A 100,003-nucleotide genomic window follows, 5' to 3' on the forward strand; every position below is an offset into this window, starting at 1 on the left:
TCCCGCTGTCGCGCCTCGCCACCTTCGTGGCCGAGGCCGAGGCGGCGGTCGCGGCCGAACTGCCGGGCTGCACCTGCGTCTCCTACGGCCATGTCGGGGACGGCAACGTCCATCTGAACGTGCTGCCAGACTATGGACTCGGGCCGGACATGATCGTGCCGCAAATCCTGAAGGCCAAGAAGATCGTGAACGAGGTCCTCGACCGCCATGCGGGCTCGATCAGCGCCGAGCACGGGATCGGCCGGCTGAAGAAGCCCGAGTTCGAGGCGCGGCTGCCGCCGGTCCAGCGCGAGCTGCTGACCCGGATCAAGACGGCGCTTGACCCGGCGGGGATGATGAACCCGGGCTGCCAGATGGATCACCCGGCGGAAGCCGCCCACCACGCGCCCCTTGCCGAAAATTAGATGGACAGGCCATTGCGGCGCGCCCTAGGGTCCAGTCATCGGGTTGTCTGACAGCAGACGGCGCGTGACGGGGAGGGGATCATGACGATGGCGGCGCCTTTGCGGTGCGGTGGCGGCTGAGATGCGGCAGGCCGCCCGACTGTTCTTCGGCTTTCTCGACATCCTGCTGGCGCTGCTGCTGGCGGCGATGGCCGTCATGGTCTTCGTCAACGTCGTCATGCGCTACACGATGAACTCGGGCCTTCCCGTCTCGGACGAGCTGTCGCGCTTCGCCTTCGTCTGGCTGACCTTCATCGGCGCCGTCGTCGCCTATCACCACCGCCAGCACATGGGGATGGAGACCGTCGTCGCGCAGTTCGGCCGCCGCGGGCGGCTGGTGCTGATGGGGATCTCGGACCTCCTGATCCTGGGCTGCGCGGGGGTGCTGACGCATGGCACCTGGAAGCAGCTGCCGATCAACGCCAGCATGAGCGCGCCGGTCACCGGCCTCTCGATGGCCTGGGTCTACGGCATCGGCCTCTTCACCGGCCTCGGCATCATCCTCATCACGCTGGAGCGGCTGGCGCGTCTGGCGACCGGCCGCATCACCGAGGACGAGCTGCGCGGCTTCGGCGGCGAGATGACCGAGCATCCGCAGCCCGCATCCGCCCCGCGCCCGCAGGACCGCGGCGAATGACGCTCTTGGTCTTCATCGTCTCGCTGCTGGGCGCGATGGCGCTTGGCGTGCCGGTCGCCTTCGCGCTGATCGTCTGCGGCGTCGTGCTGATGACCTTCATGGGCATGTTCAACACGCAGATCATCGCGCAGAACATGCTGATCGGCGCGGACACCTTTACGCTGCTGGCGATCCCCTTCTTCATCCTGGCCGGAGAGCTGATGAACGCGGGCGGCCTGTCGAAGCGCATCATCGAGTTCGCCATCACCTGCGTCGGCCATATCCGGGGCGGGCTGGGCCTCGTCGCGATCATCGCGGCGGTCATCATGGCCTCTATCTCGGGCTCGGCGGCGGCGGACACGGCGGCGCTGGCGGCGATCCTGATCCCGATGATGGCGCGGGCGGGCTACAACGTGCCGCGCTCGGCCGGGCTGATCGCGGCGGGCGGCGTCATCGCGCCGGTCATCCCGCCCTCGATGGCCTTCATCATCTTCGGCGTCGCGGCGAACGTCTCGATCTCGAAGCTGTTCATGGCGGGGATCGTGCCGGGCATCCTGATGGGCGTCGCGCTGATCATCACCTGGCTGATCGTGGCCCGCAACGACCGGGTCGAGACGCTGCCGCGCGCCAGCTGGGCGGACCGGGGCCGCGCCTCGGGGCGGGCGGTCTGGGCGCTCGGGATGCCGGTCATCATCCTCGGGGGCATCAAGCTGGGCGTGGTGACTCCGACCGAGGCGGCCGTCATCGCGGCCTTCTACGCGCTCTTCGTGGGCATGGTGATCTACCGCGAGCTGAAGCTGCGCGACCTGCCGGGCGTGCTGATCTCGGCCGGGCGGACGACGGCGGCGATCATGTTCCTCGTCTGCGCGGCGCTGGTCTCGGCCTGGCTGATCACAGCGGCGAACATCCCGGCCGAGATCGCCGGCTACATCGCCCCGCTGATCGAGAACCCGCGGCTTCTGATGCTGGCGATCATGGCGCTGATCCTGGTCGTCGGCACCGCGCTGGACCTGACGCCGACGATCCTGATCCTGACGCCGGTGCTGATGCCGATCATCGCCAAGGCGGGGATCGACCCGGTCTATTTCGGCGTGATGTTCATCATGAACTGCTGCATCGGCCTGCTGACCCCGCCGGTCGGGGTGGTGCTGAACGTCGTCAGCGGCGTCGGCCGCGTGCCCCTGGGCAAGGTCATCCGCGGCGTCTGGCCGTTCCTCATCGCGCAGATCCTGGTGATCCTGCTGCTGGTCGCGTTCCCGGCCATCGTGATCGTGCCGGCCAACTGGTTCTACTGAAACAAAGACAATGGGAGGAAAGACAATGAAACATGCGATCCTGAAGGCCGCCCTGTGCCTGACCACCAGCCTCGCCGTCGCGGCCCCCGCACTGGCGCAGTTCCAGGAGCGGACGTTCCGCGTCTCGAACGGCATCAACGAGGATCACCCGGTCGCCACCGGCATGGAGGCGATGCAGGCCTGCCTCGACGAGGCGACGGGCGGCATGATGAAGATGCAGGGCTTCTGGGGCGGCGCGCTCGGCGGCGACCTGCAGGCGACGCAAGCCCTGCGCAGCGGGCTGCAGGAGGCGGTCGTCACCTCGTCCTCGCCGCTGGTGGGCATGGTCCCCGCGCTCGGCGTCTTCGATCTGCCTTTCCTCTTCCGCACGCCCGAAGAGGCCTATGCGATCATGGACGGCGAGTTCGGCGAGATGCTGAACCAGAAGCTGGACGAGGTCGGGCTGGTAAACCTGGCCTATTGGGAGAACGGCTTCCGCAACATGTCGAACTCGCAGCGGCCGATCACCAACTGGGAGGATTTCCAGGGGATGAAGGTTCGCGTGATGCAGAACAACATCTTCCTCGACACCTTCTCGAACTTCGGCGCCAACGCGACGCCGATGGCCTTCGGCGAGGTTTTCTCGGCCCTCGAGACGCGGGCGATCGATGCGCAGGAGAACCCCTACGTGACCATCGACACCTCGAAGTTCTACGAGGTGCAGTCTTATATCAGCGAGACCAAGCACGCCTACACGCCGTTCCTGTTCCTCTTCTCGAAGGCGATCTTCAACAGCTACTCGCCCGAGGAACAGCAGGCCCTGCGCGACTGCGCCGTCGTCGGCCGCGACGTCGAGCGCACGGCGATCCAGGACCTGAACCAGCAGTCGCTGGCGAAGATGCAGGAGGCAGGCCTCCAGTTCAACACCATCTCGCCCGAGGACCAGGAGGAGATGCTGGAGAAGTCGCAGGTCATCTACGAAAAGCACAAGGAGACGATCGGCGCGGATGTCGTCGACCAGGTCCAGCAGGCGCTGGCCGAGCTGCGCGGCAACTGAGCCCGCGCCTGACCTGACCGCCGGCGCCCGTCCCGGGCGCCGGCCTTGCATGTGGGGATCATGGGGATGACGGCCAACCGGGCAGGTGCGCTGCTGATGCTGCTGGGCATGGCGGCCTTCGCGATGAACGACGCGATGGGCAAGTGGCTGGTCGCCGATTACGGCGTCGCGCAGGTGATCCTGCTGCGCTCGCTGGCGGCGGGGGCGGTGATGCTGCCCTTCGTGCTGCGCGGTGGCGGGGCGCTGCGCCGCCTGGCCTCGGCCCCGCGGCCCGGCCTTCAGGCCCTGCGCGCCGCCTGCGCCACGATCGAGGTCTTCTGCTTCTACCTCGCCGTGTCCTACATGCCGCTGGCCGACGTCATGGCCTTCTGGATGGCCGCCCCGATCTACGTCGTCGCGATCTCGCCCCTGATCCTGAACGAGCGCGTCGGCGCTCGCACCTGGAGCGCGGTCGGCGTCGGCTTTCTGGGCGTCATGATCCTGCTCGCGCCCGCCTTGCAGCTTTCGGGCCTCGGCGTCCTCTTCGCGGTGCTCGGCACGGCGGCCTTCGCGGCGATCATGATCCTCGGCCGCTCGCTGCGCGAGACGCCGGACCGCGACCTGGTGATCTTCCAACTGGCCGCCGCCTTGGCCGCCGGGCTGCTGCTGGCGCCGCTCGACTGGCAGCCGCTGCGGGGGGCGGGCGATCTGGGGCTTCTGTTCCTGCTGGGCCTCGTCGCGACGGCCGCGCACATGCTGGTGACGCGGGCGCTTAAGCTGGCCGATGCCTCGGTCGTGGCACCGCTGCAATACTCGCTGCTTGTCTGGGGCGCGCTCTTCGGCTTCTTCGTCTTCGGCGACGTTCCCGCCGGAGAGATGGTGATCGGCGCGGCGCTGATCGTCGGCTCGGGGCTGATCATCCTGCGCCGCCCCGCGCCCGCCGAGGCGCCCGCACCCGCACTGGCAGAGGCCGGAGAATAGCCGCCCCGGCCTTGGAGGCCGCAGGGCGTGCGACTAGATCCAAGAAGAAGAAACGAAAGCGAGGCTGGCAATGGACTTCATGGCACGCGCGACGGCGCTTGTGGGCGGGACGATGGTGATGATGCGGCGCCCCTTCGCCGCGCGGAACCCGGCGGTGGGCGGCTCGCCCACGATCCCGCAGGCGAAGAAGCAGGGGATCATGACCCTGAAGATGCCGACCGCCAAGGGCTGGGAGGGCGATCACGTCCCAAGCGCGGCACCGGGCCTTCGCGTGAACGCCTTCGCCCGGGGCCTCGATCATCCGCGCTGGATCGAGGTGCTGCCGAACGGCGATGTGCTCGTGGCCGAGTCCAAGGAGCAGCCGAACCCGCCCCGCAGCCTGATGGACCATGCCATGCAGGCGACCATGCGCCGCGCCAAGGCCATCGGCGACAGCGCGAACCGCATCTCCCTGTGGCGCGGCACGGACGGCGACGGCGTCGCCGAGGAGCGCCATGTCTTCGCCGAGAACCAGAACCAGCCCTTTGGCATGGCGCTGGTGGACGGCACCTTCTACGTCGGCAACACCGACGGCATATTCTCCTTCCCCTATCAGGAGGGCGCGACGCGGCTGACAGGCGAGGGCAAGCGCCTCACCACGTTCAAGCCGCGTGGCCACTGGACGCGCAGCCTGCTGGCCTCGCCCGACGGAAGCAGGATCTATGCCGGCGTCGGCTCGCTGAGCAACATCGCCGACTTCGGCATGGAGGTCGAGGAAGGCCGCGCCTGCATCTGGGAGCTGGACGTGGCGTCGGGCGAGGCGCGCATTTTTGCCTCGGGCCTTCGCAACGCCGTCGGCATGGCGTGGGAGCCGCAGACGGGCGCGCTGTGGACGGTGGTGAACGAGCGGGACGGGCTGGGCGACGAGACGCCGCCGGACTACCTGACCTCGGTCCAGGACGGCGGCTTTTACGGCTGGCCCTATTGCTACTGGGACCGGATCGTGGACGACCGCGTGCCGCAGGACGCCGCGCTCGTCGCCCGCGCGATCACGCCCGACTTCGCGCTTGGCGGGCACACGGCCTCGCTCGGCCTCTGCTGGATGCCCGAGGGCACGCTGCCGGGGTTCGGTGCGGGCATGGTGATCGGGCAACACGGCTCGTGGAACCGCTCGACGCTCAGCGGCTACCGGGTGATCTTCGTGCCCTTCGCGGACGGCAAGCCCTCGGGTCCGGCGCGCGACATCCTGTGGGGGTTCCTGTCCGAGGACGAGAAATGGGCCTATGGCCGGCCGGTCGGCGTCACGATCGGTGCGGACAAGCGTTCGCTTCTGGTGGCGGACGATGTCGGCGACGTGATCTGGCGGGTGACGGGTTCCGGCGCGTGATGGCCCCTGGATCTGCACTGGTCGGGGCGAGAGGATTCGAACCTCCGACCTACGGTACCCAAAACCGATCAGCATGCTTGAAAATATGAAGAAGTATCGTCAACGTGGAAAGTCTCGGACCGCTGCTAATCAATGCGTTAGATCAACTTCGTAAACTGCGGCGCTGGTGCCGTTTGCACGGACAACAACGGTTTTCGAGAAGGTCATCCACCGGATAAGTGACGCCTAGCATGCAAAACGACGAGCAGAACACGGACCTCTTCAAGCACATGAACGAGCTGAACGTGAGTATCGGCCAGGCCTTCCTTAAGAGCGCGATATTGATAAACGGGGGTGCAGCAGTTGCTGTTCTTGGCTTCGTTGCTTCGATAGCACGCGCCGACTCTACTTACTCAGCGATGCTGATAGGTGTCGCTGATGCGATCATGTTTTTCGCTTGGGGCGTGATGGCGTCTTTGGCCGGTATTGGCTCATCTTACCTGATGGGTTCAGCTGCGCTGAATGTCCTGCAGTCGCAGTCTGCCCGTTGGCAAGCAATTTCCCGGAGATTGAACGACTTCTTCCACGTCTTGGCCGTTGCGGCCGCCTTTTCTGCCGCTCTCTCCTTTCTACTCGGGGCACTGGCGGTGCGTGACGCAGTTTTGGCGGGCCACGCATAAGTGGCGAGTTGCCTCTGTTTCGACTACCGATCGTCTGGCCAACCGTGAGGCTCGTGCCCCCAATCGGCTGTCGCCAGCTCCCGCACCTTCTCCAGCGCTTCTTCCAGCGATGATGCCAGCCCGCTATGGGCTGGCATCGTGATGACAGACCACTCCCATATCCCTGCGCCAGACGTGCTCAGCCGCAGATCGTCGTAGTAGACGCGTCCGACCATCAGGCCGTCCCGAAGAACCACCCAGTCCTCGAGATCAGGGTCGAAGGTGCGCTTGCGGGTCCAGCTCGTCATGGTGCCAAGGAACATGGCTGCGCGCCTACATCCAGTTCAAGCACCTAATGAGGAAGAGCGCGGGCACTTTTGTCACCAACTTGGCGGAAGCGGCCAACTTCAATGTCCCGCGCTCGGGAACCGACCTGCGACCTCATCTTTGCTGAGAGAGACCACGGGACGCTACCGGAAAGCGATACAACCTCAGGTTAAGTTGCTCCCGTTTTCAGTCAAGCTGTTGCTTTAGATATGGTAGCGCCCGCAGTTTTGCGTGTCTCCCGGCCCTGTATTCCCATAGGCCGGGAGCTTGCGAGAGGCTACCTAGCGGCCGATGGCCCGAGACAGCTCGCGCGTCAGCTTGTCGCCTGCCTCCTGCAGCTTCGCCTCAGCCATACGCTCCAGGAAGCTACCGCTCGGCTGTAGGAAGCCGATGGCATCCGGTACAGACTCGCGGGCATGCGTCACAGTTAGCTCGACCGCGGTAGCGCCTGTGAGCTGCCGGGCGATAGCCAGCTTGGCGCCGGTCATCAGCGCCGAGTGGAGGGCTTCGCGGTGCCGGGCCTCAACATCGATCCCGAACTTGCGCTTGGCCGCGGTCGCGGCCCAGGCCAATAGCGCTGCGAGGATGATGCCGAGAAGATCAAGCAGCGCCGGCAACGCGTTTTCGATGAGAGTTTCCATGCGGTCAGGCTCCTTCTAGCCAGAGGGGGACGTTGAAGCCGGGGCAAGCCTTGGCAGCGTATTCGTTGTGGCCGCTGACTTTCCGGATGCGGGTGCGCGAGCTGATCGCGTCGATCATCTGGCGCAGGGTGACGTCCTGATGACGGGTGTAGTGCTGGGAAAAGTGGCCGTTCTCGCTCGATCCATGGCCGCCCAGAAGGCAGATCCCGAGCGTGCCACGGTTCTTGACCGCGCCGGCATGGGCGCCGATCTCGGTTTCCTTGCGGCCGGCCAGCACCTTTCCGTCTCGATCAATGATCCAGTGATAGCCGATGTCGCGCCAGTAGAGCGGCGCCGAGGTGTGCCAGCGCCGGATCTCGGCCAGCTTTTCGCCGATCGGCCGGCGGGCCATCCAGTCCGGCCGCGTGGCAGCGCAATGCACGATGATCTCGCGCACCGGGTGGCGGGCGCTGCCCTGGTGGATGATCGCGCCGGTCGGCCTGGACGGGGGCGGCGGTGCCACGGGCGCGGGCGCAGCCTTACCGCCGGCCGCCATCCAGCGCTCGGCCGCCTCACGGGTGTTGCGGCCGAAGAGGCCGTCAATCGGGCCGGGCTCATGGCCAAGCGCGTTCAGCCCGGTCTGGATCGACCGGATGGGTTCGCGGGTCATGCTATCCTCCATGAAAAAGCCCCGCTCGATGGCGGGGCGTGTGTGTCATTCTAGCTACACGTTCTGCGAGAACATGTTATGGGCGAACTAATAGGATTCGACCGCCGAGCTGCCGAGCCTCTAGCTTGCAGTTTATGAAGACGATCGCGGCACGAGCAGTTTCTCTGATCGGCAAGTCGCGGAGCACTGGGACCGTGCCAACTTGGCGGTCGGAAGTCGAGCGATCCGGCATGCTCGCATTCAGCCTACATTAGGCGGATGTTTTGGCCTTCGAGTGCCGGCCTCCGGAAACGCAACTCCGGAGGCCGGCAGCTTTCCAATCCTAGCTTCCCCAGCCCTAAACAAGATGGCTCAGAATAGTGCTGTCGGCCCCTGTTCGCGTCAACGACGAAGCTCTAGCAGAGCCAGCGACGATCAACAGGCCGCATGCGGTCCGAGACGGATCTGGATCGAACGACTCCGCTATGCGGCATCGATAGTTGAGCCGACCTATCTATACCGGCAGGTTTACACTCTTGAAGTGTCGGGGCACTGACAGTGCAACTAGTGCAACTAGTGCAACTAGTGCAACTAGTGCAAGTGTAAGCGGGTGTTGTGGCGTGGCGAAAGACGAAGAGATTTATGTTCAGGTCTCAAGAGACTTTGAAGCAGGCAGGATTAATAAGGACCTACAGACAAAGGCGCTTATCTTATCCCGCGGTGACGAGAAAGCCGCGAAGTATGAGTACATCCGGCTTCGTGTCGAACAGATAAAGTCGGACAATCTTCGCAATCTTCCATTCAAAGCAGCTTCTAAAGCGGCGGGCGTTATACAGCAGGCTCGCGACGAGCGAGCTTCTGCAAAAAGAGCAAAGCTAGAGGCAAAACAAGCCGAGGCTGCAGCGCGGCGACGTAAAGCCGAATTGCGCCGTTCCCAACATGAGCCGAATGTCCTGAAGACCTTCCTCTTCCTGATGTTCTTCGCTCTCTTGCTCTGGGGCGGCCACGCGCTACTAACCGGTCGATAGCGCTTGTTCCGCCTTCGCCAGCCACGAGCCGAAGTGCCCAAGGTAACTGTGCCTGCCGCTGTTTACCGGCGTTCGCGCAGCGCCAAGTGTGGGCAGGGCATCACCTGGTTTAGCGGCCGCGTATCCAGATTGGTTTATGGTGGCCGTGGCGTTGTTGGATAACAATGTCAGCTATGCTTCTGATTCAGCTTGCGGAGCTCCTTCAGCACGTAGAACGTTAGATCCTCGGGCGATGGCGACTGACCTATGTCGGCTTCAGCCGGTCGATCGCGTCAGGCACTGAGCCGCGGACATGGCTCAGGATCAGCTCGCTTGCCGCCGGCCCGGTCAGCTGCCGGTTCACCACTCGGCGCCGCCGGACATCAGCGCCGAGTGCATCTCATCGCGGTGCCAGGCTTCGAACTCAATCACGATGCGCCTGGTAAAACGCGCGCTGGCTCACGCCAGGAAATGCATGAGCCTGCCTGCCGTGCACAATCGTATCGAGTGCCTCCCGTAGAAAGGCGTTTTTCATGCCGGGTTCAGTTGCGACGGAGGGCATCGATGCCGGCGTGGGCTGCACCGACTGCTCGGGGGCATGACTGCCGCGTTTGCGGCTGCGGCCTCGGCCCGCCCGGTTCAGGTCACCGCTCGTATGACCCGCCCCTGTCCCACCAAGGCCAGCATCAGGCCTGCGATGGCGCTGGCGACCACGACGGCCACCAAGGCCTCAATCCCGGACAGGCCGAGGTTGTAGGGCAGCACCATTGCGTGGATGTGGATAAAATAGATGAACGCCGCCACGCTGGCGATGTTCTTGCCATGTCCGATGCCATCACGGCGCAGCGCCGCCAGGAACAGGATAGGCGCGGCCACCCACAGCGACACCAGGTGGTCGATGCCCCCTTCACTGCCCGAAATGCGGAACCACAGCAGCGATTCGATCGCCACCGCCGTCAGGGCCATGACGACCAGCGCCCAGGACGGCTTCCACTCCGCCAGCCGGTGGCTGTTGGATGACAGAAGATAACCTAACGCGAAGTAGGGAAAGATGAAGAACGGCCCGCTGCGGTAATAGTCGATCGATATTCCAGACCGCCCGGTTAGCACCAGGAACTGCATGGCCACCCCGGTCAGCGCCGCAGCGACGGCCAGTGCTCCGATAACGCGCAGGCTGGTCCTCAGACGCACCAGGCCCCAGACAGCCACGGTCGAGATAATGAGCGCCGGCATGTACCATAGGTGGAAAAAGCCGACCATCGCCATCCAGGCTGCGTCATTCAGAGTTTTCAGTTGCCCCAAGTAATTGGGCAGGTAAAGGATCATCCAAACTGCATAGAGGGTGCAGAGGCGGGCGATATAAGCCCGCACGTGCCCCTCCCTGACCGCCTTCAAAAAGAAGTACCCCGAGATTAGCGCGAAGATCGGGACAGCGAACCGGAACAGTCCATTGACCGTCATCTGCCTAAGCATGGATGGCTCAGGACCGACATGAACTGTGTGGATCGCGACGACGCAAATAGACAGGATCAGGCGCAACAGATCAATGGCGCTGCTGCGCAGTGCAGGTGAACTCATAACAAGACAACATCCAAAAACAAGACCGGCCTGCCCGGTCGACGCGGCGGGAGAAGACGATACTTACTAATGCCACTATGCCCCGTGGGAACTATCAGATCAAGCGCCGCCGCACCGGATTCGACCGCGGTGAAGATGTTTATTGTGATTGTTTTAAGCTGAGAATACTTAGGCGTATAGGCCAGTGCCTCTCTCATGGAAATGCGACACCTTTTGACGCTGGCGTCTGCACGGCTTAACCGCGCGGAACGTTGCGCCGTCTTGGTAGGATCAGACAGCGAAATGCGAGACTTTTAGATTAGGGTTCATGTGTGCCTTCCCCGCGTTGCGGGGCCAGCATGCAATTTGCCCTTGTGCCGACGACGGCCAGAAGCTCCAGGAGCTGCGGCATGATCACGTCGAGGAAGCCAGTGGCGCCAGCCTTCTGAGCCAGTGCTGGCAGCGCCAGCAGGATCATCAGCGGGGCGCTGAGCGCCTCCCGGAACAGGCGCGCAAGCGAGAGAGGACGCCCGAGGCAGCGTACGGCAAAGGTGCTGGAAGCGGCCATGGCCGCTAGGAAGAGGATCGTGGTGAGCATGGCTTATCGTTTTAGCCAGAGGGGAACGTTGAAGCCGGGGCAGGCCTTCGCGGCATATTCGTTGTGGCCGCTGACGCGCTGAATCTGCGTTCGCAGACCGATCGAGGCGATCATCTGGCGCAGCACGCGGTCCTGCTCCGGTGTGAAGTGGTCGAGGAAGCGGTCGGTCTCGGCTGAGCCGTGACCGCCCAGCAGGCAGATGCCGATGGTGCCGCTGTTCTTGCCGAGAGTGTGGGAGCCGATCACCGTTTCGGCGCGGCCGCGGGCGGTGCTGCCGTCGCGGTCGATGATGTGGTGATAGCCGATGTCGTTCCAGCCGTTGGCGAGGTGCCAGCGCCGGATCTCTGCCACCTTCTCGGACAGCGCCCGCCCCGCCATCCAGTCGGCGCGGGTGGCGGCGCAATGCACGATGATCTCGCGCACCGGATAGCGGGCCGCGCCCTGATAGATCATCGCGCCCGTGGGCTTGGACGGCGGCGGCGGGGCAACCGGCGCCATCGCCGCCTTTCCGCCCGCGGCGAGCCAGGCGCGGCCGGCGGCCAGGGTGTCAGGGCCGACCAGGCCATCGGCGCCGGCGCGGCCGACATCATAGCCAAGCGCGGCAAGGCCGGTCTGGATCAAGCGGGTGGGCTCTCGGGTCATGTCTCTCTCCATGAAAAAGCCCGCGCGGCGGCGGGCGGGCACGGCAGGGAAAGGCGGCGACGTCAGCCGTCCGGCGGATCGGTCAGGTTCGAGCAAAAGGGCCCCAGATAGCGCTGGCGGCCGCTGTCGCTCTGCACCGCGAAATTTGAGCAGACCTTGAAGGGATAGGCCGGAGCCGCGCAGCTGGTGAAGGCGCGGATGTCCCAAAAGCGGTTTCGCTCGCCGCGCCAGGTGTTGTGATGCTCGGTCGAGCAAACCACGGCGCCGTCCTCGCGCTCGATCGTGTTGGCGCGCACGCCCGAAACCGGGCGGCGCGTTTGCGTCACGTCCTGCACCAACACGACGCCTTGAGAGTTGGTGACCACCGCGAGGTGATTGGCGATGGAGGGCTCTCCCCGCGCCCAGTCAAAGCCCTGCGGCCCGAAGACGATGGCCGCGAACAAGAGCAGCAGCAGCGAGCCGGGGCTGAATTGCCGGCGCAGCGCCTGCGAGACATTCGTGCACTTACCCATTTCCACCGCCTCCTAGCTTGCGGCTGATGATGTCTTTCAAGATCTCGCGGTCAGCGACGATCGAGCGGGTCAGGTCCAGGACCAGATAGCCCACCGACGACACCAGGATCACCGCCACAGGTTCGGTCACCCCGGCGAACTCGGCCGCCCAGGAACCGGCGCTGTAGGCCAGAAGCCCGGACACCGCGGCCTCGGCGATCCGACCCGAGCGGGCCAGCGGGCTCTTGTGGTAGACATAGATCATCCCGGCGGCGATCCCGGCCCAGACCTCGGTCGATCGCGCCGAGGCCGCAGCGTGCCACCACATCAGCGGATCGTCCGGCATGGCGGCCCCCTTTGCTTGTCTTGTTCCATTGATTGAAGGCGGGGCGCGCTGCCCCCCGGGCAAAGGGCAACCGCCCGCCACCACAGGCTCGGATCGTCGGGCATGCGGTCTCCATTTGCAGTCTGTCGTGCGCGGCCTCGGCTCGACGAGTGACGACTACAGGTTGTATTTTTCCGCCAGCAGCGCGGCGAGTGCCCTGGCCTGCGCCAGTGTCAGGCTTCCGGCACCATGACGCAGCTCCGCAATCTTCGCCTTTAGTCCGGCGCCACCCGAGAGGTCTCCGTTCGGCGTTGAGCCGATCTGAAGGTTCGAGGCCACCGGACGCGCGAGGGCGCCTTCGACGAAGGCATCGCCAAAGACGATACGTGCCCGGTTGTCGCTGCCCCAGGACACGATCAGCGGTTGCCACGTGGTCAGGGGCGATGCCAGTGACAAGGTGACGTTGTCGCTAAGCGTCCCGCCAAAGATGCGCACACTCGGGGTGGACCCGATTAGCGAAAGGGCGATGGACATTCCAGCGGACCCATCGACACGCGCAATGAACCGCTGCACGGTCTGCGCGGCCCATTCATCCATCTTGATCATGGCAGCGATGTAGAAGCCGCCATCGAAACTCACGGCGGCCCCGTTCTTGATGCTGGCCGTGCCGTCTAACTCCAAACAAGGCAACCCGCCGGGCCCCCCGGTCCTGCGCAGCATCGGCAGGTTGCCATTGCTGGCGGCTCGGGTGTCAAAGGTGCGCGCCGCAACGGGGCCGCTGCCCCGCGCCAGAACGGCGGGCACCCGGGCGCCATCGGCCACATCCTGAATGCGGGCGGCGTCAAGAATGACCGCCTCGCCCCGGTCGTAGATGTTGGGCGTCAGCGCGGTGGGGTTGGTGATAATGCCGCGCGAGGCGATCACAGTGGCGGTCATGTCAGGCGTCCTTGTACCAGTGAAGGGATTTCAGCGCGGACTCGATGACGTGTTTGACCAGGAGCTGGTTGGCAAACTCGGACATGTGTCCGGTGTCTCGGGCGAAGGAGGGCGGAATGTTCCCCAGTTCGGCCATGGCGACATCCTCGGGGGTCGGCGCACCGAAGCCGGGACTGTCCGCATTGGCGTCCGCCCAGATCTGCGCGCCGCAGAGATAGGCTTGGTTGCGGATTACCAGGTCGCCATAGCGGCGGTGGATGTGTTCATTCACCGTCCGCAACAGAGCGTGCCGAGGATTTGACGCTATCCAAGGCGTGTCTCCGTAGTTGTCGAGGATCAGGAAGCGCTTGTTTGCCGCGGTCAACCCGTCGCAGATCGCGTCAATGTTGCTGATGATCGTGGCGGCCGGCACCTGCCCGCTAATGTCGTTCTTTCCCGTGTTGAGGATCAGCACGCCGCCCAGCAGGGGATCAAGCCCGGTCGGGATGAACGGCGTGTCCGCCGCGACCGCCACCTCGCTGCCCGAGCTGGCACGCTGGAAATTGAGGCTTCCGCCGGACAGACGCAGGGTGCCAGGCACCCCGCCCCAGGTCCCGGCATAGGCCAGCAGGGAGTTGGCCGCCATGTTCGAGGCGGTGACGTTGACGCTGCCACTGGCCGGGATAACGCCGATTGCACTGGTCAACAGCGCAGGCTTTACCCCCCACCGCGCCGCGTGATTGTCGGACCGCTCGCCCCCCGCGCCACGGTTGTTGTAACTGACCCCACGGCCGTCCTGCGTCACCAGCCGGTCAAACAGTCCCGCCAGGTGCGGGGCCAGAAAGGCGATCGTGCTGGAGCCGAGGCCTGTGACCACGCGGGTATCGGCCTCTACCGGACGATAAACGCCGTTGTGCAGGTGATAGGCCGGCGCCGCAGAGGCCGCCGAACCCGCCGACACACCCAGCCTTTCGGCCAACTGCTCGACCGCCCAGTCCGGCCATTGGCCGTCCGACAGGCGCACCGTGCCCCAAAGCAGATCGCCATTGGTGGCGCGCAACTCCAGCAGGTTCTGCGAGGTGCTGTCGAGGGTCGGAAGCTGGCGTTCCTCGGCCATGCGCGCGTAGATGCCCGCCATGGTCAGGTCGTCAAACAGGCCGTCGCTGTCGCGCAAGCCGAACGCGAGCCGGGTGCCCGCGGCATCCGTGGCGAAGAGAAGCACGCCCTCGACTCCGGCTTGGCGCAGCATTGCACTGCGGGTCTGCACTTCATTCAGCAGTGCGGACGCCGCCGGAAACCGCGCCACCTCCGTCTGCGTGCTGGCGCTGTCCCGGCGGTAGCGGATGATCGCATCGCCCGACACGACCATGAACTGCGCGCCGTCAGCAACCGCCGCGCGGCCCGTGGCGATGTCGGGGTAGATGTCGGCGTTGACGGCCGCTCCATCCCGGGCCAGAAAGGCTTGGTCACGCGCCGCCTCCGCCGCTTGCCGATCGGCCGTCACTTGGTCCGCATTGACCACCATCTGCTCGGCACGGGCCGCCGCCGACATAGCCCCCGCCGCGGCTGCCAGTGCCTGAACAAGCGCATCCGGCACATTTGGAACCTGCGCCGGAACGGTAAGCAACTCCGCCAGATTGACGGCCGAGCTGCCCGAGATCGCGATCGTCCCGAGGCGCCCCGTGAGGGGCTTTCCCATCCCGGGGCTCCAGTACGCATAGCCGACATCGTAAACCGTCCCGCGGTCAGTGCTGGCGGTGCGCAGAAGCTGCACCGAGATTGCACTATTTGCCACCACCGCCTCGACGGCACCAGGCGTGGCAATGGTGTCCGCGTTCTTGTCCCACTCGCGCAGGGTGAAGATGATCTTGGCCCCGTCGGGCATGGGCGAGCCGTCAGGCAACGCAATGCTGCCGGTCACTGTGGTGCGGAGAAACGCCATAAAGGGGCCTCGTGATGCTTAGGTAATGGAGCCGGCGGTCAGGTGGAACTGCACGCCCTGAAGGTTGTCTCCCGAGGCGCGGAACCGCACCCCGGCATAGGTCTCGCCGTCCATGATCCAGCCGGAGAGCACCGCAGCTGCCGGCGCGCCCTCGCTCTGGAAAAGCGAGATCTGGACTGCGGGCATGTCGCCAAACGGCCGATCGAAGATCCACTCTTCGGCCTCAAGCGGCAGAACGGCGCGCTGAACGCGCGGCGCCAACTCGTCCGCCTCGGCATAGGAGCGCAGCACCTGCATCACCGCGGCCATGTCGGCGCCAACGGGCTCGCCATCTGCGATCCGGTCATCGATCAGCTGCATCAGGCTTTTGCGGATATCCGTCATGGCGTCGTCGCGCTCCTGCCTTCCGAGAAGGCGCTGAGGTTCCCCCACTGGTCGCGGGCGCGGGTGAAGTAATGCCGCGTCGCGCCACTGCTGAGCTCGGTCTCCGAGCGGGTGACAGAGACTGATGCGCCCGCATTCACCGTCCAGAGCAGGCTGGCGGTCGCCGCGCTGTCGATGTCGTTGCCATAGATCAGCAGGGCCCGGGCGGTGCTGTCGCCGGCCTGCGTCGCCGTCACGTCGATGCGACTCGCGGTGACCGGCGTCGCTGTCGGCCGGGGCGGCGTCGAAATGGTGTCAACCGGGCCGGCGGCGGTGATGATGCTGGAATTGCGCCAGTTGGAGCTGCCCCATGCCCCGCGCGTCTTCACCCGGATCTGGTAGTCGTCGCCGATGCGCGGGAACTGGATGGTGGCCGTGTAGACCCCGACGCCATCGGCGGCCGACTGGTCGAGAACCCCCCCCGAGCGCCATGCGACAAAGCTCCCACCCGGCGGTCGGCGCCGCCATTCCCACTCGTAGCTCGAGGCCGAGGCCGAGGGCGATGCCACCCAGGCCGCCGTCACGCCGGGGATCACCGTATCACCGCTCGTGGCGGCGGCCGCCGTGCCGCTGAAGAGCGAGACCTCCGGAGGCGGCAGCACCCGGCCGATCACCGGAATGCCCGGGCCGCCGGAACTCGCCTGCTCGTCCGACGTCTGCCAGTCGTAGATCGAAGGGCCGTCCTCGGTCAGCGTGACCGGCAGACGAACCGTGATGCTGTCTTCATCGACCAGGCCGGCGGCCGGGCTGATGCTGCGCACGACATACTGCCCGTCCCAGGATCCGAACGGCGGCCCAAGATCCACCGACACCGGCGAGCCAGAGACAAGATCGAAGGCATCCGGCATCAGCTCGAGCTCGATCTCGCGCTGTGCCCGCGATCGGCGCAGCATGATCTTCGCCACCCGCTGCGCCTGGCGATGATCGGTGATCCAATCGAGGGCCACCGTCATCCGCTTCGGAAGCCCACCGTCCGCCGCCTGCGCGCCGGGCTCGACATAGACAGGCGTCTCGGACGGCTCGTAGCTGCGGGCGCGATCGGTATAGGTCGCCACCACCTCCGTGAAGATGTCGTCGGACGGGCGGTGGCGCCGGAAGGTCGGCATGCGCCGATCCGTGAAGTCGCGCACCGTGAAGACGCTGTTGCGGGCGATGGCCGGGATCACCCCGAGCCGCCCGCCGATGCGGGTGAACTGGACGGCGCCGGCATCGGCGATGGGCTTGAGGATATCCTCCAGCTCCTGCCCCTCGCGGAACCACAGGATACCGTCTGCCCGGTAGCGCGGGATCGTGCCGCCATCGCGGGTGCCAACCAGCTGGTCCGAAACATCCGCCAGCCAGCTGAAGGTGTCGGTGCGCAGATACGCATTGGCGTAAGGCTGCATCGGGTTCTCGCGCAGCGCATCCAGCAGGATCAGGCCGAGGTTGCGCGACCAGCTGCGCGCGTTGCCGGCGCGGGGATCGCGAACCCTGGACCAGCGCCCGTCAACATCCAGCTCGGGCGGGAAGCTCGGCCAGCGCTCCTGCCGGTCATCGTCGGAGCCGAGGCGCAGCTTGGCCCACAGCACAGTGCGGCCCCGCCAGGCGTCGGTCGTGCGGAAGTAACCGTCTGTCTCGTTGACAAGGACGTCGGGGCACTTGGTCTGATTGCCTGCGCCAAGCCAGAGCCAGACATGCGGGCCATTAACGCCGGAACCGAAGACCCCGTTCGTCCCGGTCGCCCCCGGCCCCGACATGTCGTGAATGTTGCCCGAGGTCTGGACCTCCCGCTCGTCGAAGTTGACCGTGAACGGCCCCTCGGACTGCCGGCTGTTGAGCAGGTAGCAGATGTAGAGCATCCGCCCCTTGACGTGGATCGCCACCGGCGTGCCAGGCGCGCGGGTGTCGCCGTAGACATAACGGTACTCCGGCAGCGAAGTCGGGCGGCGCAACTCCGCGCGAATGCTCTGCTGCTTGGGCTGGCCAACGAAGCGCTGGACAAGCGCCGAGACAAGCAACGACGCCCCGATCGACAGGACCGCCCCTGCGATCGCTGCGGCCGCCCCTGTCAGACCGATAGCCCCGACGAAAAGAGGGATCAGCGGCCCGGCTGCTGCAGGATTGGCATAGCCGAGGCCGACCAGCGCGGTGGTGAGCAGAAGAAGTTTCTTCACAGGTGCCACCCCCGGCCCGCTTGTCTTGTGATGCCGAAGCCGTCGCGGGTCTTGCCCGCCCAGATCCCCGGCTGGATGCAGATCAGCATGGAGCGATGCTGCCCGATCGAGAGCGCCAGCCCGCCCGGCGCATGGCCCTCCGTCAGTCCAGCCTGACGCGCCATCTCAGCGGCCAGAGCGTCGAAGCTGCCGAGGCTCCGGATGATGCGCAGCGCCTCGGCGCGGCCCGCGTAGCCCCGCCAGGGCGCCAGAGGGTCCACGCGCCACAGCCGGGCGAAGGCATCGCAGGCCGCGCTCACGCAGTCGCAGGCGCCCCATTCGAACGGACGGGACATGGCCTCGTCCACGACCTCCAGCACAGCCTCAGGGCTCACGGCTCGGGCCAGTATGTCTTTTTCACGCGGCCCATCAGCTCGATCAGGCGATCGCCCGCGGTGTCGCCGGGAAAGGCCCGCTGCTGGTCCTCGTCGCTGTGGTTGATCGACGCCATCGACCGCATGCCCGGTCCTGTCGTCATGGAGACGGAAAGCTCGTAGAAAAGCGTGTCGCCGTTCATCTGCGTGCCGAGCGTCAGGACGTCGGCCGTGCCGCTGACAAACTCCACCGCGCCGATCAGACCGTTTCCGCCAGGCGCGGTGGTCGCGCCGAGATAGACCGCGCCCGGGATGCCCCGGATCACCGCATCGGTGTAAGGCTCGATGTCCGGAACATCGGTCACCAGCGAGATGGTGAAGTTATCGGGCACGCCGGCCATTGCCTCATCCGGCACGCTGACCCGGCCGAAGCGCCCGGCGCCGCTCCAGGTCTGCCCGCTCCAGGTGATGTTTCCTGCGCCGCTGTGCATGCGCAGGGGCGCACCGGGCCAGCCGAGCCAGACCAGCACGACCGGGTAAAAGAACGGCCCCGACAAGGCGGTGCGCAGCGCCACCGGCGTGTCCCGCGTCAGATCCATGTGTTGGGCCTTTCGGTGAAGCCGCCGACCTCATCCGCGAAGACCTCGCGAAAGGACCAGCTGTAGCGCCAGTCGCCCGTCACCGGCTGGACAGAGCGCGGCAGCGGGCCGTCCACCCGAAAAACGCCCTCGTCCTGACCGGCGAGATCCACCACGCCGTTCGCAATCGTCGGCTGCCGATCGACCTTGAGCGTCACCGCGCCCGACAGGGGGTGGCGGCGGACGGCGATCACGCGCAGCGACTGCCAGACGTTTCGATTGGCCGGATTGTAAAGCCGCACGAAATCCCCCGGCCGAGCCGCGCGCGTGATGGTGGACGCGCCCGAGATCGGCAGCAGCCAGAACTGACCCTCAGCGACAGCAGGGCCTGCCGGGGCGGCCGCGCCCACAAACCAGGCCAGCGGCTGACCCGCGCGCAACGCGGCCGCTCGCGGATCTCCGCGACCAGCCCGTCGATCGCTCTCATCCAGGAACCAGTTAACCGGCGTGGACAGAAGCCGAACGGCGTGAATGCCGCCCTCGAGCAGCTCCTTCAGCGCCTCGCAATAGCCGGCACCATCGCGGCCATGCGCGAGGGCCGACACTTCCAAGCTCGCCAGGCGCCGCTTCCGCTGGCTGGCCTGCATGACGTCCCGGCCAGAGAGGCCGGAGCGGAGCCGCGCCACGGGTTGCGTGCTGGTCCATTCCGCCGCAACGACACCGACCGGCGGCCAAGGGAAGACATTGATCGGCATCAGCGGTTCCCGAACGATTTGGTTTGGCGCATGGCGCTGCCAGAGGCAGCGACCGATCGACCAATGATGCTGCTCTCGGCCTCGGCCAGAACCGCGCCGACCTCGTTCCGCACGACCGCGCGAATGCCGCCGACATTGTCAAAGCCGATACGGATGTCCTGCGCGCCGCCGGGACCATCGCGGCCCGTGACGCCGCGCGCCATCTCCCGCGACAGGCTGTGGGGAAAGACCACATCGCCGCTTTCCAGCCGCCGCGCTTCGCCGCCCGCCTCGTTGATCTGGAAGATGCCAGCGCGCACGATGCGCCCGCCATCGGCCAAGGCCGGGATGGCGTTCAGACCGGCGCCTTGCAGCGCGGTGGCCAGCGGGTCACTGCCGAAGAAGGCGCCCGCGATGCTGCCAAAGAGCCGCGACAGACCGCTCTGCATGAGCCGCGACGCCATGTCGCTGAGCATGTCGCGGAAGGCCTCTTTCAATGTCGTCGTGCGGCGGATCAGCCCGTCCATGTAGGGCATAATGCTGTCGGCCATGGACTGGCCAACGCGATCGCTGGCGCTTTGCACAAGCGGCTGACCAGCCGCGACGCCAAGCCCGAGCCCCTCGGACATGAAGCGGCCGAACTCCATCATCACGCGCGAGGGCGAGCGAATGCCAAGAGCCCGGGCAAAGCCGGCGATGTAGCCGCCGCCATCCGCCGCGCCCTGGTCCGCGATCGCCGCAGAGCCCTGGGCAAGGCCAGCAGCGACGTCCCGCCCGACGGGCGCCAAATCGATTCGGCCGTTACCCGCCCGGTTGTTGCTGTCAGCCTGCGCAGCGCCGCTGGAGAGGCTGGAAATCTTGCCGCCGAGCTCGGCCGCGTTGTCCCAGACCCACTTGAGCGCGGTGTAGATCGGCTCGATCACGGACCAGGCGGCCGAAAAGGCGCTGCTGATCCTTGACATCACCGTGTCGAACGCGGCCCTGACATTGCTCCAGCCGTTGATGATCTGGTCCGTCATGCCGAGCGCGTCGGTGACAGGCTTGATGCCCTTCTCCCAGGCAAAGGTGATGACGCCGACGATCCCGTCCCATAGCGTGCCGTAATAGGCGAGGAACCCATCCCCGATCGCCTTGAGCCCGTCAAAGGCGCCGGTCACGTCGCCAGTGAAGACCCCGCGGAAGAAGGACACAAACCCGTCGAACGTGGACCGGATCCCGTCCCAGAGGCGCCCGAACCATGGCCCGACATCCTCCCAATTGTCGTAGATCAGGTAGGCCGCTCCCGCGATCACCGCCACGGCAGCGCCGATCGGGTTGGCGACCAAGGCAACGCTCAGCGCCTTGACCCCGGCCGCGGCCTTCATCATCGCGGCAACAAAAGGCCCCGCCGTCATGATCATCAGCCCGAGGCCGGACAGGACCGGGCCCAGCACCATGATGGAAGCCGCCAGCGTTGACAGGAAAGACTGCATCGCGGGCGACATGCCCCGAAAGCGCGAGGCGACATCGACCACGAAGGCCGAGAGCCGGTTGAGCGAGGGTGCCAGGTTCGCCGTCACCATCACCCAGATGCCATGCATCTGCTTTTGCAGGCGCGAGAGGTTGTCGTTGAACTGCTCGGCGTTCTTGGCCATTTCCGGCGTGATGACGATGCCAAGCTCATCCGCCTCGTCCATCATCGCGCGCAGCGCGTCCCGCCCCCCATTCAGCATGGGGATGAGATCGGCGCCGGACTTGCCGAGGAACTCCATGGCGAGCGCGGTCTTCTGGGCCCCGTCCGGCATCTCGGAAAGAACCTGGGCGACATCAGCCATGACGTCGGTCGTGCGCCGCAGCTGCCCGTCCGCGCCCCGCACGGCCACACCAATCTTTTTGAACTTGTCCGGCTTGTCGGCCATTGCCCGCGACAGGCGCGCGACAGCGCCCTGCAGCGAGCCCATGGACACGCCCGACATGTCGGCGGCGTGCTGCAGGCGCGACAGGTCATCCACCGGGATACCGATCTTCTGCGCCAGCTTTCCCATGTCATCGGCCGCGCTCAGCTGCGCGCGAAGCCCGGCGGCGATGCCAGCGCCGGCGGCCGAGAGACCGGCGCCGACCACCGCCAGGCGCTTGCCGAATTGGCGCATCTTGCCGGCGTTGTCGTTCAGGCCTTTCTTGAACTGCGCGTCATCGAGCCCGAGCGCGACGCGCATGCGGCCGACCAGTCCGGATCCTGCCATGGCCCTGCCTCCGTCAGATTGCGTGTGCGGAGGCCCGCTTGCGGGCGTCCCAGTCCTGCCGGCCGGCCCTGACCCGGGCCGCCCATTCGTTGATCGTGGTGGTGGGCAGCACGACCTTCAGCTCGTCGAGATAGAAGCCTAGATCCCGGGGCCGGCGTTCGGACTTGCCGAGCACCTGGTCCAGATCCGGCACCTTCTTGACCCGCTGCAGCTTGGCCGCGAGCCAGCCGGCGGTCAGGATCACGTCGTTCTGCTGGTTGCGCCGCAGCACCGCCGCCTTCATTTCCGTCAGCAGGAGACGGGGCGTGATCAGCCAGAACCGCTCCGGACAGAGATCGAGCGCCAACCAATCAGTGTAAAGCCCGGCGAGGTTCAGCGCCTCGCCGGCGGCTTTTTTTTGGCGGACTTCCGGCCTTTTTCGGCTGCCTTCGTGCGCGCCTCCACCGCCGCGACAACCTCGGGATCCGGCTCAGGGAACGCGCCCTCGACCAGCCGGAGGAAGGTCGACAGATCCTCGCGCAGAATGTCATCGGCAACCCATTTGTCGTGCTCTGGATGGTAGCGGTCGAGCGCAAGATCGACGACCCGGACCATCACGCTGAAATCGGGCAGCTCGCCCTCCTTCAGATCGAGATCGGTGATCGGGCCAAGATGCTGCCCGTATTCCTTCTGCAGCTGCGCCAGTCCGATCATGCCAAGGCAAAGACGATAGGTCTCGCCGCGGGCGGTGACGACGACCTCGCCCGTGATCGCGTTCATTCGCCGGCCCCTTCGCTCTCAACCTGCGAGTTCAGGCGGAAGACGGCCTCGGCGGTCATCTTGCCGGCGATGGGCGCGGTGCGGCGGTAGCCCTTGGCAAAGCCGGTGAAGGTTTCCGGCTCGCCATCCACACCGAGCGTCAGCTCGATCAGCACCTCCTCGCCGGTCGCCTTGATCTCGGTCAGCAGGGCATGCGTCGCCGAGCGCGGAACGTAGTTCATCGGTACGGTCAGCTCGCCGCTGTCGATCAGGCCGGCGATGAACTGCTTGCGGCGCCCCGGCGACTCCATGTGCGTCGTTTCCACCTCGTCGACCTGCTCGTCGGGGGCCTCAAGGTCGCCGACCAGGTCGAGCTTGATGAACGCCGGGGCGCCGTTCGTGCCGAGCCGCCCGATGCGGACGGTCGAGCCATAGCCAATTCTGCCAGTCATGTGGGATCACTCCGTGCTGGGTGCGTCAGGAAAAAATGGATGCGGGCTGCCAGGACAGCACGCGGAAGCTCATGACCAGCGTGCCGACATAGGCGCGGGACTGGCTGTGGCTGACGATGGTGGTCTCCTCGAGGGCAACCCCGATCTCCGGCGAGCGCAGGGCGGCGAGCACCAGCGCCTCGATCACGGCACTGTCCTCGTCGAGCCGGTCCTCGATATCCTCGCCGCCCTCCCGGCGCAGCGCGACTTGCAAGAGCGTGCGCCGCTCAGAGCTATTCTGGCTGTCGAGGACGCTCGGCTCCTGCGGGGTCAGAACGCCGAGGATCGGCAACGCGGCCGCGTCGATCGAACCCGGCCAGACCCGCAAAACCGTGATGCCGGCAAGGGCGGGAGTCGCGGCGAGTGCGGCGCGCACGACGGCGCGGTAGGTGCTGCGATAATGGGGCAAGGTTTCAGCCTTCCAAAAGGTGCAGCTCGGCGATGACGAAAGCATCCGCCGCGGGCGAGCCGCTCTTGTGAACCGTGGTCACGCTGAAGCGCCGGCCGTCCGGCACCCGGATCAGATCGCCCCGCGCCAGTTCAGGCGCGAGGCTGCCCGAGACCCGCCAGGTCGGCGCCTCGATCAGCACCGCCTGGCCGTCCGCGCCGGTCACCTCGATCGGGCTCTCGCGGAAGATCGACTGGATCTCCCGGATCAGCCCCACGCGCGGCGCATACTCGACGGGCTCGCCTAAGACGCCCGCAAGCGTCCCGGCGAGCCCGTCGAAGATCCTGGTCATCAGCGGATCGCGCCGTCGAGCAGCACGCGCCCGATCGCCGAGGGGTTGGCCGCCGCTTCAACCGCTACGCCGATCAGCGTGTTTCCGGAGGCGGTGGTGGTGAGATCGCCCTCGGTCGTCAGATAGACCTTGGCGCCGGCCGTCCAGGCCTGAGCCGCCGTCTTCGGCAGATCAAATACGCCGCGGCGAACCAGGACGACATCCTCGCCCTCGGCCGCGTTTCCTTGCGCCACACCGACGATCGAGCCAACCCGGACCAGCTGGCCCGAGACGACGGCGGCCGCCATGGTCAGGGTGAGATGCTCACCCGGCTGCACGTAGTTTTTCATCTCGTGATCCTTTCACGGTTTCATCACGGTTGCAGAATGGCGCAGGGCGGCCACCAGCCGCCCCGCACATCAGATGATGTCGCCGCCTTACGCGCCGTTGACCTTGTAGGCCCCGCGGTAGTCCACCACCGCCGCGCCGAAGATGTGGCGCGCGTCCATCTTGACCAGGTCAGGGTTCATGCCCTCGATCGTCTGCACGGTCGGTGCGGCGTAACCCTCGAGATAGGCATGCGCGATCGGCGGCAGGTCGCTGGAGAAGAGATACCACGCGGTATCCGAGCCGCCGGCCTCAGCGCCGAGGTTCGGGATGACCGCCGGCGTCAGCGTCGACTTGTAGGGGTTCACGTTCGCGTCGGTGCCCGGCGTGATGGTGGTGGCGAACTGCAACGCCAGCAGCTCGAGCGCCGGCGGCACGATCAGCCGGTCCGGCTCGATCTGCAGGAAGTCGTCGCGATCGCGCGAGCCATAGGCGCGCTGCCCCCACATGGCCTTGCGGGCCGCGCCCACAGCGGCAATGCCGATCGTGCCGGCCGCGCCGCCGCCGGTGCCCAGATTGCCATGGTCGGCGTGGAACAGCGGCAGGCCGTCCGACTTCAGGCGCGCGTTCGAGCGGATCAGCGACCAGACCATCGAGGCCTCCATCGTCCGGGCCGCCATGGCGAACTCGGTCGGGATGCGCTGGAAGGCGCCCATGTCGTCGTTCACCACCGCCTCAAAGGTGAGGTTGATGGTGCGGCCGCGGCGCTCGACCTTCAGGCCCTCGGCCTCGTCGGCGAGCACGGCCGATTGATACTCGCCGTTCTCCTTCACCGGCTTCAGGCTGAAATCGCCGCCGAAGCGGACGGAATGCAGCTCGCGGAAGTCGGTGGCGGTGAGCGGCGCGCCGGTGACCAGCTGCCAGCTGGCATTGCGGCGGCGATAGGCCTCTTGAAGCGAGCGGTTCATCACCTCGGTGGTGATGAAGGCAAAGTCGCTCACGCCATAGGCGCCACCCATCATGGTGGTGGCGCGCATGCCGCGGCGGATGGTGTCCGGATCGCTGTAGCCGCGCCCGTTGCCGCCGAGCTCCATCGCCAGGTGACGCACGCGCATGCCGCGATACTGCGCGGCGGCGCCCTCGGTCTCGCCCATCAGCGCGCCGATCATCGCGTTGACGCGGGTCTCGCTCTCGTCGCGCTGGATGCTGCTGCGCGGGCCGCCGGCGGGATTGGTGCTGCGCCCGACCGGCTCCTGGGCGGCCATGGTCGCCATGAAGCGCCGGCCGGCGACATCGGCCGAAACCCCCTCATCGACCAGCGCGTCGACATCGGCCTGCATCAGGCGGCCCGAGGTGACATGGGGGGCGGCCATCTCGCGGATCTCGCGGACACGGGCGCGCTCCTGGGCGATGATGTCGGCCGGGTTGGCCTGCATGGTGGGGGCTGGCGCCGACGGGCTCGCCGGGGCTGCGGGGGTGGCGGGGCTGGCCGCCGGGGTCTGGTTCTTGGGATCCTGAGGCATGCTGCCCTCCATGGAAGGTTGACCGCCGGCGGCGGCAGGGGCCGGCGCGGGCGGCGCGGCCCGGTCCGGGTTACGGGAGCCGTCCAGCCGCTGCCGGAGGCGGGCGGTGGCCGACATGTAGTGCTGCTGCGCGCCCTTCATCTCGGCGGGCACGGCGATCGGGGTAATGGGCTTGGCGTTTTCCTCGACCTCGTCGGCAAAGCCCTCGGCGACGGCGGCGGCCGGGCCGAACCAGCTGCCAGATTGGCCGTTCGCGCGCATCAGGTTGCGCATCTCCTCGGCCGTCTTGCCGGAAGCGGCCGCGTAGACCGCGGCATAGGTCGAGGCGATCATATCCAGCTGGTCGGCCTGCTGCCGGTGCGTGGCGGCATCGCCGAAGGTGATCCCCGACGGATCGTGGATCATGATATGCGAGCCAGCCGACATCACCCGCGCGGCGCCGGCCATCAGGATCAGCGAGGCCGCCGAGGCGGCGATGCCCTCGACGACGATCCGGCAGCCGCCGGGATGGGCGGCGAGCATGGCGCGGATCTGCTCCCCGGCATAGACGTGCCCGCCATGCGAGTTAAGGCGCACCGTGAGATGGCCATCGCCGAGCTGCGCCAGCGCCTCGCGCACCATGGACGGTGCGAAGAAGACATCCTCCTCCCACATCCAGCCGATCTGGCTGTCATCGACCACGTCGCCGCTGAGGATCAGCTCGTTGTTGAAGATCAGACTGCGAGACATCAGGAATTATCCTTTTCTGAGGCGGCCGGGGCGGCGTCGGCTGATGGCTTTGATGGCGCGGGGGGCTTGGCGAATTTCAGCTGGCCATCCGCCTCCGCGTCCTGCTCGCGCTCCTCGCGGATGCGGTCGGGGTCGCGGCCGAGCTCGCGCTGCACGCCCTGGCGGCTGTTCAGCCCGGCATCGATCTCCTCGATCATCGCCGGGATTTCCTTGGTGGGATCGACCAGGATCCGGCGCGGCGGCGTCCAGTCGAGGGTGAACTCCAGGCCGCGGTGACCGGCGAGCGCGAGGCCCTCCCGGAACCAGCGCTCGATGCCCTCGCCCATCTGCATGATCAGCATGCCGCGCTGCCACATGCGGACCAGGCGGTCCATTTCCATGCGGCCCATCCGGCCCGAGGAAAAGTTGACCCCGCGCAGATCGGCCGTGAGCGCCTCATAGGTGATCCCGAGCCCCGCCGCGATCGTGCGCAAGCCCCGAGCCATGAACTCATCATAGCCGTCCACGGTCGGCGGCTGCACGACGGTCGGCTCGGCGCCCTCGGGCAGCTCGACCACCGCCCCGGGCGCCAGGTCCTCGAGCCCGGCACCGGCCTGCGCCGCCCGTGGCGTGCCCCCGGTGTATTTGAGCACGATCGCCATCAACGCCGAGATCCGCTGCTTGAGGATCTGCGCCTCCTGGTAGTCGCTGAGCTCGCCGAGGGTCATCATCACCGGCGCGAGCCAAGGCACGCCGCGCAGCTGGCCGGGCCTGTCGAAGCGGCGCAGATGGATGATGTCGCTCCAGTGCACCCGGGTGGATTCCAGCGGTTTGCGGTGGCGCACGGCGCCCGGATGCTCGTTGAAAAGGTGATAGGCCTCGATCGCGCCGGTCGGCCCGTATTCCACGCCCTCGACCACCAGGTTCTCGCCCCAGCTCTGGACCGTGGTGTCGAGGCAATCGACCTCGACCAGCTCGATCTGATAGGGCAGCGCCAGGTGCCGGCCATAACCGCCGGTGCGCATGCGGCGGCGGATCAGGACCTCGCCATCGGTGAAGATCGTGGACATGCAGATCTGCTGCATTTCCAGAAGATCGTATTCCTCGCCGGCATCCAGGCGGACGCTGAGCAGGTGGCGCTCAACCAGATCCTTGACGGTCGCCTTCACGTTGTCACTGGCGGCGCGCACCGAGGGCATGATGCCTTCGCCGACGACGTTGACGACGATCACATCGCGGGCACGGGCAGCATAGGCGCGGTTGCGGACCATGTCGCGCGAGAGGTTCCGCAGCCGCTCGCGCGAGCCGAAGGCCGCGGCATCGGCCGATGTCGCCGGCGCCTTCCAGCCATAGGTGCGACGCCCTCGCGAGGCGGCGTCGTAGTTCATCACGACGGCGGTCTGCGCCCGGGCCGTGGCTCGCCGCAGCCCCGCCTCGGGCGCGAAGAAGCCGATGGTGCGGTCGATGAAGTTCATCACAGCCCCCGCGTCGTGCGGGGATAGGACACCCGGGACAGACCGGCGGGGGTAGCGGACAGCTCGGCCTCGATCATCGCCAGGGTTTCGCGCATTTCCTTCAGCGAGCGATAGGACACCTTCTCGCCGTTCAGCTCGAGTGAGGATGCCCCCTTGGCGATCGCCGCGCGTAGGGCCGCGGCATCAGCATGCGTGAACGCCATGTCATCTCCTCAGATAGCCGATGCGCCGGGGCGCAGGTTGTGCAGGCGCCGGCTCGCGGGCGCTGTCAGGATCGCCGGGCCGCTCCAGCGGCACGGCCAGAGGGTTGCCGAGGCCGGACATGCACCAGGCCGGCGGCGCCTCCCAATTCACCCGGTTCAGCCCAAGATGCTCGGCGACAGCGAGGCCCTGGACGGAATGGTCAAAGCTCTCGTTGCGGCTCTGCCCCTTGCGCAGCTCCCAGCCCTTCTCCGTGCGTTGCTCGGCCAGGTGCTCGGCCACATGCTCGGCCTCCATCCAGGCCGGAATGTGCTGGGCGCCGATCGGCGTGTTGGTGCGGCCAAGGGCCGCCGCGACGCTGTCCTTCAGCCGATCGACCGCCATGTTCAGCAGCTTGATGCCGCGCGCCTTCTTGCCGCCAGACGCCCGCTCGGGCGCCTCATGCCAGACCCGGTCCCGCTGCTTGAGCCCGCCGCGGCCGACTGACAGATAGAACCGCCCGCCGAGGCCGGCGCGAGCCTGCCCGCGCCAGAACTTCTCGGCATTGTCGGCCCAGCCCGGCGGCCCGCCGAAGTCGATGACCACGGCCACCGGCTTTAGCCCATAGGCCTCGCCCTCGACCGGAAAGACCTTCTCGGCCAGCTCGGCGAGCACGCCGGCATCCTCGGCATAGCGGCCCGGATCCACCGCGCGATACTTGCCGTCGTCGCCCTTGGCCTTGGGCGCATCGTCCGGCGGCTGGTGAATGGCGTAGCGGTCGAGCGCCACCCGCTCGCCTTCCGGGCCCCAGGCCATTACCATCACCTCGAAGCGGTTGCCCTGCACATCGACGCTGATCGTGATGAACCGCGCCCAGGCCGGCGCGATCCCCTTGGCGATCGGCATCGCCTGCATGCGCAGCGCCTCGACCGTCAGCGCGTCCTCGTCCTCGTCCTTGGCCTTGCGATAGGGCAGGCCGATCTCGGTGTAGTGGACCCCAACGAAATCGAGATCATCGCCCGTCGCCTCCATCACCCGGCGGGCGGCCTCGTAACGCTCGACCAGGCCAGCCCAAGACGAAAAGGCCGCAGCCGCGCCGTTCAGCGCATAGCTGGCGATGGACGTGTGCCGCAGCTCCCCGTCCTCGATCCGGACCAGGCGGCGCGCGCCGGTCGCGGGATCGACCACGCGCCCCTCATGCAACCAGCCGCCGTGATGGGCCATCGCCCGGCGGTTCAGCTCGGCCTTGTGGCGATGCTCGATCTCGCAGCAGCCGCAGTGCGGACAGACCATCACGGCTGCCTCGCCGGCCTCGCCCGGATCGAGATCGCGGTTGTAGTCGAGTCGCGCATAGGTCGGCTCGAACAGCTCGCTGCAATCGGGGCATTCCCAATACCAGCGCCCGCGGGTGCCGGCGTTGTAGAGGTTCACGATCCCGGCCGTTGCCGCCGGCAACAGATGCGGCTCGAGCGAGCTCGGCGGCTGAAACTGATCCTCATCTACCGGGAAGGCCGGCGTGCTTTCCGCAACGACGCAGCCCCGGCTCAGAAAGGTCCGGACCCGCACCAGCGCCATGCTCCAGGGCGAGGCTTCCGGCGAGTCTTTTGGGCCGAGCCGCTGCGGCATGTGGTCATAGTCGGTCAGCAGCACCAGGCGCTGCGAGCGCGAAGACAGCTGGTTCGCCACCGGATAGCCGATCGCCAGCCGCATGCCCTTGAATCGCTTGCGGCTGAACGTGCTGTCGTCGCGCGCCTTGCCGAGCCGCTCCCACAGTAACGGGCTGTTTTCGATCGCCGGGTTCAGCTTCTCCTCAACCCAGGCATCCGCATCCGTCTTCGTCATGTGGATCAGCTGCACCGGGCCGGGCGCGCAGGTGATCGCGTGCGCCGAGATAGAGAGGAGCATCTGGCTCTTGCCGCTCTGCGACGGGCCGACGAAGACGACGCCCTTGAAGCGGCGCGACTGCGAGATGTCCTGCGGCTCGGCTGTGTAGGGCGCGATGCCTCGGTCATAGGCCGACCATTTGCCGGCCACCGGTACGCGCAGCGCCCGCTCAGCGGCGTCGGTGACCGAGATCCGGCTCGGCGGATCGAGGAGCGGCAACGCGTCGGCGACCAGTTCCTCGGGCGTGACGAACGGGGGCAGCGGCGGGATGCGAGTGAGTATCCCGGCCGGGCGGTCCAGCATCTCGACCATCAGCCGAGGTCCATCTCGCCTTGCCGGGCAAGGCGCACGACGCTGCTGCGGCCGAGGACCGCCTCGATCTGCCGGCGGACCTCCTCGCGCATCTGGTCGCAGCGCTCCTGCATCTTGGCCACCTGCGCGGGCGAAAGGCCAAACTCCATCTCGGCGAAGTCCGGCAGCGTGTCCATTTCGGCCCCGAAGGTGACGAACACGTCCTCGATCAGCGTCCGCATCCGGTCAACGCGCACTAGGTCGCCCCGTTGCTCGGCAACTCGATTTCGGTGATATTCGGCCTCCGACCACTGCCGCAGGTCGGCGGCGGTCAGCTCGCCCTCTTCCTCGGCCTGGTCCTCGTCGAGGTTGCGGAAGGCCAGTGCCGCTTGAGCGGCCAGCTGATCGCCCCGCTGCTTGGCTGAGCGCAGCCGCGCGTCCCGATCCTGCTTCCAAGCCCAGCACTGCGCAAGGCTAAACTCGTAGGCGACGCCGTTCTGCCCGGCCGAGAGCGCCGGCATACCTTGGCCGGCCCATTTGCCGACCGTGTTCTCCGAGACGCCGAAGGCGCGGGCCAGCTGCGTGCGGTTGAGGGGCGTGCCGTCATCCTCGACGCCCTCCGGAAGCGGATAGCGCGAGACCTCCAGCACGCTCCCATCGGCAAGCGTGATGGAAGTCATGAGGGACAAGCCTTTCGAAAACAACAACAACCCAAACAGCAACCCCGAGCAGAAACTGCTGAATGGGATGTAACGCGGTGCGAATTACCCGCGTGCGAAAAGGCCCCGGGAAGGACCCGTGGCTATCTGGATTTTGCCGCAACGCGCTCGATCATCTTCTCGATCGTGCGCGCCAGATGCGCGGGCAGGCGATCGGCATAAACCTCCGAGGCACCGTCCATGAAGCCGAGGCGCGGGCCATAGACCGGCGCGCCGGCGGTGAAGTGCAGCACCTTGCTGATCGAGCCATCCGGCGCCCGCTTCCAGATCCCCGGCGAAAGCGCGGAGCCGGGCTTGGAAACAAAGAAGCCAGCGCGGCGGCGGGTTTTTGCGCCGGCCGCCGGCGCGGTGGCCGCGGGACCGGACACGGCGGCGATCGCTTGCCGCCGCTCGGCATTGGCCCAGTTGCCGTAGGCGTCCAGCTTTGCGCCCTCGGCCGGGACCGCGGCCTGCATGATCATCCCGCCAGCGCCGAGCTGCGAGGCCATCAGCCGCTCGAGCCCGGTCTGGGCGCGGGCGCCGCCGAGCTCCTGGACCTTCAGGAAGTGACGCCGTCCGACCGTCGCGCGCTCCATGACTTCGGCCTCAAGGCTGTTGGGCTTAGCGCGCCAGACCATGAAGGCGTTGTTTGTGAAGCGGGTGGGCCGGTCGAACACCCGGTCCATCCGGTCCTGCACATGCTTCAGCACGTCGTCGGCAGTATCGTTCAGCGCCCAGCTGGCGGCGCGGCGGGCGTCCTTGTCGATCAGCTGCTTCAGGTTGCGCTGCAGCTCGGCATCGTCCGTCGCGACTCTGAGCATAGCGATGCCTCCGGATCGATGATGTCTCAGCTGTGGCGGTTGCGGACCAACGCGAATGCCCTGTGCAAAAGGGCAACTTCAAGATGTGACAACCTGAGAGTAGATTGGACGGGTAAAGAGTAACCAGAAGGTGTTTCGTGTTTACTGCTCAACAAGTTCCAGGTTCCCGACTTCCCCTGACCACAGCAGACTGGCAGCTCATCATGACGGCAATCAGCGCCTATGGACATAACAGCCAGTACCGCGACTTGATTGACCGTCTGCAAGCTTTCCCGCCAGTGAAGAATGCGCCTGGCTTAAATGCCCCGCTGCGCCGCTCCTAAAGACAAGTGCCCGCGAGGAATGATCCTTGCGGGCGCACGTCTGGATAATATCTAAATCTATGCCCTCCTGCGGGATAAGCGTCAAGGAAGTTTTCTTCCTCGGTTCGCCATTCTGCTCAGAGAAGCCGTGAGCGCCGCGAGGAGAGCCGCGGTGTTCTTGCCGTCGTCGGACCACCCGTGAGCCTTCAGGACGTCCCTGAAGCTTTTCCCGTGAAGGCAAACAGCATCTACCAGCTGCCGATCAAGAATTACCGACGCTGTCGGCTTGCCGCGCTTCGACGGCCTTACCCGCCGCACGACCATCGCGGCGCCACTGCCGATCCGCTGCTGCAGGTTCTTAATCTGTAACCCGACCCACAGATAGGCGTCGATAAACTCGCCGCTGCCGCCGCCAACACCATCGGTGCGGGTTTCGATGCTGGCGCACTTCATGCCGCCTGCTGTGTGCATCTCGACCAAATCGCGGTAGCGCCGGGCGATATCCACCTGTTCCCTTGAAAAGGGCAGGGCAGGCTCGCGCTTCTCCTTCTGTGCTCGCGCCAGTTCTCGCCGTTCAAGATCATCGAAGATGTCGATGGCGCGCGCCGCCTTGAACCCGCGCCAGCCGGTGGCCTCGACCTTGTAGCCGCTCTTTGTGCTGGCATCCGGCATGACGACGTTCGGGGTCACCGCCCGCGTCGGCCCGCGCGCCGGCGCAGCCGGGATGCCGGGGCCACAGCCTTCGGCAGGCATGGCGCGCCGCATGATGTCTCGCAGCCGTGCCGCCTCCAGCGCCAGCCGATCCTCCGAGCCGCCATCCGCCGCGACCGCCAAGCGCTGGAGGTAGGTTCCCATCATGCTGCCGTTCCTTCTTCCGTCACTGCGGCCTGAATCGCCTCGATCTCGGCCAGGTCTTCATGCCATGCCGCCAGCCAAGCCCTTTCGGCAGGCGTCGCGCGTCCAACTTCGATGTTCTCTCGGATCACCCCGCGCTTGTGGCGGTTCTCTTCCGCCTCCAGCTTCAGGCGCGAGATGATGTACTTGCCCGGCGGCGGGCCGAGCCTCTTCGCCACCTGGAACAGCTCGACGGCCCAGTTTTCGGCCATCGCCTGCCGCCCCATGGCCGATCGGATCAGGCTCTGGGCATAGGCGCTGTCGCGCGGGGGCGGGCATTGGATGGTCATTGCCCAGGAGCGGATCAGCCCTTCCTCGGGCCAGACGCCTTTGCCCGCGTGCCGCGCAATCAGATCTACCATGGCCCGCAGGTTGTCGTCGGACATGTAGCTGAGCCAGTCGCGTAGCCGCGACATCGCCTTGTCATGCGCCTCCGCGCTGACCCCGCGCTTGCGCCCCAGCCCAGCCAAAGGCTGCATCAGCAGCATGTCCACTCGAGCCCTCATTTCCGCGTTCACGCCAGACATCTCGACCTTCCCCTTTCTCAGCCCTACCGACTTGTCCACAAGCGCCGCTGCGGGACTGTCGCGAGACTGGCGTTGTCTTTGTCATTTTCTTTGTCCCTGTCTCTATGGAGCGCGACAGTCTTGAAGTGTCTTAGGACTGTCTCAGACTGTCTTGCGGACAATGTTGGGACAGTTTGAAAAGGGTCAGGCGCGCGTTCGCCCGCGCGTCATCGTCAAGTCCAGCATGTGGTCGGACCAACGGGCGATACCCTTCTCGATCCACGAGGAGGTGCGGTACTCGCAGCCTTCCTTGACCAGCCACTCGTCGATCCAGCGCACGGCTGCATCGTTCTCGGCCAGTTCCTTCTGGTAGCCCGAAAGCGACGTACGCAGCCGCAGCAGGCGCTTGCTGGCACTGGCCGCCTCGCTGCGCGCGCGGTGATCCTCCTTGCGCGAGATCGCCTCTGTAAGAGTGCGCAGGATCATCGGGTGCATGAGGCGGATCTCGCCGCCGCAGCTGACCCGTCGCCACTTGTGCAGCGGGCCGAACTCCAGCCGGCAGAGCTGCTCGAAGTGGTCGCGGTCGACGAACAGCATCTTCGCCAGCACGGACATGTCAGTCGGCAGCGTGCCGATCGGCGATTGGTCGTAGCTGATGTTGATCAGGTCGAAGTAGTAGGCCCGGCACTCGGCCGTGCCCTTCAGACGCATGTCGCAGTTGAGCCAGCGCCGCCGCTCCCAAGCCATGAAGTAGTGGCTGTCGAGCCGGTCGTCGCTGGTGAGGGGGTATTCGTCGAGTTCGTCGATTGCCGCCAGGTGAACCGCCATCATGCTGCCACCCGGTCCGCGTCCTTGCGCATCATCCGCGCCAGAAGGTACTGCGAATATTCAGGCGTGAACCCGGCGCTCGCCTGCTTCGACAGGTAGGTGTAGCTGACACCGAGGTCTTTGGCCACGGCGTGCAAAGACGGGTAAAGCCTACTGTGGATGCGGCATTGCTTGGCGTTGCCCGGCTTACCGGGACGCCGAGCGCCCCTGATCCCGGTGCCTGCCCGCTCGGCATCGCCGAAGCGTGCCAGCTGGGCGCTAATGTTGGCCGCCGAGGTTCCGAGCGCTGCAGCGGCTGCCGAAATCGAAGGGTAGACAACGCCCCGGATGCGGACGGGCACGCAATTCTTGCCGCCGCTGCGGTGCTTGACCAGCCCCGCTCGCAACCGGGCTCGACAGTTGCGCTGGCGGTCGATCTCTGCCGCACGGCAGGCATCGCAGCGGCACTTGTGGCGGCTGTATCCACCCGGGGTGCCATGCCGGAAGGGCTTTGCTTCCGGTGCTGGCGAGGCAACCGCGCTCACTCCTCATCCCTTCCATGCACACCTTCGCGCTCATGACGCGGCACCCGCCGGAAGAATTTTTCCGAGATCGATATAAGGCGGTGGTAGCGGCCGAGGGCGCGCCGGGCGCGCGCCTCGTAAAATCGCCCCAGGACGTGGTTCATAAGTCGGGTCATTCGTGGCCCTCGATACGGCTGAAGACGATCTCGGCGCCGGCCAGGGCGATGACCGCCATGACGTAGCGCAGCTTCGGGTCGTGTTCCTCGCGCAGCCAGTTGATGACCTGTCGAGGGCTGACATCGAGAACAGCCGAGGCCTTTTCAGAGAGCTCGCGTTCCGAGCGGGACGGGAACGCTCGCCACAACAAGTCACTGAACCAGCGCCGGCTCGCGCAAGGGTCGGTGGAATGTGCAGGATTTTTCACGGACAGCGCTCCATATTGGTCCCGTGACGAGTGACCATTTGAGCAACGGAGAGAGGACGCGGCATGTTGGGTCATGCGGCGTCCTCTGAGCTTTCAGTAGTCGGGAAGAAGTCCTCACGGACGATCGGGTAACCCAACGAATGCGCTATCCGCAGCACCTCTGGCTTGTGATCATCCGGAATAGACTGTCGATCCTTCCAACTCTGGACCGTCGACACCGGCCGACCAAGGGCCCGAGCCATTGGACGAACGCCACCGAAGATCTGAACAATGTGCGCGACATAGGACATGCGGACAAACTTCCGCATTTTGCAGACGATCGTCAACTGCATTTTGCGGACAGACGTGCGGACACTTACTGTGCGACTAAAAGATTATGACCATCAGTCCTACCGCACGTCGCCTCAGAGAGCTCCGTCAGGCTGCAGGAGTGTCCATCCGCGAAATGGCATTCGAGATCGGCATGGAAAAGGGGAAGTACGAGCACTACGAGGCTCGCTACAAGAAGCCGTATTTGCCCGCCGATCTAGCTAGTAGCGTTGCGCGGGTTCTTGCGGCTCGAGGCGTGCCACGGGAAGATGTTATGGCCCTTTCTGGTCCCGTCGAGGATGTGCCGCCGGCTGACGAGTTGCGCCTATCTGCCCGGTACTCTGAGCTTTCTCCGCGCCGCCAGAGAATGCTGCGCGAGCTGCTGGAGGAGCTTGAGGCAGCCGAACAAGCAGCTCTGCGGCCTCAAGAAGAAGAGCGCGACTCTTCTCGCTGAGTTGGCACGCCCGGCGGCTGAACTCGTCTCCCGTCACTTGAATTCCTTTCGCGCAACCGCCTCGCCACAGGAACATTAGGCGAACAGGCGCCGATGCCGCAACCCTGCGGAGCAATACTGTCGTTATTATTGCGCCAGCGCGGTCGCAGTTCCTGCTGGGCGGTTGATTCGGCAAGAGCCGGAGGGTTTGTCTGCATATCCCCTCCCTTGTCTGCATTTTGCTGTTGACTTCTGTCTGCATAATGCGGACGTTCTGCTGAACCGCAGGAGGGTCCCGCATGACGAACTCGCTGTTTCAGACAATAATGCTGCGCGCTGCCCGAGCCGTCTGTGCAGTAATCTTCTTCCTGAGCGCGCCGACGCTTGTCGCACAGGTGATTGCCGCCGGTGGCACTGTGCTGCGCTCGGCCCTGAATTGGTAGGCGCTTTGCCACCAGCACGACCGTGCGGCTACTGTCCCGCGCGGCCGTCCACTGGCCCGCAGCCGATCTCCTCCTCCCCGACGGCTGCGCGTCCTTTTCCATCTTGAAAGGACTGGAAGCATGTCACGACCACCGGAGCTCCGCAGCCTCGACCAGCTGCTGTCCCTCGCCGACAACGGCGACTACCTGCCCGACCTGCTGTCGCGGATCGAAGCGAACAACGTCGAGATGCGGCAGTTCGCCCAAGACTTCCGAGGCACCGCCAAGGGCAGGATCACCCTGACCATCGACATGAAGACCGACCACTTCGGCCACGTCGAGATGGTCATCGAGGACAAGATCGTCGGCCCCAAGCCGCCGAAGCGCAAAGCCGTCGGCTGGATGACCGGCGACGGCGCCCTGACCACCCAGAACCCCGCCCAGTCCCGCATGGAGGTCCGCGATGTCGGCGGCCACCGCGAGCTGCGCACGGCCGAATAAGGAGAGCCGACAGTGACCCAAGAAACCCCGAAGAACATCGCTGAGACGATCATCGACGAGATGCGGACGCGCGGCGATTTCAGGTATGTCAGCTTCCCAACCTCGGAAGAGCCGGAAAGCCCGACGCTGATCATCGCGCCGAAGGATTTGGTCTTGCACGACCTGACCCGGCAGCACCGCGAGGTGATCGAGGCGCTGAAGCCGTTGCAGCGGACTGGCAAGGCGACGCTGGAGGACCTCGACAGCCTGATCGCATGGACTAACCGCTTCAAGAGTGACAGCACCGTCCTCTTCGGCCAGCTGCAGCCGACGCCGAAGCTGACGGCTATCGCGGACTACCACGGCGCAGGCGCTTCCAAAGTTGCCGCCGAGAGGGGTGATCCTACCGCCAGCTACGGTCGGCACACGGCGCTATACACGTTCCCGGTCTCCGACGAGTGGAAGCGCTGGACCGCGATCAGCGGCAAGGCTCTTATGAAAGACGAGTTCGGCGAGTTCATCGAGGAGAACGCCAAGGATTTCCTCGACCCGACGCCGGCGCTGCTGAACAGCACAACCGAAGGCGCCGAGCCGTGGGAACAGCGGATGATTGAGGTCGCCGCCAAGGTGCAGGGCCGCTTTGGGCAGTACGCTGCGCTGGCGCAGCTGTCGCGCGAGTTTCAGGTGCACGAGACCGGACACCTGCAGGTCAGCACCAATCGCGACACCGGCGAGACGCATGTCCAGTTCCTGGACGAGCACCGTGGCCCCGACGGCGCTCCGCTGCGCCTGCCGAACCTCTTCATGGTGGCGATCCCGGTTTTCGAGGAAGGCGCACTCTACCGGCTCGCCGTTCGCTTCCGCTACCGGAAGGCGGGCGCCGACGTGCGCTTTATCGCGACGCTCTACAACCCCGAGGCCGCGCTGCGCGATGCCGCCCGCGAGGCGCTGAACCGCGCCGCCGAGGAAACCGGCGTGCCGCTGATGATGGGTGTGCCCGGGAGGCGCGCGCTGAACACGCCGGGCGCTGCTCCGGCGTCTGGACTCCCTGCTCATGAAGGAACGACTGCCATGCCTCACTTTGACCAGGCTCAGCTTCAATCCATGCGCGCCGCGGCGCGCGCTTTCCTGACAAATCCGGAACTCGCTGCCAAAACCTCTCCGCAGTTCCGAATTATGATGCTCAACGTAGTTCGGAGCAGCCGCGGGTCCGCCCCGCGCCAGCGCCACTGCGCCGCCAATACAATCAGCCCGACCGGTCCGGAAGGCGGTGCGGCATGATTGAGCGAAATGGCCATCTGCGGCTTGCCTGGGACGCTGATGCTCCGAGGCGAGCCAGGGACAACTTTGACCGAGCGTTGCAGAACAATCTCGAGAAGTATCCACCACCACCTCGCGGCGGCGACCCTGTGGGCATAATGATGCTCTGCGTGATCAGCAGTGCCGCCAGCGCGCTCTTCGCTCTATGGTGGCTCCTGTGACGCTGTTCGACCTCGGCAGTGTCTTCCTTGGCAAGCTCATGGCCGAGAACCTCGAGCTGCATCACCGTGTGACTCAGCTTGAAAAGCGGGTCGAGCAGCTGAGCGGGTCGATGACGCCGGAAGCACCGCGGATTGTCCGTCCGAAAACGCCACCGCGCCGGTTCCGCGCGGCCCCTCTGGCCGAGGGCAGGGCTCAGCTGTGAACCCGCAGCTGACCTGTGACTCGCTGTCCGTCGAGGCGATCGAGGTTCTCGACAGCACCGGCGCATGCCGTGTCGTTAGCATCGCCTTAGGCGAGATCGTGCGCGCGGACGGCCCAGTCACCATCCGTGCCATGGCCGACCTCGAGCCGGCCGAGGCGCGCGAACTCGCTTACGACCTGATCGACGCAGCCGACAAGGCCGAGAGTACTGATGAGCTGCGCCAGGTCCGCAATCTGTCCTCAGTTTCCTGATCAACGGGAAAAACCACATGAACCCGCGTATGGCCGCTCTCCGCTTCCGCGCATGGCAGATCAGCCAGGCCCACGACGGCAACCTGACGATGGCGCAGCTGGCCCAGGTGCTAGACGTGCCGAGCCGCAGCCTATCGGCCGCACTGCGCGGCCAAAAGTGGGTCCTTGCACTGCGAACGTCGGCACTGGACGTGCCAATCAAGCCGGAGTTTGCGAGCAGCGTCGGCTTTAGAGTTATGATGGATGCCAAGTCGTTTCTTGGGGTGCCGGCATGAGCGGCCCCCTGACTTGGCGCGGCGAGATCGAAGCTGCGGAGAAGCGGCTGAGGGAGGCAGGATGACTGACTATCGCGCGATCGACCTGGCCGGCATGCAGCCAGCCCAGCTGGCCTCGCAGCCGGCGCCGCAGCTCATGTGGATCGAGATCAAGGACCTCGTGATCGACGACCGATACCAGCGACTGCTGGCCGAGGGCAACAAGCGGGCGATCTCGAAGATCGCCGCCGACTTCCGCTGGTCTCGCTTCTCCCCCGTGCTGGTCGCGCCGATCGAGGGCGGGCGCTATGCCCTCATAGACGGCCAACACCGAGCCCACGCAGCTGCGCTGTGCGGCATCGAGCGCGTGCCGGCAATGGTGGCACTGGTTGCGCCGGAAGAGCAGGCCGCCGCCTTCATCGATGTGAACACGCGCCAGATCCGGGTGTCTCCTCACCAGATCTTCCGCGCGGCGCTTCTAGCAGGAGAGGACTGGGCAGTCCGCTGCCGTGAAGCTGTGGAAGCTGCTGGGTGCCGCCTGATGGGCAGTAACGCGAACACAGCCAGCAAGAGGCCAGGCCAAATCTACGCGATTGGTCTCATCCGGCGCATGATTGAAGCCCACCAGGAGAAAGCGGTCACCGTCGGCCTAACTGCGATGCGAAAGTACGACGCCGGGGCCATCCCGAACTATTCCGACGCTCTGCTGACGCCTTGGCTGGGCGCGGTGGCGGCGACCGGTGCCGCTGTGGAGGAGTTGGTTGAGGTGCTGCGCAGCCGGCGGCCTTGGCTCGTCATCGACGCCGCCGACCGCATGGCAGAGGCCGATGGGAAGCCGAAGGCCACCATGAGGAGGGACTTCTTTATCATTGCGATACAGGCTGGCCGCGAGTGTGTGCAGTGATGCTATCGCGGTCGTCTGAACAGATAGGCCTCAAGCCACTTCTCCGCTCTCCGACGAGTCCTAAACCCCGGCAGGTTGATTGTTCCTGCGTCGCCGGAGCAATTAACTGTCCGTATGTGGAACACCTTATGAAGTTGGTTATCCACGACTTTTGCCACTTGCTGTACTTCATAGAGAACCATCTGCATGTCCTTTGTGTCTCACGACTGCATAAGCAGGTGGAATCAACTGTCTTGTTGCCATTGATAGCTCACCCCGTTGTATGCACAAAATGGACGTCGCGTAAAAGTTGTAATGAGCCGAGAGCTTGTCGGCTTGGACGACGGGCGCCTCAGGTATGACCTCCGCGCTCCACCAGTTCCACGCGCTGCGCCCCTTCGGCGGCTTTGACCTGATCATGGCGGACCCGCCCTGGAGCTATGAGATGCGCTCCGAGAAGGGCGAAGGGAAGTCGCCGCATTCGAAGTACGCCTGCATGTCGATCGACGAGATCTGCAAGCTGCCGGTCTCGGCGCTGGCGGCGCAGGACTGCCTGCTGTGGCTCTGGGGCCTGAACACGATGCTGCCGCAGGCGCTGCGCGTAATCCAGGCGTGGGGCTTCCAGTACAAGACCGGCGGGCACTGGGTGAAAACGACCAGGAACGGCAAGCTGAACATGGGCACCGGCTACCTGCTTCGCGGGGCTGGTGAGCCGTTCCTGATCGCTACCCGCGGCGCGCCGAAGACCACGAAGGGCGTCCGCTCGGTGCTCATGGGCCAGATCCGCGAGCACAGCCGCAAGCCCGAAGAAGCCTTCGTTGCGGCCGAAAAGTTGATGCCGAACGCCAGGCGCATCGAGGTCTTCAGCCGGCAGAAGCGGGCAGGGTGGTCCAACTGGGGCCACGAGGCCGAGAAGTTTCAGGAGGCTTGCTAATGGGGCGCCGTGTCACCTTCACCGAGGCACAGGTTCGCCGGGCCGTGAAGGCCGCCCGCGAGATAGACCCGGGCGCGATCATCGAGGTGACACGAGAGGGCACAATCCGCATACTGCCGGCGCTCGCGCAGCAGTCGCCGCGCACGGACATAGACGAGTGGTTAGATGGCTCGAGTTAATCTCACGGGCATCCATCGCGTCCGCAAGAAGCTCGCGGATGGCCGGGTGCAGGAATATCACTACGCGTGGCGAGGCAAGGGCGCGCCGCGCTTCTGGGACAGCTCGAGCGGGGTCAGGGTCGGCTCGGCCGATTACCTGGCGGCGCTGTCTGATTGCACGCCCCGAGGAGCAGCAGCCAAAGGCAAGTTTCGCGCTGCGATCCTGGCCTTCATGGACAGCTCCGACTTCACCAGGCTGGCACCGAGGACGCAGGCCGACATGCGCAAGTCCATTAACCACTCACGAACTGGCATAGACGCAAAATTCGGTTCCGCGCCGATAGCGGTCTTCGATGATCCTAGGATCCGCAGCCAAGCTCTGCAGTGGCGCGATGGCATAGGCGGCAAAGTTGGCGATGATCGCATCCGCCACCTTCAGCGCATCGTGAGCTTCGCGATCGATCGCAACATGATCCGCATGAACCACCTCCGAGACATCCGCTCGGTCTACAAGGCGCAGCGGGCCGAGATATTCTGGCTGCCGGACGAGGTCGACGCCTTCATGGGCGGCACACCTGCTCATGTGGCACGCATCCTTGCCATTGCACTCGAGACGGGGCTGCGGCCGGGCGACCTGGTGCAGCTGTCTCGTGAGCACGTGCATCGGACGCCGCACGGCCGGCGCATCGTGATCTGGACGCAAAAGCGAAAGCGGCTCGCCTCTATCCCTGTGACCGATCGCATGGCGGAGTTGATCGACGCGACACCTGCAGACCAGGCGAGACTGATCGTTAACAAGCGCGGGCAGCCCTACCAGCACGAGAACTACCTCGGCGACGCGGTCAGCTCATGGCGTGACCAGCTGAAGCTCCGACGCGAGCTCCGGCTCTACGACGCGCGAGGCACCGCCGCGACCAGGCTCCTGGAGGCAGGCGCCGACCTGAAAGAGATTGCCACGCATATGGGGTGGTCGCTGAAGCACGCCTCCGAGGTGATCGAGCGTTACGTCGCGCTGTCGCCGGCGATGTCGGATAGCCTCGCGGAGAAGCTCAGGAAGGCCGAAACAAGAACCAAACTGTAAACCGCCATGTAAACCGGGGTACTTGGGAAGGTGCTAAGTGGTGGTCGGGGCGAGAGGATTCGAACCTCCGACCTACGGTACCCAAAACCGTCGCGCTACCAGGCTGCGCTACGCCCCGACCCGGCGCTTCTAGCGCAGCCGCGGGCGGCGGGAAAGCCCTAACGGCAGGGCTGCCGCGCAATCCGCTGGTCGAGCCGGGGATGGGCCATCGCCTGTCCCGGCGCGAGGCCCAAGCGCGCCGCCTCGCCGCCCGCGATCTCGAGGATCATCAGCCGGTCGCGGTCGGGATCGCCCGGCGCGGCGCCCGGGATGGGCGTCTCGTCCAGCGGAATGGCGTTGCGGTGGATGTGGCGGATCTCGCCCCGCGCGTCCATGAAGATCAGGTCCAGCGGGATCAGCGTGTTCCGCATCCAGAAGCTGACCTGGCGCGGCGTGTCGTAGATGAACAGCATGCCTTGGCCGGCCGGCAGCTCGCGCCGGTACATCAGTCCGCGCGCGCGGGCGGCCTCAGTGTCGGCGATCTCGACCTCGAAGGCGAGGGGCGGCTGCGCGAGCCGCGTGAAGATCGCGATATCCTCGCGACATTCGAGCGAGGCAGCCGTGGTTTCGGCAGCGGCAGGTGCGGCGCCGATCGGCCCGGCAACGGGCGCGCCTCCCAGCAGCAGCGCCGCCAGAAGGGCGGCAGCGGCCCTATTCGGCCACATGGACGAGGAAGGACTGCGCAAGACCCGTCATCTCGGATTTCGGCTCGCCCGCATCCTCGACGCATTCGTCCTTGCCCGCCTCGCGCAGCGCGGCGTCCCAGGGCGCGATCTGCGCCGCCATCAGGCCGCGCGGCCCCTCGACGATTCTGACGCTGATCGCCTCGCCGATGGAAAGGTCGGCAAAACCGGAATGGCGGATGACCTCGATATGGACGAAGACATCCTCCGGATGACCGAAGATGTTGGCGAAGCCGAAGCCCTTGGACTTGTCGAACCACTTCACGCGGGCCGGACGCAGGGGAAGCGCGTCCAGATGCTCGATGACCTCGATGTCGATGTCGGCGATGGGGGGCTGGCCGTCGGTGACGGGCGGGTCGATGGACAGCACCTCGGCCGCCTGCAGCCCGCGCGCCGTCTCCTGGACGAGGGCCGAAACCCGCGACTGGTCAGCGACCGAGCTGCGCCCGAAATTGCGCAGGACGTTGGCGTGAAGAAGGATGTCGGTCCCGCCCGCATCATCCCGGATGAATCCGTATCCCTTGGCCGGGTCAAACCATTTGACCAGCCCGGTCACGCGTCTGAGACCCACTTCTTCACCCATTACATCTACCACGCCTTCAAGCACTTTGCAGATTGAGCAGAAATAGGCGTCTTCGACACCAAGCGCAATCGCATTAGGGCCATGTTACCATATCCTTGCCGAGTCGCGCAGCGGAACCTCATCTTCTTCATGGGGACAGGCGGGTTATGGCCCATCCGTTTTCGCCGGCCGTCCAGCGGAATCGGTCGTGCAACCGGAAGGCGCCATCGGCCCAAAACTCTACGTGCGTTGGGCGAATCCTGAATCCGCCCCAGAAGGGCGGGCGCGGCGGGTTCGTCCCGTGGCGCAGCCCCATCCGCGCCGCCTCGGCCATTAGCGCGGCGCGACTCTCGAGGGGCTGGGACTGCCGCGAGCTCCAGGCACCGATTCGGCTCTGCAGCGCGCGGCTGGCGAAATAGGCGTCGGCGGCCGGTCCGTCCTCGCGCGTGACGGTGCCGCGCACCCGCACCTGACGGCGCAGCGACTTCCAGTGCATGACGAAGGCCGCCTTGCCCGAATCCGCGATCTGCCGGCCCTTGGCGCTGTCATAGTTGGTATAGAAGACGAACGAGCCGTCCCGGCCCGCCCCGTCGATGTCCTTCAGCAGCACCATCCGCACGTCCGGCATGCCGTCCTCGTCCACCGTCGCAAGGGCGATGGCGTTCGGATCGTTCGGCTCCGAGGCCTCGGCCTCGGCCAGCCAGCGGCGGGTGATCTCGAAAGGGTCGTCGCCTGCAAACAGTCCGCTGCGGTCGTTCATCGCGCCGTCCTTGTGCTTGATGCGTTGCCGGGATTGGCCTAATCACCCCGTTAAAGGTTTGAAAGCGCGGGGGACAGGCGATGTCAAGCGAGCGGACGGTTGAGCGCAGGGCCGGCCTGATGGCCGGCAAGCGCGGCCTGATCATGGGGCTTGCCAACGACAAGTCGCTGGCCTGGGGCATCGCGAAGGCGGTCGCGGCCGAAGGCGCCGAGCTGGCCTTCAGCTACCAGGGCGAGGCGCTGAAGAAGCGCGTCGGGCCGCTGGCCGCGCAGGTCGGATCAAGCCTCGTGCTGCCCTGCGACGTGGGGGACGAGGCGTCGATGGACGCGCTCTTCGCGCAGCTGGCCCAGAGCTGGGGCAGCCTCGATTTCCTCGTCCACGCCATCGGCTATTCCGACAAGGAGCAGCTGCGCGGCCGCTATGCCGAGACGACGCGCGAGAACTTCATCACCACGATGGACATATCGGTCTACAGCTTCACCGCCGTCACGCGCCGCGCCGCCGCGATGATGCCGAAGGGCGGCTCGGTTCTGACACTGACCTATTACGGGGCCGAGCGGGTAATGCCCCATTACAACGTCATGGGCGTCGCCAAGGCGGCGCTTGAGGCCTCGGTCCGCTATCTCGCCGAAGATTTCGGCAAGGACGGCATCCGCGTGAACGCGGTCAGCGCGGGGCCGATCAAGACGCTGGCCGCCAGCGGCGTCGGCGACTTCCGCTACATCATGCGCTGGAACGAGCTGAATTCCCCGCTGCGCCGGAACGTCACGCAGGAAGACGTCGGCAAGTCGGCGCTGTATCTGCTTTCGGACCTCGGCAGCGGCGTCACGGGCGAGGTGCATCACGTCGATGCGGGGTACCATGTCGTCGGGATGAAGGCGGTCGATGCGCCCGACATCGCGGCGCCGGGCCGGGACTGAGGCGAGACGCGCATGATCCAGCTGACCGCCGCGCAGATGGGCCTCTTCATCGCCACGTTGTCGGCGGCGATCCTCTCGCCCGGTCCGGGCGTGATCGCGGTGAGCCAAGGCGCCTTCGCCTTGGGACGCCGGCACGCGCTGGCCTATGGCTGGGGCCTCGCGCTCGGCGCCTCGTTCTGGTGCCTCTTCGCGCTGCTGGGCCTGACCGCGCTGTTCCGCGCGGCGCCCTGGACGCTGGCCACGCTCAAGGTGCTGGGCGGCGCCTATCTCGTCTGGATCGGCTGGCAGATGTGGCGCCACGCGGTCGAGCCGGTGCCGCAGGCCGCCGCCGGCGGCATGGGCTTTTCCGCCGGCATGGTGCTGAACCTCGCCAATCCCAAGCCCGCGCTCTTCTATTCGGCGGTGCTGCTGTCGATCTTCCCGGCGGTGCTGGCGCCCGCGGACAAGGCGGCGATCTACGCAGTGGCCTTGTCGGTCGAGCTGTTCTTCTATACGGCGCTGGCGAGCCTGATGGCGCTGCCGCTGCTGCGGCGGCGCTACTATGCCGCGAAGTTCTGGATCGACCGGGGCGCCGGTCTGGCCATCGGCCTTCTGGGCCTGTCGCTGATCCTGCGCCACTGACGATCCCCCGTGCCCGAAGGAGATGACCGTGAACGACCGCCTGCCCCATGAGAAGGGATTCCATGTCAGCTGGGACCAGCTGCACCGCGACGCCCGCGCCCTGGCCTGGCGCCTCGACGGGACCGAGTGGCGGGCGGTGGTCGCCGTCACCCGCGGCGGGCTCGTTCCCGCGATGATCGTCGCGCGCGAGCTGGACATCCGCACGATCGACACGATCTCGATCCGATCCTACAAGGGCGTGGGCACGGCGGCGGGGCAGGGCCAGCTCGAGGTGCTGAAAAGCCCCGACGCGCAGCTGATGGGCGATGGCGAGGGGATCCTGGTCGTCGACGACCTGGTGGACAGCGGCCGCACGCTGGAACTGATCCGCGAGATGTATCCCAAGGCGCATCTGGCGACGGTCTACGCCAAGCCGAAGGGCAAGCCGATGGTCTCGACCTGGGTGACCGAGGTCAGCCAGGACACCTGGATCTTCTTCCCGTGGGACATGGCGCTGCAATACGTCCAGCCCTTCCGCGGCGAGGACTGAACGTGAAAAAGGCCCGCGCAGGGCGGGCCTTTTCCTGAAGCGGCAGGCTTACTCGGCCAGCGCGGCCTCGTAGCGGGCCGAGACCTCGTCCCAGTTCACCACGTCCCACCAGTTCTGCAGGTATTCCGCGCGGCGGTTCTGGTAGTTCAGGTAATAGGCATGCTCCCACACGTCGTTGCCGATGATGGGCGTGCCTTGGACCTCGGCCGCGTCCATCAGCGGGTTGTCCTGGTTCGGCGTGGTCGTGATCTCCAGCTGGTTCGCGTCGTTCACGATCAGCCAGACCCAGCCCGAGCCGAAGCGCGCGGCGCCGGCGTCGTTGAAGGCGGTGCGGAACTCCTCCTCCGAGCCGTAGACGGCGGTGATCGCTTCGGACAGCGCGTCCGACATCTCGCCGCGCTCGCCCTCGGGGGCCATGATCTCCCAGAAGAAGGTGTGGTTCCAGTGACCGCCCGCGCTGTTGCGGACCTGGTTGGGGTAGGTGCTGGCCGAGGCGAGGATCTCCTCGATCTCGATGTCGGCGGGGATGACGCCGTTTTCGACCGCATCGTTAAGGTTGTCGACGAAGGTCTGGTGATGGCGGCTGTGATGCAGCTCCATCGTCTGCGCGTCGATCACCGGCTCCAGCGCGTCATACGCGTAGCCCAGCTCGGGCAGGGTGAAGGCGCCGGCATCGGCGTCCTCGGCGGCCGCCTCGGCGGCGGGCTCGCCCTCGGCCGCGGCCTCGTCGCTGCCGTCGGCCGGCGCAGCCTCGTCCTCGGTCGCCTCGTCATCCGTCGCCACGTCATCCGTCGTCGCCTCGGTGGCGGCGGCATCGGCGGCAGGCGTCTCCTCGACCGGGGTCTCGACCGCGGCCTCGGCATCGGGCGGAGTCTCGGTTTCGGCGGTCTGGGCATAGGCCATCAGCGGAAAGGCGGCAACGGCGGTGGCCAGGGCAAGTCTCTCAAGCATCGCGTCCTCCTGAACATTGAGCTTCCCAAACGGACGCTTGGCGGGATCGTTCCGAACCAGGCGCCGATTACTGGGCGTGCCAGTGCAGTCACGGACGGGGCGGTGCTTTTCGTGCATTCTTTTTGGGAACCTGAAGTTGATCCGGCGAATTGTTCAGACAATCGCGCCCTGCGGCGCTTTCCGAACAGGAGGATACGACATGCGCAATCTGCTTCTGACCACCGCCCTGGCCCTGCCGCTGAGCCTTGGCGCTGCTTTCGCCCAGGACACGGCCACCGATCCCGCCACCACTCCGGGGACCGAGCCGGTGCCGATGGCGACCGAGACGGACACCGACGCGACGACCACCGACACCACCACCGACATGACCACGACCGAGCCCGCCACGGACACGATGGCGACTGATCCGGCGACCGACCCTGCGATGACCACCACGGCCGAGCCGATGGCCGATCCCGCGACCGACCCGGCCGCCGCCGACATGCAAGCCGGCGAGACCGACCAGGCGGAAGCCGCCGCGGCCGCCTCGGCCAGCGAGAAGGTCATGCAGGAGCAGGCCTCGAACGAGCTGCGCATTGACTGGGTCACCGGCACGAACGTGCAGTCGCCCGACGGCGAGAACATCGGCTCGATCAGCGACGTGATCGTCGACGGTGAGACGGGCGAGCTGAAGGCCGCAATCGTCGGCGTGGGCGGCTTCCTCGGCATCGGCCAGAAGCAGATCGCCTTGCCGTGGGAGCAGCTGCAGATCAACTACGACGCCCGCGAGATCATGAGCGACCTGACCCGCGACGAGGCTGACGCGGCGCCCGAATACGTCTTCCGCGACCGCGAGGACGCCCCGGCCGCCGACGGCACGATGGCGACCGACCCGGCCGCCGCGCCGATGGGCACGACCGACCCGGCCGCCGCGCCGATGGGCACTACCGATCCGGCGATGAACACGACCGCGCCGACGGCCGACCCGGCCATGGCGCCCGCCGACCCGGCCATGACCACCGACCCGGCCATGACCACCGATCCGGCGATGGAGCCGGCCGAGGATGCCGCGACCGCTCCGGCCACCGAGACGGTGCCGATGGCGACCGAAGGCGAGGCGGTGACGGACGAGCCGATGGGCACCGAGACCGAGACGCCGCCGGCCAGCAACTGATCGGCACGGCAGAAGAAGAGGGCGGTCCCGCGAGGGGCCGCCTTTTTCGTTGCGCCTCCCGCGCCGGATCAGGCGCCGCGCATCCGGCTTTCGGCCAGCAGGCCCTCCTCGTCCAGGATCGGATGCGAGACGGCCGCGAGATGGGCGTTGATGCGCTTCAGGTCGCGCAGCATGTCGAGGTGCAGCGATGACGTCTCGATGCTGGCGCTGTCCCCCTCGCGCAGGCGGATCAGGTGGCGCTGCGCGGACTGCCGCTCGAAGTTGCGGATCTCGACCTTCTGCTCCATCACCTGCCGCGCGAGGTCGCGGTCGCCCGTCATGAAGATCGTCTGCGCCATCAGCAGCGTCTCGCGCGTCATCAGGAACATGCTGTCCAGCTCGCGATAGCCGGCATCCGAGAAGCGCAGCCCCAGCCCCACCTTCTTGCGCACGCCCGCCGCGAGGCCCTTCTCGATGATGTCGCCGACATGCTCGAGGTTGATGACATAGTCGAGGATCGCGATGGTGCGGCGGCGGTCCTCCTCCTCGGCGTCGCGGCCGAGGCGCGAGAGATAGGTCTTGACCTGCTGCTGGCGCAGGTCGACCCGGTCCTCCAGCTTCGAGACCTCGGCCAGGGGCGCGCTGTCGTTCTTGCGGAAGGCGAGGCGGGTCTGGTCCAGCATCCGCGCCACGTCGTCGCCGATCGCCAGCGCCTCGCGGCTGGCCCCGGCCAGTGCCAGCGTCGCGTGCTCGAGGCTCGCCTCGTCCAGCCAGCGCGGCGCCGCGTCGGGCGCTTGCGGCGCGTCGGGGATGGCGCGGTGCAAGAGCCGCGCGATGGGACCGGCCAGCGGCCAGATCAGCGCGGCCAGCACGAGGTTGAAGGCCAGATGCGCCTCGACCGCCAGCGCCGCGGGCCCGGGCACGAGGCCGGTCAGCGTCTCGGCCAGAAGCGGTGCGAAGGGCAGAGCCGCCAGCGCGCCGATGCAGCGGATCAGCAGGTTGCCCGCCGTCAGCCGCCGCGCCTCGACCGAGCCGCGCGCGGTGATCAGCACCGGCGCCAGCGCCCCGCCGATGTTGGCGCCGAGAACCAGCACCACCGTCAGCGCGCCCGGAACGTCCAGCGACAGGACCAGCAGCACCGCCGCCAGCGAGGACGAGCAGACGACGGCGATGGCGGCGCCGAAGATCAGCGCGACGGGCCAGCTACGGTCGAGAAGGGCAAGGAAGGCCGCCATCTCGGGCGCGCCGCGCAAGGGGGACGTTGCCTGGCCCAGCAGCGCCAGCGAGATCAGCATCAGCCCCAGCCCGATCAGCGCCCGCCCGGTTCCGCTCAGCGCCGGGGTCCGCCTGCGGCTGGCGACGACGCCGGCCAGCACCAGCGCGGGCGCGATGACGCCCACGCCCGAGGAGAGGATCAGCGCCGTCATCGCAGTGCCGACATTGGCGCCCAGCAGCACGATCTGCGCCATGCCCGCCAGGATCAGCCCCCGCTCGACGAAGGAGGCCGTCAGCAGCGCCGTCGCCGTCGATGATTGCAGCCCGAGCGTCGCGACGAGCCCGGTCAGGAAGGCGCGCCCGCGCGTCCTCGTGCCAAGGCCCAGGGCCGTCTTCAGCCGCAGCCCGAAGGCGGTGGTGACGCCGTCGCGCACGAGGCCCAGCCCGAAGAGCAGGAGCGCGATCGATCCGCCGATCTGAAGGAAGACGAGGATTGAGTTCATCGGCGGACTTCTTCGCAGGGGCAGGGCAGGAAGCCGCCGCTCACGGGGTTGATCCTGCCGCTTTCCTCCAGCGCGTCAAGCCAGCGGGACATGCCCGGCCAGCGCCGGGGTCCAGAGGCGCGCCGTTCCTGTCACCGGATCGAAGACGGTCAACTCCGCCGCCTCGCCGGGGGCAAGGCGGGCGGTGCGGCCGATCACCCGCGCCGGCTCGGCCGTCGCCATGGCAAGCGCCCGCGTCAGGGCGGCGTCCGCGTCGACGTCCTCGGCCAGCAGGCGTGCCGTGCGCGCCACCGCTCCGGCCAGCGTCAGGTCGGCGCCGGCGAGGGTGCCGTCCGCCAGCGTCAGCCGCCCCGCGCGGCGCAAGATGCGGCGGCCGCCGAGCTCCATCTCGGTCAGATCCGTCCCCGCGAAGGCCATGCAGTCCGACACGAGAAACAGCCCCTCGGGCCGGGCGCGCAGGGCGACTCGCAGGGCGGCTGGATCGACATGCAGCCCGTCCGCGATCAGCCCGGCGAAGGCGTCGCCCGCCAGCACTGCGCCGACCAGCCCCGGATCGCGATGGCCCATCTGGCTCATCGCGTTGAAAAGATGCGTGGCGCCGCTTGCCCCTGCCGCGAAGGCGGCTTCGGCCTCGGGCAGGGTGCAGGCGCTGTGGCCGAGGGTGACGACCGCGCCGGCCGCGCGCAGGGCGGCGATCTGGTCGGGCCGCGCGGCCGAGGGCGCGAGCGTGACCATCAGCGCCGGCAGCGCCGCCGCTGCCGCGCAGAGGCGCGCCAGGTCCGCGTCCTCCATCGGCCGGATCAGCGCCGGGTCATGCGCGCCCGCGCGGCGCGGGTCCAGATGCGGCCCCTCGAGATGCAGGCCCAGAAAGCCCGGCACCTGCGCGCCTGCGGCCGCGATGCCCGCCGCGATGACGGCATCCGTCACCTCGGGCCGGTCGGTGATCAGCGTCGGCAGGATGCCGGCGGTGCCGAGGCGGCGATGGGCCGCGCAGATGCGCCGCAGCGCCTCCACGTCCGTGCCTTCCCCTACCATCAGCCCCGCGCCACCGTTCACCTGAAGGTCGACCAGACCGGGGGCGATGACGCCCGGCACCTGCGCGGTCGGCGGCCCGGCCTCGGCCAGCGGGGCTAGGGCGGCGATGCGGCCGTCCTCGACCACAAGCGCCAGCCCCGTATGCAGGCACGCGCCGTCGAAGATGCGCGGCGCGGTCAGGACGTGGCGCGCCATCATATCGTCTCCGTCACCTTGCGCAGATGCGGCGGCGTGTCGGGATCGAAGCCCCGCTGCCGGGCCAGCGCCTCGACGCAGGCATAGTAGGTCGCGATCAGGGCCAGCGGCGCCGTCAGCGGGTGCAGTCCCGGCACCGTCGGCAAAAGGCGCGCGCCCGGCGCGGTGCCGCCGGTCACGAAGACATCGGCGCCCTGCGCCGCCAGCCGCTCTGCCGTGGCCAGCAGTTGCGGCAGCGCCGCGTCCGCGACGCCGAGCGCGAGGACCGGAAAACCCCCTTCGACGATGGCGGCGGGACCGTGCAGCACCTCGGCCGCGCTGTAGGCCTCGGCATGAAGGCCCGAGGTTTCCTTCAGCTTCAGCGCCGCTTCCGCGGCGATGGCATAGGTCGGCCCGCGCCCCAGGACGAAGGCGTGGCGGCTTTGCGCCAGCCGCGCCGCCAAGGGCGACCAGTCCAGCGCCACCGCCTGCGCCAGCGCGTCCGGCAGGCCGGCCACCGCGCGGGTGAGGGCGTTATCCTGCCGCCACGCGGCCAGAAGCGCCAGCCCGGCGAGGACCGAGTTCACGAAGGTCTTGGTGGCCGCGACGCTCTTTTCCTCGCCGGCGGCCAGCGCGAGGCAGTGGTCGGCCGCCGCCGCCATCGGGCTGCCCGCGTGGTTCGTGATGGCGATGCCGAGCGCGCCGCCGCTGCGCGCGGCCTCCATCATCTCGACGATGTCCGGGCTGCGGCCCGATTGCGAGATGCCGAGGCAGGCGGCCCCAGCCAGCCGCAGCGGCCGGCGGTAGATCGAGGCGATCGAGGGTCCGACCGAGGCCACGGGGATGCCCGCCTGAAGCTCGATCGCGTATTTGAGGTAGCTGGCCGCGTGGTCGGACGAGCCGCGCGCCACGGTCACCAGCAGATGCGGATCGCGGGCGCGCAGCGCATTGCCGGCCTCGGCCAGCGCCGGTCCGGCCTCGGCGAGGAAGCGGGCCGCCGCCTCGGGGATCTCGGCCACCTCGCGGGCCATGTGGCTCTGGCTCATGGGCTGCTACTCCTGCGCGGGGTCGAGTTGCGGCGCGGGCAGGCGGGCAAGCTCGCGCGCCATGGCGAGGGCGCCGTCGACGCCGGTCCCGGCCGCGGGGCGCTGCGGCCAGAGGCCGGCCAGCCGGGCGGCGTAATGCGGCCCCAGCCCGCCGGTGAAGACGATGTCCATGCTCCGGCCCTGCTGGAGGATCGCGATCGCGCGGCGCAACTCATCGACGGCGGCGTCGAAGAGGCTGCGTGCCGCCGGATCGTCCGAGGCGGTGATGCGCGGCGCGAGCCGGGCGAAGTCCGCCGGCCGGGCGCGGTTGCCGAAGCCGATGATGCCCTCGATGCCGCCATGCTCCGACAGGACCTCCTCGAGCAGCGGGGTCATCGGCTCGAAGCCGTCGGCGGCGCGCATGGCGCGGGCCAGCAGGCTGCGGCCGAGGACCGCGCCGCTTCCCTCGTCGCCCATCAGGAAGCCGCGGCCGCCGAGCTGGCGCAGCGCGCCGGCCTCCTGCACCGCGAAGACCGATCCGGTGCCCATCGCGGCAAGGATGCCATCGGCCGGACCGAGGGCGCCGCGCGCGGCGGTGATGGCGTCGTTGACGATCCGCACTTGGTGGAAGGGTAGGCGCGCGGCCAGTCCCTCGGCCGCGGCGCTGATCGTGCCCCCGGCGAGGCCGAGGACCGCCGTCAGCTCGGGCGCCTCGACCCCGGTGCCGCGCAGCGCTTCTTCGGTCGCCGCAAGAATGCTGGCCGCCGCGCCGCCGAGGTCGGTGTTGATGTTGGCCGGACCCGCGCTTCCCCGGCCGAGGATGCGCCCGGATGCGTCGGCCACGGCCGCGCGGCACCCGCTGCCGCCGCCGTCGATTCCTAGAAACAGCATGCAGCTCACCTCCGGCGCGAAGACTACCAAAACAGGGCCGGCCCACAACCTCGCCCGTGCGGGCGCACGTGCCGGTTGCGACATTTTTTGCGTTTCATGAAGACGCTTTACAGCAGGTCCGGTTTTGGCCTCACATGACCCGCAGGAGGAATCAGATGCCCGTGCGCAGCACCGAAGCCCTGAACCCTGCCGCCGAGGATCTGCATGCCTTGCCGCCCGAGACGGCGATGGCGCGGCTTCTTCTGGCGCAGCAGACGGCGCTGGAGGCGGTGACGCCGGCGATCCCCGCGCTGGTCCGGACGGCAGAGGCCGCAGCCGCCGCGCTGCGGGCGGGCGGGCGGCTCGGATACGCCGGGGCGGGCAGTTCTGGCCTGATGGCGCTGGCCGACTGCCTCGAGCTGCCGGGGACTTTCGGGCTCGATCCGGCGCAGACGCCGATGATCTTCGCGGGCGGTGCCGGCGGGCTGCTGCGCATGGCGGGCGGGGTCGAGGACGACGCGGCCGCCGCGCGGGACGCTCTGGCCAAGGCGGGCCTTGCGGCGGGGGACGTTGTGCTGGTCGTCTCGGCCTCGGGCACGACGCCCTATGCGCTGGCCGTGGCCCATGCCGCACGGGCGCAGGGGGTGACGGTGGCGGGCGTGGCGAATGTCGCCGGCGCGGCGCTGCTGGAGGCGGCGGACATTCCCGTCCTTCTCGAGACGGGGGCCGAGATGGTGGCCGGCTCGACCCGCCTCGGGGCGGCGAGCGCGCAGAAGGTGGCGCTGAACATGATTTCGGTGATGGTCGGGCTGCGGCTCGGCCATGTCCATCGCGGCCGGATGGTGAACCTGCTGGCCGACAATGCCAAGCTGGGCGAACGGGCCGCGCGGATCGTGGCCGAGCTGGCGGAGGTGCCGCCCGCGGCGGCCGAGGCCGCGCTGGCGCGCTCGGGCGGGGCGGTGAAGACGGCGATCCTCGTCGCGCGCGGACGCTCGCCCGACGAGGCCGAGGCGGCGCTTCAGGCGGCCGGCGGCGATCTGACGCGGATCGGTGGCTGAGGCGACGATGTGACAACGGGGCCCGCAGAGGCCCGGAACAGGGAGACGACGATGACCCGCACCCTCACGCTGGCCCTTCTGGCCGGCACCACGCTCGGCGGCATGGCGGCCGCGCAGGACGTTACGCTGACCATCGAGAGCTGGCGCAACGACGACCTGACCATCTGGCAGAGCCAGATCATCCCCGCCTTTGAGGCGGCGCATCCCGGCATCAAGGTCAATTTCGCGCCGACCGCGCCGGCCGAATACAACGCGGTGCTGAACTCGAAGCTGGATGCGGGCTCGGCCGGCGACCTTATCACCTGCCGGCCCTTCGACGCCTCGCTGGAGCTGTACAACAAGGGGCAGCTGGCGGACCTGACCGACCTTGCCGCGATGGCGAACTTCTCGGACGTGGCAAAGTCGGCCTGGCAGACCGATGACGGCGCGACGACCTTCTGCGTGCCGATGGCCTCGGTGATCCACGGCTTCATCTACAACCGCACCGCCTTCGAGGAGCTGGGCCTCGAGCCGCCCGAGACGGTGGACGAGTTCTACGCGGTGCTGGACGCGATCCGCGAGGAGGGAAGCTACATCCCGATGGCGATGGGCACGGCCGACCAGTGGGAGGCCGCGACGATGGGCTACCAGAACATCGGGCCCAACTACTGGAAGGGCGAGGACGGCCGCCGCGCGCTGATCGACGGCGAGGCGAGCCTGACCGACGAGGCATGGGTCAAGCCGTTCCGTCAGCTGGCGCGCTGGCGCGACTATCTGGGGGACGGGTTCGAGGCGCAGACCTATCCCGACAGCCAGAACCTCTTCACCCTCGGCCGCGCGGCGATCTATCCGGCCGGCAGCTGGGAGATCGGCGTCTTCACCCCGCAGATCGAGGGCGCCTTCGAGATGGGCGCCTTCCCGCCCCCGGTCGCCGCAGCGGGCGACACCTGCTACATCAGCGATCACACGGACATCGCGCTTGGCCTGAACCCGGCCTCGCCCAATGCGGACGCCGCGCGGACCTTCCTCGAATGGGTCGGCTCGGCCGAGTTCGCGACGCTTTACGCCAATGCGCTGCCGGGCTTCTTCTCGCTGAACTCGGCAGCGGTCGAGATGGAGGACCCGCTGGCGCAGGAATTCGTCAGCTGGCGCGAGCGCTGCGAGCCGACGATCCGCTCGACCTACCAGATCCTCTCGCGCGGCACGCCGAACCTGGAGAACGAGACCTGGACGGCCAGCGCCAATGTGATCACCGGCGCCGAGACGCCCGAGGACGCGGCGGCGCGGCTGCAGGAAGGTCTGGAAAGCTGGTATCAGCCGGCGCAATGATGCCGGCCCTGACGGGCCGGCGGAAGCCGGGGGGCCTTTTGCCCCCCGGACCCCCCGAGGGTATTTCCGCAACGAAGAAGGACAGGGGATGAGCGCGAGGCGGCCGTTCCGCTGGCATATCGTGGTGTTTCTGGCGCCGGCGGTGCTGATCTATACCGCGATCATGATCCTGCCTCTGTTCGGCACGCTGAACCTGTCACTGATGGCGCGGGAGGGGGGCGAGCGGGTCTTCGTCGGACTGCGGAACTTCGGCGTGCTGTTCGGGGATCCGCGCTGGTCGGCGTCGTTCTGGAACGCGCTCGGCAACAACGCCTGGTTCTTCCTGGTGCACATGCTGGTGCAGAACCCGATCGGGGTCGCGCTGGCGGCGCTGCTGTCCTCGCCGCGGCTGCGGATGGCGGCCTTCTACCGGACGGCGATCTTCATCCCGACGATCCTCAGCTTCGTGGTGGTGGGCTTCGTCTGGAAGCTGATCCTGTCGCCGATCTGGGGGATCGCGCCGGGGATGCTGGACGCGGTGGGGCTGCGATGGCTGTTCGCACCCTGGCTGGGGCGCGAGGAGACGGCGCTGACGACGCTGGCGCTGATCTCGGTCTGGCAGTTCGTCGGGATTCCGATGATGCTGATCTATGCGGCGCTGCTGTCGATCCCCGACGAGGTGATCGAGGCCGCCGAGATGGACGGCATCACCGGCTGGTCGCAGTTCTGGAAGATCAAGCTGCCGCTGATCCTGCCGGCCATCGGGATCATCAGCGTGCTGACCTTCGTCGGCAACTTCAACGCCTTCGACCTGATCTACGTGAGCCAGGGGGCGCTGGCCGGACCCAACGGCGCGACGGACATCCTGGGGACGTTCCTCTACCGCACCTTCTTCGGCTTTCAGTTGCAGCTCGGGGACCCGCATATGGGGGCGACCATCGCCACGGCCATGTTCGGGATCATCCTGGTCGGGGTCTGCCTCTACCTCTTCGCCATCCAGACGCGGCTGCGCCGCTACCAGTTCTGAGCGATGGCCGCCCGCCGCCCCCTGGCTCGCAGCATCGCCGCCCATGCGGTGCTGATCCTCTACACGCTGATCGCACTGTTTCCGGTCTTCGTGATCGTCATCAACAGCTTCAAGTCGCGCCGCGCGATCTTCGCCGAGCCTCTGGCTTTGCCCACGGCCGACAGCTTCGACCTGGTCGGCTACCGGACCGTGCTGGCGCAGGGGGATTTCGTTCTCTACTTCCAGAACTCGATGATCGTTACGTTGGTCAGCCTGTTCCTCGTCCTGCTGTTCGGGGCGATGGCTGCCTTCGCGCTGTCGGAATACCGCTTCCGGGGCAACAGCCTTGTCGGGCTTTATCTCGCGCTCGGGATCATGATCCCGATCCGGCTTGGGACGGTGGCGATCCTGCAGCTGATGGTCGCCTCGGGCCTCGTGAACACGCTGACGGCGCTGATCCTGGTCTACACGGCGCAGGGCCTGCCGCTGGCGGTCTTCATCCTGTCCGAGTTCATGCGCGGCGTCTCGGACGATCTGAAGAACGCCGGCCGGATCGACGGGCTGTCGGAATACCGCATCTTCTTCCGCCTGGTCCTGCCGCTGGTGCGGCCGGCCATGGCCACGGTCGCCGTCTTCACCATGATCCCGATCTGGAACGATTTGTGGTTCCCGCTGATCCTGGCGCCGTCGGAGGCGACGAAGACCCTGACCCTCGGCAGCCAGGTCTTCATCGGGCAGTTCGTGACCAACTGGAACGCGGTCCTCGCCGCGCTGTCGCTGGCGATCCTGCCGGTGCTGGTCCTCTACCTCATCTTCTCGCGTCAGCTGATCCGGGGCATCACCGCAGGAGCCGTCAAATGATCCGCACCCTCGTCGCCGGCCTCGGGAACATGGGCCTTTCCCACGCGCTGGCCTATGAGAGCAGCCCCGAGTTCCAGATCGTCGGCCTCGTGAACCGCAGCACGCCCGATCTGCCCGCGGCGCTGCGCGACCACGCGGTCGAGTGCGATTTCGCCGGCGCGCTGGCGCGACTGAAGCCGGACCTCGTCTCCATCGCCACCTATACGGACAGCCATGCCGACCTGGCCGTGGCGGCGATGGAGGCCGGGGCGCATGTTTTCGTCGAGAAGCCGCTGGCGACGACAGTGGCCGACGCGCAGCGCGTGGTGGATTGCGCGGTGGCGAACGGGCGCAAGCTGGTCGTCGGCTACATCCTGCGCCACCACCCGAGCTGGCAGCGCCTGATCGCCGAGGCGCGGGCGCTCGGCGGCCCCTATGTCTTCCGGCTGAACCTCAACCAGCAAAGCTCCGGCCCGACATGGGAGGTGCACAAGGCTCTGATGCAGACCACCCCGCCCATCGTCGATTGCGGCGTCCATTACGTCGACGTCATGTGCCAGATCACCGATGCGCCGCCGGTCGAGGTGCGCGGCATGGGCCTGCGCCTCTCGGACGAGATCGCTCCCGAGATGTACAACTACGGCCAATTCCAGGTGCTTTTCGCCGATGGCTCGGTCGGCTGGTACGAGGCGGGCTGGGGGCCGATGATGTCGGACACGGCCTTCTTCGTGAAGGATGTCGTCTCGCCCAAGGGCGCCGTCTCGATCCGCATGGCCGAGGACGCCCGTTCGGACGACATCGACACCCATACCCGCACGGCGACCTTGCGCCTGCACCGGGTCGGCACGGGCAGCGAGGACATCAGCATGGCGGGCGAGCCGGGGCATCAGCAGCTCTGCGAGGCCGAGGCCGCCTTCGTCGCCCGCGCCATCACCGAGGATCTGGACCTGTCGCGGCACATGCAGGATGCCGTGGCGTCGCTGGCGGTCTGCCTTGCCGCCGACGAGAGCGTTCGCTCGGGCGCGCCGGTGAAGCTGTGAGCGGCGCGCTGACCCTGACGGGTGTCTCCAAGTCCTTCGGCAAGACCGAGGTGATCCAGGACATCGACCTGACGGTGGAGCCGGGCGAGTTCTGCGTCTTCGTCGGCCCCTCGGGCTGCGGCAAGTCGATCCTCCTGCGGATGATCGCGGGGCTCGAGGATGTGACCACGGGCGAGGTCGCCATGAACGGCCGCCGCATAAACGAGCTGCCGCCGGCGAAGCGCGAGATCGCGATGGTCTTCCAGTCCTACGCCCTCTACCCGCACCTGACCGTGCGCGGGAACATGGGCCTTGCGCTGAAGCAGGCCGGCGAGGGGCGCGCCGCGATCGCCGCCGCCACCGACCGCGCCGCCGGGATGCTGTCGCTGCAGCCCCTGATGGAGCGGCGCCCGGCCGAGCTGTCGGGCGGGCAGCGCCAGCGCGTCGCAATCGGTCGCGCCATCGTGCGCCGGCCGAAGCTGTTCCTCTTCGACGAGCCGCTCTCGAACCTCGACGCGGCGCTGCGGGTGGCGACGCGGATCGAGATCGCGCGCCTGCACCGCGAGTTGGGCGCGACGATGATCTACGTCACCCACGACCAGATCGAGGCGATGACGCTGGCCGACAAGATCGTCGTCCTGCGCGCCGGCCGGATCGAGCAGGTCGGCCGGCCGATGGATCTCTACAACGACCCGGACAACATCTTCGTCGCCGGCTTCATCGGCAGCCCGCAGATGAACTTCCTGCCCGGCGGGCTCGTCGGCCTGTCCAGCGCGCAGGTCGGCATCCGGCCCGAGCATCTGACGATCTCGGCCGAGGCGGGGCAGATCGCCGGCCGCGTCAGCCATGTCGAGAAACTTGGCGGCGAGACGCTGACCTATGTCGCGGCCGAAACGCCGGGCCTTCTGACCGTGCGGCAGTTCGGCGAGCAGGACCACCGGGTGGACGCGCCGGTCTGGCTGACGCCCGATCCCCGCCGCATCCTGCATTTCGATGCCGAGGGTCGCCGCCTGCGCGGCTGACCCCCCGGCTCAGGCGCTCTCGTGGGTGATCTTGGTGCCCAGCACCTTCATGCATTCGCGCATGAAGGCCGCCAGCCCCGTCCAGCCCTTGGCCGAGACCATCGTGCCGTCGACATAGGCCTCGTGCGGCTTCACGTCGATATAGGTGCCGCCGGCCAGCGTCACCTCGGGCGCGCAGGCCCCCAAGGCGGCGACCTTCTTGCCGCGGATCACGCCATCGACCGCGACCAGGATCTGGACGCCGTGGCAGATGGTGAAGATCGGCTTCTGCGCCTCGTGGAAGTGGCGCACGATGTCCTGTATGCGGGGATCGGTGCGGATGTATTCCGGCCCGCGCCCGCCCGCGCAATAGACGGCGTCGTATTCGGCCGGATCGATCTCGGAGAACGTCTTGTTGATCTCGGCGAGGTGGCCGAAGCGCTCGATATAGGTCTGGTGCCCCTCGAAATCGTGCAGCGAGGTCTGGATCATCTCGCCCGCGTTCTTGTCGGGGCAGACGACGTGGACGGTATGGCCCACCGCCTCCATCCCCTGCTGGAAGACAAAGATTTCATATTCCTCGGTGAATTCACCGCACAGCATCAGGATCTTCTTGCCGCTCATTCTTCTTGCTCCTTGGATCGGATGGGCGGCCCGGGGTTGCCCGGGCCGCAAGTGGTCTCAGAACGGCGAGTCGGGGAAGTAGAACTGCTCGGCGTTCTCGGGGGTGATCAGCGGCGCATCCAGCAGAAACGAGCCGCGCATCGGCGCCTGCCCCGTGAACTGCGCCACGGTCATGTACATCGCGGTGGCGATCATCGAGGGCGGGTAGGGGGTCGAGATCGGGGTCATGGCGTTCTCCTCCATCACCATCTCGATCACCTGCTTCATGCCGTTGCCGCCGAGGGCGTAGCGGATGTCCTCGCGGCCCGACTGCTCGACCGCTTCCAGAACGCCCAGCAGCATGTCGTCGTCATTTGCCCAGACCGCGTCGATCTGCGGGTGCTTGGCGAGGTAGTCCTGCATCAGGGTGAAGGCCTCGTCCTGGTTCCAGTTGGCATACTGGATGTCGAGGATCTCGATATTGGTGCCGTCGATGACCTCGGTGAAGCCCTGGATGCGCTCGTCGTCGATCACGGTCGGAATGCCGCGCAGGACAACGATCTTGCCCTCGCCGCCCAGCTGCTCGGAGAGCCACTCGGCGGTGTTGTGCCCCACGGCGATGTTGTCGCCGGCGACATAGAGATCCTGGATGCTGTCATCGGCGAGGCCCCGGTCCACCACGGTGATGAAGGTGCCGGTGTCGCGCACGTTCTCGACCGGGCCGGTCAGCTCTTCCGAGGTGAAGGGCAGGATCACCAGCGCTGCCAGGTCGCGGGTCGAGGTCAGGTCTTCCAGCGCCGAGGCCTGGGCCGAGGCGGATTGCGCCGTCGACAGGACGATGTCGACGTTCGGGAAGGCCTCCTCGATCTGCCGCTCGGCCTCGGTCGCGTGATAGACGACGCCGCCGGTCCAGCCATGGGTCGCGGCCGGGATCGACACGGCGATGACGATGTCCCTTTCCTGCGCGGATGCAGCGGCGGTCAGTGCGGCAAGCGCCGCGCCGGTGGTGAGCAGTGTTTTCATTATCGTTTTCATGGTCTTCCTCCCTCTACTCTCTGCTTGAACAACCCTGCGCCCTCCTCAGCGCAGGAACCGGTGGGCGAGCATCGCGATGATGATGATGACGCCCTGCACCGCGGCCACGAGGTATTCCGACACCATGTCGGACAGCACCATGAGGTTCGCGATGGTCTCGATGATCAGGGCGCCTGCGATGGTGCCCCAGATCCGCCCGCGCCCGCCGCGCAGCATGGTGCCGCCGATGACGACCGCTGTGATGACCTGCAGCTCCCACAGCTGGCCGGTCGTGGGGGTCGCGGCGCCGAGGCGGGGGACGTAGCAGATCGCGGCGATGGCGACGCAGACGCCCTGCAGCACGAAGGCCATGGTCCGAACGCCGGCGACCGAGACGCCCGAGAAGCGCGCGACCTCGGGGTTGGCGCCCGCCGCCTGCACGCGCCGCCCGAACTTGGTGCGATACAGAAGGAACGCGCCCACAAGCACCACGGCCACGGTGATCCAGATCGGGATCGGCACGCCGAGGAAGCTGCCGAAATAGACCGGGCGGTAGGCGGCGCGCAGGTCGCGGTCGATGGGGATCGAGCCGCCGTCGGACATCCAAGTGATCAGCGCGCGGAAGATGCCCATCGTGCCAAGCGTGACGATGAAGGGTTCGATCTTGCCGATGGTGACCACGAGCCCGTTCAAAAGTCCGCAGAGCGCACCGACTATCAGGGCCACACCTGCGCCCATGAAGATGGCGCTTGCACCATAGGTCGGGGCGAGGCTGTTCATCACCAGGATCATCACCCCGGTCACGAAGGCCATCATCGAGCCGACCGACAGGTCCAGCCCGCCCGAGGCGATCACGAAGGTCGCCCCGATCGCGATGATGGCCACGAAGGCCGAGCGGGTGATGACATTGCCGAGGTTCGCGCTGGTCAGGAAGTTGCTGTTGATCAGCGCTCCGACCAGTACGATCACCGCCAGGGCGATCCACGGGCCGAGGTCGGACCAGCGGATCTGCCAGCCGTCGCGGCTGCGGGTCTGGGTCATCTCGACCGTGGTCATGGCGCTGCCTCCTGATGATCCTGGCGACTGCTGGTCGCGGCGTAGACGACGTTTTCCTCGGTGATCTGGTCGCCCGCGAACTCGGCGACGACGCGGCCTGCGCGCATCACGAGGACGCGGTCGGCAAGGCCCACCAGTTCGGACATCTCGGAAGAGATGACGACGCAGGCCCGCCCGTCCCGCACCAGCTTGTCGATGAAGTCGTAGATCTGGCTCTTGTTGCCGATGTCGATGCCGCGCGTCGGCTCGTCGATGATGACCACGGCGGGATCGGTCAGCATGATCTTGGCCAGCAGCAGTTTCTGCTGGTTGCCGCCCGACAGTTGCCCGGCCGTCAGCCGCAGGGACCGGACACGGATGTCGTATTCACTGACCGCCCCCTCCAGCGCGCGCGTCTCGCGGCCGGGATGCAGCATGACGCCGGGATGGGTCTCGGTCAGGGCGGCGAGGGTCAGGTTCTGGGCGAGGTCGCTGCCGAGCAGCAGCCCCTTTCCCTTGCGATCCTCGGTCAGATAGACGACGCCGCGCTTCTGCCAGGCCTTGACGCTGCGCTTGCTCACATCCTCGCCGCGCAGCGCGATGCGGCGGGCGGTGGCGGGGCGCAGGCCCATCAGCCCCTCGATCAGCTCGGTCCGGCCGGCGCCGATCATGCCGCCGATGCCCAGCACCTCGCCCGCGCGGATGGTCAGGCTCGCCTCCTGCCGGCCATGCTCGACCGACAGCGCCTCGATCTCCAGCAGCGTCTCGCCGGGGTCGGTGCGCTTGGGGGGATAAAGCATGTCGAGCCGCCGGCCGACCATTAGCTCGGCCATGCGGCGCTGGCTCATGCCGGCGGCGGGGAAGGTGCCGATCATCTGGCCGTCGCGCAAGACGGTGATGCGGTCGGCCAGTGCCTCGACCTCGTCCAGCCGATGCGAGATATAGAGGACCGCCGCGCCCGCGTCGCGCAGCTGGCGCACGATGGCCAGAAGCGCCGCGACCTCGTCATGGGCGAGAACGGCGGTCGGCTCGTCGAAGATCACCACCTTGCGCGGGTCCAGAAGCGCGCGGGCGATCTGCACCAGCTGGCGCTGCGCCAAGGGCAGGTCGCGCACCAGATCGCGGGGCCGGGCGACAGAGCCGATGCGGGCGAGGACCTCGCGCGTCCGGGCGTCCATCTGCCGGTCGCTGACCGTCCACCACGGCCCGATCTCGCGCCCGAGGAACAGGTTCTCCGCCACGGTCAGGTCGTCCGCCAGCAGGATCTCCTGATGCACCAGGACGATGCCGGCCTGTTCGGCCGTCGCGGCGTCGGGGAAGCTGACCGGGGCGCCTTCCAGCCGGATCTGGCCCACGGTCGGCGCGACATGGCCCGACAGCAGCTTCATCAGCGTGGACTTGCCCGCGCCGTTCTCGCCGATGACCGCGTGAACCTCGCCCGGTTGCAGCGACAGATCGACGCCCGACAGGACGGTAATTGCCCCGTAGGTCTTGCCGAGGCCCTGAACCTCAAGGACGGGCGGCAAGCCGGGATCGGTCGCGGAGCTGGAGGGCTCCGCGGCATGGATGATGCTCAATCGGGTCATGTCAGTCGAAGGCCGGGATCAGGCGATCGCGAGATCGGGTGATATGGGACAGCATCGCCTCGCGCGCGGCAGGACCGTCGCCGGCGCGGAAGGCGGACAGAAGCGCCTCGTGCTCCTCCAGCGCCTCTTGGGTGACGCGGCTGTGGAACATCAGTCGGAAGATGTGGACATGGACGTGGTTGTTGAACAGCGCGGCGCGCACGACCTCGTTGCCGGCGACGCGCATGATCTCGTCGTGAAAGCGGGCATCGGCGCGGGCGAAGCGGGAATAGCGGCTGGTGCGGTCCACCGGCGTCTCGCCATTGCCCATGTCGGCGGCGCGCTGTTCCAGCAGGGCCAGCGTCTCGGGCGTCAGCCGTTCGGCGGCCCGAGCCGCACCCTCGGGTTCCAGCTGCAGGCGGAAGTCGTAGAGATTCTCGAACTCCTTGCGGGTCAGCTGGGGCGCGGCCGAGTAGCCGATCAGATGCGCCTTGCGGACCAGTCCCTCGCGCTCTAGCCGGCTCAGGGCCTCGCGCACTGGGGTCTGCGAGACATCCATCTCGCGGGCCAGCTGGTCGATGGCGAGGCGGGCGCCGGGGGCAAAATCCAGCGACATCAGCCGTTCGTAGATGCTGTTGTAGACGCCTTCGACCACGCTGACGGGGCGAATGGCGGCCCGTCCGGCCTCTCGCATCAATGCCTGTGCCATCTTCGTCCTCTTCTCCTCGGGCCTCCGCCAGTGGCGGCTCCTCGGCCCGATCGCGTGCCCTGTCGCGATCCCTGTTGACATATGACTTGCAAAAGCCATACCCGATGTCAAATACTTTATCGTATACGATATGATAAAAGCGTCGCCGGGAGGCGGCGTTCAGGGGAGGGAACGCGGGATGTACGGAATCATGAGAGCGCCGAGAGAGGTGCTGTTCGGCGCCGGGCAGCGCCACGCGCTTGGTCGGGTCGCGGCGCGGCTTGGCCAGCGCGCGCTGGTCGTGACCGACGAGCGGCTGGCGGCAGATGGCGACTTCCGCATGATGCTGGCCGCGCTCGAGGCCGAGGGCCTGGCCGTGCAGATCGAGGCGGGCACGCTGCCGGACGTTCCCGCGGCCTCGGCCGAAGCCGCGGCCGGGCGCGCACGCGGCTTTGCCCCGGACCTCGTGATCGGCATCGGCGGGGGCTCGTGCCTCGACATGGCGAAATGCCTTGCGCTGCTGCTGACGCATGGCGGCCGGCCGCAGGATTATTATGGCGAGCTGAAGGTGCCGCCTCCGGTCCTGCCGATCATCGCGGTGCCGACGACCGCGGGCACCGGCTCGGAGGTCACGCCGGTCGCGGTGCTGTCGGATGACGAGCGGGTGCTGAAGGTCGGGATCTCCAGCCCCTTCCTCATCCCGACCGCGGCGATCTGCGATCCCGACCTGACCGCCACCTGCCCCGCGATGCTGACCGCCATCGCGGGCGCCGACGCGATGACCCATGCTATCGAGGCGCTGACGGCGATCCGGCGCGCGCCCGATCCGCTGCTGGCCCAGAACCGGGTCTTCGTGGGCAAGAACACCGTCTCGGACCGTTTCGCGCTGGAGGCGATCGAACTGCTCTGGCACGCGCTGCCGCGCGCCGTCGAGGACGGCGAGGACGTCGACGCGCGCGAGGCGGTGATGCTGGGCGCGCTGAAGGCGGGGCTTGCCTTCGGCGTCGCAGGGACGGCTGCGGCCCATGCGATCCAGTATCCCATCGGCGCGCTGACCCACACGGCGCACGGGCTGGGAGTGGCCTGCCTCATGCCCTATGTCCTCGCCTGGAACCGCCCGGCCATCGGCCCCGAACTGGCCGCCATCGCCGCCGCGGCGGGGTTGGACGAGGCGTCCGAGGTCATCCCGGCGCTGTCCGCGATGTTCGCGCGGATCGGCATTCCCCGCTCGCTCGGCGCGCTCGGGCTGGACGAGGGGCGCCTGGACTGGGTGGCCGAGCAGTCCTGCGGCATCGCCCGCCTGATCCAGAACAACCCGCGCCCCATCTCGCTGGACGAGATGCGCCAGCTTGTCGGCACCGCCTTCCACGGCGACCGCAGCCTCGTTCACTAAGGAAAACCGCCATGAGCTTCGATCACCCCACGGACGACCCCGCCGCCCATGCCCGCGGCCTCTACATCGGCGGGCGCTGGCTGCCCGGCGGCGGCATTCCCGTCATCGACCCCTCGACCGGCAGCGCGCTGGCCGAGGTGCCGGACGCCGCGCGCGCCGATGCCGCCGCCGCGGTGGAGGCCGCCGCCGCCGCCGCGCCAGGCTGGCGCGCCACCCCCACCCGCCAGCGCGCCGAGATCCTGCGCCGCTGGTTCACCCTGTTCACCGAACGGGCCCAGGAGTTCGCGCGCCTCATCTCGCTGGAGAACGGCAAGGCGCTGCCCGACGCGCGGGGCGAGGTTGCCTATGCGGCCGAGTTCTTCCGCTGGTATGCCGAGGAGGCCGTGCGGGTGCCCGGCGAATACCGCACCGCCCCCTCGGGCGCGCACCGCATCCTCGTGGACCACGAGCCCATCGGCATCTGCGTGCTGATCACCCCGTGGAACTTCCCGGCCGCGATGGCGACGCGCAAGATCGCCCCGGCCCTGGCGGCGGGCTGCACGGTCATCCTGAAGCCCGCGTCCGAGACCCCGCTCACCGCCTATGCGATGGCCGCCCTGGGCGAGGAGGCGGGCGTGCCGCCGGGCGTGGTGAACGTCCTGACCACCACGCAGCCCGGCCCGGTGGTCGAGGCGATGCTGGCCGATCCGCGCGTCCGCAAGCTGTCCTTCACCGGCTCGACGGGCGTCGGGCGGACGCTGTTGGCGGGTGCGGCGCGGACGGTCGCCAGCTGCTCGATGGAGCTGGGCGGGAACGCGCCCTTCCTCGTCTTCGACGACGCCGACCTGGAGGCCGCGCTGGACGGCGCGATGATCGCCAAGATGCGCAACGCGGGCGAGGCCTGCACGGCGGCCAACCGCTTCTACGTGCAGGCCGGCATCCACGACGCCTTCGTCGACGGGCTAACCCGGCGCATGGCGGCGCTGCGGATCGGGCCGGGCACGGGCGAGGGCGTGCAGGTCGGGCCGATGATCACCGCCAAGGCCGTCGAGAAGATCGACCGGCTGGTGACCGAGGCCGTCGCGCGCGGGGCCACCGCCACGACCGGGGGCGCGCCGCTGGAAGGGCCGGGCTTTTTCTACCCGCCGACCGTGCTGCGCGACGTGCCCGTGAACGCTGCCCTCGCGCAGGAGGAGATCTTCGGCCCCGTCGCCCCCGTCTTCCGCTTCGAGACCGAGGACGAGGCCGTGCGCCTGGCCAACGACACCGAATACGGGCTGGCCGCTTATGTCTATTCGCGTGATCTGGGACGGGCGATGCGCGTCGGCGGGCGGATCGAGAGCGGCATGATCGGCATCAACCGCGGCCTCATGTCCGACCCGGCCGCGCCCTTCGGCGGCGTCAAGCAGAGCGGCCTCGGCCGCGAGGGCGGCGTGCACGGCATCCTCGAGTTCATGGAGCCGAAATACTACGCGCTGAACCTCTGACGCTCAGGCCCGCGGGCGCAGGCGCTCGGCGACGCTGCGGTTCAGCTCCAGCATGGAGGCCATCGCGGTGCGCGCGGCGGACGCGTCGCGCGCGGCAATGGCCTCGGCCACGGCGATATGCCCCTCGCGGCTGACGCGCTCGTTGCTGTCGTCGGCCACGCCCAGCTCGTAGGAGACGCGCAGCATCGTCAGGATCAGCTGGCGCATCTGCCGCATCACGTCGTTGCCGGTCATGTCGAACAGCGTGACGTGGAACTGGCAGTCGGCCGCGAACAGCGCCTCGACATCCTCCTCGGCCGGGTGCATCGCCTGCGCGGCCGCCAGCAGCGTCTCGATCTGGCGGGCCGAGGCGCGCTCGGCGGCCAAGGCCGCCGCGGCCGGCTCGATGATGCTGCGCAGCTCGGTCGTCTCGGCGAAGATGCGGCGGATGCGCGGGTGGTCGGGCGCGTGCCAGGCGACCACGTCGGCGTCGATCAGGTTCCACTCGTCCACCGGGCGGACCCGCGTGCCGTACCGGCGCGCCGTCCGCAGAAGGCGCTTGCCCGACAGGACCTTGACCGCGTCGCGCACCGTGGCGCGGCTGACGCCCAGGCTCTCGGCCAGCTCGCCCTCGGTCGGCATCACCTCGCCCTCGCGGTAGACATCGCTGGCGATGCGCCGGCCGAGCGCCTCGACCGCCTGCTTGGCCGCGCCCGTCGGCAGGGACGAGGCAAATTCGCTCGGGATCTTCAGGTCCAGCACGCGGCGCGCGCTGCCGTTCGGCCGTTGCGAGATGTCCATGTCAAATCCGCCTTTACATCTGATCTAGAGCGCGTCATCATCTGACCTATGTAGCCCCGTGCGGGCTGCCATGGCAACGGCCGGAGCGGGTGGAGGACCTGATGCCGGATCAACCGAGCCCCAAGGGAGGATGACATGATGACATTCAGAACCGCGTTCTGCGCGGCGGCTTTGGCTGCAAGCGTCAGCGTCTTCGGCCTGGCCGAGGCCGAGGCGATGGAGATTAAGTTCGGGATCGGCATGCCCGAGGGCGACTCGCCCGAATACAACGCCCTCGTGCGCTTCAAGGACTATGTCGAGTTCAAGACCAACGGCGAGATCACCGTCCGCCTGTTTCCCAACAACCAGCTGGGCGGCGAGCGCGAGATGATTGAGATGGTCCAGCAGGGCAGCCTCGAGCTGTCCTTCCCGGCGGACGGTGCGATGGCCGGTTTTTACCCACCCATGCAGGTCTGGTCGATTCCCTATCTCTTCGAGTCCGCCCCCGTCGCTTGGCGCGTGCTGGAGAGCGAGTTTGCGGACCGCATGCGCGACGACATCCTGGAGCAGACCGGCATCCGCGCGCTGGCCTTCTCGCAGAACGGGTTTCGGTCCTTCACCAACAACGTCCGCCCGATCATCGAGCCCGCCGACATGGCCGGGCTGAAGATCCGCACGATGGAAAGCCCGGTCTACATGGAGATGGTCGGCGCGCTCGGCGCGACCGCCGTGCCGATCAGCGGGGCCGAGGTCGTGATGGCCCTGCGCCAGGGCGTGGTGGACGGGCAGGAGAACCCGCCGGCCGTCGTCTATACCGGCGGGCATGGCGAGGTGCAGCGCTACTACACGCTGAACGAGCACACCTTCGGCCTGCATGTCGTGATCGCCAACGAGGACTGGTTCGCCTCGCTTGAGCCCGGCCACCAGCAGGTGATCCAGGACGCGGCCAAGCTGATGGCCTGGACCGAGAACCTGCAGAAGACCGAGGGCGACTGGCGCTTCAGCCGCCAGCTGGCCGACGAGATGGGGATGGAGATCCACGTCTCGACCCCCGAGGAGAAGGCGGCCTTCCGCGACATCGCCCAGCCCCCGGTCCTGTCCTTCATCCGCAGCAATGTCGGCGACGAGCTGGTCGACGAGTTGCTGGCGGTCGTCGAGGAAACGAAGGCCACGCTTTACGGCGCGCAGACGCCGGCCGAGTGACCTTCCCCGCGCTCTGCCCGGCTGCGCCACTCGCGGTCGGGCAGGGACCTTTCCCTCAGACACGATGATGTTCCCATGACGCAGGCTGCCACATCGGCCGCGCGGCTTCTGGCGCGCAGCACCGAGATCCTCGCCGCGCTGCTGCTGATCGCGGTGACGATCCTGAACCTCACCCAGGTCGGCGGGCGCTACCTCTTCGCGACCGGCTTCAGCTGGACCGAGGAGGTGATGCGCTACATGATGATCTGGCTGATGATGCTCGGCAGCGTCGCCTGCATCTTCCGGGTCGAGCATATGGGCATCGAGGCGCTGGAGACGCTGGTCCCGGCCCATCGCGTCGCCCTGGTGAAGTCCGCGCTCTACTCCGTCGCCGCGATCTTCTGCGTCGTGATCCTGGTCTATGGCTGGCCGCTGGCCATGCGGAACGCCGCGCAGGTCGCGCCCGCCTCACGCATCCCGATGATCATCCCCTACCTGGCGCTGCCCGTGGGCGCGGCCCTCATGCTGGTGCAGATCGCGCTCAGCTGGCTTTCGGGCTTCGAGCCCGAGGGCGACCAGACCGGCGGCGGCGATGTCGGCACCCCCGCCAGCGACCGCGAGAGGGGCGTGCAATGATCTGGGTCGGCGGTGCCGGCCTCGGGCTTCTCTTCATCGGCGTGCCGGTGGCCTTCGCGCTCGGCCTTGCCGGCATGCTGGGCGTCTGGCTGTCGGGCATCCCGCTCAGCGTGACGGCGACGCGGCTCTTCACGGGCGTCGACAGCTTCGTCTTCCTGGCGGTGCCCTTCTACATCCTGGCAGCCGAGATCATGAGCCAGGGCGGCATCACCGCGCGGCTGATCTCGATCGCCTCCATGGCGACGGGCTGGCTGCGCGGCGGGACGGCCTATGCCAATATCGGCACCTCGGTCATGTTCGCGGGCATCTCGGGCTCGGCGGTGGCCGATGCGGCGGCGCTTGGCCGGGTCTTCACCGAGGAGATGCCGAAGGAGGGATACACGCGCGAGTATTCCGCCGCCGTCACCGCCGCCTCGTCGATCATCGGGCCGATCATCCCGCCCTCGGGCCTTGCGATCATCATGGCGGCGGTCACGGGACTGTCGGTCATCGACCTCTTTCTGGCCGGCATCGGGCCGGGCCTGCTGATGGCCGCCGCCTGCGCGGCCGTCGTGGCCATCGGCGCGCTGCGCGGGCAGCTGCCGCGCCCGCGCCGCCGGGCGCCCACCGGCGAGAGCGCGGCGAAGATGACCATCGAGGCGCTCGCGGTCATCACCCTGCCGGTCATCATCGTCGGCGGCATGATCGCCGGGATATACACCGCGACCGAGGGCGGCGGCATCGCCGTCGTCTACGCCATCTTCCTGTCGGTCGTCGTCTTCCGCGCCATGACGCTGCACGGGCTGTGGCTGGCGTTCCTGCGCGCGGCGCGCACCTCGGCCAGCATCTACCTGCTGGTCGCCGCCGCCACGATCCTCTCCTACGCGCTGAACCTTCTGGGCATCGCCTCCTGGGTGGCCGGGACCGCCAGCATCTTCCAGGACAGCCCGATCCTGTTCCTCTTCGCCGTGGCGCTGCTGATGCTGGTCCTCGGCACCTTCCTCGACATCGGCGCCGCCATCCTGATCTTCGCGCCGCTGCTGATGCCGGTGGTGCGCGAGCTGGGAATCGACCCGCTGCAAGCCGCCATGGTCATCATGCTGACGCTGGCGATGGGCCTCGTGACGCCGCCGGTGGGGGTGGTGCTGTTCGTCGTCATGCGCGTCGGGCGGATCGGGCTCATCCCGCTGATGCGGGCGCTGGTCCCGTTCCTCATCGCCCAGCTTGTCGCCATCGCGATCATCTGCCTCGTGCCCGGCATCTCGTCCTGGCTGCCCAGCCTTCTCAACTGACGGAACGTCCCCCATGAAGATCACCGGCATCAGCACCACGGTCGTGAACGCGATCCACCGCAACTGGATCTTCGTGAAGGTCCAGACCGACCAGCCGGGCTTGCATGGCTGGGGCGAGGCGACGCTGGAATGGAAGACCCGCGCCGTCTGCGGCGCCGTCGAGGACCTCGCCCCCTTCGTCATCGGCGAGGACCCCCGCCGGATCGAGCACATCTTCGCCAGGATGACCCGCTTCAGCTTCTGGCCGCTCGGCGCGATCGGCCTGTCGGCAGTTTCGGCGATCGACCAGGCGCTGTGGGACATCAAGGCCAAGGATCTCGGCGTTCCGGTCTGGCAGCTTCTGGGCGGGCAGGTCCGCGACAAGGTGCGCGTCTACACCCACCTGCGCCGCGCGAAGATCGGCGCGCAGGTCGGCACCGAGGACATCGGCGCCTTCTGCGACGCGGTGCAGGAAACCGTCGAGATGGGCTACAACGCGGTAAAGCTGGGCTTCGTGCCCTATTGCGGCTACGAGGCCGAACTGCGCGACGTGCTGCATGTCGAGAAGACGGCGCAGGCCGTACGCGAACGGGTCGGCGAGGGCGTCGCCATCATGACCGACTTCCACGGCCGCCCCGCCTCGGTCGAGGCTGCCCGCGCCTTCATCGAGGTCATCGCGCCCATTCGCCCCCTCTTCGTGGAAGAGCCGATCCAGCCCGGCAACGCCGCCGCCATGGCCGATCTGTCCCGCCGCGTGTCCTGCCCGCTGGCCACCGGCGAGCGGCTCTTCACCCCGCGCGAGTTTGCAGAACTCGCCGAGTTGCGCGCCGTCAGCCATGTCCAGCCCGACCTCAGCCATTGCGGCGGGCTGACTGGCGGGCGTCGCATCGCGGCCATCGCGGAGGCCGGGCAGATGGGCATCGCCCCGCACAACCCGATGGGCCCGGTGGCGGGCGCCGTCGCGCTGCATTTCGACGTCGCGACCCCGAACTTCCTGATCCAGGAAGAGGCGGTGGGTCTCGTGCCTTGGTTCGACGAGGTGTTCGCGCACCCGATGCGGCTTCAGGACGGCTGCTGGACCATCCCCGACGGCCCCGGCCTCGGCATCGAGATCAATGAGGCCGCCGCCGCCCGCCACCCGTTCCAGCCCGAGGTCGTGCCCGCGCTGGACGCCATCCTGCCGGACGGCACCATCGCCAACTGGTGAGGGCGCCGCCGCGCCTCACCAAAGCTGGTGAACATGCGGCGCGATCCGCGCCCGGTAAAGCTCGCGCAGCGTGGCCATCACCTCGGGCGGCAGCGGGGCCAGATCGCTGGCCGCGGCGTTGCCCTGCGCCTGCGCCGCCGTCCGGGCGCCGGGGATGACGACGCTTACCGCCTCTTCCATCAGGATCCAGCGCAGCGCGAACTGCGCCATCGGCACTCCCTCGGGCACCAGCGCCCGCAGCTCCTCGACCACCTCGAGCGCCAGGTCGAAGGGCACGCCCGCGAAGGTCTCGCCCTTGTCGAAGGCCTCGCCGTTGCGGTTGAAGGCGCGGTGATCGTCCGCCGCGAAGGCCGTTGTCGCGCTCATCTTGCCGGTCAGCAGCCCCGAGGCCAGCGGCACGCGCACGATCACGGCGACGCCCCGCGCCTGCGCCTCGCGGAAGAACAGCGCGGCGGGGCGCTGGCGGAAGATGTTGTAGATGATCTGGACCGAGGCGACGCCCGGGTACTCGATCGCCTTCAGCCCCTCCTCGACCTTCTCGACCGAGACGCCGTAACGGGCAAGCTTGCCGTCCGCGACCAGGTCGTCCAGCGCGGCGAAGACCTCTGGGCGGTAGAAGACCTCGGTCGGCGGGCAGTGGAGTTGCAGCAGGTCCAGCCGCTCGGTCCCGAGGTTGCGCAGCGAACGCTCGACAAAGCCCGCAAGCGCTTCCTTGGTGTAGCCGTCGGCGGTGTGCGGCGACAGGCGCCGGCCGGCCTTGGTGGCGACGAAGGGCCGGGCGCCGCCGCGTTCCTTCAGCACCTCGGCGATGATCCGTTCCGACCGGCCGTCGCCATAGACGTCGGCCGTGTCGATGAAGCTGGTGCCGGCGTCGAGCGCCGCGTGCAGGGCCGCCCGCGCATCCGCTTCGGACACCTCGCCCCAGGAGCCGCCGATGGCCCATGCGCCGAAGCCGATCTCGGACACGGTGCGGCCGGTGCTGCCGAACTTGCGTTCCTTCATATCGTCTCTCCTCCTGCCTTGCGGGCGCGAAGCTCCGCCGCGCCGCCACACAGTTCGCTTGATTGGATCAGGAACCCTGATATTCATCGTGGAACCTGAACCGCCGCGTGATCATGAGCAACCAGATAATCGTCGTCGACCCGCTCGAGCGCCCGGACATCCTGCGCAGCCTTGCCAGCGAGGTGCGGGTCCGCATCCTCGAGCACCTGACCAGGAAGGGGCCGCGGAACGTGAACCAGGTCGCGGACGAGCTGGACCTGCCGCAGTCCACCGTCTCGTCCAACATCCAGGTGCTGGTGGATGCGGGCCTTGTACAGACCCGCTCGGAGAAGGGGCGCAAGGGCAGCCAGAAGATCTGCCATTCGACCTTCACCGAACTGCTGATCGCCTTCAAGGACCGCGAGCCCGCGCAGGCGGCGGACACGATCGACGTGGCCATGCCCATCGGCCTATACACCCGCGCCGAGGTCTCGGCGCCCTGCGGTCTCTGCTCGCCCGAAGGGGTGATCGGGCTTCTGGACGTGCCGGACACCTTCCTCGACCCAGACCGGATGCGGGCGGGGCTTTTGTGGTTCACCCGCGGCTTCGTGGAATACCAGTTCCCCAACAACGCCAAGCTCGCCGGCACCGCCGTCGCCGCACTGGAACTGTCGGTCGAGCTGTCATCCGAGGTGCCGGGCACGGCGAAGAACTGGCCCTCGGACATCACCGCGGTCATCAACGGGCGCGAGATCGACACCTGGACCTCGCCGGGCGACTTCGGGGACAAGCGCGGCAAGTTCACGCCCGACTGGTGGAAGCTGGCCGGCTCGCAATATGGCGATCTGAAGCGCTGGCGGGTGACGGCCGAGGGCACGTTCCGCGACGGGCAGCGCGTGTCGGACTGCCGGCTGGCGGACCTGGGGCTGAACGATCACCGCTCGATCCGCGTCCGCATCGGCGTCAAGGAGGACGCGCGGCACCCCGGCGGCCTCAACATCTTCGGCCGCGGCTTCGGCAACCATGACCAGGACATCACGCTGCGTCTCGTGAGGGGCTAGGGCTCGCCTGTTTCTTCTTGACCTGACCACATCCCTCGCCAACACTACCCGAGGAGACGGTATGAACCCGAGTAACGGGTTCTGATCGGGGGAGAGAGATGAAGGCAAGGGTCACGGCGCACAGCGCCTTCACGGTCGCGGATATCGACAAGCGGATCTACGGGTCCTTCCTCGAGCATCTGGGCCGCGCGGTCTATACCGGCATCTACGAGCCCGGCCACCCGACGGCGGACGCCAGCGGGATGCGCGGCGACGTGCTTGAGCTGGTGCGCGAGTTGGACACGCCGGTTTGCCGCTATCCGGGCGGCAACTTCGTCTCGGCCTATAACTGGGAGGACGGGATCGGCCCGAAGGACCAGCGGCCGAAGCGGCTAGACCTCGCCTGGCGCACGACCGAAAGCAACCAGGTCGGCATCCATGAGTTCGCGGACTGGGCCGAGAAGGCCGGGACCGAGATGATGCTGGCGGTGAACCTCGGCTCGCGCGGCCTCGACGAAGCCCGAGCCTTTGTCGAATACGTCAACCACAAGGGCGGCACCTACTGGTCGGACCTGCGCGCCAAGAACGGGCGCAAGGACCCGTGGAACTGCCGCCTCTGGTGCCTCGGGAACGAGATGGACGGGCCTTGGCAGGTCGGCCACAAGTCCGCAGCCGAATACGGGCATCTGGCGAACGAGACGGCCAAGGCGCTGCGCGGCCTCGATCCGACGCTGGAGCTGGTCGTCTGCGGCTCGTCCCATTCCGGCATGCCGACCTATCCGCAATGGGAGGCGACGGTGCTGGAAGAGACCTATGACCAGGTCGATCACATCAGCCTGCACATGTATTTCGAGAACTACGAGAAGAACACGCGCGAGTTCCTCGCCCTGCCCGAGAAACTGGACACTTATATCGGTACGGTCGCCGGCGTCATCGACTACGTGAAGGCCAAGAAGCGGTCCAAGCGCAAGGTAACCATCTCCTTCGACGAATGGAACGTCTGGTATCACGAGCGCAAGGCCGATGCCGAGCGGATGCGGGACTGGGACTGGCCCGAGGCGCCGGTGCTGCTGGAGGACATCTACAACTTCGAGGACGTCCTGCAGGTCGGCTGCATCCTCAACACCTTCATTCGCCGCGCGGATGTGGTGAAGATCGCCTGCATCGCGCAGCTGGTGAACGTGATCGCCCCTATCATGACCGAGCCGGGCGGGGCGGCCTGGCGGCAGACGATCTACTGGCCGTTCCTGTTTGCTTCAAAGCACGGGCGCGGGACGGCGATGCAGCTGGCCGTCGAGGTGCCGGGCTACACCGCCGATCACGCGGCGCATGTGCCATGGCTCGACATCGCCGGGGTGCGCGACGACGACGCTGGCACGCTGACCTTCTTCGCGGTGAACCGGAACGGCGACGAGCCGCTGGAGGTCGATCTGGCGCTGGATGGCTTCGCTGCCCGCACGGTCGAGCATACGCTGATCCGCCATGACGATCTGGAAGCGCGGAACACCAAGGACAACCCGGACAACGTGGCGCCGGTCAAGGGCGACGGGGCCGCCATCGGCGGCAAGGGGCTGCAGCTGGTGCTGCCGCCGCATTCCTACTCAATGATCCGGGTCGGGCTGTAACAACCCGGATGCCGGATACATACCGCATTTTCCGTTGATCGAATCGGGAAACGCGATACCGTTTGCTGGGAGATTGCGGCCGGGCGCGCCGCGACAGGGAGGAAAGCATGACGATTCACAACGCGATCAAGGCTGCGGTGGTGGCGGCCGTGGGCTTTGGCACCGCCGCGCAGGCGCAGGAGACGGTGGTCTGGTGGGACTTCCTCGGCGGCGGCGACGGCGCCCGGATGAAGCAGCTGATCGACCGCTTCAACCAAGAGCATCAGGGCGAGATCACCATCGACGCGACGACGCTGGAATGGGGCATGCCCTTCTACACCCGCGTGCAGACCGCCGCCGCCGTGGGCGAGGCCGCCGACGTCATCATGTATCACGCAAGCCGCATCCCGCTGGCGGTGGAGCAGGGCATCCTCCAGCCCCTGACGGCCGAGGACTGGCAGGCGATGGGCCTCGGCCAGGACGATTACGCGCCGGCGACTTGGGACGCGGTGACGGTGGAGGACCAGCAATACGCGGTGCCCTTCGACACCCATCCCATCGTTCTCTACTTCAACAAGGACATCCTGGAAGCCGCCGGCGTCCTGGACGAGAACGGGCTGCCGATGGGCATGGACAGCCGCGAAGGCTTCACCGAGACGCTGCGCGCGCTCAAGGAGCATGGCGTCCGCTTCCCGCTCGGCTCGGTCACGGCGGACGGCAACTTCATGTTCCGCACCATCTATTCGCTCATGGGTCAGCAGGATGGCGAGCTGATGACGGATGGCGAGTTCCTGGCCGGCGACAACGGCGAGAAACTGGAGAACGCGCTGTCGGTCCTGGCCGAATGGACGGATGAGGGGCTGCAATCGACCTATACCGACTATCCCGCCACCGTCGCGCTGTTCACCAGCGGCGAGGCGGCGATGATGATCAACGGCGTGTGGGAGGTTCCGACGATGACGGACCTGTCCGCGCAAGGCCAGTTGTTCGAATGGGGCGCGGTCGAGCTGCCGGTGATCTTCGACCATCCCTCGACCTATGCCGACAGCCACGCGTTCGCGATCCCCGCCAACCGCGGCCGCGAGATGGCGCCCGAAAAGCGGGCGGCGGTGCTGGAGGTGATCTCGTGGATGGCGAACAACTCGCTGTTCTGGGCGACGGCGGGGCATATCCCGGCTTACGAGTCCGTCACCGCCTCGGCCGAGTATCAGGCGATGGAGCCGAACGCGACCTATTCCTCGCTGACGCAGAACATGATCTTCGACCCGCGCTCGCCGCTGGCCGGGATCTCGGGGCCGATCTTCGACGTCATGTCCACCTATTTCGTGCCGACCCTGAACGGCGAGATGGAGCCGGCCGAAGCCGTCGAGATGATCCGGGACGAGCTGAACGCTTTGTGATCCCGGCCGCCGCGGCCCCTTGGCCGGGCCGCGGCGCAGCTTTCCCGAAGGACAACCGATGCTGACCAACCGCCGCAAGGACGCCTGGATCGCTGCCGTTCTGGTGGCGCCGTTCCTGGCCATCTACCTTCTGGTCTTCGTCTATCCGACGATACAGATGGTCATGACCTCCTTCACCGACGCCCCGCTGATCGGCGACGGCGCCTTCGTCGGCACCGAGAATTACGAGCGTCTGCCAAGCGATCCGCGCTTCCGCACCGCCGCCTGGAACACCGCCTACTTCGTCGCGCTGACCGTGATCCCCGGCACCATCGTCGCGCTGGCCATCGCGCTTGGGGTCTCGCGCCTTGCCGGGCGGATGCAGGCCGCCATTCTGGCGCTGTTCTTCCTGCCCTACATCCTGCCGGTCTCGGTCGTCTACCTGATCTGGGACTGGGTGCTGAACTTCCAGTTCGGCATCCTGATGCATCTCTTCGACCTGTTGGGCATCGACCGGGTGCCGATCACCAAGTCGCGCGACTGGTTCATGCCGGCGGTGGCGGTGGTGACGATCTGGTGGACCTCGGGCTTTTCCATCCTGCTGTTCCTTGCCGGCCTGCGGTCGATCCCGCCCGAGATCTACGAGGCGGCCGAGCTGGACAATGCCGGGCGCTGGACCACGTTCCGCCGGATCACCTGGCCGCTGCTGTGGCCGGTCACCTCGCTGGTCTTCACGATCAGCCTGATCTCGCAGCTGAAGATCTTCGACCAGGTCTACCTGTTCTCGCAGGGCGGTCGGCCGAACGACAACCTCGTGCTGGTCTACTACATCTTCCAGCGCGCCTTCCAGCAGAACCAGAGCGGGCGGGCCGCCGCCGTCGCCGTGGTGCTGTTCATCCTGGTGATCGTCGTCTCGGTGCTGCAGTTCCAGCTTCTGCGCCTTGCGGGGGGCCGCAAATGAGCGCGCAAACCTTGGGCCGCATGAACCTCGGCGCCGGGATCATCTCGGTCCTGACGCTGCTGGCCGCGCTGATCTGGGCCTTCCCGCTCTACTGGGGCGTCATCTCGTCCTTGAAGCCCGAGACCGAGGTCGTCCGCCCCTTCATCGAGCTGTGGCCCGACAACCTGACCTTCGAGCATTACATCCACGCACTGACCGCGACGCAGATCGGGCGCTGGTATGTCAACTCCATCGCGGTGGCGGTGGGGGTGACGGTCATCACCATCATCTCGTCCATGCTCTGCGGCTATGCGCTGTCGCAGCTGCGCTTTCCGGGGCGCAAGCTGCTGTGGTGGCTGATCCTCGCCAGCTTCATGGTCCCGACGCAGGCGCTGATCATCAACCATTTCGTGCTTGTCGCGGATCTGGGGCTGCTGAACACATGGGCCGGGATCATGCTGCCGCAGCTGATCCACCCGGTGATCATCATCGTCTACAAGCAGTTCTTCGACCAGGTGCCGCAGGACTTCCGCGAGGCGGCGGTGATGGACAATGCGGGCGAGTTCCGCATCCTCTTCAAGGTCTACCTGCCGATGAACTGGGGCGTGACCACGGCGCTGTCGATCGTCTGCTTCATCTGGACCTGGAACGCCTTCCTCTGGCCCTTCCTGTCGGTCACCCGCACCGAGATGATGACGATCACCGTCGGCATCACCCAGGTCAGCGACGCCTTCGGGGTCTATTACGCGCGCGAGCTGGCGGCGGCGGTGCTGGCGGGCCTGCCCGTGGCGCTGGCCTACCTGATCTTCCAGCGCAAGGTGACCGAGGCGATCACCCTGTCGGCCGGGATCAAGGGATAGAAGAACCCGCGCCTCTTGCGGAGGCGCGGGTTTATCTGTGCCGTTTGGGTGTCAGGCGGCCATGTCCATCAGCGGGACGGCGCGGCCCGTCGCATCGAAGAGATGCGCCTCGGCGGTCTCGAACGCCAGCGTGACCGTGTCGCCGACCTTCACGCCCGACTTGCCGCTGTCCTGCGCCACGACCTGCGTGCCGTCCGCCAGCCGCACATGAAGCAGCGTCCGGTCGCCGAGTCGCTCGATCACCGTGGCGCTGCCGCGCAGGGGTCCGCTTGGCGCCACGCGTAGCTCCTCGGGGCGGATGCCCAGCTCCCACGGGCCGCTGCCGGAGGGCGCGCCGGGGAGGGAAAGCGCGCCGCCGCCGGGCAGCTTCAGCCCCTCGCCCTCGCGCGTCACCGGGAGGAAATTCATTGCCGGCGAGCCGATGAAGCTGGCCACGAAGCGCGAGGCGGGGCGGGCGTAAACCTCCATCGGGCTACCCACCTGCTCGATCCGGCAGTTGTTCAGGATCACGATGCGGTCGGCCAGCGTCATCGCCTCGGTCTGGTCGTGGGTGACGTAGATCATCGTCGCACCGAGGCGCTGGTGCAGCTCGGCCAGCTCGACACGGGTGCGCACGCGCAGCGCGGCATCGAGGTTCGAGAGCGGCTCGTCGAAGAGGAAGGCCTTCGGCTCCTTCACGATGGCGCGGCCGATGGCGACGCGCTGGCGCTGCCCGCCCGACAGCGCGGCCGGGCGGCGGTCCAGCAGCCGCTCCATCTCCAGCATCCGCGCGGCCTCGCGGACGCGGGCCTCGATGGTGGACGCGGGCAGGCCGATGTTGCGCAACCCGAAGCCCATGTTCTGCGCCACGGTCATGTGCGGATAGAGCGCGTAGTTCTGGAACACCATGGCGAGGTTGCGCTGGCCGGGCGCCAGCTTTTCGGACCGCTGCCCGTCGATGGTCAGCGTGCCCGCGTCGATGCTTTCCAAACCCGCGATCATCCGCAGAAGCGTCGTCTTGCCCGAGCCGGACGGCCCGAGGAACACGACGAATTCTCCGGCCCCGATGTCGAGGCTCAGCTCGCGGATGACCTCGACCTGGCCAAACCGCTTCGACACGCGGTCAAGTGTGATAGCGCCCATCCTCATCCTCCCTTTGCATCATCCTTTCGGGTATGTACCGGAAGTCAACAAAAAGCTGTCGAGGACGGGCGATCTTTCGCAGCCCCGCAGGGCAGAGCGGCGCTACTCGCTCTGCCCGAACGGCACGCCGACCTCGATGAAGAGGTCCGTGTCGTCCAGCACCGTGTCCGAGGCGATCATCACCGGCTGCGGCGCGTCCTCGAGCCAGACGAGGAAGCCGTCCTCGCGCAGCTCGACACGGTTCTGGTGGAAGATGCCGACGCTGGTCGTCAGGCTGATGCCGTCCAGACCCTCGGGAACCTCGAATGTCAGCGTCAGCTCGCCCGCCTTCGTCTCGGGCGCGAAGGAGGGGATCGCGGCGAAGATGCTGCGGCTCTGCCCGCTCGGGGTGAGCAGCTGGCCCCAGATCGTGTAGTCGTAGCCCTCGACCATGTTCTCGTAGCGGATTACCGCTTCCACGCGGCCGCCGGCGCCGTCGATGCGGTTGTCGCCATCCTCGGCGTCGCGGACTGAGACCAGGCTGACGCGCTGGATCGCGTGGACCTGGATCGCGCGCTCGGGATCGGCGGCATCGCCCGTCGCCTCGGCCAAGACGGCGTCCTCTCCGGCCAGGCGCAGGACGTTGTGGGTGACATAGTCGATGTTCACCTCGCCCTCGTTGCGCGGGACGGGCAGGGCGACGACCAGCTCGGCCGTCTCGGCCTCGGCGGTCAGCGGGGTCTCGACCACCTCGACCTCGGCGCCCGTCGCGGCGTCGTGCAGGGTCGTGACCAGCAGGTAGTCCGCGCCCGGCTTGAGGCCCGAGATCGTCAGGCTCTCTTCGGCGGTGCCGCCGAGCCGGGTGAAGAAGCGGTTGCCGTCCTCGGCATCGGTCAGGACGCCCGAGAGGGTGACGTCGGCCAAGGCGCCGGACGCGCAGGCGAGGCCGAGCGCGCCTGCGGCGAGGATAGTTCGCGTGAAGTCGGTCATGGGTGTGCTGCCTTCGGTTGCGTGCAAGCCCGGGCTTCTGGCAAGACCGGCGGCGCCGGGCAATCGTCCAGTGCGGCAGGTCGGGCCGGGTCGGCGGAGCCGTGCCGCTTGCCCGCCCTGCAAGGCGCGATCCCGCGCAAGCGGCGCCCGGTGACGCCGCGGCAGGCCTCAGCGGCGCGGCTTGAACGAGGTGTAGAGATCGTAGGCCGCCAGCAGGACCGTCACCCCGATGACGACGATCAGGTCCGTGCGGGGGACGTGGATCACCAGGATGGCGAGGAAGGCGGTCAGGACCAGGAAGGCCAGAAGCGCCATGGCGAGGTTCAGCATGTCATCCATCCTCGTGCGTTTGTTCCAGATGCGCCGCCAGCCAGCGCGCCGTCCGCAGCAGCCGTGCATCCTCGCCCCGCCGGCCGACCAGCTGCACACCCATCGGCAGCCCCTCCTCGGAGGTGAAGACCGGCAGCGTCACGGCCGGCAGCCCGGCCAGCGTCCAGATGCCGTTGAAGATCGCGTCGCCGGTGCTGTCGAGGCCCCCGGGCGCGGGGCCGGGCGCGGCCGGGCAGAGGATCGCGTCGCAGCGCTCGAAAATCGGCGTCAGCGCGGCGTTCAGGATCTCGCGCCAGTCGAGGGCGGCGATGTAGTTGCGGGCGAGGATCGCCTTGCCCTCGTCCATCGCCTCCTGCAGGACCGGGGACATCAGCGCGCGGCCGCGCCGCTCCAGCGCGTAGTAGCACTTGGCCATCTCGGCCAGGTTGATGCGGCGGCGGATCGCGGCGATCTCGCCGAGGCCCGGCACCTCGGCCTCGAAGCACTGATCGCCGAGGAACGCGGCCAGTTCCTCCAGCGCGGCACGGGTCTGCGGATCGGCCTCGGACCAGCCGGGCGACCTGAGGAAGGCGAAGTTCGGCGGCACGGGCACCTCGGCGCGGGCGATCTTCAGCAGCCGGGGATGAGGGGCGGGGGCCGTCGCGGGATCGGCGGGATCATGGCCCGCCAGCACCTCGGCCAGAAGCGCGGCGTCCGCGACGCTGCGGGCGAAGACGCCGACCGTGTCGAGAAAGGGCGATTGCGGCAGGATGCCAGTGCGCGGGATCATCCCGAAGCTGGGCTTCAGCCCGACGACGCCGCAGAAGGCCGCCGGACGGATGACCGAGCCGCCGGTCTGCGTGCCGACGGCCAGCGGCACCATGCCGGCCGCGACGGCGGCGGCCGAGCCCTGCGAGGAGCCGCCCGGCGTGCGCCCCGGATCGTGGGGGTTCATGGTCTTGCCGGGATGCAGATAGGCGCATTCCGTGGTGACCGTCTTGCCCATGATCACCGCGCCCGCCGCGCGCAGGCGCGCCGTGATCCAGGCGTCCTGCGCCGGAACGCGGCCAGCCTCGATCGGGGTGCCGTTCTCGGTCGGGATGCCCTTCGTGTCGATCACGTCCTTGAGGCCGACGGGCAGCCCGTGCAGCGGTCCGACCGGGCGGCCGGTCCGGCGCAGATCGTCGAGCCGCCGCGCCTGCGCCAGCGCGTGATCGCCGTCGAGCCAGGCCCAGGCCTGGACCTGAGGCTCCAGCGCTGCGATCCGGGCGAGGCAGGCCTCGACCAGATCGACGGATTTCAGCGCGCCCGAGGACAGGCGCGCCTGCATCTCGACCGCCTCGAGCGCCAGGACGCCTTCGGCCCGTGTCGACGCGGGCCTAACGCTGCGGGCCATAGAAGGCCTCGGGCAGGCTGAAGACGATCTGCGGATAGACATACATCAGCACCATCGCGATCAGCACCATGCCGCAATAGGGCAGCACCCCCTTGAAGATCTCGGTCAGCTTGATGTTCGGCGGCGCGATGCCCTTGAGGTAATAGGCGCTCATCGCCATGGGCGGTGTCAGGAAGCTGGTCTGCAGGTTCAGCGCGACGAGGACGCCGAAGAACAGCGGGTCGATCCCGAACATGGGCAGCAGCGGCAGGAAGATCGGCACGAAGATGATGATGATCTCGGACCATTCCAGCGGCCAGCCCAGCAGGAAGATGATCAGCTGCGCCACGATCAGGAACTGGATCGGGGTCAGATCGAGGCTCTGGACGAACTCGGCGATGACATGCTCGCCGCCCAGGTAGCTGAACACGGCCGAGAAGGTGTAGGAGCCGACGAAGAGCCAGCAGACCATCGCAGTGGTGCGGACGGTCAGGTAGACGCTTTCGCGCAGCCGGTCGAAGGTCATCGCGCGATAGGCAATGGCCAGAAGGATGCCGCCGAGCGCGCCGATAGAGGCGGCCTCGGTCGGGGTCGCGAGGCCGAAGAGGATCGAGCCCAGCACCGACAGGATGAGGATCGCCAGCGGCAGGAAACTGGTCGCCAGCATCCACATCAGCTTGCCGAACGGCACGGCGGGGACCTCTTCCTCGGTCGGCTTGGGGGCCAGGTTCGGGTTCAGGATCGCGCGCACGACGATGTAGGTGAAATAGAGGCCCACCAGCACCAGCCCCGGCAGCAGCGCGGCCGCGTAGAGCCGCACGATCGACACGCCCGAGGCCGCCGCATAGACGATCAGCATGATCGAGGGCGGGATCAGGATGCCAAGCGTGCCGCCCGCGCAGATGATGCCCGCCGCGAAGCTGTGGTCATAGCGCAGCCGCAGCATCTGCGGCAGCGCCAGAAGGCCCATCAGCGTGACCACCGCGCCGACGATGCCGGTGGCCGTGGCGAAGAGGGCGCAGGTGATCAGCGCCGCCACGCCGAGCGCGCCCGGCAGGTTGCGCGACGCGACGGCGAGGGTGCTGAACAGCTTGTCGACGATGTTCGCCCGCTCTACGATGTAGCCCATGAACAGGAACAGCGGGATCGCCGTCAGCACCTCGTTCGAGATCACCGTGTAGGTCTGGTTCACGAACAGGTCGAAGATGCGGTTGTTGTAGAACCCCTCGACCCACAGCGAGACCGAGTCCCACAGGCCCGCGTCGTCCTCGAGCCGGTTGTAGGAGCGCCACATCCGGCCGGGATCGAAATAGGCGTAGTAGCCGAAGGCGATCCCGATCGCCATCAGCGTGAAGGCGATGGGAAAGCCCAGAAAGACACAGAAGATGAAGATGCCCAGCATCATCAGGGCGATCTGCGGGTCGGTCACGCGTGATACTCCGGCGAATGGGGGGCGGTCGCGTCAGGCAGGTCCATGCGGCTGCTCTTCGGTCGCCTTCTGCATCAGGATGGTCTCGGTCTCCTCGACATCCCAGCTCAGCGGCGGCCAGCTGCCGGTGCGGATGCAGATGATGCAGCGGAAGACCTGGGCAAGGCCCTGGATCAGCAGCAGGATGCCGGCGGCGACGACCACGGTCTTGAATTGGTAGATCGGGATGCCGGCGGGGCTGTTCACCGAGACCTCGCCATAGCTCCAGGACCGGCTGGCATACTTCCAGCCGGCGAAGACCAGCGCGAGGATCCCGGGAAAGAAGAACAGGATGTAGAGCACCAGGTCCACGCGGGCCTGCGTCCGCTCGGACCAGAGGCGATAGAGGAAGTCGCCGCGCACATGGCCGCCGCGCGACAGGGTGTAGGCCCCGCCCATCATGAAGAGCGTGCCGTACATGATGAAGCTGATGTCCAGCGCCCAGGGCGTCGGGCGGTTGAACAGGTAGCGGACCATGACCTCGTAGCTCATCCCGAAGGTCATCAGGATGACGAGCCAGCCGAAGGCCTTGCCGAACCAGGCGGACAGATCGTCGGCGAACTTGATGTAGCGGCGCATGGGGACCTCCTGCGGCAGGGGCAGGGCGCGGACGGGCCGCGCCCTGCGGGCAGTGTCAGAGGCTCAGGCGGCCGGGGAAGTGGTGGTCATAGGCCAGCGCCAGGTCGGGCGCGTTCATCAGCTCGTAATAGGCGACCTGCTGGGTCCATTCGCGCTGGCTGTCCATGACCCTCTTGTTGAACTCGTCCGTCTCGAGATCCGCGATCAGCTGGTCCCAGGCCTCAAGCTGCGCGGCCAGGATCTCGGTCGAGGTGCGGTGCACGGTGACGCCGCCCTCGGACAGCTCGGCGAGGTCCTTGGAGTATTCCCGCATCGCCAGCGCCAGGTTCGCCGTGGCCGAGGCCTCGACCCCGTAGCGCAGGATCGCCTGCAGGTCGTCGTCCAGATCGTCCATGAAGTCGCGGTTGAACAGGAACTCGAAGCTTTCCGAGGCCTGGTGATAGGACGAGAGGTAGTAGTTCTTGGCCACGTCCTGCGCGCCGAAGCGGCGGTCCGAGGAGGGGTTGTTGAACTCGAAGGCGTCAATGACGCCGCGCTCCATCGCCGGGACGATCTCGCCGCCCGGAAGCTGGGCGACCGACATGCCCATGGCCTGCAGAAGGTCGGCAGCAAGGCCGACGGTGCGGTACTTGAGGCCCTGCACGTCCGAGACGGTGTTCACCTCGTTCTTGAACCAGCCGAAGGGCTGGGCCGGCATGGGCATGCCCATGTAGCCGTAGACGTTCAGCCCCAGCATGTCCTGCGTCAGCTCGCGGTACAGCTCGGCCCCGCCGCCTTGGTAGAACCAGGCCAGCATCGTACTTGCCGAGCCGCCGAAGACCGGACCGGTGCCGAAGAAGGACGCCGCCTTGGACTTGCCGTACCAGTAGACGGGCACCGTATGGGCCGCGTCGATGACCCCGTCATGGACCGCGTCCATCACCTGGAAGGCGCCGACCACTGCGCCCGCGGGCAGCAGGTCCACGGTCAGGCGCCCGCCCGACATCTCCTCGACGCGGGTGACGTATTCGCGCGCCATGTCCATCCAGATGTCGGATGCCGGCCACGAGGTCTGCATCTTCATGACGATGGGCGACTGCGCCAGCACCGGCGGCGCCGCGAGGGCCGTTGCCGCAACGGCTGTGCCGCCCACCGCGCCCGTGCGCAGGAACGAACGGCGGGACAGGCCCGCATTTCGACGAGTATCAGTCATCGGTGTCCTCCCAGACATGACGCCGCCTCCCCGCGGCGCCTTATTGATTTTCAAGAAGTAGAAGGGCCAAAATCGAATCGCGCAACTGGACTTTTAGCTGACAGGGCGCAATCGCATGATTTTCCCCATCTCGCCCGGCCGGATTTGCGCGTCGTGCAGGGCCGCGTCACTCGGGCAGGGTGAAGCTGGCGTTGACCGAGGCGAACCAGGCGGCCAGTTCGCGGATATCGTCGTCGCTGAGGCTTTCTGCGATGATCGACATCTGCGGGTCCTCGCGCCGGCCTGCGCGGAAGTCCTGAAGCTGCTTGCTGAGATACTCGGCGCTCTGCCCGCCGATGTTCGGGATCATCGGGTTTGTGCCCGTTCCGTCGAGCGCGTGGCAGACGCGGCATTGCTGCGTCGACGGCGGGGCGGCGCCTTGCGCGGCCGCCACCACAGGGGACAGCGCGAGGCCGAAAAGGCAGGCAAGGTGGATATGCATGGACATGACGCGACTTTCTTGAGGGGATGCGGGGCGGCCGAAGCCGCCCCGCGGAGCTCAGTTGGCGGGGGCTGCCGGGGTCTCTTCGGCCTCTGCCTCGGCCTCGGGTTCAGCCGGGGCTTCGGGCTCAGCGGAAGCCTCGGGTTCAGCGGGGGCCTCGGGCTCGGCGGCCGGCGCCTCGGCCGGTGCCGGTGCTGCGGACGAGGACGACCCGCCGCCGCTGCCGGTATAGGCGATGCGCCAGATCGCGCCGGCGAAGTCGTCCGAGACCAGCATTGAACCGTCGCGCAGGAAGGCGACGTCCATCGGCCGGCCGCGATACTCGCCGGTGCTCTCGTCCAGCCAGCCATCCGCGAAGACCTCGGTGCCGGCCGCGTTGCCGTCCTCATCGAGCCGCGTGAACATCACCCGCGCCCCGACCGGCGTCGTCCGGTTCCAGCTGCCGTGCTGGGCCGAGAAGATGCCGCCGTGGTATTCCTCGGGGAAGGAGTTGCCGCGGTAGAAGCTCATGCCCAGGTCGGCGGCATGGGCGTCCATCTCGACCTGGGGTTCGACGAACTCGACCCCCTCGGGCCGCGGCACCTCGGCGTAGTCCGGGATCTCGAAGCTGGCATTGGTCCAGGGGAAGCCGAAATGCTGACCGGCCTCGGTCTGGCGGTTCAGCTCACCCGGCGGGATGTCGTCGCCGAGACCGTCCACCTGGTTGTCGGTGAACCAGAGCGTGTCGTCCGCCGGGTTGAAGTCATGCCCGACCGAGTTGCGCACGCCGCGGGTATAGACCTCGCGCTCGGAGCCGTCGGTGTTCATGCGGATGATCCCGCCGATCCCGATCTCGTCGTAAAGCTCCAGCTTGTCCTGCGGCTGCACGTTGTAGGGCTGGCCGAGCGAGATGTAGAGCTTGCCGTCCGGTCCCACCCGGCAGACGCGGGCGGTGTGGTTGAAGCTTTCCTCCTCGGCCGGGATCAGATCGCCCTGCGCGACGACGGTGCCGACGGCGGGGTCCGGTCCCTCGAAGAAGAATTCGGCCGCGGGGAACGTCAGGACGCGGTTGCGCTCGGCGATGAAGAGGAACCCGTCGGGCGAGAAGCAGGGGCCGTTGGGGATGTCGAAGGTCAGGGACGGGGCGAAGTCCTTGACCTCGTCGGCCACGCGGTTGCGGTCGCGGTCCACTACGGACCAGACCTTGTCCTTGCGCGTGCCGACGAAGACGACCGTGCCTTGCGGCGCCACCGCCATGGACCGTGCATCGGGCACGACGGCATAGAGGCTGACCTCGAAGCCGTCGGGCACGTTGATATGGGGCACGATGGCTTGCAGCGCGTCGGCGGTCGCGCCGGTCTGCTCGACATGGGTGAAGCTGGCGCCGGTGCGCTGCATCCCCTGCAACGCCTCCAGGTTGTCCTGCGCCAAGGCCGGACCGGCCAGCGTCGTCGTCAGAAGCAGTCCGCAGTATCTGGCGTAAGTCATACTGTCTCCTCCCTGTTGAAAGTTCAGTGCCGGGGCCGGCGCGGACGGCCCGTCCTCCCACGGGCCGCGCGGCCGTCGGCGCGACGCCCCTGGCCGCGATCTGCGAGCCATCCGGGGCGGCGTGCCATGCCACGTTCGGGATGATCTTCCCTTTGAACTCGTTTTCAACTTATTTGTCGGGGGCTACGACGAAAGGGCGGCGTCCGCCTCGTGCCGGCGGGCGCGTTCAGTCGGGACGCGCGCCCATCAGTCTGTCGCTGATCGCCGCCAGCGCCAGCGCCGCCGCGCCATGCGCCCAGAGCAGATCGCCCCAGGGCTGGATCTGCACGCGGGGGGCAGGGCGGCCGGTCGCGACGCAGAAATCGGCCATCTCGGCCAGCGTCTCGGCGGCATAGAGATAGTCGTAGCGCATCCGCTCGCCCGACAGGATGATCAACTCGGGATCAAACAGGTTGACGATGTTCGCAAGCCCGAGCGCGAGGTAACGGCCGGCGCGCTGGAAGATCGAGCGGGCGGCGGCATTCCCGGCCTCGGCCTGGTCGTGCAGGCTCTTCAGCATCGTGCCGAGCGAGCGCATCTCGTGATGGCTCCAGTGCAGAGCCGTCGTCGCCTCGCGCGCAAGGGCGTAATCGGCGACATAGGCCTCGAGGCAGCCGCGCTGGCCGCAGCGGCAGAGCGCGCCGTCCAGCTGAACCTTCGCATGGCCCAGCTCCATCCCCACCCCGCGCGAGCCGCGGTGGATGCGGTGGTTGAGCACATAGCCCATGCCCACACCATGCTCGATCGTGACGACGGCGAAATGGGACAGCGTCCGCCCGGCGCCGAACCACAGCTCGGCCAGGGTGACGAGGTTGGCATCGTTGTCCAGGTGCACGGGCAGGCCGAGCCGGCGGCCGATCTCCTCGCCCAAGGGGACGGCGCGGCGGTTCAGGACGGGGCTCCAGAAGACGGTGCCGGTCGCGGCCTCGACGAAGCCCGGCACGCCAAGGCCCACGGCGCTCAGATCCTGCGGCCGCACGCCCGCCTTGGCGCAGACGCGCTCGAGAAGCCGCGCGATGCCGTCGACCAGCGCGCGCGGCGCGACCGCCCGCGTGGCGCCGGCCAGCGTCTCGGTCGCGATCAGCCGGCCGGCGAAGTCGACCAGCACGGCCGTATGCTCCTGCACGGTCAGCTTCATGCCGACCACCAGATGCGCCTCGGGGCGCACGGCCAGCGCCGTCCGGGGGCGGCCGCGGGCGCCGCCGGGCTCGCGGCTCGTCTCCTCGATCATGCCGGTCGCGATGAGGTCGGCGGTCATCGCCGTGACCGAGGCCGGGCTGATGCCCAGCTCGCGCGCCAGTTCGGCCCGCGGGATGCGCCCGGCGGCGCGGATGCGCTCGAAGACCTGCTGGCGCAGCGGCCGCTGCCCCTCGTGACGGGGGATGATCGGGCCGCAGCCCGAGGCTGGCTGGAGGTCGCTGGTCAGGAGCTGCATTTTGTTCAGCCTATGAAATTTACTGGCTGCGAAGCAAGCCCATCCGCGTGCCGTTGCGTCCGATCCGGGGGGCAGGCGGGTTGTCTGACCATTTTTGGTTTTGACAGCTGAATTAAAGAGGGACATCTTCCGCTTCATCGGCGCCAGAGTCGCCGGCATATCCTGGGGAGGAATTCATGCGATCTACCGTTCTGCTTGCCGTGGCTGCCACCACGGCGCTTTCGTCGGCCGCCTTCGCGCAGACCGTGGGCGTCAGCTGGTCGAACTTCCAGGAAGAGCGCTGGAAGACCGACGAGGCCGCAATCGTCGCGGCGCTGGAAGATGCCGGCGCCACCTATGTCTCGGCCGACGCACAGTCGTCGTCCTCCAAGCAGCTCTCGGACATCGAGGCGCTGATCTCGCAGGGCGTGGACGCGCTGATCATCCTGGCGCAGGACAGCGCCGCCATCGGGCCGGCCGTGCAGGCCGCCGCGGACGAGGGCATCCCCGTCGTCGCCTATGACCGCCTGATCGAAGACGACCGCGCCTTCTACCTGACCTTCGACAACATGGAGGTCGGCCGGATGCAGGCCGCCGAGGTGCTGGAGCGCGCGCCCGAGGGCAACTACGTCATGATCAAGGGCTCCTCGACCGACCCGAACGCGGACTTCCTGCGCGCGGGCCAGCAGGAGGTGCTGCAAGAGGCGATCGACGCCGGCCAGATCACCATCGTCGGCGAGGCCTATACCGACAGCTGGCTGCCCGCCAACGCGCAGCGCAACATGGAGCAGTTCCTGACCGCCAACGACAACGATGTGGACGCGGTCGTGGCCTCGAACGACGGCACCGCGGGCGGTGTGGTCGCGGCGCTGACGGCGCAGGGGATGCAGGGCATCCCGGTCTCGGGGCAGGATGCCGACCATGCGGCGCTGAACCGCGTCGCCGCCGGCACGCAGACCGTGTCCGTCTGGAAGGACAGCCGCGATCTGGGCCGCGAGGCCGCCGAGATCGCGCTGGCGCTGGCGGCCGACGCCGATGCGGCGGTCGAGGGCGAGGTCGAGTGGACCTCTCCGGCCGGCACCACGCTGCGCTCGAAGTTCCTGGCCCCCGTGCCGATCACGCAGGAGAACCTGGACGTGGTCGTCGATGCGGGCTGGATCACCCAAGAGGCGCTGTGCCAGGGCGTGACCGGCGGTCCGGCCCCCTGCAACTGACGCCGTAACCTGAAAGCCAAGTCGATGACCGATACCACCTCGGGCGAGATCCCGCGGAAATCGCTGACCCAGACCCTGCAGCTTGACACAAGGCTGCTGGGGATGATCGGCGCCTTCGTCGTGATCTGCCTCGTCTTCCACGTCCTGACGGGGCAACGCTTCCTGACGCCGCGCAACATCTTCACCCTGACGATCCAGACGGTCTCCGTGGCCATCATGGCGACGGGCATGGTCTTCGTGATCGTCACCCGGCACATCGACCTGTCGGTCGGATCGCTTCTGGCGGTCTGCTCGGCGGTCATGGCGCTGGTGCAGGTCTGGGTGATGCCGCAGCTTCTGGGCCTTGGCATCGGTCATCCGGCAACCGCCCCGCTGGCGATCCTGGCCGGGCTGGTCGTCGGCGCCTCGATCGGGGCGTTCAACGGCTGGCTGGTCGGCTACCTGACCATCCCCGCCTTCATCGTGACGCTCGGCGGGCTTCTGGTCTGGCGCAACGTCGCCTGGTACCTGACCTCGGGGCAGACGCTCGGGCCGCTGGACCCGAACTTCCAGCTCTTCGGCGGCATCAACGGCACGATCGGGGTCACCGCCTCGTGGATCGTGGGCGCCCTCGCGGTGGCGGCGGCGCTGTGGTTCATGGCCTCGGCGCGGCGCAAGAAGGCCGGGCACGGCTTCGCGGTCAAGCCGCTCTGGGCCGAGGCCGTGATGATGGCCCTCGTCTCGGGCCTGATCCTCGGCTTCGTCGCCATCCTCAACGCCTACCAGGTCCCCGCCGCCCGGCTGGAGCGCGTCTTCGCCGCCCGCGGCGAGACCATGCCCGAGGGCTATACCGAGGGCTACGGCCTGCCGATCTCGGTCCTCGTCCTGGTGGCGGTCGCGGTCGCGATGACCGTCGTCGCCCGGCGCACCCGCTTTGGCCGCTACATCTTCGCGACCGGCGGCAACCCCGAGGCGGCGGCCCTCTCGGGCATCAACACGCGCCTGCTGACGGTCAAGATCTTCGCGCTGATGGGTGCGCTCTGCGCGCTGTCGGCGGTCGTCGCCTCGGCCCGCGCGGCGAACCACGCCAACGACATCGGCACGCTGGACGAGCTGCGCGTGATCGCGGCGGCCGTCATCGGCGGCACGGCCCTGTCGGGCGGCGTCGGCACGATCTACGGCGCCATCCTGGGCGCGCTGATCATGCAGTCGCTGCAATCCGGCATGGCGATGGTCGGGGTGGAAAGCCCGTTCCAGAACATCGTCGTCGGCTCGGTCCTCGTCTTCGCCGTCCTGATCGACATCATCTACCGCAAGCGCAGCGGGGCCCTGAAATGACACCTCTGGTCGAGATGCGCGACATCGCGCTGTCCTTTGGCGGCGTGAAGGCGATCGACCACGTGACGGTCGATCTCTATCCCGGCGAGGTCGTGGGCCTGCTGGGCCATAACGGCGCGGGCAAGTCCACGCTGATCAAGTGCCTCTCGGGCGCCTATCAGATGGACAGCGGCCAGATCTTCATCGAGGGCCAGCCCGTCACCATCAACAACCCGCGCGACGCCCGCGCCCACAACATCGAGACGATCTACCAGACGCTGGCGCTGGCGGACAATCTGGACGCCGCCTCGAACCTGTTCCTCGGCCGCGAGCTGGTCTCGGCCGGGGGCTTCGTCGACGACGACCGGATGGAGGCCGAGACGCGCCGCATCATGGCGCGGCTGAACCCGAACTTCCGCAAGTTCAACGTGCCGGTCTCGGCCCTGTCGGGCGGCCAGCGCCAGTCCGTCGCCATCGCCCGCGCGGTCTATTTCAACGCCAAGATCCTGATCATGGACGAGCCGACCGCCGCGCTCGGGCCGCACGAGACGCGGATGGTGGCCGAGCTGATCGCCGAGCTGAAGCGGCAGGGGCTCGGCATCTTCCTGATCTCGCACGACATCCATGACGTGATGGCGCTGTGCGACCGGGTCTCTGTGATGAAGAACGGGAAGCTCGTCGGCACCGAGCGGGTCACCGACGTGACCGAGGACGACATCCTCGGCATGATCATCCTGGGCAAGAAGCCCTGACAGCCCGGCCGCCGGTGGCGGCGGGGCCGGTGCAGGAAGGGCGGGCCCGCGCGGCCCGCCCTTGGCATGTCAGCCCATCCGCTCGGAGGCGTATTCGTTCGGGCTCGCGGGAAAGACCACGGTCTTGTCGCCGCTGATGAAGACGCGGCGGTGGATATGGGCGTGGATCGCGCGGGCCAGCACCTGGCTTTCCACGTCGCGGCCAAGGCTGACATAGTCGCCCGCGCTCTGGGCATGGGTCACGCGGGCGGTGTCCTGCTCGATGATCGGGCCCTCGTCCAGATCGGCCGTCACGTAATGGCTGGTCGCGCCGATCAGCTTCACGCCGCGGTCGAAGGCCTGCTTGTAGGGGTTGGCGCCCTTGAAGCTGGGCAGGAAGCTGTGGTGGATGTTGATGATCCGGCCGGACATCTTCTGGCACATCTCGTCCGACAGGACCTGCATGTAGCGCGCCAGCACGATCAGCTCGGCGCCGGTGTCGCGGACAATGCGCATCTGCTCGGCCTCGGCCTCGGCCTTGTTCTCCTTCGTCACCTTGATGCAGTGAAAGGGGATGTCGTGGTTCACGACGACCTTCTGGTAGTCCATGTGGTTCGAGATGACGGCCACGATGTCGATGGGCAGCGCGCCGATCCGCCAGCGATAGAGCAGGTCGTTCAGGCAGTGCCCGAAGCGGCTGACCATGATGACGACCTTCATCTTCTCGCAAGGGTCATGGAAGGCGTGGACGATGTCCGAGCCCTTGGTGGCGGCGCGGAAGGCCTCGTCAAGCTGCTCGCGGGTCTTGCCCTGCTCGGACATGAAGCTGAGGCGCATGAAGAAGCGGTCGTTCTGCAGGTCCGTGAATTGCGAGCTGTCATGGATGTTGCAGCCGGCCTCGGCCAGGAACGAGGAGATCGTCGCGACAATCCCGATCCGGACGGGGCAGGAGACGGTCAGGAGAAACTGGGGCATGGCGAGGTCCTCTTCGCGGTCGCTGTCGGGGATTGGCCGCGGCCGGCCGGCACCATGAGGGGTCCGGGCAGGCGGATGCGGCCTCTGTCCCTAGGCCTAGCCACTTGCCTCGCAGGGAGCGTGAAGATTTGCGACGGGGCGCCAGCAGCTTTGCGCCAGTCGGCGCCGCACCTGTCCGGTCGGCGCGGCGGCGGTTCCCGGCGCATGGCCGGGGGCGACGCAAAACTACCGCGCAAGCGTCGCAGCCATTCTGCGACGCTGCGGCACTTCGACACATAAACGTCAGACTTTAAGTTGCTCGCCTCGTCCCCGTTTCCCGAGTCAGCCGCAGATCGCACGAAAAAGACCGCCGGGAGGGTGTGACCTTCCCCCTCAGCCGGGCGCCCTCGCGCCCGGCGCTGGAAGGCTGCGTCCCCGCCCGTGCCAAAACCAAGACGGCGTTCATCAGCGCGGACATCAACCAGGCAGGCACCACGCCAACTCAGGAGGATGAAAGCTTGACCTATGTGACGAAGGACGGCGAGGCGGTTCAGCCGGGCGACGCGCCACCGCCGGAAAGCGTGATCCAGACGGATTACGAGACGGGACAGGACAACATCGAGGGGCAGGTCGGTCCCTTCGACTACAGCGTCCACAACCCGGTCTTTCTCATCTCGGCGCTGTGCGTGATCGCCTTCGTCGCCTTCACGCTGGCCTTCCCGGCCCTGGCGACGCAGATCTTCTCGGCGCTCTTCTCGGGCGCGACCAAGGGCTTCGACTGGTTCTTCATCGGCGCCGCGGACATCTTCGTCATCCTGTGCCTTGTCCTGGTGGTCAGCCCCTTCGGCAAGATCCGCCTCGGCGGGGCGCTGGCGAAGCCCGATTTCGGCTATGTCAGCTGGTTCTCGATGCTCTTCGCGGCCGGCATGGGCATCGGGCTGATGTTCTACGGCGTCAGCGAGCCGCTGAGCCATTTCAGCTCGGCCGCGGGCGGTGTCGCCGCCGCTGCGGACGGGGTGCGGACCGACTGGTCCCCGCTCGGCGCCGCGGCGACCGAGGCCGAGGCGGTGCGCATCGGCATGGCCGCCACGATCTTCCACTGGGCGCTGCACCCCTGGGCGATCTACGCGGTGGTTGGCCTCAGCCTCGCGCTATTCGCCTATAACAAGGGGCTGCCGCTGACGATCCGCTCGGTCTTCTACCCCATCTTCGGCGAGCGGGTCTGGGGCTGGCCCGGGCACATCATCGACATCCTTGCCGTCTTCGCCACGCTCTTCGGGCTGGCGACATCGCTTGGCCTCGGGGCGGCGCAGGCCAACGCCGGCTTCAACAAGCTGTTCGGCATGCCGATCAATGCCACCTGGCAAATCGTCATCATCATCGGCATCACCGCGATCACCCTCTTCTCGGTCGTCCGCGGCCTCGAGGCCGGCGTCAAGCGCATGTCCGAGATCAACATGGTCCTCGCCTTCGGCCTGCTGATGTTCGTGCTGCTGGCCGGGCCCACGATGCTGCTGCTGACCGAGATGGGCCAGTCGCTGGTCGCCTATGTGCAGTACCTGCCGGCGCTGTCGAACCCGGTCGGGCGCGACGACGTCAACTTCATGCAGGGCTGGACCTCGTTCTACTGGGCGTGGTGGATCAGCTGGTCGCCCTTCGTCGGCATGTTCATCGCGCGCGTCAGCCGCGGCCGCACCGTGCGCGAGTTCCTGATCTGCGTGCTGCTGATCCCGTCGCTCGTCTGCGTCGCCTGGATGTCGATCTTTGGCGGGCAGGCCATCAACCAGCTGCTGAACGACGGCTATGTTGCCGCGCGCGACGCCGACCTGCCGCTGCAGCTCTTCGCGATGCTGGACGCGCTGCCGCTGACGGGCATCACCTCGATGGTCGCGATCGTGCTGGTCATCGTGTTCTTCGTGACCTCGTCGGACTCGGGTTCGCTGGTCATCGACACGATCACCTCGGGCGGCAAGACCGACGCGCCCACGTTGCAGCGCGTCTTCTGGTGCAGCTTCTCGGCCGTGATCGCGGTGGTGCTGCTGCTGTCCGCGGGCGGCCTGTCGGCGCTGCAATCCATGGTCATCTCGACCGGGCTGCCCTTCACGGTGCTGCTGCTGATCATGTGCGTCGCCATCTGGAAGGGGCTGGCCAGCGAGCCTCGCTGATCCCTCCCGCCCAACCCCTTCCGGCAGGCCCCCGCATCCGATGCGGGGGCCTTGCTCATGCGCCGGACTGGCGCAGGGCTTGGGGCGTCTGGTCGTAGCGGCGGCGGAACATGCGGCTCAGGTGCGAGCTGTCGCAGAAGCCGCATTCCAGCGCGATCTGCGAGATCGGCCGGTCGCCCGTGGTGATCAGGTGATGGGCCAGCGAGAGCCGCATGTCGAGAAAGGCCGCCTGCGGCGAGGTGCCGAGCGCGGTCTGGAAGTGCCGCTCCAGCTGGCGCTTGCTGTGGCCGATCCGGCGGGCGATCTCGGCCACGGTGAAGGGCTGCTCGATGTTCTGCTGCATCATCAGCAGCGCGCGCAGCACCATCGGGTCGCGCGTCTTGAAGTCCATCGTGATGCCGGGCTGCGGCTTGTCGGCCTGCAGCGCCTCGTCGATGATCATGATGTGCAGGCTCTTGCTGGCCTGCGCGCGGCCCACATGCTTGTCCACCAGATAAGCCGCCAGATGGGCGGAACTCGCCCCGCCCGAGCAGGTCAGCCGGTCGCGGTCCACCACGAAGATCTGGTCGGTCACCGGGTTCAGCCCCTCGAACTGCTCGAGGAAATCCGCGTGGTGGAACCAGCTGACGCAGCAGCGGTAGCCCTGAAGCAGGCCCGCCTGGTGCAGAAGGAAGGCGCCGGTGCAGACGCCGACCAGCGGAACGCCCGCGGCCGCCGCATCGTGCAGGAAGCGGTGATAGCTAGGGGGCAGGATCGCCTCGTCCTCCATCAGCCCGCCGATGACCACGACATAGTCGAAGCGCGCGGGATCGCCGAGGCGCTCCTTCGGCTGCACGCTGATCCCGCAGCTTGAGGTGACGGGTTCCATCGTATCGGACAGCACGGTCCAGTTGCACAGGATGGGGCGGCTGCGGTCGCCCTCGTCCGCGGCCAAGCGCAGGACGTCGACGAAATTGGCAAAGGCGCAGAGCGTGAAGCGCTTGGCCAGGATGAAGCCGACCGACAGGCGGACATCGCCGGGCTGTCGGCGCAGCGGACGCGGGGCGGCAGGACGGGGCAGGGCGGGCGCGAGGCTCATGGTGCGGGCTTTGGTCCGATATGTCGGTGTCATGTCGTAGCTCTAATCCCGGGGTGACGCAAACATCCTGTCGCGCCGGGGCGCCGGACGGCATGTTCCAAGGCAAGCATCCCGCATTGCCCTGCCTCGGCAGGCGCGGGGGAAGCCCGAACCTGTCCCTTGGCGGGGCGGCCGACAGAAGGAAAGCGCCATGAAGATCCTTGTCCCGGTCAAGCGGGTGGTCGACCATAACGTGAAGATCCGCGTGAAATCCGACGGCTCGGGCGTTGATCTGGCCAATGCCAAGATGTCGATGAACCCCTTCGACGAGATCGCCGTCGAGGAGGCTGTCCGCCTGAAGGAGGCCAGTGCCGCCGCCGAGGTCGTGGTCGTCTCGGTCGGCCCCGCGCAGGCGCAGGAGGTGTTGCGCACCGCCCTCGCCATGGGCGCGGACCGCGCGATCCTGGTGCTGGCCGAGGGCCGGGTCGAGCCGCTGGCTGTCGCGAAGATCCTGCAGCGCGTGGCGGCCGCCGAAGAGGCCGGGCTCGTGATCCTCGGCAAGCAGGCGATCGACGACGACTGCAATCAGACCGGCCAGATGCTGTCCGCGCTCTTGGGCTGGAGCCAGGCGACCTTCGCCAGCAAGATCGAGCTGACCGGCGACAGCGCACGGGTCACGCGCGAGATCGACGGCGGCCTCCAGCAGATCGAGGTGACGCTGCCCGCCGTCGTCACCGCCGACCTGCGCCTGAACGAGCCGCGCTACGCCAGCCTTCCCAACATCATGAAGGCGAAGAAGAAGCCGCTGGTCCAGCAGACGCCCGAGGAAGTGGGCGTCGACATCGCCCCGCGCCTGAACGTCATCCGCGTGGAAGAGCCGGCCACCCGCGCCGCCGGCGTCAAGCTGGCCTCGGTCGACGAGCTTCTGGGCAAGCTCAAGACCGAAGCCGCCGTCCTCTGAGCGTCCTCTGATCCCGAAAGGCACCGCCATGGCCATCCTTCTCTTCGCCGACCACGACAACGCCTCGCTTTCGGATCACAGTGCCCGCGCGCTGACCGCCGCGCGCCAGATCGGCGCCGAGGTGGACATCCTGATCGCCGGGCAGGGCGCCGCCCCCGCCGCCGAGGCCGCAAGCGTCCTGCAGGGCGTGCGCCGCGTCCTGCTGGCCGAAGCGGGTGCCCTGGCCGAGCGCCTGGCCGAGCCCTGCGCCGCGCTGATCGTCTCGCTGGCCGGCGACTATGACACGATTCTCGCCCCCGCGACCTCCAGCGGCAAGAACGTGCTGCCCCGCGTCGCCGCGCTTCTGGACGTGATGCAGGTCTCCGAGGTCACCGAGGTCGTCGCCCCCGATACCTTCAAGCGCCCGATCTATGCCGGCAATGCTGTCGAGGTGGTGCAGGCCCCCGGCTCGGTCCGTGTCCTGACCATTCGCAGCGCCAGCTTCCAACCCGCCGAGACCGGCGCCGCGGCCCCGATCACCGCCATCGAGATGCCGGAAGCGACGGCCCTCTCGTCCTTCCGCCAGAACGTCCTTTCGCACAGCGACCGGCCCGAGCTGTCCTCGGCCAAGATCGTCGTCTCGGGCGGCCGCGCGCTCGGCTCGAAGGAGCGGTTCGAGGAGATCATCAACCCGCTGGCCGACAAGCTGGGCGCCGCCGTGGGCGCATCCCGCGCGGCCGTCGATGCGGGCTATGCGGCGAACGACTACCAGGTCGGGCAGACCGGCAAGGTCGTGGCGCCGGATCTCTACATCGCCTGCGGCATCTCCGGCGCGATCCAGCACCTCGCCGGGATGAAGGACAGCCGCATCATCGTCGCCATCAACAGCGACGCCGAGGCGCCGATCTTCCAGGTCGCCGATTACGGCATCGTCGGCGACATTTTCGAGGTGCTGCCGCAGATGGAGCGCGCCCTGTGAACGCGGCCGCCAACGTGACCGCCAAGGTGATCGACGGCCGCGCCTTCGCCGACCGGCTCGGCACCCGCATCGCCGTCGCGGCCAGAGACTTCGCCGCCCGCGCCGGCCGCGCGCCGGGCCTTGCGGTGGTGCTGGTCGGCACCGACCCGGCCAGCGAGGTCTATGTCCGCTCCAAGGGCCGGATGGCCCGCAAGCTGGGCATGGAGAGTTTCGAGCATGTGCTGCCCGAGACCGCCTCGCAGGATCAGCTGATGGCGCTGGTCGCCCGGCTGAACGCGGACGCGGCAGTGGACGGCATCCTCGTGCAGCTGCCGCTGCCGAAGGGCCTCGACAGCCTCGCCGTGATCGAGGCCATCGACCCGGCCAAGGACGTGGACGGCCTGCACCCGATCAACGCGGGATATCTGGCCTCGGGCCTGCCCGGCCTCGTCTCCTGCACGCCCTATGGCTGCCTCATGCTGCTGCGCGACAGCCTCGGCAGCCTCGCGGGGCTGGACGCGATCGTCGTCGGCCGCTCGATCCTCGTCGGCAAGCCGATGGCGCAGCTTCTGCTGGCCGAGAATTGCACCGTCACCATGGCCCATTCGCGCACGCAGGACCTTCCCGGCAAGATCGGCCGCGCCGATATCGTGGTCGCCGCCGTCGGCGCGCCCGAGATGATCCGCGGCGACTGGATCAAGCTTGGCGCCACCGTGATCGACGTCGGCACCAGCCGCGTCGAGCAGGGCGGCAAGATGCGGCTCGTCGGCGACGTGGACTTCGCCGGGGCCAGCCTGCGCGCCCGCGCTATCACGCCGGTCCCCGGCGGCGTCGGCCCCATGACCATCATGACGCTGATGCACAACACCCTGATCGCCGCCCACCGCCGGGCGGGTATGCCCGTCCCCAACCTCTCCTGATAGGAATCCGCCATGTCATCTTTTCCGTCTCGTGCCCGTGTCGTGATTGTCGGTCTTGGTGGGATCGTCGGTGCGTCGGTGGCGCATCACCTGGTGGAGAATGGCTGGGACGATATTGTCGGGATCGACAAGTCGGGGGTTCCGACGGATGTGGGCTCGACGGCGCATGCCTCGGACTTCTGCTATGCGACCAGCCATGACCTTCTGTCCTGCTGGACGACCATGTACTCGATGGATTTCTACGAGAAGATGGGCAACTACAAGCGCATCGGGGGCCTCGAGGTCGCGCGGGTCGGGGACGACGCGCGCATGGCCGAGCTGAAGCGGCGCGTGGACAGCGGCAAGGCGTTCGGGACCAATGTCAGCATCATCTCGGCGGCCGAGGCCAAGGCGAAGTTCCCGCTCTTGGAGGAGGACCAGATCCAGGGCG

The 100,003-nt window shown here is 67.5% G+C and carries 109 protein-coding genes and 1 tRNA gene (1 of these 110 running past the window's edge); 47 read left to right on the forward strand and 63 right to left on the reverse strand.

Translation table 11 applies throughout. From position 1 onward, the window contains the following. The 7 genes from BLP73_RS10265 to BLP73_RS10295 form a co-directional block, all read left to right on the forward strand. Positions 1–404, forward strand: the final stretch of a protein-coding gene (locus tag BLP73_RS10265; RefSeq protein WP_090743581.1) for an FAD-binding oxidoreductase. Its footprint begins 1,063 nt before the window's first position; 404 of the gene's 1,467 nt are visible here — the last part of the coding sequence; its start codon lies off the left edge, out of view; it ends in the stop codon at positions 402–404. 109 nt (positions 405–513) lie between these two features. After that, complete coding sequence (locus BLP73_RS10270; protein ID WP_217630663.1) at positions 514–1,080, forward strand: TRAP transporter small permease; 567 nt, start codon at positions 514–516, stop codon at positions 1,078–1,080. After that, entirely contained in the window at positions 1,077–2,354 is a 1,278-nt protein-coding gene (locus BLP73_RS10275; RefSeq protein WP_090743584.1) for a TRAP transporter large permease, read from the forward strand. The genes BLP73_RS10270 and BLP73_RS10275 overlap by 4 nt, the downstream gene beginning before the upstream one ends. Positions 2,355–2,379: 25 nt before the next feature. Next, positions 2,380–3,390, forward strand: coding sequence for a DctP family TRAP transporter solute-binding subunit (locus BLP73_RS10280; protein WP_090743587.1), 1,011 nt, complete (start codon positions 2,380–2,382; stop codon positions 3,388–3,390). Between the two features lie 66 nt (positions 3,391–3,456). Next, a complete protein-coding gene (locus BLP73_RS10285) occupies positions 3,457–4,350 on the forward strand; it encodes a DMT family transporter (protein WP_217630664.1) in 894 nt (297 codons plus the stop codon). A 70-nt stretch (positions 4,351–4,420) separates the two neighbouring features. Then, complete coding sequence (locus BLP73_RS10290) at positions 4,421–5,716, forward strand: PQQ-dependent sugar dehydrogenase (protein WP_090743592.1); 1,296 nt, start codon at positions 4,421–4,423, stop codon at positions 5,714–5,716. A gap of 230 nt (positions 5,717–5,946) precedes the next feature. After that, on the forward strand, positions 5,947–6,375 hold the full coding sequence (locus BLP73_RS10295; protein ID WP_090743595.1) for a hypothetical protein: 429 nt from the start codon (positions 5,947–5,949) through the stop codon (positions 6,373–6,375). A 23-nt stretch (positions 6,376–6,398) separates the two neighbouring features. Here the strand turns inward: BLP73_RS10295 and BLP73_RS10300 are convergent, their stop codons facing one another. The 3 genes from BLP73_RS10300 to BLP73_RS10310 all read right to left on the reverse strand — a co-directional run bounded on the left by BLP73_RS10300 (position 6,399) and on the right by BLP73_RS10310 (position 7,971). Continuing rightward, positions 6,399–6,677: a hypothetical protein gene (locus tag BLP73_RS10300; RefSeq protein ID WP_090743597.1), complete on the reverse strand. Its 279-nt coding sequence runs from the start codon at positions 6,675–6,677 to the stop codon at positions 6,399–6,401. A gap of 285 nt (positions 6,678–6,962) precedes the next feature. Then, the gene (locus tag BLP73_RS10305) at positions 6,963–7,322 is read right to left on the reverse strand and encodes a hypothetical protein (RefSeq protein ID WP_090743600.1); all 360 of its coding nucleotides are present in this window, start codon (positions 7,320–7,322) and stop codon (positions 6,963–6,965) included. A gap of 4 nt (positions 7,323–7,326) precedes the next feature. Continuing rightward, a complete protein-coding gene (locus tag BLP73_RS10310; protein ID WP_175453310.1) occupies positions 7,327–7,971 on the reverse strand; it encodes a peptidoglycan recognition protein family protein in 645 nt (214 codons plus the stop codon). Positions 7,972–8,570: 599 nt separating this feature from the next. On the opposite strand from BLP73_RS10310, the gene BLP73_RS19020 reads away from it, so the two are divergent. After that, on the forward strand, positions 8,571–8,978 hold the full coding sequence (locus tag BLP73_RS19020) for a hypothetical protein (protein ID WP_139165935.1): 408 nt from the start codon (positions 8,571–8,573) through the stop codon (positions 8,976–8,978). Positions 8,979–9,596: 618 nt separating this feature from the next. On the opposite strand, the gene BLP73_RS10315 is transcribed toward BLP73_RS19020, so the two are convergent. From BLP73_RS10315 to BLP73_RS19025, 32 genes are all read right to left on the reverse strand, one after another. Further along, positions 9,597–10,496 (reverse strand): acyltransferase family protein, encoded by a 900-nt coding sequence (locus BLP73_RS10315; RefSeq protein ID WP_175453311.1) that lies wholly within the window; start codon positions 10,494–10,496, stop codon positions 9,597–9,599. Positions 10,497–10,833: 337 nt separating this feature from the next. After that, on the reverse strand, positions 10,834–11,112 hold the full coding sequence (locus tag BLP73_RS10320; RefSeq protein ID WP_090743609.1) for a hypothetical protein: 279 nt from the start codon (positions 11,110–11,112) through the stop codon (positions 10,834–10,836). A gap of 3 nt (positions 11,113–11,115) precedes the next feature. Beyond that, a complete protein-coding gene (locus tag BLP73_RS10325; protein ID WP_139165936.1) occupies positions 11,116–11,733 on the reverse strand; it encodes an N-acetylmuramoyl-L-alanine amidase in 618 nt (205 codons plus the stop codon). A gap of 83 nt (positions 11,734–11,816) precedes the next feature. Continuing rightward, positions 11,817–12,266, reverse strand: coding sequence for a hypothetical protein (locus BLP73_RS10330; RefSeq protein WP_090743615.1), 450 nt, complete (start codon positions 12,264–12,266; stop codon positions 11,817–11,819). Beyond that, positions 12,259–12,591: a phage holin family protein gene (locus BLP73_RS10335; RefSeq protein WP_090743618.1), complete on the reverse strand. Its 333-nt coding sequence runs from the start codon at positions 12,589–12,591 to the stop codon at positions 12,259–12,261. The genes BLP73_RS10330 and BLP73_RS10335 overlap by 8 nt, the downstream gene beginning before the upstream one ends. Before the next feature lie 156 nt (positions 12,592–12,747). Further along, positions 12,748–13,506, reverse strand: a complete 759-nt coding sequence (locus BLP73_RS10340; RefSeq protein ID WP_090743621.1) for a hypothetical protein — start codon at positions 13,504–13,506, stop codon at positions 12,748–12,750. 1 nt (position 13,507) lies between these two features. Beyond that, positions 13,508–15,427, reverse strand: coding sequence for a hypothetical protein (locus BLP73_RS10345; RefSeq protein WP_139165937.1), 1,920 nt, complete (start codon positions 15,425–15,427; stop codon positions 13,508–13,510). 18 nt (positions 15,428–15,445) lie between these two features. Further along, a complete protein-coding gene (locus tag BLP73_RS10350; RefSeq protein ID WP_217630665.1) occupies positions 15,446–15,787 on the reverse strand; it encodes a hypothetical protein in 342 nt (113 codons plus the stop codon). Positions 15,788–15,807: 20 nt separating this feature from the next. Further along, a complete protein-coding gene (locus tag BLP73_RS10355; protein ID WP_139165938.1) occupies positions 15,808–18,012 on the reverse strand; it encodes a phage tail protein in 2,205 nt (734 codons plus the stop codon). After that, on the reverse strand, positions 18,000–18,377 hold the full coding sequence (locus tag BLP73_RS10360; protein WP_139165939.1) for a DUF6950 family protein: 378 nt from the start codon (positions 18,375–18,377) through the stop codon (positions 18,000–18,002). Before BLP73_RS10360 ends, BLP73_RS10355 begins: the two co-directional genes overlap by 13 nt. Further along, on the reverse strand, positions 18,374–18,931 hold the full coding sequence (locus tag BLP73_RS10365) for a hypothetical protein (RefSeq protein WP_175453312.1): 558 nt from the start codon (positions 18,929–18,931) through the stop codon (positions 18,374–18,376). Before BLP73_RS10365 ends, BLP73_RS10360 begins: the two co-directional genes overlap by 4 nt. Positions 18,932–18,945: 14 nt before the next feature. Continuing rightward, the gene (locus BLP73_RS10370; protein WP_090743639.1) at positions 18,946–19,689 is read right to left on the reverse strand and encodes a hypothetical protein; all 744 of its coding nucleotides are present in this window, start codon (positions 19,687–19,689) and stop codon (positions 18,946–18,948) included. Then, positions 19,689–21,890 (reverse strand): phage tail tape measure protein, encoded by a 2,202-nt coding sequence (locus BLP73_RS10375; protein ID WP_139165940.1) that lies wholly within the window; start codon positions 21,888–21,890, stop codon positions 19,689–19,691. Before BLP73_RS10375 ends, BLP73_RS10370 begins: the two co-directional genes overlap by 1 nt. 13 nt (positions 21,891–21,903) lie before the next feature. Beyond that, positions 21,904–22,236 (reverse strand): hypothetical protein, encoded by a 333-nt coding sequence (locus tag BLP73_RS10380; protein ID WP_090743644.1) that lies wholly within the window; start codon positions 22,234–22,236, stop codon positions 21,904–21,906. A 26-nt stretch (positions 22,237–22,262) separates the two neighbouring features. Beyond that, positions 22,263–22,649 (reverse strand): hypothetical protein, encoded by a 387-nt coding sequence (locus tag BLP73_RS10385; protein WP_090743647.1) that lies wholly within the window; start codon positions 22,647–22,649, stop codon positions 22,263–22,265. Further along, entirely contained in the window at positions 22,646–23,080 is a 435-nt protein-coding gene (locus tag BLP73_RS10390; protein WP_090743650.1) for a phage tail tube protein, read from the reverse strand. Before BLP73_RS10390 ends, BLP73_RS10385 begins: the two co-directional genes overlap by 4 nt. A gap of 25 nt (positions 23,081–23,105) precedes the next feature. Continuing rightward, positions 23,106–23,528 (reverse strand): hypothetical protein, encoded by a 423-nt coding sequence (locus tag BLP73_RS10395; RefSeq protein WP_090743653.1) that lies wholly within the window; start codon positions 23,526–23,528, stop codon positions 23,106–23,108. Between the two features lie 4 nt (positions 23,529–23,532). After that, positions 23,533–23,859, reverse strand: a complete 327-nt coding sequence (locus BLP73_RS10400) for a head-tail joining protein (protein ID WP_090743656.1) — start codon at positions 23,857–23,859, stop codon at positions 23,533–23,535. Beyond that, positions 23,859–24,188, reverse strand: coding sequence for a DUF2190 family protein (locus tag BLP73_RS10405; protein ID WP_090743659.1), 330 nt, complete (start codon positions 24,186–24,188; stop codon positions 23,859–23,861). The genes BLP73_RS10400 and BLP73_RS10405 overlap by 1 nt, the downstream gene beginning before the upstream one ends. An 87-nt stretch (positions 24,189–24,275) precedes the next feature. Continuing rightward, entirely contained in the window at positions 24,276–26,417 is a 2,142-nt protein-coding gene (locus BLP73_RS10410) for a head maturation protease, ClpP-related (RefSeq protein WP_090743662.1), read from the reverse strand. Then, the gene (locus tag BLP73_RS10415; protein ID WP_090743668.1) at positions 26,417–27,871 is read right to left on the reverse strand and encodes a phage portal protein; all 1,455 of its coding nucleotides are present in this window, start codon (positions 27,869–27,871) and stop codon (positions 26,417–26,419) included. The genes BLP73_RS10410 and BLP73_RS10415 overlap by 1 nt, the downstream gene beginning before the upstream one ends. Beyond that, positions 27,871–28,074, reverse strand: a complete 204-nt coding sequence (locus tag BLP73_RS10420; protein ID WP_090743671.1) for a phage head-tail joining protein — start codon at positions 28,072–28,074, stop codon at positions 27,871–27,873. Before BLP73_RS10420 ends, BLP73_RS10415 begins: the two co-directional genes overlap by 1 nt. Position 28,075: 1 nt before the next feature. Further along, entirely contained in the window at positions 28,076–30,247 is a 2,172-nt protein-coding gene (locus tag BLP73_RS10425; protein ID WP_090743675.1) for a terminase gpA endonuclease subunit, read from the reverse strand. Continuing rightward, positions 30,247–30,906 (reverse strand): terminase small subunit, encoded by a 660-nt coding sequence (locus BLP73_RS10430; RefSeq protein ID WP_090743678.1) that lies wholly within the window; start codon positions 30,904–30,906, stop codon positions 30,247–30,249. Before BLP73_RS10430 ends, BLP73_RS10425 begins: the two co-directional genes overlap by 1 nt. 122 nt (positions 30,907–31,028) lie before the next feature. Continuing rightward, positions 31,029–31,745 carry a hypothetical protein gene (locus BLP73_RS10435; protein WP_245686624.1) on the reverse strand — a complete coding sequence of 239 codons (717 nt, stop codon included), beginning with the start codon at positions 31,743–31,745 and terminating at the stop codon, positions 31,029–31,031. Between the two features lie 404 nt (positions 31,746–32,149). After that, positions 32,150–32,905, reverse strand: a complete 756-nt coding sequence (locus BLP73_RS10440) for a hypothetical protein (RefSeq protein ID WP_090743681.1) — start codon at positions 32,903–32,905, stop codon at positions 32,150–32,152. Next, the gene (locus tag BLP73_RS10445; protein ID WP_090743684.1) at positions 32,902–33,435 is read right to left on the reverse strand and encodes a hypothetical protein; all 534 of its coding nucleotides are present in this window, start codon (positions 33,433–33,435) and stop codon (positions 32,902–32,904) included. The genes BLP73_RS10440 and BLP73_RS10445 overlap by 4 nt, the downstream gene beginning before the upstream one ends. A 216-nt stretch (positions 33,436–33,651) precedes the next feature. Then, positions 33,652–34,278 (reverse strand): hypothetical protein, encoded by a 627-nt coding sequence (locus tag BLP73_RS10450; RefSeq protein WP_090743686.1) that lies wholly within the window; start codon positions 34,276–34,278, stop codon positions 33,652–33,654. Then, positions 34,275–34,799: a hypothetical protein gene (locus BLP73_RS10455; protein WP_139165941.1), complete on the reverse strand. Its 525-nt coding sequence runs from the start codon at positions 34,797–34,799 to the stop codon at positions 34,275–34,277. Before BLP73_RS10455 ends, BLP73_RS10450 begins: the two co-directional genes overlap by 4 nt. Next, positions 34,796–34,942, reverse strand: coding sequence for a hypothetical protein (locus BLP73_RS19400; RefSeq protein ID WP_175453313.1), 147 nt, complete (start codon positions 34,940–34,942; stop codon positions 34,796–34,798). The genes BLP73_RS10455 and BLP73_RS19400 overlap by 4 nt, the downstream gene beginning before the upstream one ends. Before the next feature lie 8 nt (positions 34,943–34,950). After that, the gene (locus BLP73_RS10460) at positions 34,951–35,202 is read right to left on the reverse strand and encodes a hypothetical protein (RefSeq protein ID WP_090743691.1); all 252 of its coding nucleotides are present in this window, start codon (positions 35,200–35,202) and stop codon (positions 34,951–34,953) included. 71 nt (positions 35,203–35,273) lie between these two features. Next, a complete protein-coding gene (locus tag BLP73_RS19025) occupies positions 35,274–35,492 on the reverse strand; it encodes a carph-isopro domain-containing protein (RefSeq protein WP_175453314.1) in 219 nt (72 codons plus the stop codon). A gap of 86 nt (positions 35,493–35,578) precedes the next feature. Here BLP73_RS19025 and BLP73_RS10465 point away from each other — a divergent pair, with 86 nt between their 5' ends. From BLP73_RS10465 to BLP73_RS10510, 10 genes are all read left to right on the forward strand, one after another. Then, positions 35,579–35,965, forward strand: a complete 387-nt coding sequence (locus BLP73_RS10465; protein WP_139165943.1) for a helix-turn-helix domain-containing protein — start codon at positions 35,579–35,581, stop codon at positions 35,963–35,965. Positions 35,966–36,243: 278 nt separating this feature from the next. Beyond that, entirely contained in the window at positions 36,244–36,387 is a 144-nt protein-coding gene (locus tag BLP73_RS19405; protein WP_175453316.1) for a hypothetical protein, read from the forward strand. A 120-nt stretch (positions 36,388–36,507) separates the two neighbouring features. Continuing rightward, positions 36,508–36,867 (forward strand): hypothetical protein, encoded by a 360-nt coding sequence (locus BLP73_RS10470; protein WP_090743697.1) that lies wholly within the window; start codon positions 36,508–36,510, stop codon positions 36,865–36,867. A gap of 12 nt (positions 36,868–36,879) precedes the next feature. Further along, entirely contained in the window at positions 36,880–38,127 is a 1,248-nt protein-coding gene (locus BLP73_RS10475; protein ID WP_090743700.1) for a DUF2303 family protein, read from the forward strand. Positions 38,128–38,323: 196 nt separating this feature from the next. Then, complete coding sequence (locus tag BLP73_RS10480; RefSeq protein ID WP_139165944.1) at positions 38,324–38,530, forward strand: hypothetical protein; 207 nt, start codon at positions 38,324–38,326, stop codon at positions 38,528–38,530. Beyond that, complete coding sequence (locus BLP73_RS10485; protein ID WP_090743706.1) at positions 38,527–38,781, forward strand: hypothetical protein; 255 nt, start codon at positions 38,527–38,529, stop codon at positions 38,779–38,781. Before BLP73_RS10480 ends, BLP73_RS10485 begins: the two co-directional genes overlap by 4 nt. Positions 38,782–38,798: 17 nt before the next feature. Continuing rightward, positions 38,799–39,056 (forward strand): hypothetical protein, encoded by a 258-nt coding sequence (locus BLP73_RS10490; RefSeq protein ID WP_139165945.1) that lies wholly within the window; start codon positions 38,799–38,801, stop codon positions 39,054–39,056. 61 nt (positions 39,057–39,117) lie between these two features. Further along, positions 39,118–39,939: a ParB N-terminal domain-containing protein gene (locus tag BLP73_RS10495; RefSeq protein ID WP_175453317.1), complete on the forward strand. Its 822-nt coding sequence runs from the start codon at positions 39,118–39,120 to the stop codon at positions 39,937–39,939. A 337-nt stretch (positions 39,940–40,276) separates the two neighbouring features. After that, positions 40,277–40,852, forward strand: a complete 576-nt coding sequence (locus BLP73_RS10500; RefSeq protein WP_090743716.1) for an MT-A70 family methyltransferase — start codon at positions 40,277–40,279, stop codon at positions 40,850–40,852. 165 nt (positions 40,853–41,017) lie between these two features. Continuing rightward, positions 41,018–42,091, forward strand: coding sequence for a tyrosine-type recombinase/integrase (locus tag BLP73_RS10510; RefSeq protein ID WP_090743722.1), 1,074 nt, complete (start codon positions 41,018–41,020; stop codon positions 42,089–42,091). 41 nt (positions 42,092–42,132) lie between these two features. Here the strand turns inward: BLP73_RS10510 and BLP73_RS10515 are convergent. The 4 genes from BLP73_RS10515 to pdxH all read right to left on the reverse strand — a co-directional run bounded on the left by BLP73_RS10515 (position 42,133) and on the right by pdxH (position 44,135). Further along, positions 42,133–42,209: transfer RNA gene (locus tag BLP73_RS10515), tRNA-Pro, on the reverse strand. Between the two features lie 40 nt (positions 42,210–42,249). Further along, positions 42,250–42,795 (reverse strand): DUF192 domain-containing protein, encoded by a 546-nt coding sequence (locus BLP73_RS10520; RefSeq protein WP_090743726.1) that lies wholly within the window; start codon positions 42,793–42,795, stop codon positions 42,250–42,252. Continuing rightward, positions 42,782–43,384 carry a cold-shock protein gene (locus tag BLP73_RS10525; RefSeq protein ID WP_342672087.1) on the reverse strand — a complete coding sequence of 201 codons (603 nt, stop codon included), beginning with the start codon at positions 43,382–43,384 and terminating at the stop codon, positions 42,782–42,784. The genes BLP73_RS10520 and BLP73_RS10525 overlap by 14 nt, the downstream gene beginning before the upstream one ends. A 139-nt stretch (positions 43,385–43,523) precedes the next feature. Next, positions 43,524–44,135, reverse strand: a complete 612-nt coding sequence (gene pdxH, locus BLP73_RS10530) for a pyridoxamine 5'-phosphate oxidase (RefSeq protein ID WP_090743732.1) — start codon at positions 44,133–44,135, stop codon at positions 43,524–43,526. 119 nt (positions 44,136–44,254) lie between these two features. On the opposite strand from pdxH, the gene fabI reads away from it, so the two are divergent. From fabI to gpt, 3 genes are read left to right on the forward strand one after another with little or no spacing between them, the layout of a single operon-like run. After that, complete coding sequence (gene fabI, locus BLP73_RS10535; protein WP_245686625.1) at positions 44,255–45,055, forward strand: enoyl-ACP reductase FabI; 801 nt, start codon at positions 44,255–44,257, stop codon at positions 45,053–45,055. A 12-nt stretch (positions 45,056–45,067) separates the two neighbouring features. Then, positions 45,068–45,676: a LysE family translocator gene (locus tag BLP73_RS10540; RefSeq protein WP_090743739.1), complete on the forward strand. Its 609-nt coding sequence runs from the start codon at positions 45,068–45,070 to the stop codon at positions 45,674–45,676. Between the two features lie 22 nt (positions 45,677–45,698). Continuing rightward, positions 45,699–46,205: a xanthine phosphoribosyltransferase gene (gene gpt / locus BLP73_RS10545; protein ID WP_175453318.1), complete on the forward strand. Its 507-nt coding sequence runs from the start codon at positions 45,699–45,701 to the stop codon at positions 46,203–46,205. Between the two features lie 48 nt (positions 46,206–46,253). Here the strand turns inward: gpt and BLP73_RS10550 are convergent, their stop codons facing one another. Further along, entirely contained in the window at positions 46,254–47,156 is a 903-nt protein-coding gene (locus tag BLP73_RS10550) for a superoxide dismutase (protein ID WP_281179927.1), read from the reverse strand. A 199-nt stretch (positions 47,157–47,355) separates the two neighbouring features. Here BLP73_RS10550 and BLP73_RS10555 point away from each other — a divergent pair, with 199 nt between their 5' ends. Next, entirely contained in the window at positions 47,356–48,309 is a 954-nt protein-coding gene (locus BLP73_RS10555) for a PRC-barrel domain-containing protein (protein ID WP_090743742.1), read from the forward strand. Between the two features lie 68 nt (positions 48,310–48,377). On the opposite strand, the gene BLP73_RS10560 is transcribed toward BLP73_RS10555, so the two are convergent. From BLP73_RS10560 to BLP73_RS10575, 4 genes are all read right to left on the reverse strand, one after another. Further along, on the reverse strand, positions 48,378–50,006 hold the full coding sequence (locus BLP73_RS10560; RefSeq protein ID WP_090743745.1) for a Na/Pi cotransporter family protein: 1,629 nt from the start codon (positions 50,004–50,006) through the stop codon (positions 48,378–48,380). A gap of 75 nt (positions 50,007–50,081) precedes the next feature. Then, entirely contained in the window at positions 50,082–51,236 is a 1,155-nt protein-coding gene (locus BLP73_RS10565; RefSeq protein WP_090743938.1) for an N-acetylglucosamine-6-phosphate deacetylase, read from the reverse strand. Further along, a complete protein-coding gene (locus BLP73_RS10570) occupies positions 51,236–52,261 on the reverse strand; it encodes an SIS domain-containing protein (RefSeq protein ID WP_090743748.1) in 1,026 nt (341 codons plus the stop codon). Before BLP73_RS10570 ends, BLP73_RS10565 begins: the two co-directional genes overlap by 1 nt. Before the next feature lie 6 nt (positions 52,262–52,267). After that, positions 52,268–53,131, reverse strand: a complete 864-nt coding sequence (locus BLP73_RS10575; protein WP_090743751.1) for a glucosamine kinase nucleotide-binding domain-containing protein — start codon at positions 53,129–53,131, stop codon at positions 52,268–52,270. Between the two features lie 155 nt (positions 53,132–53,286). Here BLP73_RS10575 and BLP73_RS10580 point away from each other — a divergent pair, with 155 nt between their 5' ends. From BLP73_RS10580 to BLP73_RS10605, 6 genes are all read left to right on the forward strand, one after another. Then, on the forward strand, positions 53,287–54,168 hold the full coding sequence (locus BLP73_RS10580; RefSeq protein ID WP_090743755.1) for an N-acetylmuramic acid 6-phosphate etherase: 882 nt from the start codon (positions 53,287–53,289) through the stop codon (positions 54,166–54,168). Between the two features lie 51 nt (positions 54,169–54,219). Beyond that, a complete protein-coding gene (locus BLP73_RS10585; protein ID WP_090743759.1) occupies positions 54,220–55,476 on the forward strand; it encodes an ABC transporter substrate-binding protein in 1,257 nt (418 codons plus the stop codon). Positions 55,477–55,564: 88 nt separating this feature from the next. Beyond that, entirely contained in the window at positions 55,565–56,482 is a 918-nt protein-coding gene (locus tag BLP73_RS10590) for a carbohydrate ABC transporter permease (RefSeq protein WP_090743762.1), read from the forward strand. Between the two features lie 3 nt (positions 56,483–56,485). After that, positions 56,486–57,322: a carbohydrate ABC transporter permease gene (locus BLP73_RS10595; RefSeq protein ID WP_090743765.1), complete on the forward strand. Its 837-nt coding sequence runs from the start codon at positions 56,486–56,488 to the stop codon at positions 57,320–57,322. Next, positions 57,319–58,341, forward strand: coding sequence for a Gfo/Idh/MocA family protein (locus BLP73_RS10600; RefSeq protein WP_175453319.1), 1,023 nt, complete (start codon positions 57,319–57,321; stop codon positions 58,339–58,341). Before BLP73_RS10595 ends, BLP73_RS10600 begins: the two co-directional genes overlap by 4 nt. Then, the gene (locus BLP73_RS10605; protein WP_090743768.1) at positions 58,338–59,342 is read left to right on the forward strand and encodes an ABC transporter ATP-binding protein; all 1,005 of its coding nucleotides are present in this window, start codon (positions 58,338–58,340) and stop codon (positions 59,340–59,342) included. The genes BLP73_RS10600 and BLP73_RS10605 overlap by 4 nt, the downstream gene beginning before the upstream one ends. A gap of 9 nt (positions 59,343–59,351) precedes the next feature. On the opposite strand, the gene BLP73_RS10610 is transcribed toward BLP73_RS10605, so the two are convergent. Genes BLP73_RS10610 through BLP73_RS10630 form a run of 5 tightly spaced genes read right to left on the reverse strand, consistent with a single transcriptional unit; the run spans position 59,352 to position 64,247 of the window. Then, positions 59,352–59,945 (reverse strand): DJ-1/PfpI family protein, encoded by a 594-nt coding sequence (locus tag BLP73_RS10610; RefSeq protein WP_090743771.1) that lies wholly within the window; start codon positions 59,943–59,945, stop codon positions 59,352–59,354. A 57-nt stretch (positions 59,946–60,002) separates the two neighbouring features. Beyond that, positions 60,003–60,947, reverse strand: a complete 945-nt coding sequence (locus BLP73_RS10615) for a substrate-binding domain-containing protein (RefSeq protein ID WP_245686626.1) — start codon at positions 60,945–60,947, stop codon at positions 60,003–60,005. 57 nt (positions 60,948–61,004) lie between these two features. Then, positions 61,005–61,994 carry an ABC transporter permease gene (locus tag BLP73_RS10620; RefSeq protein WP_090743777.1) on the reverse strand — a complete coding sequence of 330 codons (990 nt, stop codon included), beginning with the start codon at positions 61,992–61,994 and terminating at the stop codon, positions 61,005–61,007. Further along, positions 61,991–63,559 carry a sugar ABC transporter ATP-binding protein gene (locus tag BLP73_RS10625; RefSeq protein WP_090743780.1) on the reverse strand — a complete coding sequence of 523 codons (1,569 nt, stop codon included), beginning with the start codon at positions 63,557–63,559 and terminating at the stop codon, positions 61,991–61,993. Before BLP73_RS10625 ends, BLP73_RS10620 begins: the two co-directional genes overlap by 4 nt. A gap of 1 nt (position 63,560) precedes the next feature. Beyond that, positions 63,561–64,247 carry a GntR family transcriptional regulator gene (locus BLP73_RS10630; protein WP_090743783.1) on the reverse strand — a complete coding sequence of 229 codons (687 nt, stop codon included), beginning with the start codon at positions 64,245–64,247 and terminating at the stop codon, positions 63,561–63,563. Between the two features lie 190 nt (positions 64,248–64,437). Here BLP73_RS10630 and BLP73_RS10635 point away from each other — a divergent pair, with 190 nt between their 5' ends. Together BLP73_RS10635 and BLP73_RS10640 are read left to right on the forward strand one after the other, a co-directional pair. Then, positions 64,438–65,619 carry an iron-containing alcohol dehydrogenase gene (locus tag BLP73_RS10635; protein WP_217630666.1) on the forward strand — a complete coding sequence of 394 codons (1,182 nt, stop codon included), beginning with the start codon at positions 64,438–64,440 and terminating at the stop codon, positions 65,617–65,619. Between the two features lie 11 nt (positions 65,620–65,630). Then, a complete protein-coding gene (locus BLP73_RS10640; protein ID WP_090743789.1) occupies positions 65,631–67,085 on the forward strand; it encodes an NAD-dependent succinate-semialdehyde dehydrogenase in 1,455 nt (484 codons plus the stop codon). A 3-nt stretch (positions 67,086–67,088) separates the two neighbouring features. Here BLP73_RS10640 and BLP73_RS10645 read toward each other — a convergent pair whose 3' ends face one another. Then, the gene (locus BLP73_RS10645) at positions 67,089–67,865 is read right to left on the reverse strand and encodes a FadR/GntR family transcriptional regulator (protein ID WP_090743791.1); all 777 of its coding nucleotides are present in this window, start codon (positions 67,863–67,865) and stop codon (positions 67,089–67,091) included. Positions 67,866–68,003: 138 nt separating this feature from the next. On the opposite strand from BLP73_RS10645, the gene BLP73_RS10650 reads away from it, so the two are divergent. The 4 genes from BLP73_RS10650 (at position 68,004) to dgoD (ending at position 72,119) form a co-directional block, all read left to right on the forward strand. Next, positions 68,004–69,047, forward strand: coding sequence for a DctP family TRAP transporter solute-binding subunit (locus BLP73_RS10650; RefSeq protein ID WP_245686627.1), 1,044 nt, complete (start codon positions 68,004–68,006; stop codon positions 69,045–69,047). Positions 69,048–69,122: 75 nt separating this feature from the next. Further along, positions 69,123–69,662, forward strand: a complete 540-nt coding sequence (locus tag BLP73_RS10655; RefSeq protein ID WP_245686628.1) for a TRAP transporter small permease — start codon at positions 69,123–69,125, stop codon at positions 69,660–69,662. After that, positions 69,659–70,933 carry a TRAP transporter large permease gene (locus BLP73_RS10660; protein WP_090743797.1) on the forward strand — a complete coding sequence of 425 codons (1,275 nt, stop codon included), beginning with the start codon at positions 69,659–69,661 and terminating at the stop codon, positions 70,931–70,933. The genes BLP73_RS10655 and BLP73_RS10660 overlap by 4 nt, the downstream gene beginning before the upstream one ends. 13 nt (positions 70,934–70,946) lie before the next feature. Further along, positions 70,947–72,119 carry a galactonate dehydratase gene (gene dgoD, locus BLP73_RS10665; protein WP_090743800.1) on the forward strand — a complete coding sequence of 391 codons (1,173 nt, stop codon included), beginning with the start codon at positions 70,947–70,949 and terminating at the stop codon, positions 72,117–72,119. Between the two features lie 15 nt (positions 72,120–72,134). Here the strand turns inward: dgoD and BLP73_RS10670 are convergent, their stop codons facing one another. Further along, entirely contained in the window at positions 72,135–73,121 is a 987-nt protein-coding gene (locus BLP73_RS10670) for an aldo/keto reductase (protein ID WP_090743803.1), read from the reverse strand. A 113-nt stretch (positions 73,122–73,234) separates the two neighbouring features. Here BLP73_RS10670 and BLP73_RS10675 point away from each other — a divergent pair, with 113 nt between their 5' ends. From BLP73_RS10675 to BLP73_RS10695, 5 genes are all read left to right on the forward strand, one after another. Further along, a complete protein-coding gene (locus tag BLP73_RS10675) occupies positions 73,235–74,161 on the forward strand; it encodes an ArsR/SmtB family transcription factor (RefSeq protein ID WP_090743948.1) in 927 nt (308 codons plus the stop codon). Positions 74,162–74,259: 98 nt separating this feature from the next. After that, complete coding sequence (arfA, locus tag BLP73_RS10680) at positions 74,260–75,765, forward strand: arabinosylfuranosidase ArfA (protein ID WP_090743806.1); 1,506 nt, start codon at positions 74,260–74,262, stop codon at positions 75,763–75,765. 107 nt (positions 75,766–75,872) lie between these two features. Then, complete coding sequence (locus BLP73_RS10685) at positions 75,873–77,144, forward strand: extracellular solute-binding protein (RefSeq protein WP_090743809.1); 1,272 nt, start codon at positions 75,873–75,875, stop codon at positions 77,142–77,144. Positions 77,145–77,202: 58 nt separating this feature from the next. After that, on the forward strand, positions 77,203–78,084 hold the full coding sequence (locus BLP73_RS10690; protein ID WP_090743812.1) for a carbohydrate ABC transporter permease: 882 nt from the start codon (positions 77,203–77,205) through the stop codon (positions 78,082–78,084). After that, positions 78,081–78,923 carry a carbohydrate ABC transporter permease gene (locus BLP73_RS10695; RefSeq protein WP_090743816.1) on the forward strand — a complete coding sequence of 281 codons (843 nt, stop codon included), beginning with the start codon at positions 78,081–78,083 and terminating at the stop codon, positions 78,921–78,923. Before BLP73_RS10690 ends, BLP73_RS10695 begins: the two co-directional genes overlap by 4 nt. Positions 78,924–78,974: 51 nt before the next feature. Here BLP73_RS10695 and BLP73_RS10700 read toward each other — a convergent pair whose 3' ends face one another. From BLP73_RS10700 to BLP73_RS10740, 10 genes are all read right to left on the reverse strand, one after another. Further along, positions 78,975–80,045 carry an ABC transporter ATP-binding protein gene (locus BLP73_RS10700; RefSeq protein WP_090743820.1) on the reverse strand — a complete coding sequence of 357 codons (1,071 nt, stop codon included), beginning with the start codon at positions 80,043–80,045 and terminating at the stop codon, positions 78,975–78,977. A gap of 102 nt (positions 80,046–80,147) precedes the next feature. Next, positions 80,148–81,014, reverse strand: a complete 867-nt coding sequence (locus BLP73_RS10705) for a hypothetical protein (RefSeq protein ID WP_090743823.1) — start codon at positions 81,012–81,014, stop codon at positions 80,148–80,150. A 168-nt stretch (positions 81,015–81,182) separates the two neighbouring features. Beyond that, entirely contained in the window at positions 81,183–81,353 is a 171-nt protein-coding gene (locus tag BLP73_RS19410; protein WP_175453298.1) for a hypothetical protein, read from the reverse strand. Continuing rightward, positions 81,346–82,719, reverse strand: a complete 1,374-nt coding sequence (locus BLP73_RS10710) for an amidase (RefSeq protein ID WP_090743826.1) — start codon at positions 82,717–82,719, stop codon at positions 81,346–81,348. Before BLP73_RS10710 ends, BLP73_RS19410 begins: the two co-directional genes overlap by 8 nt. Further along, positions 82,703–84,127 (reverse strand): TRAP transporter large permease, encoded by a 1,425-nt coding sequence (locus tag BLP73_RS10715; RefSeq protein WP_090743829.1) that lies wholly within the window; start codon positions 84,125–84,127, stop codon positions 82,703–82,705. Before BLP73_RS10715 ends, BLP73_RS10710 begins: the two co-directional genes overlap by 17 nt. 33 nt (positions 84,128–84,160) lie before the next feature. Beyond that, positions 84,161–84,745: a TRAP transporter small permease subunit gene (locus BLP73_RS10720; protein WP_090743834.1), complete on the reverse strand. Its 585-nt coding sequence runs from the start codon at positions 84,743–84,745 to the stop codon at positions 84,161–84,163. A gap of 55 nt (positions 84,746–84,800) precedes the next feature. Further along, a complete protein-coding gene (locus BLP73_RS10725) occupies positions 84,801–85,937 on the reverse strand; it encodes a TRAP transporter substrate-binding protein (RefSeq protein WP_090743836.1) in 1,137 nt (378 codons plus the stop codon). Between the two features lie 166 nt (positions 85,938–86,103). Beyond that, positions 86,104–86,424: a c-type cytochrome gene (locus tag BLP73_RS10730; RefSeq protein ID WP_090743839.1), complete on the reverse strand. Its 321-nt coding sequence runs from the start codon at positions 86,422–86,424 to the stop codon at positions 86,104–86,106. Between the two features lie 51 nt (positions 86,425–86,475). After that, complete coding sequence (locus BLP73_RS10735) at positions 86,476–87,885, reverse strand: PQQ-dependent sugar dehydrogenase (RefSeq protein WP_175453320.1); 1,410 nt, start codon at positions 87,883–87,885, stop codon at positions 86,476–86,478. Positions 87,886–88,111: 226 nt separating this feature from the next. After that, a complete protein-coding gene (locus BLP73_RS10740; RefSeq protein ID WP_090743842.1) occupies positions 88,112–89,359 on the reverse strand; it encodes an ROK family transcriptional regulator in 1,248 nt (415 codons plus the stop codon). Positions 89,360–89,535: 176 nt separating this feature from the next. Between BLP73_RS10740 and xylF the strand changes: the two genes are divergently transcribed. From xylF to BLP73_RS10755, 3 genes are read left to right on the forward strand one after another with little or no spacing between them, the layout of a single operon-like run. Beyond that, positions 89,536–90,552 (forward strand): D-xylose ABC transporter substrate-binding protein, encoded by a 1,017-nt coding sequence (xylF, locus tag BLP73_RS10745; RefSeq protein WP_090743845.1) that lies wholly within the window; start codon positions 89,536–89,538, stop codon positions 90,550–90,552. Between the two features lie 24 nt (positions 90,553–90,576). Then, the gene (locus BLP73_RS10750; RefSeq protein WP_090743848.1) at positions 90,577–91,869 is read left to right on the forward strand and encodes a sugar ABC transporter permease; all 1,293 of its coding nucleotides are present in this window, start codon (positions 90,577–90,579) and stop codon (positions 91,867–91,869) included. Beyond that, entirely contained in the window at positions 91,866–92,600 is a 735-nt protein-coding gene (locus BLP73_RS10755; protein WP_090743851.1) for an ATP-binding cassette domain-containing protein, read from the forward strand. Before BLP73_RS10750 ends, BLP73_RS10755 begins: the two co-directional genes overlap by 4 nt. 69 nt (positions 92,601–92,669) lie before the next feature. Here BLP73_RS10755 and purU read toward each other — a convergent pair whose 3' ends face one another. Further along, positions 92,670–93,554 carry a formyltetrahydrofolate deformylase gene (gene purU / locus BLP73_RS10760; RefSeq protein WP_090743854.1) on the reverse strand — a complete coding sequence of 295 codons (885 nt, stop codon included), beginning with the start codon at positions 93,552–93,554 and terminating at the stop codon, positions 92,670–92,672. A 506-nt stretch (positions 93,555–94,060) separates the two neighbouring features. Here purU and BLP73_RS10765 point away from each other — a divergent pair. Then, positions 94,061–95,698, forward strand: coding sequence for a BCCT family transporter (locus BLP73_RS10765; RefSeq protein WP_090743951.1), 1,638 nt, complete (start codon positions 94,061–94,063; stop codon positions 95,696–95,698). A 55-nt stretch (positions 95,699–95,753) separates the two neighbouring features. Here BLP73_RS10765 and BLP73_RS10770 read toward each other — a convergent pair whose 3' ends face one another. Beyond that, positions 95,754–96,776 carry a GlxA family transcriptional regulator gene (locus BLP73_RS10770; protein WP_217630667.1) on the reverse strand — a complete coding sequence of 341 codons (1,023 nt, stop codon included), beginning with the start codon at positions 96,774–96,776 and terminating at the stop codon, positions 95,754–95,756. A 190-nt stretch (positions 96,777–96,966) separates the two neighbouring features. Here BLP73_RS10770 and BLP73_RS10775 point away from each other — a divergent pair, with 190 nt between their 5' ends. From BLP73_RS10775 to BLP73_RS10790, 4 genes are all read left to right on the forward strand, one after another. Then, on the forward strand, positions 96,967–97,716 hold the full coding sequence (locus BLP73_RS10775) for an electron transfer flavoprotein subunit beta/FixA family protein (RefSeq protein ID WP_090743860.1): 750 nt from the start codon (positions 96,967–96,969) through the stop codon (positions 97,714–97,716). Positions 97,717–97,744: 28 nt separating this feature from the next. Further along, on the forward strand, positions 97,745–98,674 hold the full coding sequence (locus BLP73_RS10780; RefSeq protein ID WP_090743864.1) for an electron transfer flavoprotein subunit alpha/FixB family protein: 930 nt from the start codon (positions 97,745–97,747) through the stop codon (positions 98,672–98,674). Positions 98,675–98,688: 14 nt separating this feature from the next. Next, positions 98,689–99,573 (forward strand): bifunctional methylenetetrahydrofolate dehydrogenase/methenyltetrahydrofolate cyclohydrolase FolD, encoded by an 885-nt coding sequence (gene folD, locus BLP73_RS10785; protein WP_090743957.1) that lies wholly within the window; start codon positions 98,689–98,691, stop codon positions 99,571–99,573. Positions 99,574–99,585: 12 nt separating this feature from the next. After that, the coding region (locus tag BLP73_RS10790; protein WP_139165903.1) for an NAD(P)/FAD-dependent oxidoreductase at positions 99,586–100,003 on the forward strand (418 nt) is incomplete at its 3' end.

It is taken from the genome of Paracoccus tibetensis, assembly GCF_900102505.1.
GTDB lineage: Bacteria > Pseudomonadota > Alphaproteobacteria > Rhodobacterales > Rhodobacteraceae > Paracoccus > Paracoccus tibetensis.

Coding starts and splice junctions, on each gene's coding strand:
- BLP73_RS10410 (WP_090743662.1), bottom strand. CDS start 26,417: ATGTCTCGCAGTCTGATCTTCAACAACGAGCTGATCCTCAGCGGCGAC.
- BLP73_RS10280 (WP_090743587.1), top strand. CDS start 2,380: ATGAAACATGCGATCCTGAAGGCCGCCCTGTGCCTGACCACCAGCCTC.
- BLP73_RS10670 (WP_090743803.1), bottom strand. CDS start 73,121: ATGAAGGAACGCAAGTTCGGCAGCACCGGCCGCACCGTGTCCGAGATC.
- BLP73_RS19400 (WP_175453313.1), bottom strand. CDS start 34,942: ATGAACCACGTCCTGGGGCGATTTTACGAGGCGCGCGCCCGGCGCGCC.
- dgoD (WP_090743800.1), top strand. CDS start 70,947: ATGAAGATCACCGGCATCAGCACCACGGTCGTGAACGCGATCCACCGC.
- BLP73_RS19410 (WP_175453298.1), bottom strand. CDS start 81,353: ATGGATGACATGCTGAACCTCGCCATGGCGCTTCTGGCCTTCCTGGTC.
- BLP73_RS10625 (WP_090743780.1), bottom strand. CDS start 63,559: ATGACCCGATTGAGCATCATCCATGCCGCGGAGCCCTCCAGCTCCGCG.
- BLP73_RS10640 (WP_090743789.1), top strand. CDS start 65,631: ATGAGCTTCGATCACCCCACGGACGACCCCGCCGCCCATGCCCGCGGC.
- BLP73_RS10495 (WP_175453317.1), top strand. CDS start 39,118: ATGACTGACTATCGCGCGATCGACCTGGCCGGCATGCAGCCAGCCCAG.
- BLP73_RS10590 (WP_090743762.1), top strand. CDS start 55,565: ATGAGCGCGAGGCGGCCGTTCCGCTGGCATATCGTGGTGTTTCTGGCG.
- BLP73_RS10575 (WP_090743751.1), bottom strand. CDS start 53,131: ATGCTGTTTCTAGGAATCGACGGCGGCGGCAGCGGGTGCCGCGCGGCC.
- BLP73_RS10550 (WP_281179927.1), bottom strand. CDS start 47,156: ATGCTTGAGAGACTTGCCCTGGCCACCGCCGTTGCCGCCTTTCCGCTG.
- BLP73_RS10400 (WP_090743656.1), bottom strand. CDS start 23,859: ATGACCAGGATCTTCGACGGGCTCGCCGGGACGCTTGCGGGCGTCTTA.
- BLP73_RS10290 (WP_090743592.1), top strand. CDS start 4,421: ATGGACTTCATGGCACGCGCGACGGCGCTTGTGGGCGGGACGATGGTG.
- BLP73_RS10510 (WP_090743722.1), top strand. CDS start 41,018: ATGGCTCGAGTTAATCTCACGGGCATCCATCGCGTCCGCAAGAAGCTC.
- BLP73_RS10435 (WP_245686624.1), bottom strand. CDS start 31,745: ATGCTCAGAGTCGCGACGGACGATGCCGAGCTGCAGCGCAACCTGAAG.
- BLP73_RS10675 (WP_090743948.1), top strand. CDS start 73,235: ATGAGCAACCAGATAATCGTCGTCGACCCGCTCGAGCGCCCGGACATC.
- arfA (WP_090743806.1), top strand. CDS start 74,260: ATGAAGGCAAGGGTCACGGCGCACAGCGCCTTCACGGTCGCGGATATC.
- BLP73_RS10375 (WP_139165940.1), bottom strand. CDS start 21,890: ATGGCAGGATCCGGACTGGTCGGCCGCATGCGCGTCGCGCTCGGGCTC.
- BLP73_RS10700 (WP_090743820.1), bottom strand. CDS start 80,045: ATGGGCGCTATCACACTTGACCGCGTGTCGAAGCGGTTTGGCCAGGTC.
- BLP73_RS10295 (WP_090743595.1), top strand. CDS start 5,947: ATGCAAAACGACGAGCAGAACACGGACCTCTTCAAGCACATGAACGAG.
- BLP73_RS10275 (WP_090743584.1), top strand. CDS start 1,077: ATGACGCTCTTGGTCTTCATCGTCTCGCTGCTGGGCGCGATGGCGCTT.
- BLP73_RS10610 (WP_090743771.1), bottom strand. CDS start 59,945: ATGAGCGGCAAGAAGATCCTGATGCTGTGCGGTGAATTCACCGAGGAA.
- purU (WP_090743854.1), bottom strand. CDS start 93,554: ATGCCCCAGTTTCTCCTGACCGTCTCCTGCCCCGTCCGGATCGGGATT.
- BLP73_RS10660 (WP_090743797.1), top strand. CDS start 69,659: ATGATCTGGGTCGGCGGTGCCGGCCTCGGGCTTCTCTTCATCGGCGTG.
- BLP73_RS10520 (WP_090743726.1), bottom strand. CDS start 42,795: ATGTGGCCGAATAGGGCCGCTGCCGCCCTTCTGGCGGCGCTGCTGCTG.
- BLP73_RS10685 (WP_090743809.1), top strand. CDS start 75,873: ATGACGATTCACAACGCGATCAAGGCTGCGGTGGTGGCGGCCGTGGGC.
- BLP73_RS10620 (WP_090743777.1), bottom strand. CDS start 61,994: ATGACCACGGTCGAGATGACCCAGACCCGCAGCCGCGACGGCTGGCAG.
- BLP73_RS10755 (WP_090743851.1), top strand. CDS start 91,866: ATGACACCTCTGGTCGAGATGCGCGACATCGCGCTGTCCTTTGGCGGC.
- BLP73_RS10740 (WP_090743842.1), bottom strand. CDS start 89,359: ATGCAGCTCCTGACCAGCGACCTCCAGCCAGCCTCGGGCTGCGGCCCG.
- BLP73_RS10650 (WP_245686627.1), top strand. CDS start 68,004: ATGACATTCAGAACCGCGTTCTGCGCGGCGGCTTTGGCTGCAAGCGTC.
- BLP73_RS10470 (WP_090743697.1), top strand. CDS start 36,508: ATGTCACGACCACCGGAGCTCCGCAGCCTCGACCAGCTGCTGTCCCTC.
- BLP73_RS10595 (WP_090743765.1), top strand. CDS start 56,486: ATGGCCGCCCGCCGCCCCCTGGCTCGCAGCATCGCCGCCCATGCGGTG.
- BLP73_RS10770 (WP_217630667.1), bottom strand. CDS start 96,776: ATGAGCCTCGCGCCCGCCCTGCCCCGTCCTGCCGCCCCGCGTCCGCTG.
- BLP73_RS10310 (WP_175453310.1), bottom strand. CDS start 7,971: ATGACCCGCGAACCCATCCGGTCGATCCAGACCGGGCTGAACGCGCTT.
- BLP73_RS10320 (WP_090743609.1), bottom strand. CDS start 11,112: ATGCTCACCACGATCCTCTTCCTAGCGGCCATGGCCGCTTCCAGCACC.
- BLP73_RS10465 (WP_139165943.1), top strand. CDS start 35,579: ATGACCATCAGTCCTACCGCACGTCGCCTCAGAGAGCTCCGTCAGGCT.
- BLP73_RS10645 (WP_090743791.1), bottom strand. CDS start 67,865: ATGGACATCTCGCAACGGCCGAACGGCAGCGCGCGCCGCGTGCTGGAC.
- BLP73_RS10340 (WP_090743621.1), bottom strand. CDS start 13,506: ATGACCGCCACTGTGATCGCCTCGCGCGGCATTATCACCAACCCCACC.
- BLP73_RS10540 (WP_090743739.1), top strand. CDS start 45,068: ATGATCCAGCTGACCGCCGCGCAGATGGGCCTCTTCATCGCCACGTTG.
- BLP73_RS10730 (WP_090743839.1), bottom strand. CDS start 86,424: ATGTCCATGCATATCCACCTTGCCTGCCTTTTCGGCCTCGCGCTGTCC.
- BLP73_RS10430 (WP_090743678.1), bottom strand. CDS start 30,906: ATGACTTCCATCACGCTTGCCGATGGGAGCGTGCTGGAGGTCTCGCGC.
- BLP73_RS19405 (WP_175453316.1), top strand. CDS start 36,244: ATGACGAACTCGCTGTTTCAGACAATAATGCTGCGCGCTGCCCGAGCC.
- BLP73_RS10580 (WP_090743755.1), top strand. CDS start 53,287: ATGCCCGTGCGCAGCACCGAAGCCCTGAACCCTGCCGCCGAGGATCTG.
- BLP73_RS10425 (WP_090743675.1), bottom strand. CDS start 30,247: ATGGTCGAGATGCTGGACCGCCCGGCCGGGATACTCACTCGCATCCCG.
- BLP73_RS10705 (WP_090743823.1), bottom strand. CDS start 81,014: ATGACCGACTTCACGCGAACTATCCTCGCCGCAGGCGCGCTCGGCCTC.
- BLP73_RS19025 (WP_175453314.1), bottom strand. CDS start 35,492: ATGTCCTATGTCGCGCACATTGTTCAGATCTTCGGTGGCGTTCGTCCA.
- BLP73_RS10570 (WP_090743748.1), bottom strand. CDS start 52,261: ATGAGCCAGAGCCACATGGCCCGCGAGGTGGCCGAGATCCCCGAGGCG.
- BLP73_RS10710 (WP_090743826.1), bottom strand. CDS start 82,719: ATGGCCCGCAGCGTTAGGCCCGCGTCGACACGGGCCGAAGGCGTCCTG.
- BLP73_RS10350 (WP_217630665.1), bottom strand. CDS start 15,787: ATGCAGCTGATCGATGACCGGATCGCAGATGGCGAGCCCGTTGGCGCC.
- BLP73_RS10720 (WP_090743834.1), bottom strand. CDS start 84,745: ATGCGCCGCTACATCAAGTTCGCCGACGATCTGTCCGCCTGGTTCGGC.
- BLP73_RS10780 (WP_090743864.1), top strand. CDS start 97,745: ATGGCCATCCTTCTCTTCGCCGACCACGACAACGCCTCGCTTTCGGAT.
- BLP73_RS10440 (WP_090743681.1), bottom strand. CDS start 32,905: ATGATGGGAACCTACCTCCAGCGCTTGGCGGTCGCGGCGGATGGCGGC.
- BLP73_RS10695 (WP_090743816.1), top strand. CDS start 78,081: ATGAGCGCGCAAACCTTGGGCCGCATGAACCTCGGCGCCGGGATCATC.
- BLP73_RS10560 (WP_090743745.1), bottom strand. CDS start 50,006: ATGAACTCAATCCTCGTCTTCCTTCAGATCGGCGGATCGATCGCGCTC.
- BLP73_RS10305 (WP_090743600.1), bottom strand. CDS start 7,322: ATGGAAACTCTCATCGAAAACGCGTTGCCGGCGCTGCTTGATCTTCTC.
- BLP73_RS10565 (WP_090743938.1), bottom strand. CDS start 51,236: ATGGCGCGCCACGTCCTGACCGCGCCGCGCATCTTCGACGGCGCGTGC.
- BLP73_RS10330 (WP_090743615.1), bottom strand. CDS start 12,266: ATGGGTAAGTGCACGAATGTCTCGCAGGCGCTGCGCCGGCAATTCAGC.
- BLP73_RS10415 (WP_090743668.1), bottom strand. CDS start 27,871: ATGAACTTCATCGACCGCACCATCGGCTTCTTCGCGCCCGAGGCGGGG.
- BLP73_RS10490 (WP_139165945.1), top strand. CDS start 38,799: ATGAACCCGCGTATGGCCGCTCTCCGCTTCCGCGCATGGCAGATCAGC.
- BLP73_RS10655 (WP_245686628.1), top strand. CDS start 69,123: ATGACGCAGGCTGCCACATCGGCCGCGCGGCTTCTGGCGCGCAGCACC.
- BLP73_RS10635 (WP_217630666.1), top strand. CDS start 64,438: ATGAGAGCGCCGAGAGAGGTGCTGTTCGGCGCCGGGCAGCGCCACGCG.
- BLP73_RS10775 (WP_090743860.1), top strand. CDS start 96,967: ATGAAGATCCTTGTCCCGGTCAAGCGGGTGGTCGACCATAACGTGAAG.
- BLP73_RS10370 (WP_090743639.1), bottom strand. CDS start 19,689: ATGCCGATCAATGTCTTCCCTTGGCCGCCGGTCGGTGTCGTTGCGGCG.
- pdxH (WP_090743732.1), bottom strand. CDS start 44,135: ATGAACGACCGCAGCGGACTGTTTGCAGGCGACGACCCTTTCGAGATC.
- BLP73_RS10390 (WP_090743650.1), bottom strand. CDS start 23,080: ATGACTGGCAGAATTGGCTATGGCTCGACCGTCCGCATCGGGCGGCTC.
- BLP73_RS10690 (WP_090743812.1), top strand. CDS start 77,203: ATGCTGACCAACCGCCGCAAGGACGCCTGGATCGCTGCCGTTCTGGTG.
- BLP73_RS10725 (WP_090743836.1), bottom strand. CDS start 85,937: ATGACTGATACTCGTCGAAATGCGGGCCTGTCCCGCCGTTCGTTCCTG.
- BLP73_RS10600 (WP_175453319.1), top strand. CDS start 57,319: ATGATCCGCACCCTCGTCGCCGGCCTCGGGAACATGGGCCTTTCCCAC.
- gpt (WP_175453318.1), top strand. CDS start 45,699: ATGACCGTGAACGACCGCCTGCCCCATGAGAAGGGATTCCATGTCAGC.
- BLP73_RS10750 (WP_090743848.1), top strand. CDS start 90,577: ATGACCGATACCACCTCGGGCGAGATCCCGCGGAAATCGCTGACCCAG.
- BLP73_RS10555 (WP_090743742.1), top strand. CDS start 47,356: ATGCGCAATCTGCTTCTGACCACCGCCCTGGCCCTGCCGCTGAGCCTT.
- BLP73_RS10615 (WP_245686626.1), bottom strand. CDS start 60,947: ATGAAAACACTGCTCACCACCGGCGCGGCGCTTGCCGCACTGACCGCC.
- BLP73_RS10630 (WP_090743783.1), bottom strand. CDS start 64,247: ATGGCACAGGCATTGATGCGAGAGGCCGGACGGGCCGCCATTCGCCCC.
- BLP73_RS10335 (WP_090743618.1), bottom strand. CDS start 12,591: ATGCCGGACGATCCGCTGATGTGGTGGCACGCTGCGGCCTCGGCGCGA.
- BLP73_RS10385 (WP_090743647.1), bottom strand. CDS start 22,649: ATGAACGCGATCACGGGCGAGGTCGTCGTCACCGCCCGCGGCGAGACC.
- BLP73_RS10500 (WP_090743716.1), top strand. CDS start 40,277: ATGACCTCCGCGCTCCACCAGTTCCACGCGCTGCGCCCCTTCGGCGGC.
- BLP73_RS10345 (WP_139165937.1), bottom strand. CDS start 15,427: ATGGCGTTTCTCCGCACCACAGTGACCGGCAGCATTGCGTTGCCTGAC.
- BLP73_RS10420 (WP_090743671.1), bottom strand. CDS start 28,074: ATGGCGTTCACGCATGCTGATGCCGCGGCCCTACGCGCGGCGATCGCC.
- BLP73_RS10585 (WP_090743759.1), top strand. CDS start 54,220: ATGACCCGCACCCTCACGCTGGCCCTTCTGGCCGGCACCACGCTCGGC.
- fabI (WP_245686625.1), top strand. CDS start 44,255: ATGGCCGGCAAGCGCGGCCTGATCATGGGGCTTGCCAACGACAAGTCG.
- BLP73_RS10450 (WP_090743686.1), bottom strand. CDS start 34,278: ATGATGGCGGTTCACCTGGCGGCAATCGACGAACTCGACGAATACCCC.
- xylF (WP_090743845.1), top strand. CDS start 89,536: ATGCGATCTACCGTTCTGCTTGCCGTGGCTGCCACCACGGCGCTTTCG.
- BLP73_RS10285 (WP_217630664.1), top strand. CDS start 3,457: ATGACGGCCAACCGGGCAGGTGCGCTGCTGATGCTGCTGGGCATGGCG.
- BLP73_RS10735 (WP_175453320.1), bottom strand. CDS start 87,885: ATGACTTACGCCAGATACTGCGGACTGCTTCTGACGACGACGCTGGCC.
- BLP73_RS10405 (WP_090743659.1), bottom strand. CDS start 24,188: ATGAAAAACTACGTGCAGCCGGGTGAGCATCTCACCCTGACCATGGCG.
- BLP73_RS10300 (WP_090743597.1), bottom strand. CDS start 6,677: ATGTTCCTTGGCACCATGACGAGCTGGACCCGCAAGCGCACCTTCGAC.